The following is a 113,459-nucleotide window of genomic DNA, read 5'->3' as shown; positions in this document are numbered from 1 at the left end:
CATCCACCAACCCTGGCCGGGAGTGATCGCGGCCTACCGCGACCGGTTGCCGGTCGGCGACGACTGGACCCCGGTCACCCTCCTGGAGGGCGGCACGCCGCTGATCGCCGCGACCCGGCTCTCGGAAAAGACCGGCTGCACCGTCCATCTCAAGGTCGAGGGCCTCAATCCCACCGGCTCCTTCAAGGACCGGGGCATGACGATGGCGGTCACCGACGCCCTGGCCCGCGGCCAGCGGGCGGTGCTGTGCGCATCGACCGGCAACACCTCGGCCTCGGCGGCGGCGTACGCCGCGCGCGCCGGCATCACCTGCGCGGTGCTGATACCGCAGGGCAAGATCGCGATGGGCAAGCTGGCGCAGGCGGTCATGCACGGCGCCAAGATCATCCAGATCGACGGCAACTTCGACGACTGCCTGGAACTCGCCCGCAAGATGGCCGCCGACTTCCCGACGATCTCGCTGGTGAACTCGGTGAACCCGGTGCGCATCGAGGGCCAGAAGACCGCCGCGTTCGAGATCGTCGACGCGCTGGGGGCGGCCCCCGACGTGCACGCGCTTCCGGTCGGCAACGCCGGCAACATCACCGCGTACTGGAAGGGCTACACCGAGTATCACCACGAGGGCGTGATCGACAGGCTGCCCCGCATGCTCGGCGCCCAGGCCGCCGGCGCCGCGCCCCTGGTCCACGGCGAACCGGTCCGCAACCCGGAGACCATCGCCACGGCGATCCGCATCGGCGCCCCGGCGTCGTGGACGGCCGCCGTCGCGGCGCAACAACAGTCCAACGGCCGCTTCCTGGCCGTCACGGACGAGGAGATCCTGGCGGCATACCATCTCGTGGCCGCCTCCGAGGGCGTCTTCGTCGAGCCGGCGTCCGCCGCCAGCATCGCGGGGCTGCTCAAGGCCGTCGACGACGGCTGGGTGGCTCGCGGCTCCACGGTCGTCTGCACGGTGACCGGCAATGGCCTCAAGGATCCCGACACCGCGCTGAGGGACATGCCGACCGTGTCCCCGCTGCCGGTCGATCCCGTCCTCGTCGTCGAACAACTGGGCCTCGCGTAAGAAATGGCGGTTCAGATGCTGCCCGCCGGGCTGGTGGCCAGCGCCGTGGTGTCGGCGTCCAGCGCCAATCTCGGCCCCGGGTTTGACAGCCTCGGCCTGGCGCTGGACCTGCGCGACGAGATCGTCGTGGAGACAACCGATTCCGGCCTGCAGGTGGTGGTCGAGGGTGAGGGCGCCGACCAGGTGCCGCTCGACGCCGACCATCTGGTCGTGCGCGCGGTGCGGCGCGGGCTGGACGCCGTCGGTGTCGGCGCGCCCGGCCTGGTGGTGCGCTGCCGCAACGCCATCCCGCACTCCCGCGGCCTGGGCTCCTCGGCGGCGGCCGTCACCGGCGGCCTCGCGGCGGTGAACGGGCTTGTGGCGCAGACCGATTCGACCCAATTGAGCGTCGAACAGCTGATCCAGCTGTGCTCGGAATTCGAGGGGCACCCGGACAACGCCGCGGCGGCGGTGCTGGGCGGCGCGGTGGTCTCCTGGACCGACCGCACCGGCGAGCGGCCCCGGTACTCCGCGGTGTCGCTTCGGCTGCACCCGGATATCCACCTGTTCTGCGCGATTCCCGAGGAACGCTCGCTGACCGCCGAGACCCGGGTGCTGCTGCCCAGCCTGGTCGGCCATGACGAGGCCAGCTTCAACGTCAGCCGGGCCGCGTTGCTGGTCGTCGCGCTCACTGAACGCCCCGACATGCTGATGCCGGCCACCGAAGACCTGCTGCACCAACCCCAACGCGCCCCCGCGATGCGGGCATCGGCGGAATATTTGCGGCTGTTGCGGCGTCATAGCATCGCAGCGACGCTTTCCGGGGCCGGTCCCTCGCTGATTGCACTGAGCACAGAGTCGGAGTTACCCACGGAGGCGCTGGAGTACGGCGCCGCGCACGGATTTGCCGTCACCAAGATGTCCGCTGGCGAAGGAGTTCGCTGGGGCCCGGGCGTCACCGTCGCCGGTTAATCCACAGCGTGGCCGGAGGGTTTGCTTGCTTCCGGCAGGGATGCAGGTTATCCTCGGAGCCGTCCAGCAATCGCAGCATCTGCATCTGCAACTGCCTTGCCGCTAGGACAACACCAATTCTTCTCGTGAACGAGGTTCGCCGTCTTCTCCGCCGATCCGGGCGATCACCGTTGCAGAGTCGATGATTGGGCGCACTCGGCAAATTGGCTGAATGCAACGAACCCCCGTATGACCTGATCAGCGGGGGAAGAAAGGAACTCCGTGACAGATACGGACCTATTCACGGCTGGCGAAAACACCGATAGCAATCACGCTTCGGACGCCGTGACCACAGACACACCCGACGTGAAAACCAACGCCTCGGCCGGCTCCCTGTCCACCATGGTGCTGCCCGAGCTGCGTGCGCTGGCCAGCCAGGCCGGCGTCAAGGGGACGTCCGGGATGCGCAAGAACGAACTCATTGCCGCGATAAAGGAAATCAGGGGACAGGCCAACGGGACTGCGGCTCCGGCCGCCCCGGACACCGCCCCGGCGGACAGCGGCAAATCCGACCAAGACACGGCCACCGCCGACGCACCGGCGGAAGCGCCGGCCGCGCAAGGGGAACAGAACGGTTCCACCGGCGAGGCGCCGCGCCGCGAACGACGCGGTGCCTCCCGCGACGCGGGATCACCGTCTGAAGAGCGGGACCGCGAGGACGCGGACGCCCAAAAGGGCGGGGCCGCTCGCGAAGCCGACAAGCGCCAAGACCGCCAACAGGGCACCAAGACCGACGAGCGCGGCGGCGACCAGGGTGGCCAGCAGAATCGCGGCGGTTCGAACCAGCAGGACGACGACGGCGAAGGCCGCCAGGGCCGGCGGGGACGCCGGTTCCGCGACCGCGACCGCCGTCGCCGCGGCGAACGGTCGGGCGAAGGGGCCGACACCGAACTCCGTGAGGACGACGTTGTCCAGCCCGTCGCCGGAATCCTTGACGTGCTCGACAATTACGCGTTCGTGCGCACCTCCGGCTACCTGGCCGGCCCGCACGACGTCTACGTCTCCATGAACATGGTGCGCAAGAACGGCCTGCGCCGCGGCGACGCGGTGACCGGCGCGGTGCGGGTGCCCCGGGACGGCGAGCAGCCCAACCAGCGGCAGAAGTTCAACCCGCTGGTGCGCCTGGACAGCGTCAACGGCGGCTCGGTCGAAGAGGCCAAGAAGCGGCCCGATTTCTCCAAGCTGACGCCGTTGTACCCCAACCAGCGGCTGCGCCTGGAGACCACGCCGGACCGGCTGACCACGCGTGTCATCGACCTGATCATGCCGATCGGCAAGGGCCAGCGCGCGCTGATCGTGTCGCCGCCCAAGGCGGGTAAGACGACGATCCTGCAGGACATCGCCAACGCCATCACCAAGAACAACCCGGAATGCCACCTCATGGTCGTCCTCGTCGACGAGCGGCCCGAGGAGGTCACCGACATGACGCGCTCGGTCAAGGGCGAGGTCATCGCCTCGACGTTCGACCGGCCGCCGTCGGACCACACCTCGGTCGCCGAGCTGGCCATCGAACGCGCCAAGCGCCTCGTCGAGCAGGGCAAGGACGTCGTGGTGCTGCTCGACTCCATCACCCGCCTGGGCCGCGCCTACAACAACGCGTCGCCCGCGTCGGGCCGGATCCTCTCCGGTGGTGTCGACTCCACCGCGCTGTATCCGCCGAAGCGTTTCCTCGGCGCGGCCCGCAACATCGAGGAGGGCGGGTCGCTGACCATCATCGCCACCGCGATGGTCGAGACCGGGTCCACCGGTGACACGGTCATCTTCGAGGAGTTCAAGGGCACCGGTAACGCCGAGCTGAAGCTGGACCGCAAGATCTCCGAGCGCCGGGTCTTCCCCGCGGTCGACGTGAACCCGTCCGGCACCCGAAAGGACGAGCTGCTGCTCTCGCCCGACGAGTTCGCCATCGTGCACAAGCTGCGCCGCGTGCTGTCCGGTCTGGACCCCCACCAGGCCATCGACCTGCTGATGTCGCAGCTGCGCAAGACGAAGAACAACTACGAGTTCCTGGTGCAGGTGTCCAAGACGACCCCCGGGTCGATGGATAACGACTAACTCACCCGCGCCGTGGCGGAGACGCTGCAGCAACTGCTTCGGCAGCGCTCGGACCAGGACACGCCGGCACTGAAGTACGGCGACCGCGTCTGGACCTGGCGTGAGCACCTGGCCGATGCGGCCACCACGGCGGCCGCAGTCATCGGGGCCGCCGACCCGGACCGCCCACTGCACGTGGGCGCCTTGCTGGGCAATACCCCCGAGATGCTGACGGCCATGGCGTCGGCGGCGCTCGGCGGCTACGTGCTGTGCGGCATCAACGACACCCGCCGGGGCGCCGCGCTGGCCCGCGACATCGCGCGCGCCGACTGCCAGATCCTGCTCACCGATCCGGCGCACCAGGGGCTGCTGGACGGCCTGGACCTGCCCGGCGTGCGGGTCTTCGACGTGTCCGGCGACCCGTGGCGGGCGCTGCTGGCCGGCGCCGGAACGCTGAACCCGCATCGCGAGGTCGCGCCGACCGACACCTTCATGATGTTGTTCACCTCCGGCACCAGCGGCGACCCGAAGGCCGTGCGCGTCACCCATCTCGTCGTGCTGTTCGCCGGGGCGACGCTGATCGGGCGGTTCGGCCTCGACGCCTCCGACGTCTGCTACCTGTCGATGCCGCTGTTTCACGCCAACGCCCTGTATGCCGGGTGGAGCGTGGCGGTGGGCACCGGCGCGGCCATGGCCCCCGCGACGTTTTCCGCGTCCGGGCTGCTGGCCGACCTGCGCCGGTACGGGGCCACCTTCATGAACTACGTCGGCAAACCGCTGGCCTTCGTGCTGGCCACGCCGGAGCGACCCGACGACCACGACAACCCGCTGCGGGTCGCGGTCGGCAACGAGGCGAGCGATCGCGACATCGCCGAGTTCAGCAGGCGGTTCGACTGCACGGTGTGGGACGGTTTCGGCTCCACCGAGGGCGCGATCGTCATCACGCGCGAAGACGGCTGCCCGCCCGGCTCGCTGGGCCGGGGCTTCCCCGGGGTCGCCATCTACAACCCCGATACCCTGGCCGAATGCCCGCCCGCCACCTTCCGGGACGGCGTCCTGGCCAACGTCGACGAGGCGATAGGGGAGCTGGTCAACACCACCGGGGCGGGGCTGTTCGCCGGCTATTACAACGACTTCGAGGCCACCGACGCGCGGATGCGGCACGGCATGTTCTGGTCCGGTGACCTCGCCTACAAAGACGCCGACGGATGGATCTACTTCGCCGGGCGCAGCGGTGACTGGTTGCGCGTCGACGGCGAAAACATGACCACGGCGCCCATCGAGCGCATTTTGCAGCGGTTGGCACCGGTCAGCCACGTCGCGGTGTACGCGGTGCCCGACGAACACTCCGGCGACCAGGTGATGGCGGCGATCGTGCTGGCCGACGGCGCGGAGCTGACACCCGAGGAATTCGGCCGGTTCCTGGCCGATCAGCCCGACCTGTCGCCCAAGGCGTGGCCCCGCCACGTCTGGCTCGCCGACCGGTTGCCGATCACGGCGACCAACAAGATCCTCAAACGCGAGCTCAGCGCCCTGGGCCCGACGCCCGGGAGCGGCAGGGTGTGGACCCGCGACGCAAAAAGCCGCGTCTATCGCGACGTGTCTCGGCCCTGAGCAGCCGGGAATGCGGGCGACCAGCTCGCTGTTTGGGCTGATGTAGGTTGACCTGGCATAATCGAGGGTCGACTAACCCAGGACCAGATCAGGTTCCCGGAGTTCGCGCCCGGTCCGGGCGGCAAACGATCGAAGAGGACATCATGAAAGCTGACATTCATCCCGCGTACGGGGAGACCACCGTGCACTGCGGGTGCGGGAACACCTTCACCACGCGCAGCACGAAGCCCGGCGGGCAGATTCACGTCGAAGTCTGCTCGCAGTGCCACCCCTTCTACACCGGCAAGCAGAAGATCCTCGACAGCGGCGGCCGGGTGGCCCGCTTCGAGAAGCGCTACGGCAAGCGCAAGGCCGCAGCCGACACGGCCGAGTCGACCGACAAATAGCTGGCTTACCGACGCCCGAACTGTGCGAGCCGCACAGGCCGGGCGTCGGTTTGTGTCCGGGGCAGGAGGTGTGACGTGACGAAGCCGGTACAGACCATCGACGTGTTGCTCGCCGAGCACGCCGACCTCGAGAAGCGGCTGGCCGACCCCGAACTGCACAGCAAGCCCGACGAGGCCCGCAAAGCGGGACGCCGATTCGCCCGATTGGCCCCGATCGTCGCCACGCACCGCAAGCTGGAGGCCGCGCGCGGCGACCTCGACACCGCGCGGGAGCTGGCCGCCGACGACGAGTCGTTCGCCGACGAGGTGACCGAACTCGAGGCGCGGGTGGCCGAGCTGGACACCCAACTCACCGACATGCTGGCGCCGCGCGACCCCCACGACGCCGACGACATCGTGCTTGAGGTCAAATCCGGTGAGGGCGGCGAGGAATCGGCGTTGTTCGCCGCCGACCTGGCCCGGATGTATATCCGCTACGCCGAGCGGCACGGCTGGACGGTCACGGTGCTCGACGAAACCACCTCGGATCTGGGTGGCTACAAGGACGCGACGCTGGCGATCGCCAGCAAGGGCGACGCGGCCGACGGGGTGTGGTCGCGGATGAAGTTCGAGGGCGGGGTGCACCGGGTGCAACGCGTTCCGGTGACGGAATCCCAAGGCCGCGTTCATACTTCGGCGGCGGGCGTGCTGGTCTACCCCGAGCCCGAGGAAGTGGGCGAGGTGCAGATCGACGAGTCCGATCTGCGCATCGACGTGTACCGCTCGTCGGGCAAAGGTGGGCAGGGCGTCAACACCACCGACTCCGCGGTGCGGATCACCCACCTTCCCACCGGGATCGTCGTCACCTGTCAAAACGAACGGTCGCAGCTGCAGAACAAGGCCCGCGCCCTGCAAGTGCTGGCCGCCCGCCTGCAGGCGTTGGCGGAGGAAAAGGCGCTGGCCGACGCCTCGGCCGACCGCGCCAGCCAGGTCCGCACCGTGGACCGCAGCGAACGGATCCGCACCTACAACTTCCCGGAGAACCGGATCACCGACCACCGGATCGGTTTCAAGGCCCACAATCTCGATCAGGTGCTCGACGGCGACCTCGACGCGTTGTTCGACGCGCTCGCCGCCGCCGACAAGCAAGCGAGGCTGCAACAGGCATGACGCCCCTGCGAAGTGCGATCGATTCCGCGACCGCGCAACTCGCCGCGGCCGGGATCGGTTCCGCGCGTTACGACGCCGAGGAGCTGGCCGCCCACCTCGCCGGCACCGAACGCGGACGGCTGACGCTGCTCGAGTCGCCGGGCGACGAATTCTTCGTGCGTTATCGCGACATCGTGGAAGCGCGCGCGCAGCGTGTGCCGTTGCAACATCTCACCGGGACGGCGGCGTTCGGGCCGGTGACGCTGCGCGTCGGCCCCGGCGTGTTCATCCCGCGCCCGGAGACCGAGGCCATGCTGGAATGGGCCACCGCCCAACCACTCCCGGCGCGGCCCGTGATTGTCGACCTGTGCACGGGATCCGGCGCATTGGCCGTGGCGCTGTCCCGGCACCGGCCCGCCGCGCGGGTGATCGGCATCGACGACTCCGAATCGGCCCTAGGCTACGCGCGGCGTAACGCCGCGGGCACCGCCGTGGAACTCGTGCGCGCCGACGTCACCGCCGCCGGACTGCTCGCAGAGCTCGACGGAAGCGTCGACCTGGTGGTGGCCAACCCGCCCTACGTTCCCGACGATCACACGGTGGAAGCCGAAGTCGCCCAACATGATCCGCCGCACGCGGTGTTCGGCGGCCCGGACGGGATGGCGGTCATCGCCGCCGTCGTCCGACTCGCGGGACGCTGGCTGCGCCCGGGCGGCCGCTTCGCCGTCGAGCACGACGACACCACGTCGTCACGAACCGTCGAATTGCTCGAAACCGCTGGGCTTTTCGAGGGCATCGAGGCCCGCCGGGATCTGGCCGGGCGGCCGAGGTTCGTCGCCGCGAAGAGGGGGGAGCAGTGACGACGGTGTTCGACTGCTCCGATCCCGACCAGCGTTCGGTCGGAATCGCCTCGGCCGTAGGGGCGGTCAAGAACGGCCGGCTCGTCGTGCTGCCGACGGACACCGTGTACGGCATCGGCGCCGACGCCTTCGACAGCACCGCGGTGGCCGCGCTGCTCGCGGCGAAGGGGCGGGGCCGGGACATGCCGGTAGGCGTCCTCGTCGGCTCCTGGCACACCATCGAGGGCCTGGTCTACACGATGCCCGACGGGGCGCGGGATCTGATCCGCGCCTTCTGGCCGGGCGCGCTGAGCCTGGTGGTCACGCAGGCGCCGTCGCTGCATTGGGACCTCGGCGATGCCCGTGGCACCGTGATGCTGCGGATGCCGCTGCACCCGGTGGCCATCGAGCTGCTGCGCGAGGTCGGGCCCATGGCGGTATCCAGCGCCAATGTCTCCGGCCGCCCACCCGCGGTGCAGGCCGACGAGGCGCGCGACCAGCTCGGCGATCTGGTGGACGTCTATCTCGACGCGGGGCGCTCGCAGCAGCAGGCCGCCTCCACGATCGTGGACCTGACCGGCGACACCCCACGCATCCTGCGCGCGGGCCCGGTCAGCGCCGAGCGGATCGCCGAAGTGCTCGGCAGGGACCCCGCAAGCCTGATCGCGTAGCCGAGCGCGGCCAATCTGGCCTCAGCCCGGTGCAGTACGGTTTCGGTGGTGTCCAGCCTTGCCGGTGGTCTGCTCGCCCTGTCCGATCGCGGCACCGGCGTCCCCCTGCGCGAGCTGGCGGTGGTCGGGCTGACCGCCGCGATCGTCACGTACTTCGCCACCGGACCGGTGCGCGTGCTGGCCACCCGGCTGGGAGCCGTCGCCTACCCGCGGGAACGCGACGTGCACGTGACCCCCACCCCGCGCATGGGCGGGCTGGCGATGTTCCTCGGCGTGATCTCGGCCGTCTTCCTGGCGTGGCAGCTTCCGGCGCTCACCCGCGGCTTCGTCTACTCCACCGGCATGCCCGCCGTCCTGGTGGCCGCCGCGGTGATCGTCGGCATCGGCCTGATCGACGACCGCTGGGGCCTGGACGCCCTGACCAAGTTCGCCGGCCAGATCACCGCGGCCAGCGTGCTGGTCACCATGGGTGTCGCCTGGAGCGTGCTGTACATCCCGATCGGCGGCGTCGGCACGATCGTGCTGGACCAGGCGTCGTCGATCCTGCTCACCCTGGCGCTGACGGTGTCGGTCGTCAACGCGATGAACTTCGTCGACGGGCTCGACGGGCTGGCCGCCGGGCTGGGGCTCATCATGGCGATGGCGATCTGCCTGTTCTCGGTCGGCCTGTTGCGCGACCACGGCGGCGACGTTTTGTTCTATCCGCCCGCGGTCATCTCGGTGGTGCTGGCGGGAGCCTGCCTGGGCTTTCTGCCGCACAACTTCCACCGCGCCAGGATCTTCATGGGCGACTCCGGCTCGATGCTGATCGGCCTGATGATCTCCGCGGCCGCGACGACGGCGGCCGGCCCGGTTTCGCAAAACGCCTACGGCGCCCGCGACGTGTTTGCTCTGCTGTCGCCGTTCCTGCTGGTGGCGGCCGTGATTTTCGTGCCGATGCTCGACCTTTTACTGGCGATCGTGCGCCGCACCCGCGCGGGCCGCAGCGCATTCAGCCCGGACAAAATGCACTTGCATCACCGGTTGCTGCAGATCGGTCATTCGCATCGCCGGGTGGTGCTGCTCATCTATTTATGGGTGGGCATTGTCGCTTTCGGAGCCGCGAGCACAATCTTTTTCAACCCGCGCGACACCGGCGCGGTGATGCTGGGGGCGATCGTGGTCGCCGGCGTGGCGACGGCGATCCCGCTCCTGCGCCGGCGCGACGACTTCGTCGACGAGGACTACGACACCCAGTAGTAGTGGGGCCCGTCGTATGGTACGGTGCAGGTAGAACCCCAAAAAGAAACCTTGAGGGTTGCCGGCCAGCCGGCCCTTCGGACGCTTGTCCGACCGCGCCGAGTCACGACCGACATAGGGAGCTACCCCTTGGGTGATTCCAGCGTGACGTGCGATACGCTCGGCGGGCCACCGATCGGTCGGTCGAGGGTTTCCCGCTCTACAACCTGGGATTGAGGTGCTGCAGTGACGACACCAGCGCAGGACGCGCCGTTGGTGTTCCCCTCTGTTGCTTTCCGTCCGGTTCGGCTATTGGTGATCAGCGTCGCGGTCACCGCGCTGGCGATGCTCGCCGCCGGATTGTCGGGTCGCCTCATGCTCGGTGTGTTCTTCGGTGTCGGGTTGCTACTGGGTTTGCTCAACGCATTGCTGGTGCGGCGTTCGGTCGCGTCGATCACCGCCAAAGAGCACCCGCTGAAAAGCTCGATGGCGCTCAATTCGGCGACCCGGCTGGCGATCATCACCGTTGTCGCGCTGATCATTGCCTACGTTTTCCGGCCCAACGGCTTGGGCGCGATGTTCGGGCTGGCGCTCTTCCAAGTGCTCCTGGTCGTGTCGACGGCGGTGCCGGTCTGGAAGAAGCTGCGCACGGGCGAGCCGGTCGCATCCCTGGGCCCGGAGGGGCCGGACGGAAGGAGCACCAGCGATGACTGAAATGATCCTGGCCGGTTCCCAAATCGAGGTCGGCGAGCACACCACCGCCACGTGGCTGGGTTTGACCGTCAACACCGACACCGTGCTGTCGACCGCGATCGCCGGCGTGATCGTGATCGCCCTGGCCTTCTTCCTGCGGGCCAAGATCACCTCGAGCGGCGTTCCCAGTGGGGTTCAACTGTTTTGGGAGGCGCTCACCATACAGATGCGCGACCAGATCGAGAGCGCCATCGGGATGCGGATCGCGCCGTTCGTGCTGCCGCTGGCCGTCACCATCTTCATCTTCATCCTGATCTCCAACTGGTTGTCGGTGCTGCCGCTGCAATACACCGATAAATCCGGCCACACCACCGAGCTGCTCAAGTCGGCCGCGGCGGACATCAATTACGTTCTGGCGCTGGCACTTTTCGTGTTCGTCTGTTACCACGTGGCCGGCATCTGGCGCCGCGGCATCGTCGGGCACCCGCTCAAGGTGCTCAAGGGGCACGTGGCGTTCCTGGCGCCGATCAACCTGGTCGAAGAATTGGCGAAGCCGATCTCGTTGTCGCTCCGTCTCTTTGGCAACATCTTCGCCGGGGGCATCCTGGTGGCGCTGATCGCGCTCTTCCCGCCCTACATCATGTGGCTGCCCAACGCGATCTGGAAATCGTTCGACCTGTTCGTCGGGGCGATCCAGGCCTTCATCTTCTCGATCCTGACGATCTTGTACTTCAGCCAGGCCATGGAGCTGGAGGAACACCATGACTAGCCCAGCCAGATAAGCCAACAGATAAAAGCTGGATAAAGGAGGAAAGAATGGACCCCACTATCGCTGCCGGTGCCCTCATCGGCGGTGGAATCATCATGGGCGGCGGCGCAATCGGAGCCGGTATCGGTGACGGTATCGCCGGTAACGCGCTGGTTTCCGGCATCGCCCGGCAACCCGAGGCGCAGGGCCGGTTGTTCACGCCGTTCTTCATCACCGTCGGTCTGGTTGAGGCGGCCTACTTCATCAACCTGGCGTTCATGGCGTTGTTCGTATTCGCCACGCCCGTCACGTAGTTCGCTGTGATGGGTGACCCGAACCCCATGGTGCTCGCCGCCGGCCAGGCGGTCGCCGAGGGAGGCAAGGGGGGCAGCAACTTCCTTGTCCCCAACGGCACGTTCTTCTTCGTGCTCGCCATCTTCCTCATCGTGCTCGGCGTCATCGGCACCTTCGTGGTGCCGCCGATCCTCAAGGTGCTGCGCGAACGCGACGCCATGGTCGCCAAGACCGCTGCCGACAACAAGAAGTCGGCAGAGCAGTTCGAAGCCGCCCAGGCCGATTACGAAGAAGCCATGAAGGAAGCCCGCGTGCAGGCGTCGGCCTTCCGCGACAACGCCCGCGCCGAAGGCCGCAAGGTCATCGAGGACGCGCGGGCCCGTGCCGAGCAAGAGGTGATGGCGACGGTGCAAATGGCCGCCGAGCAACTGAAACGGGAAAGGGACGCAGTGGAATTGGATCTGCGTGCCAACGTCGGAACCATGTCGGCGACCCTGGCCAGCCGGATCCTCGGCGTCGACGTCACCACCTCCGCCGCGACAAGGTAAAGCGATGTCGACTTTTTTCGGACAGTTGCTCGGGTTCGCGCTCATCGTGGCGCTGGTGTGGCGGTACGCCGTCCCGCCGGTGCGCAGAATGATGGCCGCCCGGCAGGATCTGGTGCGCCAGCAGCTGGCCGATTCGGCCGCGGCAGCCGAACGGCTGACCGAGTCGACCACCGCCCACAGCAAGGCGGTCGAGGCGGCCAAGGAAGAGGCCGAGCGGGTGGTCGAAGAGGCCCGCGCCGACGCGGAACGCATCACGGAGCAGTTGCAGGCGCAGGCCGGTGTCGAGGCCGAACGCATCGCGGCGCAAGGCGCCCGCCAGGCCGAGCTGCTGCGGGCGCAGCTGACCCGCCAGCTTCGCCTGGAGCTCGGACACGAATCCGTGCGCCAGGCGGGCGAATTGGTGCGCAGCTTTGTCGCCGACGCCGACCAGCAGTCGGCCACCGTCGATCGGTTCCTGGACGATCTGGAAGCCATGGCACCCGCCCCCGCCGAGGTCGCCTACCCACTGCTGGCCAAGATGCGCTCGGCCAGTCGCGAGGCGCTGGGCAGCCTGTCGGACCGGTTCGGCACCATCGCCAAAAACCTTGACAACAAAGCGCTTTCCACCCTCTCCAGCGAGCTGGTGTCGGTGGCCAAGATGCTGGACCGCGAAATCGTCGTCACCCGGTATCTGACCGTGCCGGCCGAAGACGCGGCGCCCAGGGTCCGGCTGATCGAGCGGCTGGTGTCCGACAAGGTCGGCGACGCCGCGCTCGACGTGCTGCGGGCCGCCGTTTCCGAGCGCTGGTCGGCCAACTCCGACTTGGTCGACGCCATCGAGCACATCTCGCGGCAGGCGCTGCTGGAGGTCGCCGAGCGCGAGGATCGCGTCGCCGAGGTCGAAGAGCAGCTGTTCCGCTTCTCGCGCATCCTCGACGAGCAGCCGCGACTGGCCATCCTGTTGGGCGACTACGCGTCTCCCGCCGAAGGGCGGGTTGCCTTGCTGCGCAAGGTGCTTGACAGCGCCACCGGCAGGGTCAACCCCGTCGCGCTGGCACTGCTGAGCCAGACCGTCGAGCTGCTGCGGGGCGAACCGGCCGAGGAGGCCATGAAGTTCCTGGCGCAGGTCGCGGTGGCGCGCCGGGGCGAAATCGTCGCGCAGGTCGGCGCCGCGGCCGAGCTCACCGACGCCCAACGCGCCCGCGTCACCGAGGTCCTCAGCCGCATCTACGACCACCCGGTGTCGGTGCAGCTGCAGATCGACCCCGAATTGCTCGGCGGCCTGTTGATCGCCGTGGCCGACGAGGTGATCGACGGGACGCTCTCCTCCCGGCTGGCCGCGGCAAAGGCCCAGTTGCCCGACTGACCACATCATCACTGACAGCATGCGAACGAAGATCAAGTAGGAAGACGAAAAGCCATGGCAGAGTTGACAATCTCGGCTGACGACATCCAAAGCGCCATCGAGGAATACGTAGGCTCTTTCACCGCCGACACCTCGCGCGAGGAGGTCGGTACCGTCGTCGACGCCGGGGACGGCATCGCGCACGTCGAAGGTTTGCCGTCCGTCATGACCCAGGAGCTGCTCGAGTTCCCGGGCGGGGTCCTCGGCGTCGCGCTCAACCTGGACGAGCACAGCATCGGCGCGGTCATCCTGGGTGACTTCGAGAAAATCGAAGAGGGTCAACAGGTCAAGCGCACCGGCGAGGTGTTGTCGGTCCCCGTCGGCGACGCGTTCCTGGGCCGGGTCGTCAACCCGCTGGGCCAGCCGATCGACGGGCGCGGCGACATCGACACCGACATCCGGCGTGCTTTGGAAATTCAGGCGCCGTCGGTGGTGCAGCGCCAAGGCGTGAAAGAGCCGCTGCAGACCGGGATCAAGGCCATCGACGCGATGACCCCGATCGGCCGCGGCCAGCGCCAGCTGATCATCGGCGACCGCAAGACCGGCAAGACCGCGGTCTGCATCGACACCATCCTCAACCAGCGGCAGAACTGGGAGTCGGGCGACGAGCGCAAGCAGGTGCGCTGCGTCTACGTCGCCATCGGCCAGAAGGGCACCACGATCGCGGCCGTCCGCCGCGCGCTCGAAGAGGGCGGCGCGATGGACTACACCACCATCGTCGCGGCTCCCGCGTCGGACTCCGCCGGCTTCAAATGGCTTGCGCCCTACACGGGTTCGGCGATCGCTCAGCACTGGATGTACGACGGCAAGCACGTGCTGATCGTCTTCGACGACCTGAGCAAGCAGGCCGAGGCGTACCGCGCGATCTCCCTGCTGCTGCGCCGCCCGCCGGGCCGCGAGGCCTACCCGGGTGACGTCTTCTACCTGCACTCGCGGTTGCTGGAGCGCTGCGCCAAGCTTTCCGACGAACTCGGTGGCGGCTCGCTGACGGGCCTGCCGATCATCGAGACCAAGGCCAACGACATCTCGGCCTACATCCCCACCAACGTCATTTCGATCACCGACGGGCAGTGCTTCCTGGAGTCCGACCTGTTCAACCAGGGTGTCCGGCCTGCGATCAACGTCGGCGTCTCGGTGTCCCGCGTGGGTGGCGCGGCGCAGATCAAGGCCATGAAAGAGGTGGCCGGCTCGCTGCGTCTGGACCTGTCGCAGTACCGCGAACTGGAATCGTTCGCGGCGTTCGCCTCCGACCTGGACGCCACGTCCAAGGCCCAGCTGGAGCGCGGCGAGCGACTGGTCGAACTGCTCAAGCAACGGCAGTACCAGCCCATGCCGGTCGAGGAGCAGGTGGTCTCGATCTTCCTGGGCACCGGCGGCCACCTGGACTCCGTGCCCGTCGAGGACGTCAGGCGGTTCGAGACCGAATTGCTGGACCACATGCGGGCTTCCGAGGAGAAGTTCCTGGCCGGCATCCGCGACAGCCAGAAGCTCTCGGAAGAGGGCGAGAACGAGCTTACCGAGATCATCAAGAAGTTCAAGAAGGGCTTCGCGGCCTCCGACGGCGGATCGGTGGTGCCCGACGAGCACGTCGAGCCGCTGGACTCCGAAGACCTGGCGAAGGAGTCGGTGCAGGTCAAGAAAGAGAAGCCGAAGAAGGACTCCAAGAAGGACAAGAAGTAGCTAACGATGGCGGCCACACTTCGCGAACTGCGCGGCCGGATCCGATCGGCGGGGTCGATCAAAAAGATCACCAAGGCCCAGGAGATGATCGCGACCTCGCGCATCGGTAAGGCGCAGGCACGGCTGGAATCCGCGCGTCCGTACGCATTCCAGATCACCTCGACGCTCACCACCCTGTCCGCCGAAGCCGCGCTGGACCACCCCTTGCTGGTCGAGCGGGAAGACCCGAAGCGGGCCGGCGTCCTGGTGGTGTCGTCCGACCGGGGCCTGTGCGGTGCCTACAACTCCAGCGTGTTCCGTCGCTCCGAGGAGCTGTTCTCCCTGCTGAGGGAGGAAGGAAAGACGCCGGTTCTGTACACGGTGGGCCGTAAGGCGCTGAACTACTTCAAGTTCCGCAACTGGGACATCACCGACTCGTGGGCGGGCTTCTCCGAGCAACCCACATACGAGAACGCCGCGGAGATCGCCACCACCTTGGTCGACGCCTTCATGAAGGGCACCGGGGACGACGAAAATCAGCAGTCCGACGACCAGGGCGTTGACGAACTGCACATCGTCTACTCGGAGTTCAAGTCGATGATGTCGCAAACGGCGGTGGCCCACCGCATTGCCCCGCTGGTGGTGGAGTACGTCGAGGAGGAGGAGGAATTGCACACCCTCTACTCCTTCGAGCCCGATGCGACGACGCTGTTCGACGCGCTGCTGCCGCGGTACCTCACCACCCGGGTGTACGCGGCGCTGCTGGAAGCGGCGGCGTCCGAGCTCGCGTCACGCCAACGTGCGATGAAGTCGGCCACCGACAACGCGGACGACCTCATCAAAGAACTGACGCTGATGGCGAACCGCGAGCGGCAGGCCCAGATCACCCAGGAGATCAGCGAAATCGTCGGCGGCGCAAACGCGCTCGCGGACGCCAAGTAGCACACGAGGAAGAAGAGACATGACTGCTACTGACGAGAAGACCAAGGACTCGAAGGTCACGGACACCGGTGGCCGCGTGGTGCGCGTCACCGGTCCGGTCGTCGACGTCGAGTTCCCGCGCGGCGCCGTCCCCGAGCTGTTCAACGCGCTGCACGCCGAGATCACCTTCGAGGAGCTGAAGAAGACCCTCACGCTCGAGGTCGCACAGCACCTGGGCGACAGCCTGGTTCGCACGATCTCCCTGCAGCCCACCGACGGTCTGGTGCGCGGCGTCGAGGTCACCGACACCGGCAACCCGATTTCGGTGCCGGTCGGCGAGGCAGTCAAGGGTCACGTCTTCAACGCCCTGGGCGACTGCCTGGACGAGCCGGGCTACGGGGAGGACTTCGACCACTGGTCGATCCACCGCAAGCCGCCGGCGTTCGAGGAGCTCGAGCCGCGCACCGAGATGCTGGAGACCGGCCTGAAGGTCGTCGACCTGCTGACCCCGTACGTGCGTGGCGGCAAGATCGCGCTGTTCGGTGGTGCCGGCGTCGGCAAGACGGTGCTCATCCAGGAGATGATCAACCGCATCGCCCGAAACTTCGGTGGCACTTCGGTTTTCGCCGGGGTGGGTGAGCGCACCCGCGAGGGCAACGACCTGTGGGTGGAGCTCAAGGAAGCCGACGTGCTCAAGGACACCGCGCTGGTGTTCGGTCAGATGGACGAGCCGCCCGGCACCCGTATGCGGGTCGCGCTGTCCGCGCTGACGATGGCGGAGTGGTTCCGCGACGAGGCGGGCCAGGACGTGCTGTTGTTCATCGACAACATCTTCCGGTTCACCCAGGCCGGCTCGGAGGTGTCGACCCTGCTCGGCCGGATGCCGTCGGCGGTGGGTTACCAGCCCACGCTGGCCGACGAGATGGGCGAGCTGCAGGAGCGGATCACCTCGACGCGTGGGCGCTCGATCACATCCATGCAAGCGGTCTACGTGCCCGCGGACGACTACACCGACCCGGCGCCCGCGACCACGTTCGCGCACCTGGACGCCACCACCGAGCTGTCGCGTTCGGTGTTCTCCAAGGGCATCTTCCCCGCGGTGGACCCGCTCGCGTCGAGCTCGACCATTCTCGACCCGGGCGTCGTCGGCGACGAGCACTATCGTGTGGCGCAGGAGGTCATCCGAATCCTGCAGCGGTACAAGGACCTTCAGGACATCATCGCCATCCTCGGCATCGACGAGCTGTCCGAAGAGGACAAGCAGCTGGTCAACCGGGCGCGCCGCATCGAGCGGTTCCTGTCGCAGAACATGATGGCGGCCGAGCAGTTCACCGGGCAGCCGGGTTCGACGGTTCCGGTGAAGGAAACCATCGAGGCGTTCGACAAGCTGACCAAGGGCGACTTCGACCACATCCCCGAGCAGGCGTTCTTCCTGATCGGCGGCCTTGACGACTTGGCCAAGAAAGCCGAAAGCTTCGGCGCCAAGCTCGATTCCTGAGGCATAAGTCGAAAGGCACAGTGGCATGGCCGAATTGAACGTTGAGATAGTCGCCGTCGACCGCAAGATCTGGTCGGGTGAGGCAACGTTCCTGTTCACCCGCACCACCGTCGGTGAGATCGGGATCCTGCCCCGCCACATCCCGCTGGTGGCGCAGTTGGTTGACGACGCCATGGTGCGTGTCGAACGCGAAGGCGAGGACGACCTGCGGATCGCGGTGGACGGCGGATTCCTGTCGGTCACCGAGGAGCAGGTCAGCATCCTGGCCGAATCCGCGGAGTTCGAGTCGGAGATCGACGAGAGCGCCGCCCGGGAGGACGCCGAATCCGACGATCCCCGTATCGCCGCCAGGGGGCGCGCCAGACTGCGCGCCGTCGGCGCGATCGACTAACCGTCGATGAGCGCGCCCATGGTCGGCATGGTCGTGCTCGTCGTCCTGTTAGCCGCCGCCGTCCTGGCCCTGAGCTATCGGCTGTTGAAGCTGCGGCAGGGCGGAACCGCGGGGATCATGCGCGACATTCCGGCCGTCGGTGGCCACGGCTGGCGGCATGGGGTGATCCGCTACCGCGGCGGTGAGGCCGCGTTCTACCGGCTGTCCAGCCTGCGGCTGTGGCCGGACCGCCGGCTCGGCCGGCGCGGCGTGGAGATCGTGGCCCGGCGCGCCCCGCGCGGCGACGAGTTCGACATCATGACCGACGAGATCGTCGTGCTGGAGCTGCGCGACACGACGCAGGACCGACGGTCGGGTTACGAGCTCGCCCTCGACAAGGGCGCATTGACCGCGTTCTTGTCCTGGCTGGAGTCGCGGCCCTCGCCGCGCGCACGCCGCCGCAGCGTTTAGGAGGCCGAGAGTCGTCGAAACTGCGGTGAGAGTGCGGTTTTTGGCGCGAATCGCGCTCTAGGCGCAGGCTCGACGCCGCATTACCCCTCCGGCGCGCCACCGCCCGGCTTCCAGAGCACGTCCCCGCCGGGGTTGGCCACCCGCGCCAGGATGAACAGCAGGTCCGACAGTCGGTTCAGGTATTTGGCCGGCAGCACGCTGACGGCCTCCGGGTGCGAATCGACCGCGGCCCACGCCGAGCGCTCGGCCCGGCGCACCACCGTGCGGGCGACGTGCAGCAGCGCCGACAACGGCGAACCGCCAGGCAACACAAAGGAATTCAGCGCCGGCAGCGCTTCGTTATATTTGTCACACCACGCCTCGAGCCGATCGATGTAGGGCTGGGTGACCCGCAATGGGGGATGTTCGGGGTGCTCCACCACCGGGGTGGACAGATCCGCGCCGGCGTCGAACAAGTCGTTTTGGATCTGGCGCAGCACGCCCGCGATTTCCTCGGCGGGTTGGCCGAGGGCGATCGCGACACCGATCGCGGAGTTGGCCTCGTCGCACTCCGCGTACGCAACCAGGCGGGCGTCGTTCTTGGAGACCCGTGAGAAATCGCTCAATCCCGTGGTTCCGTCATCGCCGGTTCGCGTATAGATGCGGGTCAGGTGGATCGCCATGAGCCAAACGGTACTCGGCTGGCCACGCCCGGCTGACTGACAAGCCGATACCGCTTCACTAGACTGACGCGGGTGACAGAGCGATTCGTGGTGACCGGCGGGAACCGGTTGTCCGGCGAAGTCGCTGTCGGGGGCGCCAAGAACAGCGTGCTCAAGCTGATGGCCGCGACCCTGCTGGCCGAGGGCACCAGCACCATCACCAACTGCCCGGACATCCTCGACGTGCCGCTGATGGCGGAGGTCTTGCGCGGCCTGGGCGCCACCGTCGAACTCGACGGCGACGTTGCCCGCATCACCTCGCCGGACGAACCCAAGTACGACGCCGACTTCGCGGCCGTGCGCCAGTTCCGCGCCTCGGTCTGCGTGCTCGGTCCACTGGTCGGCCGGTGCAAGCGCGCCCGGGTCGCGCTCCCGGGCGGCGACGCGATCGGCTCGCGTCCGCTGGACATGCATCAGGCCGGCCTGCGACAGCTCGGCGCGCAGTGCAACATCGAGCACGGGTGCGTCGTTGCTCAGGCAGACACGTTGCGCGGCGCGGAGATTCAATTGGAGTTTCCCTCCGTCGGGGCCACCGAGAACATCCTGATGGCCGCCGTCGTGGCAGAGGGCGTCACCACGATCCACAACGCGGCGCGCGAACCCGACGTGGTGGACCTGTGCACGATGCTGAACCAGATGGGCGCACAGATCGAAGGCGCGGGCTCGCCGACCATGACGATCACCGGCGTCCCGCGGCTGCACCCCACGGAGCACCGCGTGATCGGGGACCGCATCGTCGCCGCCACCTGGGGGATCGCGGCCGCGATGACCCGCGGCGACATCGAGGTCACCGGCGTCGATCCGGCCCACCTGCAGGTGGTGCTGCACAAGCTGCACGACGCGGGTGCCACCGTCACCCAGACCGACAGCAGCTTCCGGGTCACCCAGTACGAGCGCCCGAAGGCCGTCAACGTGGCGACATTGCCGTTCCCCGGGTTTCCGACTGATCTGCAACCCATGGCCATCGCGCTGGCGTCGATCGCCGACGGCACCTCGATGATCACCGAGAACGTGTTCGAGGCGCGCTTCCGGTTCGTCGAGGAGATGATCCGGCTCGGCGCCGACGCCCGCACCGACGGGCACCACGCCGTCGTGCGTGGCCTGCCCCAACTGTCCAGCGCCCCGGTGTGGTGTTCGGACATCCGCGCCGGCGCCGGCCTGGTGTTGGCGGGGCTGGTCGCCGACGGAGATACCGAGGTCCACGACGTCTTTCACATCGATCGTGGCTACCCGTTGTTCGTGGAAAACCTGGCGATTTTGGGAGCGGAGATCGAGCGGGTAGAGTAGTCAAAGTCAGTGCCCCACAAGGCCGGTCACCTCACGAAGATGGCCGAAACCGGGGCCTTGACTCCCTCGCCGGATCGGTACTAGCCTGGCACGGCTGCCCCTGCAGCGGTCACCACAATGAGATGGCCAAAACTGGGGCTTGACGCCTCCGCCAGACCGGTATTAAGCTGGCAGGGTTGCCCGGAAGCGGGCGAAAACAAGCAAGAGTGTTGTTTGAGAACTCAATAGTGTGTTTGGTCTTTTTATTTTGTTGTTGTTTTTTTGGCCATACTCTGCACCCCCCGTGTGTGGGTATGGTCGTTTTTTGATGCCAGTAATATTGGTGTCTTTTGTTAGGTCAGATTTTCTCTGATTGTAAATTCACCTCGTTATCGAGGGGTTTTTGTTTGGAGAGTTTGATCCTGGCTCAGGACGAACGCTGGCGGCGTGCTTAACACATGCAAGTCGAACGGAAAGGCCCCTTCGGGGGTACTCGAGTGGCGAACGGGTGAGTAACACGTGGGTAATCTGCCCTGCACTTCGGGATAAGCCTGGGAAACTGGGTCTAATACCGGATAGGACCATTTAGCGCATGCTTTATGGTGGAAAGCTTTTGCGGTGTGGGATGGGCCCGCGGCCTATCAGCTTGTTGGTGGGGTGACGGCCTACCAAGGCGACGACGGGTAGCCGGCCTGAGAGGGTGTCCGGCCACACTGGGACTGAGATACGGCCCAGACTCCTACGGGAGGCAGCAGTGGGGAATATTGCACAATGGGCGCAAGCCTGATGCAGCGACGCCGCGTGGGGGATGACGGCCTTCGGGTTGTAAACCTCTTTCAGCAGGGACGAAGCGCAAGTGACGGTACCTGCAGAAGAAGCACCGGCCAACTACGTGCCAGCAGCCGCGGTAATACGTAGGGTGCGAGCGTTGTCCGGAATTACTGGGCGTAAAGAGCTCGTAGGTGGTTTGTCGCGTTGTTCGTGAAATCTCACGGCTTAACTGTGAGCGTGCGGGCGATACGGGCAGACTGGAGTACTGCAGGGGAGACTGGAATTCCTGGTGTAGCGGTGGAATGCGCAGATATCAGGAGGAACACCGGTGGCGAAGGCGGGTCTCTGGGCAGTAACTGACGCTGAGGAGCGAAAGCGTGGGGAGCGAACAGGATTAGATACCCTGGTAGTCCACGCCGTAAACGGTGGGTACTAGGTGTGGGTTTCCTTCCTTGGGATCCGTGCCGTAGCTAACGCATTAAGTACCCCGCCTGGGGAGTACGGCCGCAAGGCTAAAACTCAAAGGAATTGACGGGGGCCCGCACAAGCGGCGGAGCATGTGGATTAATTCGATGCAACGCGAAGAACCTTACCTGGGTTTGACATGCACAGGACGCCGGCAGAGATGTCGGTTCCCTTGTGGCCTGTGTGCAGGTGGTGCATGGCTGTCGTCAGCTCGTGTCGTGAGATGTTGGGTTAAGTCCCGCAACGAGCGCAACCCTTGTCTCATGTTGCCAGCGCGTAATGGCGGGGACTCGTGAGAGACTGCCGGGGTCAACTCGGAGGAAGGTGGGGATGACGTCAAGTCATCATGCCCCTTATGTCCAGGGCTTCACACATGCTACAATGGCCGGTACAAAGGGCTGCGATGCCGCAAGGTTAAGCGAATCCTTTTAAAGCCGGTCTCAGTTCGGATCGGGGTCTGCAACTCGACCCCGTGAAGTCGGAGTCGCTAGTAATCGCAGATCAGCAACGCTGCGGTGAATACGTTCCCGGGCCTTGTACACACCGCCCGTCACGTCATGAAAGTCGGTAACACCCGAAGCCAGTGGCCTAACCCTTTGGGAGGGAGCTGTCGAAGGTGGGATCGGCGATTGGGACGAAGTCGTAACAAGGTAGCCGTACCGGAAGGTGCGGCTGGATCACCTCCTTTCTAAGGAGCACCACGAAAAGCACCCCAATTGGTGGGGTGCAAGCCGTGAGGGGTTCCCGCCTGTAGTGGGCGGGGCCGGGTGCGCAACAGCAAATGATTGCCAGACACACTATTGGGCCCTGAGGCAACACTCGGATCGATTGAGTGCTTGTCCCCCCATCTTGGTGGTGGGGTGTGGTGTTTGAGAACTGGATAGTGGTTGCGAGCATCTAAATGGACGCACTGCCGATGGTGGTGTGTTCGTTTTGTGTAATTTATTCTTTGGTTTTTGTGTTTGTAAGTGCTTAAGGGCGCATGGTGGATGCCTTGGCATCGAGAGCCGATGAAGGACGTGGGAGGCTGCGATATGCCTCGGGGAGCTGTCAACCGAGCGTTGATCCGAGGATTTCCGAATGGGGAAACCCAGCACGAGTGATGTCGTGTTACTCGCATCTGAATATATAGGGTGCGAGGGGGAACGCGGGGAAGTGAAACATCTCAGTACCCGTAGGAGAAGAAAACAATTGTGATTCCGTCAGTAGTGGCGAGCGAACGCGGAACACGGCTAAACCGCACGCATGCGATACCGGGTAGGGGTTGTGTGTGCGGGGTTGTGGGATTGATACGTCCAGCTCTACCTGGCTGGAGGGTAGTCAGAAAGTGTCGTAGTTAGCGGAAGTGGCCTGGGATGGTCCGCCATAGACGGTGAGAGCCCGGTACGCGAAAACCCGGCACCTACCTTGTATCAACTCCCGAGTAGCAGCGGGCCCGTGGAATCTGCTGTGAATCTGCCGGGACCACCCGGTAAGCCTAAATACTTCTCGATGACCGATAGCGGATTAGTACCGTGAGGGAATGGTGAAAAGTACCCCGGGAGGGGAGTGAAAGAGTACCTGAAACCGTGTGCCTACAATCCGTCAGAGCCTCCTCGTGGGGTGATGGCGTGCCTTTTGAAGAATGAGCCTGCGAGTCAGGGACACGTCGCGAGGTTAACCCGTGTGGGGTAGCCGCAGCGAAAGCGAGTCTGAATAGGGCGCATCCCCTTTGGGGTGTAGTGGCGTGTTCTGGACCCGAAGCGGAGTGATCTACCCATGGCCAGGGTGAAGCGCGGGTAAGACCGCGTGGAGGCCCGAACCCACTTAGGTTGAAGACTGAGGGGATGAGTTGTGGGTAGGGGTGAAAGGCCAATCAAACTCCGTGATAGCTGGTTCTCCCCGAAATGCATTTAGGTGCAGCGTTGCGTGTTTCACCACGGAGGTAGAGCTACTGGATGGCCGATGGGCCCTACTAGGTTACTGACGTCAGCCAAACTCCGAATGCCGTGGTGTATAGCGTGGCAGTGAGACGGCGGGGGATAAGCTCCGTACGTCGAAAGGGAAACAGCCCAGATCGCCGGCTAAGGCCCCAAAGCGTGTGCTAAGTGGGAAAGGATGTGCAGTCGCAGAGACAACCAGGAGGTTGGCTTAGAAGCAGCCACCCTTGAAAGAGTGCGTAATAGCTCACTGGTCAAGTGATTGTGCGCCGATAATGTAGCGGGGCTCAAGCACACCGCCGAAGCCGCGGCAACCGAAAGGTTGGGTAGGGGAGCGTCCCCCATTCAGCGAAGCCACCGGGTGACCGGTGGTGGAGGGTGGGGGAGTGAGAATGCAGGCATGAGTAGCGATAAGGCAAGTGAGAACCTTGCCCGCCGTAAGACCAAGGGTTCCTGGGCCAGGCCAGTCCGCCCAGGGTGAGTCGGGACCTAAGGCGAGGCCGACAGGCGTAGTCGATGGACAACGGGTTGATATTCCCGTACCCGTGTGTGGGCGCCCGTGATGAATCAATTCTGCTAACCACCCAAAAGGTGGTCTATCAATCCCTTCGGGGTGCGAGGATCGCCGGCTGCGTGGGACCCGGATTGGTAGTAGTCAAGCAATGGGGTGACGCAGGAAGGTAGCCGTACCAGTCAGTGGTAATACTGGGGCAAACCTGTAGGGAGAGCGATAGGCAAATCCGTCGCTCATATTCCTGAGAGGTGATGCATAGCCGATTGAGGCGAATTCGGTGATCCTCTGCTGCCAAGAAAAGCCTCTAGCGAGCACACACACGGCCCGTACCCCAAACCGACACAGGTGGTCAGGTAGAGCATACCGAGGCGTACGAGATAACTATGGTTAAGGAACTCGGCAAAATACCCCCGTAACTTCGGGAGAAGGGGGGCCGGAATACCGTGAACAGCCTTGCGCTGGGAGCGGGATCCGGTCGCAGAAACCAGCGAGAAGCGACTGTTTACTAAAAACACAGGTCCGTGCGAAGTCGCAAGACGATGTATACGGACTGACGCCTGCCCGGTGCTGGAAGGTTAAGAGGACCCGTTAACCGCAAGGTGAAGCGGAGAATTTAAGCCCCAGTAAACGGCGGTGGTAACTATAACCATCCTAAGGTAGCGAAATTCCTTGTCGGGTAAGTTCCGACCTGCACGAATGGCGTAACGACTTCTCGACTGTCTCAACCATAGACTCGGCGAAATTGCACTACGAGTAAAGATGCTCGTTACGCGCGGCAGGACGAAAAGACCCCGGGACCTTCACTACAACTTGGTATTGGTGTTCGGTACGGTTTGTGTAGGATAGGTGGGAGACTGTGAAACCTCAACGCCAGTTGGGGCGGAGTCGTTGTTGAAATACCACTCTGATCGTATTGGACACCTAACGTCGAACCGTATATCCGGTTCACGGACAGTGCCTGGTGGGTAGTTTAACTGGGGCGGTTGCCTCCTAAAATGTAACGGAGGCGCCCAAAGGTTCCCTCAACCTGGACGGCAATCAGGTGTTGAGTGTAAATGCACAAGGGAGCTTGACTGCGAGACTTACAAGTCAAGCAGGGACGAAAGTCGGGATTAGTGATCCGGCACCCCCGAGTGGAAGGGGTGTCGCTCAACGGATAAAAGGTACCCCGGGGATAACAGGCTGATCTTCCCCAAGAGTCCATATCGACGGGATGGTTTGGCACCTCGATGTCGGCTCGTCGCATCCTGGGGCTGGAGCAGGTCCCAAGGGTTGGGCTGTTCGCCCATTAAAGCGGCACGCGAGCTGGGTTTAGAACGTCGTGAGACAGTTCGGTCTCTATCCGCCGCGCGCGTCAGAAACTTGAGGAAACCTGTCCCTAGTACGAGAGGACCGGGACGGACGAACCTCTAGTGCACCAGTTGTCCCACCAGGGGCACCGCTGGATAGCTACGTTCGGACAGGATAACCGCTGAAAGCATCTAAGCGGGAAACCTTCTCCAAGATCAGGTTTCTCACCCTTTTAGAGGGATAAGGCCCCCCGCAGAACACGGGTTCGATAGGCCAGACCTAGAAGCCCAGTAATGGGTGTAGGGAACTGGCACTAACCGGCCGAAAACTTACCAACACAAATCGCAACCACAATCCAGCGCCTGGTAGTAATGCCGTGGCGCACCACACCCCCCACCAAACACATTTAAATAGAGTTACGGCGGCCACAGCGACAGGGAAACGCCCGGTCCCATCCCGAACCCGGAAGCTAAGCCTGTCAGCGCCAATGATACTGCCCGATCGGGTGGAAAAGTAGGACACCGCCGAACATATACAAAAACACCCCCGGCAACGGGGGTGTTTTTGCATTCCGCCATTAATCGAATAACGTCAGGTTCTCTCGTCGCTTTTCTAATTCGAGCAGTGTGCGCTTTCGGTCGAGCCCGCCGCCGAAGCCGGTGAGGCTGCCATTGGCGCCGATAACGCGATGGCAGGGAACGATAATGGCGATCGGATTGTGGCCGTTGGCCCAGCCGACCGCGCGCGCGGAGCCCGGCGCGCCGATCTGCTCGGCGATTTCCCCGTACGATCGGGTCGCGCCGTACGGGATTGTCAGCAGCGCCTTCCACACCCGTCGCTGGAATTCGGTGCCCCGCAGCTCGAGCTCGATGTCGAAGTCGGTGAGCTCGCCGGCGAAATACGCGATCAATTGCGCGACGGCATCGTCGAAGGCCCGCGGGTCCGGCGACCAGTCGGCGCGGTCCGGTTCGTAGGTCTGGTCGACCATTCGCAGATTCGTCAAGGCCGAGCCGTTTCCGGCCAGGGTCAGATAGCCGATCGGGCTCTCGATGGTGCGGTAGCGGATCATGCGACCTCCCGTGGCGGCCAATGGTTTACCGGATGCTCGAGGGTGGTCCACAGATGCTGGGTGGCGTAGGAGCGCCAGGGCCGCCAACGGGCACTGCGCTCGACGAGCTTGCGCTGATCGGCGGGCAGACCCAGTTCCTTTGCGGCCAACTGCAGTCCGAGGTCGCTGGCGGGAAAGGCGTCCGGGTCGCCCAGGGCGCGCATCGCGATCACCTCCGCGGTCCAGGGGCCGATGCCGGGCAGTGCCAGCAACTGCGCGCGGGCGCCCTGCCAATCGCTGCCGGCGTCCAGGACGACGGTTCCCTCGGATAGCCCGGCGATCAGCGCGGTGAGCGTCCGTTGTCGGGCCTTCGGCACCGCCAGGTGGATGGGATCGATCTCGGCCAGCTCTTCGACCGACGGGAAGGTGTGGGTCAACGCGCCCCCGGGATCGTGGATCGGCCTCCCGTAGGCCGCGACCAGCCGGCCCGCGTGCGTCCTCGCGGCCATGGTCGAGACCTGTTGGCCGAGCACGGCGCGCACGGCGAGCTCGGCCTCGTCGACGGTGCGCGGAATGCGTTGCCCCGGCGCCTTTTCCACCACCGGCGCCAGCTCGGGGTCGCCGGCCAGCGCGTCGACCACGGCTTCGGGGTCGGCGTCGAGGTCCAGCAACCGCCGGCAGCGGGCGATCGCGGTCGTGAGGTCGCGGAAGTCGTCCAGCGCCAGCTGGCAGCGCACGTGGTCGACGCCGGGCGTCAGTGTCACGAGGGCGCTGCCCCGGGGCAGCCGAAGGCTGCGCCGGTAGGCCCCGTCGCGAACCTCCTCGCAGCCGGGCACGGTTCCTGCCGCGAGGTGCCCGAACACACCCTCGTAGGCGAACGGCGTGCGCACCGGTAGTCGAAGGCACAGCGCCCCAGGCGAATTGGTGTCCGGCGTCGACCGCACCGCCGCGCGTCGGCGCAGCGCCGTCGGGGTGAGCTCGAACACCAAACGCACGGTGTCGTTGAACTGGCGGATGCTGGAGAACCCGGCCGCGAAGGCGACGTCGCCGAACGGCAGGTCCGTGGTCTCGATGAGCACCCGAGCCGTCTGGGCGCGTTGCGCGCGGGCCAGGGCCAGTGGCCCGGCGCCGACCTCGGCCTGCAGGAGGCGCTCCAGCTGGCGGGTCGTGTAACCGAGGCGAGCCGCGAGCCCGCCCACGCCGTCCCGGTCCACCGTCCCGTCGGCGATCAGCCGCATCGTGCGCGCCACGACGTCACCGCGCACGTTCCATTCGGGTGATCCGGGAGACGCATCGGGACGGCATCGCTTGCACGCCCGGAACCCCGCCCGCTGCGCGGCCGCCGCGGTCGGATAGAACCGCACGTTGCGGGCGAACGGCGGACGCACGGGGCAGCTGGGCCGGCAATAGATCCGCGTCGTCAGGACCGCGGTGACGAACCAGCCGTCGAAGCGGGCGTCCTTCGACTGGACGGCCCGGTAGCAGCGTTCGAAATCCTCGTGCACGGTTCCACAGTTACACCCGGCCACCGACAAAACTGGCGGAAAAGCGACATCGATGTGGGGCGCGTGCTTATCGCGCGCGGAGCAGCCGTTCGCCGGATTCCAGGAGGCGGCTCCGTACGCCTTCCAGGTCCGCCTCGATCAGCGAATGGTCTCGTTTGCGCCAACGGCCCGAGATCATCACGGCTTCGATGTTGACGATGCCGGCGTGGAGCGCGGCGGCAATCGGGTCACGAGCCGGCCAGAGGTTGAGCGGTCTCGCGTCGATGACGACCAGGTCGGCTTGCATGCGCGGTTCGATTCTGCCAATCCGGTCGTCCAGCCCAAGGGCGCGCGCGCCTTCGATGGTCGCCCATGACAACGCCTGCTTACTGGTCACTGAATGCGACGGGGCTATCGCACCGGTCACCTGCCGGTGGCGCTCGTGGTCGAGACCGCGCTGATGGGCCAGCGCGATGCGCGCGCCGCCCAGAACCTCCCCGGATACCGCCGTGTCGGTGTCGGTGCCCAATGACGGCGCCGCGCCATGTCTCAACAGGTGTCCGGTGATGGGGACGCCATGGCCGTGCCCAAGCTCGCTTTCCGGTGTGACGGTGAAGCTGACGCCTGCAGCGATCAGTCGGCCGAACCAATCGTCGGTGAGACCGGCGCCGTGGACGATGTTGGTGCGCGGCCCGAACAGTCCAGCGGCGCGGACCGCGTCCCATCCGGCCCCCGGTTGGCCGCCGCTTTGATGCATCGAGGCGATGAGGCCGCGTTCGGCGGCGGCACGCAAATCGGCCACGGCCACATCCGGTGTCGAGTATTGCGGCCCGGCGATCGCCATCCCGACGGTGAGTGTGCCGAGCGCTGAGGCGGGCCGGTCGAGAAGCCGGTCGACCTCGGCCAGCGGATGGGCCACGTCGGGGGCTCGCTTCTGCACTCCATGCAGAAACACGGCGCGGATGCCGGATCTTTCCAACCCTTCGAGGGCCGCGCCGGTGTGCTCAGGCGTCGCGTTGTTGTGACACCAGTCACCCAGCGTCGTTGTGCCGCAATTGATTTGATTGAGAGCACCGGCGAGGTTGCCGATGTAGAGGTCATCGGGCGTGTAGCGGTCGGCGACGCCACCGTGCATGTGCCGCAGGTAGTCCAGCAGTGTCCAGTCGGCGCCCGCCAAGCGCAGCGCGCTCTGCCACGTGTGTAGATGAGCGTTGACAAGCCCGGGCATGATGACGCGACCGGGAAGGTCGACCGTTTCGGCGTCCGAATCGTCGACGCGGTCGCCGAGTTCGGTGATCTCATCGCCCTCGACGACGATGTCGATGCGCTCCGCATCGGGGCGCGCCGGCGACATGGTGATCACCTGCGCTCCGCGCAGCACGGTGCGGTTCATGGGCGGACTAACTCAGGCCGGGTCGGGCGCGTCCCACGGGACCGTGCCGGAAAGCCAATGGGTGATGCGCTCTACCTGGTCGTTGCGGTAGAGGTGTCGCGGCGGTTGACCGAATGTCGCGTAGGGGCGGCACCGAACGACAACCCGGTTTTCTTCGCGGCGCATGGCGTCGACGACCGGCCGGGCTTCTGACGGGAGCGGCTGGCCCGACATCCTGGCACCAACTTCCATCATGACGTCGCACACCAAGTCGGGATCGTCGTCGATCACCGCGTCGGCATACACCTGCAAATAGGCGAAGGGCCAACGTTCGTCGAGGACACACAGGCCGACCTTGCCGTCCCGCGCGATGACGCGGGACTTGCCGCGCCCGGCCATCGTCGACACCAGCAGCTCGTCCCCGTCGGTAGGGACGTAGTAGACGACCGACATTCCGGGCCCGTCGTTCTTCCGGCGGTAGCCGAACACGCATGTTCGATGAGTCCGCACGAACTCGCGACGCTCGGATGGGAGCAGGTCCCGGTCGGTGGGAATGGTGAAGGGTTCCGTGGCAAGTGGTAGCAGCATGGCAACGCGTCTTCCGGTCTGGCTTGAAGGTGAATCGGGCGGCACCCGATATTTTATGGATACACCGTATCCGTTATTGCCTGAAGGGTCAAGGGTCGCGATACTGGGCGCGTGACCCGAAGCAGCCCACCGACTCCGGACGACACCTCGGGTCGCCCGTCCCGCGGACGCCCGCGGCTCCCGCTCGACCGCATCGTCGGCACGGCCCTCGAGATCGTGGACGACGAGGGCGCCGAGGCGCTCTCGATGCGGACCCTCGCGCAGCGGCTGGAGTCGGGGACGGCCACGCTGTATCGCCACTTCGCCAACCGAGGCGAGCTGGTTTCGCACGTGGTTGATCGCGTGTTCGGCGAGATCGAGTGCAGCACGGAGGGACTCGCCACGATGGAGTGGCAGCGGGCCTGCGAGTCCTTCGCACGAGCCACGTTTGAGGTGTTGCGCAGGCACCACAACGTGGCTCCGCTGCTGGTCGACCAGCTTCCGCTGGGGCCCAATGCGCTGGCGCAGCGGGAAGCGTTACTGGCGGTCCTGCTCGACAACGGCTTTACCCCGCGTCTCGCGGCCCGCTCGTATGCGACGGTGGCCCGCTATGTGCTGGGCTTCGCCATTCAGCTCAGCGGTCGCGGATTCGACGAGCGGCACGCGTCCGAGCTTTTCCATACATTGGATCCACGGTTGTTCCCCGCCACCAGCGCGGTGGCCGACCACCTGCCTGTGCCGATCGACGAGGAGTTTGCGCTCGGACTTGAGCTCATCATCAGTGGTCTGGCGAAATACTCAGCAGCGCAGAGTGATAGAGAACCTACGTCGCGGCCTGGTGATGGGCGCCCGCGGCGGACGTGATGAAGTCGCGTGCCGGGCGGGACAATGGTCGCCCGGAATTCCAGATCAGCCCGACGTCCCGGTAGGCGTCGGCGTCGGCCAACGGCAGCACGCTGATCCCGGGGGCGTGCTCGCTGCCGTCGATGGGCATCAGGCTGATGCCCAGCCCCGCAGCCACCAGGCCGGCCGTCGACGTGAGGGTCGCCGACTCGAGGATGATCCGCGGCTGGAATTGCGCTGCGGCGCAAAGCTCGTCGAGCAGGCGGCGCATGCCGAAGCCGGGCTGCATGGCCACGAAAGGCTCGTCGGCCAGCTCGGACATGGATACCGCCGCGGCGGCCGCAAGCGCATGGTCGCGCGGGAAGGCCGCACCGAGCCGCTGACGAAACAGGCTGCGCCAGGCCAGGTTCGGTGCCTGCGGCCGTGGTGAAACGACACCGAGGTCGATCGACCCGGACCCCACCAGGTCGCCGATCGATTCGGCGGCACCTTCCGCCAGCGTGAACGTCACTCCCGGTGACGCTGCCCTGAACCCGGCGATCAAGCGCGGCACCACCGTGGACCCGAACGAACCGAGAAAGCCGAGCCGGATCTCGCCGACGGCCGGATTGGCCAGGTCGTCGATCGCCCGCCTGGCCGAATCGAGCTCGCACTGGGCGCGTCGGGCGTGCTCGTAGAAGATCCGCCCGTAGGTGTTGAGCGCGAGCCGCTTGCCGCGGCGCTCGAACAGCGCGACGCCCAGTCGCCGCTCCAGGCGCGCCAGCATCCGGGTGAGCGTCGGCTGGGCGATGTGCAGCTGTTCGGCCGCGGCGGTGACGTGCTGTAGCTCCGCGAGTGTGACGAACCACTCGTAGTCGCCGTCCTGCATCGCCGTCACCTCTATTTATGTAGCTACCGCATCATATCTCTGCTAATAATTCATTTCCGTTCCTACGCCGCGGGGCGAAACATCGTTGCCATGCCGACCGCCCACCAAGCCGGAAGCCGCGGATACCGTCGCGTGACGGCGGCGCTGTACGGTGCCGGCCTGGCCAGTTTCGCCGCGATGTACTGCACCCAGGCCCTGCTGCCGGCTTTTTCGACCTACTACCGGATCACGCCGGCCACCGCCGCGCTGACGGTCGCGCTGACCACGGGGGTGCTGGCGCTGTCGGTCATCCCCGCGAGCGTGCTTTCCGAGCGCTACGGACGCATCACGGTGATGCTCACGTCGGGGATCGCTTCCAGCGTGATCGGGTTGTTGTTGCCCTTCAGTCCCTCGCTCGGCGTTCTGCTTGTCGGCCGGGCGCTGCACGGCGTCGCGCTCGCCGGGATACCCGCGGTCGCGATGGCGTTCCTCGCCGAGGAGGTGCACGCCTCGTCGCTCGGTGCGGCGATGGGACGCTACATCGCCGGCACCACCGTCGGTGGGTTGACCGGGCGGATCGTCCCGGCGCTGGTCGTCGACATCAGCAATTGGCGTGTCGCGCTGTTGGTCTGTTCGCTGACGACGCTGGCGGGTACGGTGGTCTTCGCCATCCTGGTGCCCCGGTCGCAGTTCTTCACCCCGAAGGCCGCCAACGTGCGCGCCAGTGCGCGCAACCTCGCCGCGCACCTGCGAAACCCCGTGTTGCTGAAGCTTTTTGCGCTGGGATTCGCGCTAATGGGCGGCTTCGTCACGGTGTACAACTACCTCGGGTACCGGTTGACCGCCCCGCCGTTCGGATTGGCGCCGTCGGTGGTCGGACTGTTGTTCTTGCTGTACCTCGCCGGCACCGGGGCGTCGGTGGTGGCCGGGCGGCTTGCCGACCGCAGGGGGCGCGCGCTGGTGCTCGGCGGCGCGTTGCCGATCACCGTGACTGGCCTGGCGCTGACCGTCCCGCACTCACTGGTCGCGGTCGTCGTCGGGCTCGGCGTGTTCACCGGCGGGTTCTTCGCCGCGCACACCGTGGCCAGCGGCTGGGTGGGTGCGGCCGCGCGCCGGGATCGGGCCGAGGCGTCGGCCCTCTACCTGTTCAGCTACTACCTGGGCGGGTCGGTCGCCGGCGCATTCGGGGGGTTGGTCTACAGCGCCGGCGGGTGGCCGGCCACGGTCTGGTTCGTGGGTGCCCTGATTCTCGTCGCCGTGGCGCTGGCGGTGCTGCTAATCAGGGAAACGGGTTTCGGGTCAGGCGCCGAACAACTGGCTGATTTTCGAAAAGAGTTGCCAGACACCGTAAGCGAACGGAACGGCTACCCAGAGCCACGCCAGCGCGATGCTCGGCTTCGTCATGGTTGCCTCTCCGGTTGCCGGTCAGCGACCGCCTCGGACGCCGGTGCGGCGCCGTCGGGCTCGTGATGTCTCGTGGCCACGGGCCGGATCAGCTCATTGCAGACCATCCCGACGACCAGCAGGGCGATCATCACCTCGAACGAGGCGAGGTAAAGGTCCGGGCCGTGTTTGCCGGCCGCCTTCTGCGAGTCGGCGATGGCGTTGACGATCAGGGGACCCAGCACGCCCGCGACCGACCACGCCGTCAGCAACCTGCCGTGGATGGCGCCGACCTCATAGGTGCCGAACAAGTCACGCAGGTACGCGGGAACGGTCGAGAACCCCGCGCCGTAGAACGACAGGATCAGGAGCGTGCACAGCAGGAAGGTGACCTTGTTGGAATTGGTCGTCAGCGCCAGCGTGAGATAGAGGAGCGCGCCTCCGCCCAGGTACAGCCGGTACATGTTCTTGCGCCCCAACGCATCCGACAACGACGACCATCCGATCCGGCCGAGCATGTTGGCCAGCGACAGGAGCGCGACGAACCCGGCGGCGGCGGAGGCCAACGCCGCCGCGCGGGGCGCCCTCGGGAAGAAGTCCTGGTAGATCGGCGAGGCCTTCTCCAGGATGCCGATACCGGCGGTCACGTTGAAGCAGAGCACCACCCACAACAGCCAGAACTGCGGCGTCTTGATCGCGTTGGCCGCCGACACACCGGCCGTCGTGATCAGCGATCCGGCTTTGTGCGGCTTGGGTTTCCAGTCCTCCGGCGTCCATCCCGGCGCCGGCACCCGGATCAGCAGGCACCCCATCGCCATGAACACCGCGTAGGTGCCGCCCATCACCAGGAAGGTCCTGGCGACGCCGGCGGTGCTGGTGCGGCCGAACGCGTCGAGCAGGCTGTTCGTCCACGGGGACGCGATCAGCGCACCACCGCCGAAGCCCATGATCGCCAGGCCGGTCGCCATGCCGGGCCGATCGGGAAACCACTTGATGAGCGTCGACACCGGCGAGATGTAGCCGATACCGAGGCCGACCCCTCCGACGACCCCGTATCCCACCACGACGAGCCAGTATTGGTGAGCCGAAACTCCGAACCCGGCGATCAGCAACCCGCTGCAGAAGCACACGGTGGCGACGACCATGGCCCAGCGCGGTCCGTAATGGTCGACGCGCGTGCCGAACGCCGCGGCCGAAAGGCCAAGCATCACGATGGCGACCGTGAACGGCATCGCGCTGGCCGTTCCCGAGACGTGCAGCGATTTCTCCAGCGGGATCTTGAAGACGCTCCAGGCGTAGGCCGACCCGATGGCGAGGTGGATGGACAGCGCGGCGGGCGGCACCAGCCAGCGGTTCCATCCGGGTCCAGCAACGATTCGCGAACGATCAAGCAGCGCAACGGTTGTCAATATGCACCCTTCTCACACGGGCCGGAGCTTCACCACTATCGGTGCGGCGCGGCGGGCGGGTCAAGGCGCGATTTCTATTGTCCTATAAAGGATTTCTATCGAGCGTGGTCATCGCCGTTGACCACGGGCGTTGTCAGCGCGAATCAGCGATCGGACCGGCTAGCCCCCACCGGGGCGGCCAGCCGCGTCGGGCGCTCGTACCCGCGCAGGGTCACGGTATCGCCCAAAGACCAACGGGCACTTTCCTCTTCGCTGGCGCCCTCGATGGCGCCGGCCGTCGCGAGCAATTTGCCCGGGCGTGACTTGGCCAGCTCGCAGAGCCGCGCGGCCTCGTTGACCGGTTCGCCGATGACGGTGTATTCGAACCGTTCCTTGGCGCCCACGTTGCCGGCGACGACCTGACCGGCCGCCACGCCGATGCCGGCGTCCAGCTCACACATCTCGCCCGCGAGGCGCTCGGCGATGCGGCGCGCGGCGCCCAGGGCCTCGTCCTCGGGAGAGTCCAGGTGATTCGGGGCTCCGAAGATGGCCAGCGACGCGTCGCCTTCGAACTTGTTGACCAGGCCGCAATGGCGGTCCACCTCCTCGACGACGATCGCGAAAAACCGGTTGAGCACTTCGACGACCTCGGTCGGCGGTTGAGTGGTCACCAGTTGGGTGGAGCCGACGATGTCGATGAAGACGACGGCGACGTGGCGTTCTTCGCCGCCGAGTTTCGGCCGCTCGCGCTCGGCGGCCAGGGCGACTTCGCGGCCGACGTGCCGGCCGAAAAGGTCGCGCACGCGTTCGCGTTCGCGCAGGCCGTCGACCATGGCGTTGAACCCACGCTGCAGTTCGCCGAGCTCGGTGCCGTCGAAGACCACCAGGTTCCCGCGCAGGTTGCCCTGCTCGACGCGGCGCAGCGCCGCGCGCACCACCCGCACCGGGGTCGCCGTCAGCCAGGCCAGGATCCACATCAGGGCGCAACCGAAGATCAGCGTGGCGAAGCACACGATCAGCACGCCGACCGCGAACTCGGTCTCGGTCAGGTTGCGCAGCAGGATCTGGAACATCGCCAGCAGGCCGATGCCGATGACGGGCACGCCGGAACCCAGGAACCAGACCACCATCGTCCGGCCCATGATGCCCGCCGACAGCCGTCGCGGCGGCGGTCCCGCCTCGAGCGCCTGGGCGGCAATCGGGCGCAGCGCGAACTCGGCGAGCAGATAACTCGCGGTTGCCACCAGGACGCCGCAGAAGCTGACGACGAGGAGGAACCGCGGGATGAACAAGGTGTTGGCCAGACCGTAGAGCGTCGTGTACACCGCCGTCCCGATGCCCCACAGGACGAGGTCGTACATGGCGAGTCGCCACGGCGCCAGGAAGGTGTTGCGCTCGTCCTCGGCGGTAGGCGCGCGCTCCTCGACCGCCCAACGCAAAGAGAGGACGGTGCGGCGGGTGATCCAATACGTGCCCACCGCCAGGGCCGCGGCGATGTAGGCCGGGGAGACACCGAACGTGAGCCAGGCCGGCGCGTCGTGGAAGATGCTCGGCTGGGGAATGGCGACGATCACCAACAGCAGTGCCACCCCGATGCCGATGAGGTTCACGCCCAGGATCAGCACGGTCATGATCACCTGGATGCGGATGCGACGCCGTCGTTGGCTTTCCGCCACCCGCCCGAGGATCAATGAGCCGTACGCCGGCGTATCCGGCAGGCGGCCGCTCTGGCGGGTGATCCTCTCGAGCACCCGGCCGATACGTTGGGCCACGCTGATTTTGGCCGACATCGTGGCGCCAGCCTAATTTGTCGCCCACGCTCTAAGGTGAGTCGGGTGCGCCTTGTCATCGCCCAATGCACCGTCGATTACGTCGGCCGGCTCACCGCACACCTGCCGTCCGCGCGAAGGTTGCTGCTGTTCAAGGCCGACGGATCGGTGAGCGTGCACGCCGACGACCGCGCCTACAAGCCGTTGAACTGGATGAGCCCGCCGTGCTGGCTGACCGAGGAGCCCGGTGGCGAGGTGCCGCTGTGGGTGGTCGAGAACAAGTCCGGCGAGCAGCTCCGCATCACGGTGGAGGAGATCGAGCACGACTCGAGCCACGACCTGGGCGTCGACCCCGGATTGGTGAAGGACGGCGTCGAGGCGCACCTTCAGGCGTTGCTGGCCGAGCATGTGCAATTGCTGGGCGAGGGATACACATTGGTCCGACGCGAGTACATGACCGCAATCGGTCCCGTCGATCTGCTGTGCCGCGACGAACGGGGCGGCTCGGTCGCCGTGGAAATCAAGCGGCGCGGCGAGATCGACGGCGTGGAACAGCTCACCCGCTATCTCGAGTTGCTCAACCGCGACAGCGTGCTGGCGCCGGTCAAAGGTGTCTTCGCCGCCCAGCAGATCAAGCCGCAGGCGCGCACTCTCGCGACCGATCGCGGAATCCGTTGTATCACACTGGACTACGACAAGATGCGCGGCATGGATAGCGACGAATACCGGCTGTTCTGACCTGCCCGACTAGACTGGCGGCATGGCTCGGCGCCGCACACCGCCACGTGGCCAACGGCCAATACGGCCACCGGTGCTGAGCCGGGTGGAAATCGGACCCGATGGTCACGAGTACGAGGTTCGGCCGATCGCGGCGGCCCGCGCGCTCAAGACCTACCGCTGCCCGGGCTGTGACCACGAAATCCGCTCGGGCATATCGCATCTGGTGGTGTGGCCGACCGATTCACCCCACGGTGGGGTCGAGGATCGGCGGCATTGGCACACGCCGTGCTGGACAAACCGGGCTACCCGCAGCCCGACTCGAAAGTGGTCTTGACACACCGGCGTGAATTCGCGAGTATGCGGCCAGCCGCACGCTGAACGCCGAACGTGCGGCCTGGCCGCACACTCGGCGCAGGCTTCAGGAGGCGGGCTCGACCAGCTCGATGAGGACGCCGCCGGCGTCCTTGGGGTGGATGAAGTTGATCCGCGAGTTTGCTGTGCCGCGCCGGGCCGCGTCGTAGACGAGGCGCACGCCCTGCTCGCGCAGCTGCTCGCAGATGGTGTCCAGATCGCTGACCCGAACCGCCATCTGTTGGATGCCCGGTCCGCGCTTTTCCATGAACTTCGCGATCGTCGACGAGTCGTCGAGCGGGGCCATCAACTGCAGCTGCGCGCTGGTGCCGGGGACGGCCAGCATCGCCTCGCGGATGCCCTGGTCGTCGTTGACTTCCTCGTGCACCAGGATCATGCCGAGGTGGTCGTGGTACCAGGTGATTGCGGCGTCTAGGTCGGCGACCGCAATGCCGACATGATCCAGGCCAGTCACCAAGGACGTTGCCAGGAGGTGGCGGGCGTCAACTTGATCGGTCGTCATCACACCACGGTAACGTGGCAGCAAAGATTCCGCTTCTCCAGGTCGCGGAAACGGCCGTTGGCGCACGCCCAGGAGGTACTCATGACGACGTCGGTGATAGTTGCTGGGGCGCGGACACCCATCGGCAAGCTGATGGGTTCGCTGAAGGATTTTTCGGCCAGCGATCTGGGCGCCATCGCGATCGCGGGCGCGCTGGAAAAGGCCAAACTTCCGGCGAGCGCGGTCGAGTACGTGATCATGGGCCAGGTGTTGACGGCCGGTGCCGGCCAGATGCCCGCGCGCCAATCGGCCGTCGGGGCGGGCATCGGCTGGGACGTTCCGGCGCTCACCATCAACAAGATGTGCCTGTCCGGCATCGACTCCATCGCGCTGGCCGACCAGCTCATCCGCGCCGGGGAGTTCGACGTGGTGGTGGCCGGCGGCCAGGAGTCGATGACCAAGGCACCGCATTTGCTGATGGACAGCCGGGCCGGATACAAGTACGGCGACGTCACGGTGCGCGACCACATGGCCTACGACGGCCTGCACGACGTGTTCACCGACCAGCCGATGGGCGCGCTGACCGAGCAGCGCAACGACCTCGACAAGTTCACCCGTGCCGAGCAGGACGAGTACGCCGCGCGGTCGCACCAGAAGGCGGCCGCGGCGTGGAAGGACGGCGTGTTCACCGACGAGGTGGTGCCGGTCAACATTCCGCAGCGCAAGGGCGATCCGCTGCAGTTCGCCGAGGACGAGGGGATCCGCGCCAACACCACCGCCGAGTCGCTGGCCGGCCTCAAGCCCGCGTTCCGCAAAGACGGCACCATCACCGCCGGTTCGGCGTCGCAGATTTCCGATGGCGCGGCCGCGGTCGTGGTGATGAACAAGGCCAAAGCGCAGGAGCTGGGGCTTTCCTGGCTGGTGGAGATCGGCGCGCACGGGGTCGTGGCGGGCCCGGACTCGACGCTGCAGTCCCAGCCCGCCAACGCGATCAAGAAAGCGCTCGGCCGCGAGGGGATTTCTGTCGACCAACTCGACGTCGTCGAGATCAACGAGGCGTTTGCGGCCGTCGCGCTGGCCTCGACCCGTGAACTGGGCGTCGATCCGGGCATCGTCAACGTCAACGGCGGCGCGATCGCCGTCGGGCACCCGATCGGCATGTCGGGCGCCAGGATCACGCTGCATGTGGCCCTGGAGCTGGCCCGCCGCGGCTCCGGATACGGCGTCGCGGCCCTTTGTGGGGCCGGCGGCCAGGGTGACGCGCTGATCCTGCGGGCCGGCTAGGCGCGCGGCTCGACGTTGCTGGCGTCGGCCATTCGGGAAAGTTTGTGATTTAGGTCATAAGCCGCCATCGGCGCCGCGGAGGGGCCGATTCGGGGTTATCAGCGCGCATGACAGACTTGACGGCGTGACGCGTCCGCGACCCAGTATCGGGCCCGCACTGGCCGGTGCGGTCGATCTTTCCGGTCTCAAGCAGCGAGCCCAGCAGAGCGCTTCTCCGCCCGGCCCCGGCGTGCCGGCGGCCCCCGGTGCGACCGAGGTCACCGAGGCCAACTTCGAAGCCGAAGTGCTCGTCCGCTCCGACGAGGTCCCGGTGGTGGTCGTGCTGTGGTCGCCGCGCAGCGACGCGTGCGTGGAGCTCGTCGAGACGTTCGCCGGCCTGGCGGTCGAGGACGCCGGCAAGTGGTCGCTGGCGACGGTCAACGTGGACGTGGCCCCCAGGGTGGCCCAGATATTCGGTGTCGACGCGGTCCCGACGGTGGTGGCATTGGCCGCCGGGCAGCCGCTATCCAGCTTCCAGGGAGTGCAGCCGCCCGACCAGTTGCGACGCTGGGTCGACTCGCTGTTGTCGGCGACGGCCGGGAAGTTAAGGGGCGCAAGCGGTTCCGAGCAAGCCGAAGTGGACCCGGAGTTGGCCCAGGCGCGCCAGCAGCTTGAGGACGGCGACTTCGACGCCGCCAAGCGGTCGTATCAGGCGATCTTGGACGCCAACCCGGGGAGCGCCGAAGCGAAGGGCGCGATCCGCCAGATCGACTTCCTCACGCGCGCAACGGCGCAACGCCCCGACGCCGTCGCGGTGGCCGACGCCGCCCCGGGCGACATCGACGCCGCGTTGGCGGCCGCTGACGTGGAAATCCTCAACCAGAATGTGAGCGCCGCGTTCGAGCGCCTGACTGCCTTGGTGCGCAGCACATCTGGCGACGACCGCACCCGGGTGCGCACCCGCTTGATCGAGCTGTTCGAACTGTTCGATCCCGCCGACCCCGAGGTCATCGCCGGTCGGCGCAACTTGGCGAACGCGCTGTACTGAGCGCCCCTACTCGGGTTCCAGCCACAGCGCCGACGTCGGCGGCAGGACCATTACGGCCGAGGCGGGGCGACCATGCCACGGGTCCTCGGTGGCGTCGACGCCGCCCATGTTGCCGATTCCCGAGCCGTTGTAGATGGTCGCGTCGGTGTTGAGCACCTCGCGCCAGCGGCCGGCGCAGGGCAGGCCCAGCCGGTAGCCGCTGTGCTCCGAACCCGCGAAATTGAATACGCAGGCCATCACCGATCCGTCGTTTCCATACCGGAGGAAACTCAGCACGTTGTTGGCCGAGTCGTTGGCGTCGATCCAGGAATAGCCGTCGGGAATCGTGTCTTGGCTCCACAGCGCCGGTCGGCTGCGGTAGATCTCGTTGATGTCGCGCACGAAGCGCAACACCCCGTTGGAGAAGCCCTGCTCGTCGAGCTGCCACCAGTCCAAACCGTTCTGCTCGGACCACTCGGCGCGCTGGGCGAATTCCTGGCCCATGAACAACAATTGCTTGCCGGGGTGTGCCCACTGATAGGCGAGCAGGCTGCGCAAGCCCGCGGCCTTCACGTGATTGTTGCCCGGCATCCGGCCCCACAGGGTGCCCTTGCCGTGCACCACCTCGTCGTGGCTGATCGGCAGCACGTAGTTCTCGCTGAAGGCGTACAGCATCGAGAACGTCATCTCGTGGTGGTGGTAGCTGCGGTAGATCGGGTCGCGGCTGATGTAGTCGAGCGTGTCGTGCATCCAGCCCATGTTCCACTTCATCGAAAAGCCAAGGCCACCAAGGTTTGTCGGCCGCGTCACGCCGGGCCACGAGGTCGACTCCTCGGCGACGGTGACGATGCCGGGCGCGGCCTTGTGGGCCGTGGCGTTCATCTCCTGCAGGAACTGCACCGCCTCCAGGTTTTCCCGGCCGCCGTAGGCGTTGGGGGTCCAGCCGCCCTCGGGGCGCGAGTAGTCCAGGTACAGCATCGACGCGACGGCGTCCACCCGCAGGCCGTCGACGTGGAACTCTTCGAGCCAGTACAAGGCGTTGGCCACCAGGAAGTTGCGGACCTCCGCGCGGCCGAAGTCGAAGACGTAAGTGCCCCAGTCGAGTTGCTCCCCGCGCTTGGGGTCGGCGTGCTCGTAGAGCGGGGTGCCGTCGAATCGTCCCAGCGCCCATGCGTCCTTGGGGAAGTGCGCCGGCACCCAGTCAACGATGACGCCGATGCCGGCCCGGTGCAACGCGTCGACCAGCCCCCGGAAGTCGTCCGGCGTACCGAATCGCGACGTCGGCGCGTAGTACGACGTGACCTGGTATCCCCACGACCCCGCGAACGGGTGCTCGGCGACCGGCAGCAGCTCCACGTGGGTGAATCCTTGCTCCACAACATAATCCGTCAGCTCGCGGGCGAGCTGACGGTAGCTGAGCCCCGGCCGCCAGGAGCCGAGGTGCACCTCGTACGTGCTCATCGGCTCGAACACCGGGTTGCGTTGCGCGCGCCGCGCCATCCAGTCGGCGTCCTCCCACGTGTACGTGCTGCGCGTCACGCGCGACGCGGTGTGGGGTGGGACCTCGGTGGCGAACGCCATGGGATCGGCCCGCTCGGTCACCACGCCGTCGGCGCCGTGCACGCGGAACTTGTACAGGCCCTCCAGCGGAAAGCCCGGCCAGAACAGCTCCCACACCCCCGACGAGCCCAGCACCCGCATGGGCGCCTCGTTGCCGTTCCAGCCGTTGAACTCGCCGATCAGGTTGACGCCCTTGGCGTTGGGCGCCCACACGGCGAACGAGACCCCATTTACGACGCCGTCGGCCGTGGTGAACGAGCGGGGGTGGGCGCCAAGGACTTCCCAGAGCCGCTCGTGGCGGCCCTCGCCGAAGAGGTGAAGGTCGACTTCACCCAGGGTGGGCAGGAACCGGTAGGCGTCGGCGACGACGTACGGGTCGGAACCCTCGTAGGTCACCTCGAGCCGGTAGTCGATCAGGTCGACGAACGGGAGGGACACCGCGAACAGGCCGGCTTCGATGTGCTGCAGCGGGAACCGGTCCTCGCCGACGAGCGCGACGACTTCCCGCGCGTGCGGGCGAAACGCCCGGATGACGGTGCGGTCGCCGTATTCGTGGGCACCGAGGATGCCGTGCGGGTTGTAATGCGCACCGGCGACCAGGCGCGCCAAGTCGGCCGGATCGGGCGCCAGATCCAGTCCGGCCAGTTCGTCGGTTCGGCTCACAGCCCGTCACCTCCTACGCAGCAGCGTGATTCGCGATTCGTACGGTATGAGCGGCATGTTGATGATGTGCGCGACCGACTGCCCGGGATCGAGGCGAATGTAATTGGACTGCCCCCATTGAAATTCCTGACCGCTGATCTCGTCGCGCACCCAAAAGCGCTCATAAGGCTCCATACCCAATGCCGCCATGTCCAACCACAGCGTCGCTTCCTCGGGCCCGAACGCGTTCAGCGACACCACCACCAGCACGCAGTCGCCGGTGGCCGGGTCGAACTTGCTGTAGGCAAGCATCGCGTCGTTGTCCACGCCATGGAAATGGATCGTGCGCAGCTGCTGCAGCGCCGGGTGCAGGCGGCGAATCATGTTGAGTCGCTTGATGAACGGTTCCAGTGATCGGCCTTCGGCCAGCGCACCCGCAAAGTCACGGGGACGCAATTCGTACTTCTCGGAGTCCAGGTACTCCTCGCTGCCCTCCCGCACCGCACGGTGTTCGAACAGCTCGTAGCCGGAGTACACGCCCCAGGCGGGACCCATCGTCGCCGCCAGCACGGCGCGGATGGCGAACATGCCCGGGCCGTTGTGCTGCAGCACCGCGTGCAGGATGTCGGGGGTGTTGACGAACAGGTTCGGCCGGCGAAAGTCGGCGAGGGCGGCGATGTCGTTGCCGAACTCGGTGAGCTCCCACTTGGCCGTGCGCCACGTGAAGTAGCTGTAGGACTGCGTGAAGCCGAGCTTGGCCAGGCCGTACTGCCGGGCCGGCGGCGTGAAGGCCTCCGATAGGAAGAGCACGTCGGGGTCGGCGTCCTTGACCTGACCGATCAGCCAGGCCCAGAAGTCGGGCGGCTTGGTGTGCGGGTTGTCGACCCGAAAGAACTTGATGCCGTGGTCAACCCAGTGCCGGACCACCCGAAGCACTTCGTCGTAGAGACCCGCCGGGTCGTTGTCGAAGTTGATCGGATAGATGTCCTGGTACTTCTTCGGCGGGTTCTCCGCATAGGCGATGGTCCCGTCGGGCAACTCGGTGAACCACTCCCGGTGGTCGCGGGCCCACGGATGGTCCGGCGCGCATTGCAGCGCCAGGTCCAGCGCCACCTCCATGCCCAGATCGCGTGCGGCGGAGACGAAGTCGTCGAAGTCGTCGATCGTGCCCAGGCCCGGATGAATCGCGTCGTGGCCGCCCTCGTCGCTGCCGATCGCCCACGGCGATCCCACGTCGCCGGGCGCGGCGGTGGGGGAGTTGTTGCGGCCCTTGCGATGTATCTTCCCGATCGGATGAATCGGCGGCAGGTAGACGACGTCGAAGCCCATGTCCGCGATCCGCGGGAGCTGGGCGGCCGCCGTGGCGAACGTGCCGTGCACGGGCTTGCCGTTGGCGTCCCAGCCGCCCGTAGAGCGGGGGAACATCTCGTACCATGCGCCGAACCGGGCCAGCGGCCGGTCCACCCACACCCCGAACTGCTCCCCGCGGGTGACCAGATCCCGCAACGGAAACTCCGCCAGGAGTTCCTCGATTTCGGGGTCCAGCGCCAGCGCCGTGCGGGTGACCGCGTCCCCGGGCGTGCGCAGCGCCTTGGCCGCCGCCAGCAGCGGATCGCGCCGCGCCCGCGGCACACCGGTCGCGGCGCGCTCGAACAGTGCGGCCCCCACCAGCAGGTCGTTGGACAGCTCGGTCGCGCCCTGCCCGGCGTCCAGCTTGGCGACCAGCCCGCGCCGCCACGAGTGGATGGGATCGCCCCACCCGTCGACGCGGAAGGTCCACAGCCCGACCCGGTCGGGGGTGAACACCCCGTGGAACACGTACGGCTCCTGGCCCTCGGTCATGGGCAGCAGCAGCGGCTTGATCCGCGGTTCAGCCGCCTTGCCGTCGAGCGCGGGCGCGGTCCGTTCGGGGGCCTGGACGGCCTTGATCCGGCGGGATTCGGTTACCTGCGGGTAGCGCTGCCCGAGGTAGCGCACGACCAGGGTCGCCGCGACCGCCTCGTGGCCTTCTCTCCAGACCGCGGCGCTGATCGGGACCATCTCACCGACCACCGCCTTGGCGGGGTACGCGCCGCAGGAGACGACGGGCTGGACGTTGTCGATCTCGACACGACCGGGCACAACCACTCCGTTTCGATTGTGTGGCGAAACCGCGCTGTGTTTCGTCGCGGAATGCCTCGTCTCTCAGAAACTTCCTGTCGTGGGGACTTCATCGGACGGACCGCATCGTTGCGGCCCAATAACTAACCGATACCCACCCTAGTGGGCGATCACACACCGCTGAAGGCAAACGGGCACTCGCTGGACCTGCGAGCGCCGAAATCCTCAGTAAGGTAATGACGTGTGAAAGCCCTTCGCCGCTTTACCGTCCGTGCTCATCTGCCCGATCGTCTGGCCGCGCTGGATCAGCTTTCGACCAACCTGCGGTGGTCGTGGGACAAGCCCACGCAAGAGCTTTTCGCGGCGATCGACCCGACGCTGTGGGCGCGGTGCGGCGCCGACCCGGTGGCGCTGCTCGGGGCGGTGAACCCGGCGCGGCTCGACGAACTTGCGCTCGACGAAGAATTCGTCGGCCGGCTCGATGCGCTGTCGGCCGACCTGAACGATTACCTGAGCCGTCCGCTCTGGTATCAGCAGCGGCAGCACGCCGGGGCCGCGATGCCGGCCGCCATCGCCTACTTCTCGATGGAGTTCGGGGTGGCCGAGGTGCTGCCCAACTACTCGGGCGGCCTGGGGATCCTCGCCGGTGACCACCTGAAGTCGGCGTCCGACCTCGGCGTCCCGTTGATCGCGGTGGGCCTGTACTACCGCTCCGGCTACTTTCGGCAGTCGCTGACCGCGGACGGCTGGCAGCACGAGACCTACCCGGCGCTGGACCCGCAGGGGCTGCCGCTGCGGCTGCTCACCGATGCCGCGCGCGAACCCGTGCTGGTGGAGCTGACGCTTCCCGACTCGGCGCAGCTGCGGGCGCGGGTCTGGGTCGCGCAGGTGGGTCGCGTCCCGCTGCTGTTGCTGGATTCCGACGTCCCGGAGAACGAGCACGAACTGCGCGGCGTCACCGATCGCCTGTACGGCGGCGACCAGGAACACCGCATGCGCCAAGAGATCCTGGCCGGCATCGGCGGGGTGCGCGCCATCCGCGCGTTCACCGCCATCGAGGGGCTGCCGGCGCCCGAGGTGTGGCACATGAACGAGGGCCATGCGGGGTTCCTCGGGGCCGAACGCATCCGCGAGCTGATCACCGATTTCGGCCTGGACTTCGACACCGCGCTGACCGTCGTGCGGTCGGCCACCGTGTTCACCACCCACACGCCGGTGCCCGCCGGTATCGACCGCTTCCCGGTCGACATGGTGCGGCTTTACTTCGACGACGGGCTGGAGGACGGCGCCGACGGGGCGAGAAAGGCCAAGGGTGCGCCGGCCCTGCTGCCGGGCGTGCCGACCGCGCGGATCATCGCGCTCGGCGCGGAGGACGATCCGACGAAGTTCAACATGGCTCACATGGGCCTGCGGCTGGCCCAACGCGCCAACGGCGTGTCGTTGCTGCACGGCCGGGTCAGCCGGGCCATGTTCAACGAGCTGTGGCCGGGATTCGATTCGGCCGAGGTGCCGATCGGGTCGATCACCAACGGCGTGCACGCGCGCACCTGGGCGGCCCCGCAATGGCTGCAGCTGGGGCGCGAGCTGGCCGGGCCGGATGACGCGGCATTCAGCGATCCCGGTGTGTGGCTGCGGCTGCAAGAGGTCGACGGCGGGCATCTGTGGTGGATTCGGTCGCAACTTCGGGCGTTGCTGGTCGAGGATGTTCGGCGGCGGTTACGCCGCTCCTGGCAGGAGCGGGGCGCACCGGATGCCGAATTAGGTTGGATTGCAACGGCTTTCGATCCGGACGTGCTGACCATCGGGTTCGCTCGGCGGGTGCCTACGTACAAGCGGCTGACGCTGATGCTGCGCGATCCGGATCGGCTCGAACAGCTGTTGCTCAGCAAGGACAGGCCGATCCAGCTGATCGTCGCCGGCAAGTCGCACCCCGCCGACGACGGCGGCAAGGCGCTGATCCAGCAGGTGGTGCGGTTCGCCGACCGGCCGGAAGTGCGCCACCGCATCGCCTTCTTGCCCGACTACGACATGTCGATGGCGCGGCTGCTGTATTGGGGCTGCGACGTCTGGCTGAACAACCCGCTGCGGCCCCTGGAGGCCTGCGGCACGTCGGGGATGAAGAGCGCGCTGAACGGCGGGCTGAACCTGTCCATCCGCGATGGCTGGTGGGATGAGTGGTACGACGGCGAAAACGGTTGGGAGATACCGACCGCCGACGGCGTGGCCGACGAGACCCGTCGCGACGACCTGGAGTCCACCGCGCTGTACAACCTGCTGGAGCAGTCGGTGGCGCCGAAGTTCTACGAGCGCGACGAACACGGGGTCCCGCCGCGGTGGATCGAGATGGTGCGCCACACGCTGCAGACCCTCGGCCCGAAGGTGTTGGCGTCCCGCATGGTTCGCGATTACGTCGAGCAGTACTACACGCCGGCGGCGGAATCGCTGCGCAGGACCACGGCGGCCGAGGACGGCGGCGCAGAATTCGACGCGGCCCGCGAGCTGGCTGTCTATCGCCGGCGCGCCCACGACGCGTGGCCCAAGATCAGCATCACCGACGTCGACAGCACCGGCCTGCCGGACTCTCCGGTGCTCGGCTCCAAGCTGACGCTGACCGCGACCGTGCAGCTGGACGGGCTGGCGCCCGACGAGGTCACGGTCCAGGCGCTGGTGGGCCGGGTCGACGCCGGCGACGCGCTGCTGGACCCGGTCACCGTCGAGATGTCTTACACCGGCACCGCCGAGGGCGGCAACCAGGTCTTCTCGACGACCACGCCGCTGCCGCTGGCCGGCGCGGTGGGATACACCGTGCGCGTGTTGCCGAACAACCCGATGCTGGCCGCCAGCAACGAGCTCGGTCTCGTCACGCTGGCTCGGTAGCCTTGCGCAGCCGTTCCAGCGCGGCGCGAACCCGCGCGCCGTCGGTGGTCGCCCAGAACGGGGGCAGCGACGCGCGCAGGTAGCCGCCGTAGCCGGCGGTCACCATGCGCGAGTCCAGGACCGCGACCACACCCCGGTCGCTGACGCGGCGCAGCAGCCGGCCCGACCCCTGTGCGAGCAGTAGCGCGGCATGGTTGGCGGCGACGGCCATGAAGCCGTTGCCGCCGCGCGCGGCCACCGCGCGCTGCCGCGCTCCCAGCAGCGGGTCGTCGGGCCGGGGGAACGGGATGCGGTCGATCAGCACCAGCGACAGCGACGGCCCCGGCACGTCGACGCCCTGCCACAGCGACAGGGTGCCGAACAGCGAGGTCTCCTCGTCGGCGGCGAACTGCTCGACCAGCGCCGAGGTGCTGTCGTCGCCCTGGCACAGCACCGGCGTCGAGAGTCGCGCGCGCATGGCCTCGGCGGCGGCCCGTGCGGCCCGCATCGACGAGAACAACCCAAGGGTGCGCCCACCCGCAGCAGTGATGAGTTCGGCGATCTCGGTCAGCTGCTCGGCCGAGCCGGTGCCGTCGCGGCCGGGCGGCGGCAGGTGGGCGGCCACGTACAGGATTCCGGCTTTGGAGTGTTCGAACGGCGACCCCACGTCGAGGCCGCGCCAGGCCGCCGGTTCGTCGGAGTCCGTTCCGGCCAGGCCCCAGGCGGCGGCCATCGCGTCGAAGGACCCGCCGATCGCCAGCGTCGCCGACGTCAACACCGTCGTCGAGCGCGAAAACACCTCGGTGCGCAACAAGCCGGCGACCGACAGCGGCGCCACCCGCAACACCGACCGCACCGAACCCCGGTTGTCCTCGTGATCGAGCCAGACCACGTCGGTGCGATCCGGGATGGGTGGGGTGAACGACGTCAGGATCCGCGACGCGGTGTCGGATATCTCGCTGAGCGCCGCAACGGCTTCGGCCCGCGCCGACGCCGCCTTCGCGTCGCTGGTGGTGTCGATCGCCGACCGCGCTGCGGTGGCCACGTCGCGCAGCGCCGTCAGGTAGGTCGCCATCTCGTCGTCGAGACGGTCGATGCGGCCCGGCGTGCCGTCGTGGACGGCCGCGGAGAAGTTAGCGGTCGTCGCCTCCAGCCGCTGGACGAGTTCGGGATCCACCAGGCGGACGATCCGGCGCGCGGCGACGCCGAGGGCGGCCGACGTCAGTTCCGCGGTGGCCACCGACGTCACCCGGTCGACCAGTTCGTGCGCCTCGTCGACGACCAACAGCGCGTGCTCGGGCAGCACCGCCGACTCCGCGACGGCGTCGATGGCCAGCAGCGCGTGATTGGTGACGACGATATCGGCGGCGCCGGCCTGGCCACGCGCCCGCTCGGAGAAGCACTCGGCGCCGAACGGGCAGCGCGCCACGCCCAGGCATTCCCGGGCCGAGACGCTGACCTGCGACCACGATCGGTCGGGCACGCCGGGCTTCAGGTCGTCGCGGTCGCCCGAATCGGTCGTCGACGCCCAGGCGGTGAGCCGTTGCACGTCGCGCCCCAGCGCACTGACCGCCACCGGATCGAAGAGCTCGTCCTGCGGCCGCTCCTCGTCCGGGTCGCCGGCCGCGGCGCCGTTGTGGATCTTGTTCAGGCACAAGTAGTTTCGCCGGCCCTTCAGCAGCGCGAAGCGGGGCCGGCGCGGCAGCGCGTCGGCGAGCGAATCGGCTAGCCGGGGCAGGTCGCGATCGACGAGTTGGCGCTGCAGTGCGATCGTGGCCGTCGACACGATGACCGGCGCGTCGTCGGTGACCGCGCGGACGATCGCGGGAACCAGGTAGGCCAGCGACTTGCCGGTCCCGGTGCCGGCCTGCACGACGAGGTGCTCGCCGGTTTCGAAGGCCCGCTCGACGGCGCCGGCCATCTCCACTTGGCCGCGGCGCTCGCTGCCGCCGAGCGCGGCGACGGCGACGGCGAGCAACGCGGACACGGACACGTCGGTCGTGGTCATTCCCCCGCTCTCAGGCGCGAATCTGCGTCGTCGGGATCGCGGGCTCGCCGTGCGACAGGTTCAGCCCCTCCCACGGCAGGCTGCGCAGTCCCGAAGCGACTCGCTCCCGCGCCGCCGACAGGTCCGCGTCGAACACCGCCTCCCCGCCGCGGACCAGGCGCGTCGTCACCACCCGGCACGGTTCGGTGGTCTCCGGCGGGCGGCCCGCGGGATACACCACCTCCTCGGTGATCGTCCCCGTCGGGCGTGCCAGGCGCAGCGCCTCTTTGCGGCCGCCGCGGGATTCCTTGTGGCTGCTTCGCTTTTCGACGGGCATGCCGTCCACCTCGACCAGCTTGTAGACCATGCTCGCGGTCGGCGCGCCCGAGCCGGTCACCAGCGACGTGCCGACGCCGTAGCTGTCGACCGGCTCGGCGCGCAGGGCGGCGATGCTGAACTCGTCGAGATCGCCGGACACCACGATGCGGGTCTGCGTGGCTCCCAGCCCGTCGAGCTGTTCGCGCACCTGACGGGCAAGCACCCCGAGCTCACCGGAATCGATGCGCACGGCGCCGAGACCGGTGCCGGCGGCGGCCACGGCGTTGGCCACGCCGGCGGTCACGTCGTAGGTGTCCACCAGCAGCGTGGTGCCGGCGCCCAGCGCGTCGACCTGGGCGCGAAACGCCGCCACCTCGTCCGGCCCGTCCCGGTGGGTGTGCAGCATGGTGAACGCGTGCGCCGACGTGCCCTCGGCGGGAATCCCGTATCGGCGCTGGGCCTCCAGGTTGGAGGACGCGGCGAAGCCGGCGATGTAGGCGGCGCGGGCGGCGGCGACCGCGGCATGTTCGTGGGTTCGGCGCGATCCCATCTCGACCAGCGGGCGTTCCCCGGCCGCGCTGACCATGCGTGCCGCCGCGGAGGCGATCGCCGTGTCGTGATTGAAGATCGAGAGCGCCAACGTTTCGAGGACCACGCATTCGGCGAAGCTTCCGTGTACCGAAAGCACGGGCGACCCGGGGAAGTACAGCTCGCCCTCGGCGTAGCCGTCGATGTCGCCGCGGAATCGGAAATCGCGCAGGTAACCCACGGTGTCCGGGTCGAGGAATCGCGCCACCAATTCGCACGCGTCGTCGTCGAACCTGAACTGCGGCAACGTTTCCAGCAGCCGGCCGGCCCCGGCGACCACGCCGTAGCGGCGTCCGTCGGGGAGCCGGCGGGCGAACAGTTCGAACGTGGTCCGGCGGTGAGCGGTGCCGTCGCGCAGCGCCGCCGCCAGCATGGTCAACTCGTACTTGTCGGTCAGCAGCCCAGCCAGGACCGGCTCGTTCATTCCGCAACGGTAACGGCTGGCGGCGGCGCGCGTGTGCCTCGGTATCGTAGGGGCCATGGTTGTTGCGTCAGCGCCCACGAAACCGGGCACTACCGGGCAACGCGAGTCCGCGCCGATGGACGTCACGGCCAGCCCGTGGGTCACCATCGTGTGGGACGACCCGGTCAACCTGATGACCTATGTGACCTATGTCTTCCAGAAGTTGTTCGGCTACAGCGAGCCGCACGCCACCAAGCTGATGCTGCAGGTGCACAACGAAGGCAAGGCGGTGGTCTCGGCGGGCAGCCGGGAATCCATGGAAGTCGACGTGTCCAAGCTGCATGCCGCCGGTTTGTGGGCGACGTTGCAGCAGGACCGCTGAGATTCGAGGTAGTCCGGGACTCCTTGTGCGCAAATGGAAGCGCGTCGAGACCGCCAACGGCCCCCGTTTTCGGTCCGCCTTGGCGTCCCACGAGGCTGCCCTGCTCAAGAACCTCGTCACCGCGATGATCGGCCTGCTCGACGAGCGCGAATCTTCCTCGCCCACAGACGAACTCGAGGAGATCACCGGCATCAAGACCGGGCACGCCGAACCGCCACGCGATCCGACGCTGCGCCGGCTGCTTCCGGATTTCCACAATCCTGACGACGCCGCCGGACCCGATGACGCGGACGACAATGCTTCCGGTGACGCACCCGACAGCCTCAACGCCGCGCTGCGCAGTCTGCACGAGCCGGAGATCATCGCCGCCAAACGCGCTGCCGCGCAACGGCTTCTGGACACAGTTCCGGACAACGGCGGCCGTTTCGAGCTGACCGAGAACGACGCGAACTCCTGGATCGCGGCGGTCAACGACATCCGCCTGACGCTAGGGGTGATGCTCGAGATCGGGCCGGAGGGCCCGGAGCGCCTGCCCGCCGACCATCCGTTGGCCGTGCACTTCGACGTCTACCAGTGGCTGACCGTCCTGCAGGAGTATCTGGTCCTGGCGCTGATGGGGGGACCGGCCGGATGAGCTCCATCACCGACGTCGCGGGCATCCGCGTCGGTCACCACCAGAGACTCGATCCCGACGCGTCGATGGGCGCCGGCTGGGCCAGCGGCGTGACGGTCGTGCTGACCCCGCCCGGGACGGTCTGCGGCGTCGATTGCCGCGGCGGCGCGCCCGGCACCCGCGAGACGGACCTGCTGGATCCGGCGAACACCGTTCGATTCGTCGACGCGGTGCTGCTCGCCGGCGGCAGTGCCTATGGCCTCGCGGCCGCCGACGGGGTCATGCGCTGGCTGGAGGAAAACGAGCGGGGCGTGGCCATGGAGGGCGGCGTCGTCCCCATCGTGCCGGGCGCGGTGATCTTCGACCTGCCGGTCGGCGGCTGGGACTGCCGGCCGACCGCCGATTTCGGCTATGCCGCCGCCGCGGCAGCCGCAGCCGGCGAGATCGCCGTCGGGACCGTCGGCGCGGGGGTCGGGGCGCGGGCCGGCGTGCTCAAGGGCGGTGTTGGGTCCGCGTCGGTGACCTTGCCGTCCGGGGTCACCGTCGGCGCCCTCGTCGTCGTGAACTGCGCCGGCGACGTCGCGGACCGGGCGACCGGCCTGCCCTGGATGGCGGACGCGATCGCGGAGTTCGAGCTGACGTCACCGCCGGCCGAGCAGATCGACGCGTTCGCTCAGTTGCCGTCGCCCCTGAACCCGCTGAACACCACTATCGCGGTGGTCGCGACCGACGCGGCGCTGAGCCCGGTCGCGTGCCGGCGTATCGCCGTCGCCGCCCAGGACGGCCTGGCCCGGACCATCCGGCCGGCGCACACCCCGGTCGACGGCGACACGGTGTTCGCGCTCGCCACGGGGGCGGTCGAGGTAGCCCCGGCCGTCGGGTCGAAGCCGCCGCCCGCTGCCTTCCTGCCGGAGACGGGGCTCATCACCGAGGTCGGTGTGGCCGCGGCCGACTGCCTGGCCCGCGCGGTGCTGGCCGGGGTGTTCGCTGCCGAATCGGTCGCCCGAATACCGACCTACCGCAACGTGTTGCCCGGAGCATTCGCCTGAGGCAAGTAGGCCGTCACGCCCGGTGAGCGCGCCGACATCGCCTTCGTGGTCGCGGACGCCGGCTGGCAGTATCTGTCCACCGGGTAGCCTGGACGATGCCGAGAACGCTCTAGAAGGGCAGCTATGGGCATGACCCAAGGACATCCGCGGGCGCCAGCAACCAAGTCGAAAAAGCGACCCCAGTGGGTGGTCGGCGGAGCCACGATCCTCACCTTCGTGGCCCTGCTGTACCTGGTCGAGCTGATCGACCAGCTGATGGGCGGCAGGCTGGATTCCAACGGCATCAGGCCGCTGACGACCGACGGCCTCTGGGGCATCATCTTCGCGCCGGTTTTGCACGCCAACTGGCAGCACCTGATGGCCAACACGGTGCCGCTGTTGGTGCTCGGCTTCCTGATGACGCTGGCGGGATTGTCCCGCTTTATATGGGCCACGGTGATCGTCTGGGTCGTGGGCGGCTTTGGCACCTGGCTGATCGGCAACATGGGAAGCGCTTGCGGCCCGACGGACCATATCGGGGCCTCGGGCCTGATCTTCGGCTGGCTGACGTTTTTGCTGGTCTTCGGGATATTCGTGCGCAAGTTCTGGGACATCGTCATCGGGTTGGTGGTGTTGTTCGCATACGGCGGCGTGCTGCTCGGCGCGATGCCGGTGCTCCACCAATGCGGCGGGGTGTCCTGGCAGGGCCACCTGAGCGGTGCGTTCGCCGGCGTCGTCGCGGCGTATCTGCTGTCCGCCCCGGAGCGCAAGGCACGCGAAAAGAAGGCCGGCGCGCGGCGGCCCAAGACATGAGTTCGCCATTGGCGCCCGTCGGGGTCTTCGACTCTGGCGTCGGGGGCCTGACGGTCGCGCGGGCGATCATCGACCAGCTGCCGGACGAGGACATCGTGTACGTCGGCGACACCGCCAACGGCCCCTATGGCCCGCTCTCCATTTCCGAGGTTCGCGCGCACGCGCTGGCCATCGGTGACGACCTCGTCGACCGCGGCGTCAAGGCGTTGGTGATCGCCTGTAACACGGCGTCCGCGGCCTGCCTGCGCGACGCCCGTGAGCGCTACGACGTCCCCGTCGTCGAGGTGATCCTGCCGGCGGTGCGGCGCGCGGTCGCCACCACCCGCAACGGGCGCATCGGCGTCATCGGCACCCGGGCGACCATCAACTCGCACGCCTATCAGGACGCGTTCGCCGCCGCCCGGGACACGGAGATCACCGCGGTGGCCTGCCCGCGGTTCGTCGACTTCGTCGAGCGCGGCGTGACCAGCGGGCGCCAGGTGCTCGGGCTGGCCGAGGGCTACCTGGAGCCGCTGCAGCGTGCGCAGGTCGACACCCTCGTGCTCGGGTGCACGCACTACCCGCTGCTGTCCGGGCTGATCCAACTGGCGATGGGCGAGAACGTCGCGCTCGTCTCGAGCGCCGAGGAAACCGCCAAGGAGGTGCTGCGGGTGCTCACCGAAAAGGACCTGCTGCGCCCGCATGACGCGCCACCCGCCACGAGGGTCTTCGAGGCCACCGGCGACCCCGACGCCTTCACCAAGCTGGCCGCGCGGTTTCTGGGTCCCGCGGTGACCGGGGTGCAGCCCGCTCATCAAACCCGCGCCCGCTAGCGCGCGGGGAGATTCTGATCACACCAAAGCGGCCATGTTTTCTCCATCGCCCCATCGGGCATGGCACAGTAGTGTCCGTGCGAATAACCGTGCTCGGCTGCTCGGGCAGCGTGACCGGACCGGATTCGCCTGCATCGGGTTATCTGCTTCGGGCGCCGGATACCCCGCCGTTGGTGCTCGACTTCGGCGGCGGCGTTTTGGGCGCGCTGCAGCGCTACGCCGATCCCGGTTCCGTCCACGTGCTGTTGTCGCACCTGCACGCCGATCACTGTCTTGACGTGCCGGGCCTGTTCGTGTGGCGGCGCTACCATCCGTCGAAGCCGCTCGGCAAGGCGCTGTTGTACGGGCCCGGCGACACCTGGTCCCGGCTGGGCGCCGCGTCGTCGCCCTACGGCGGCGAGATCGACGACTGCTCCGACATTTTCGACGTCCGTCACTGGGTCGACGGCGAGCCGGTGACGTTAGGCGCGGTCACGGTGACGCCGCGCGTGGTGGCCCACCCCACCGAGTCGTACGGCATGCGGATCACCGACGCCGGCGGCGCATCGTTCGTCTACAGTGGCGACACCGGCATCTGCGATCAGCTGGTCGAGCTGGCCCGCGGCGCCGACGTCTTCCTCTGCGAGGCCTCCTGGACGCACGCGGCGGACCGGCCGCCCGCGCTGCACATGTCCGGCACGGAGGCTGGCCGGGTCGCCAAGCAGGCCGGCGTGCACGAGTTGTTGCTGACGCACATCCCGCCGTGGACGTCGCGCGAGGACGTGATCACCGAGGCCAAGGCCGAGTTCGACGGTCCCGTGCACGCGGTGGTCTGCGGTGAGACGTTCGATGTCCGCCGCTCCGAAAGGGTCTGACCACCCCGCGTTGGCTAGGGTTACTGGGTGTCCAAACGAGAAGACGGCCGCCTCGACGACGAGCTTCGCCCCGTGGTCATCACCCGCGGATTCACCGACCACCCGGCGGGTTCGGTACTGATCGAATTCGGCCACACCAAGGTCATGTGCACCGCCAGCGTGACCGAGGGGGTGCCGCGCTGGCGCAAGGGGTCGGGCCTGGGCTGGCTGACCGCCGAGTACGCGATGCTGCCGTCGGCCACCCACACGCGCTCCGACCGCGAAGCGGTGAAGGGCCGGCTTTCCGGGCGCACCCAGGAGATCAGCCGGCTGATCGGCCGGTCGCTGCGGGCGTGCATCGACCTGCGGGCGTTGGGGGAGAACACGATTGCCGTCGACTGCGACGTGTTGCAGGCCGACGGCGGTACCCGCACCGCGGCCATCACCGGCGCCTACGTCGCCCTGGCCGACGCGGTCACCTACCTGTCCGCGGCCGGCAAGCTTTCCGATCCCCGACCGCTGTCGTGTGCCATCGCCGCCGTCAGCGTCGGCGTGGTCGACGGCCGCATCCGGGTCGACCTGCCCTACGACGAAGACTCCCGCGCCGAGGTCGACATGAACGTCGTGGCCACCGACACGGGAACCCTTGTGGAGGTCCAGGGAACCGGCGAGGGCGCGACGTTCCCGCGTTCGACGCTGGACAAGCTGCTCGACGTCGCGCTCGCGGCGTGCGACCAGTTGTTCGCCGCCCAGCGCTCGGCGCTGGAGCTGCCGTACCCGGGCGTGCTGCCCGAGGGTCCGGCGCCGTCGAAAGCGTTCGGCAGCTGACCCACCTGCTGGTCGATAGTCTCGGGCGACCATCCCCGGACGTCGGCAATCCAAGCCTCCGGCTAGAACCCCAATGCCCCTGGTGGTCGTGCGGCACGCAAGGTCGCCATAGGTTCAGTCGCCGCAGGTTCGGGATTCGAACCTGTGTAGGCGTGCCGACAGGTTTTCACTCCGCGACTCCGGGCCGTTGGTGTGGTTGCGATGACTTTGGCCTCTTACGCAAGCAGGTCCGGCGAGGAGACGATGACGACGCGAGAACGGACCTCGTTTCAGTTGGGGAGGATAGGCATCGTGATCGAGGCGTTGAAGGATTTCCCCGACAACGTGGTGGCATTTGCTCTCCACGGGCACTTGACTGAGGCGGACTACGAAAAGGTGCTGATACCGGACATCAACGAGAAGCTGACTCGACACAAAAAACTGCGGGCCTACACCGAGATCGCGTCCGATTTCGCCGGGATCGATCCCGGGGCCCTCTGGGAAGATACGAAGCTCGGCCTCAGTCACTTCTTCGACTGGGAACGCGGCGCGCTCGTCACCGATGTGGAATGGATGAGCCGGGCGACGAAATTCTTCGCGCTCCTGATGCCTGGAGACTTGCGTACATTCCCCACCGCTGAAGCCGACAAAGCGCGCGAATGGATTGTTGAATCTCAACAATAAGCTGTAACGAGAACGTTAACCCAGAAGGATTAATTGATGGTTAGCCGACCAGTCCCACTTGAACATGCTTTTCTCAATACGCCGTGGTGGGCGATGGGGCAGATGACGCATGCACATGCGGAACCGCGCATCAACGAAGTTGCGACCCGCGCTAGGGCAGGTTTGCTGAATATTATCTCGGCAATCACGATCGCATTATTGCTCTTGCGGCCGGAAACCGATCCGGTGATCATTGTGGGTCCGCTCGTGCTTTTTGATATGTTGGCTGCCGCGGCTACCGGCTTAACTCCGTTCAGCCCCACCGGCATTCTGGGCACAGCGTTAACAATGCACATGCGTCCGGTGTGGAAACCAACGCGGCCGAAACGGTTTGCATGGTTGCTCGGTGCCGGTTTAGCGGCGACGTGTCTTGCCATGCGGCTATTCGGGGCGTCGCCCGTAGCGATGGCGGCCGTCGTCGCGGTCTGTTTTGTCCTGACGTGGTCGGAGGCTACGCTGGGATTTTGTGTGGGCTGTTACATGCATAAGTTGATTTGGGGTTGTGAAGAGTGCGAAGTCCCTTATGTCAGGGGAATAGCAGCACGACCGGCAATAAATCAGGAAAGTCCAGCATTAAACTTGGAAAGTCGCGCGTAGGCCCGGGACCACAGTCGGTGAGGCTCAATCGGCCGGGCAGTGACACGATGCTGAGGATTCGACGACTGCCCGTGATGCAAGCCGAGATGGTTCCTGCAGAAGGTGATGACCATGTTTCGGATTGATTGGTGACCAAGCTGTTGGTCGCCAGCCGCAACCCCAAGAAGCTGACGGAACTGCGCCGCGTGCTCGACGGCGCGGGGCTGTCGCGGTTGACGCTGGTTTCGCTGGATGATGTGGCGTCGTTCGACGAGGCCCCCGAAACCGGTGCGACGTTCGAGGACAACGCGCTGGCCAAGGCGCGGGATGCGTTCGCCGCGACGGGCCTGGCTTGCGTGGCCGACGACTCGGGCTTGGAGGTGGCCGCGTTGAACGGGATGCCCGGCGTGCTGTCGGCGCGCTGGTCGGGCAACCACGGCGGCGATGCCGCCAACACCGCGCTGCTGTTGGCCCAGTTGCGCGACGTTCCCGACGAACGGCGCGGTGCGGCGTTCGTGTCGGCCTGCGCGCTGGTGTCGGCGTCCGGAGAGGTCGTCGTCCGCGGCGAGTGGCGCGGCTCGATCGCGCGGGAGCCGCGCGGCGACGGCGGGTTCGGCTACGACCCCGTGTTCCTTCCCGAGGGGAGCGACCGCACGGCGGCACAGCTCAGCCCGGTGGAGAAGGACGCGGTCTCGCATCGCGGTCGCGCGCTCGCGCTGCTGGTGCCGGCGCTGCGCGACCTGGCGGCGCCACGAACGTGAAGCTGGCCTAAAGCCCGAAGCGCGCCTTGACGGCCTTCGTCTGGAAGTGCTCGACGATGACGCCGAGCAGCGGGATGGTGCCGGAGAGCAGCACGCCGATGGTCTTGCCGATCGGCCAGCGGACCTTGATCGCGAGGTTGAACGCCGCCAGCACGTAGGCGAAATAGACCCAGCCGTGCACCACTTCGATCCAGCGGATCTCGTGGTGGAACGCCAGGTGCGAGACGATCTCGTAGCACAGCGCGATGAGCCAGAGACCCGTCGTCCACGCCATCACCCGGTAGGCGAGCAATGCCGTGCGAATCTTCTCGACGGGGAAGGCGGGCGCGGGCGTCTCGGGTGTGGTCATGCGGTTGTCCTGTTCTCCTTCTCGGCGTCTTTCTGGGCGAGCTCGGCCAGGTAGGCGTTGTACTCCCGCAGCGCGGGATCGTCGGTCGGTGCCTGGGCCGGCTTGGGCCGCTCAGGCAGCAGGCCCGCGGGTATCTCGGTCATCTCGACGCTCTTGCGCGGTTGCGGTGGCTCCTCCTCGTAGCGCACGAACTTGCGGTACGCGTAGATGCAAAACCAGGCGAACAGCGGCCACTGCAGCGCGTAGCCAAGGTTCTGAAACGTGCCCGAGACGGACTGGAACCTGGTCCACTGCCACCAGCCCAGAGCCAGGCAGCCGCACGCCGCAACGATCACCAAAGCGATCAGCGCGGGCCTGCGACGGCGGGTAGCGGACACCACTTGACCGTACCGCTCACGATTTGGGCCCGACGAATTCAGCGGTAGCATCGGCACCGCCGCGGGCGTGGCGAAATGGCAGACGCGATGGCTTTAGGTGCCATTGCTCGAAAGAGCGTGTGGGTTCGAATCCCTCCGCCCGCACGTGTGTTGTAGTGCGTTCCGCGGGTAACCGCGATGGACAGCAAAATCGGAAGGCGTCTGGCCGGACAGGATCCACTCGAGCAGGCCGTCACGGCCGAAGATGTGGACCGCGCGGAAAACGGGCGGCAAAGGCCCGCGAACGGGCCGTGCTCGCAGGGCTATCGGCGCCCGCAGCTTCGAGGAGTCCGCGCGCCAGCACGAGCGAGTCGCCAAGGTGCAAGACGTGACCGTCGCACGAGGCGCGTCTCACCAGGAGGTGCACCACAAGTCCGCGTCCCGCTATCGCCAGGCGGCAGCCGACGATCGGAAACTTGCCCACCACAAGCGAAAAGAGTCGGAAGCCGATCTGTCTTTAGACAGATAGCGATCACCCGAACAGTTCGCGGTGCCGTTCGACGTAATGCCGCACCGTCTCCGCAGGACGGCTGATGATGCGTTCGACGTCGTCGGTCGAACGGTTGTAGCGGTCCTCGCGGTGCAGCCGCGCCATGGTGGCGATGTGTTGCTCCACGTGCGGCGGCATTCCCAGCGCGGCGAGCTCGCGCAGCCACTCGTCGTCGGACGGCCGAACGCCGGTGACGGGGCGGCCCAGCGCCTGCGAGTACTGCTCGGCGAGTTCGTCGACGGAAAGCGTTGCGGGGCCGGTCAATTCGTAGACCGCACCAAGATGGTCCGCCGGCGCCACCAGCACCGTGGTGATCACATCGGCGACGTCCGCGGCGGCGACGGGTGAGGTGCGCCCGTTTCCGAACGGCAGCGACAGTTGGCCGGTTTCCCGGATCGAGCGGGCCGCCAGCATCCCGAAGAGCGGGTTCTCGAGCAGGACGGTCGGCCGGACATGCACCGCCGGAACGCCCGACCAATTGATGACGCGCTCGGCGAGCCAATGCAGGCGTTGGTGCTTGGATTCCGTCGTGCTGGTGGCAGTCATTTGCGAGACCGTCATCTGCGACATGTTGACCAACACGCCCAGGCCGCCGAGCTCCTCCGCCGCCACGCATACCACCGTGGTCGCCTGCAGGTAATCCGGCGAGACGCTCATGTTGAAGAACATCCGGGTGACGCCCGACATCGCCGCGAAAACGTCGACGGGGTTCGTCAGGTCCCCGGCGATCACCTCGGCGCCCCGGGCGCGCAGCGCGTCGGCGCGAGCATCGTCGCGGTGCACCATCGCGCGAACCGACTCGCCCCGGTCGAGCAGCCTGGCCACCACCTGCGGGCTTACGCCGGCCACCCCGCCGCCGGCGCCGGTGATCAGATACGTCGGGGACCCGGTCATGGAACCGCCTCTGCCTCAAAGGATTTCCCGGAGCCCATCGTACTTCCGAGCGGACCCAATCGGACCCGAGGTTGACCTTTGGTAAGGCAACCCTTAGTTTGTGGGGGTAACTTACCTACCCGGAGGGTGCCGATGCAGTCCGTTGCGTCTCGACAGGGCGGGCGACCGCCGCTGATCGCGGTCGACGACGTCGTCCGTGTGGGGCGCCAACTCGGCATGCAGCGGCTCAGCATCAACGCCGTCGCCGCGCGCCTCGGCGTCTCGGCGACCGCGCTGTACCGGCACGTGGAAAGCCGGTGGGAGCTCGAGCGCCTGATCGGCGAGAGCCTGCTGACCGAACTCGAGCTGCGCGAGGACCCGACGGCCGACACCGAATCGCACTTGCTGTCGTTCGGCCTGCAGCTCCGCGAGTTCACCGCCGAGCACCCGGGGCTCGCGTCCTACCTTCAGGTGCTGTTTCCGCGCGGCGACGCCGGCGCGCGGTTGTTGGCCACCGAGGTGGAGGCGCTGGGCCGGCGCGGCTACGCGGCCGACGCCGCCATGGTGTTGAGCAGCGCGGTCGCCACGCTGGCCATCAGCCTGGCCGCCCGGGAAGAGAACAACGCCAGCGCAACCGAGGCCACGGGTTTCTCCGACGAGCGCGACGCCGCCGCCGCCCGATTGGCCGACGACGCGCGGCTGGGCGCCGCCCACGCCGGGCTGCCGCAGGTGTCGAATTCGGAGTTGTTGCGGCTGCTGCTGGCGGCGTCGATTCGGGGCCTGGTTGCGGCGATTCCGCCCGGGCGCCCGATCAGCGAGGTCGTCGCGCAGCTGAGTGCCGGGGGAGGGGACCGCTGATGGCCCGCGGGTTTCAGGGGGTGATGCTGCGCGGTTTCGGTGCCCGCGACCACACCGCGACGGTCGTCGAAACCGTCCGCATCGCACCGCATTTCGTGCGGGTCCGGATGCAGTCGCCGACGCTGTTCGAGGACGTGGAGGCCGAACCCGCGGCGTGGCTGCGGTTCTGGTTCCCCGACCCCGACGGATCGAGCACCGAGTTCCAGCGCGCGTACACGATCTCGGAGGCGGACGTCGCCGCCGGCGGCTTCGCCGTCGACGTGGTCCTGCACGAGCCGGCGGGACCGGCGTCGTTGTGGGCGCGAACCGTGCAACCCGGCGCGACGATCGCCGTCATGTCGCTGATGGGCTCGTCGCGTTTCGACGCACCCGCCGAGCAACCGGCCGGCTACCTGCTGATCGGGGACTCCGCATCGATCCCCGGGATCAACGGCATCGTGGGGACCGTCCCCGCCGACGTTCCGATCGAGGCGTACCTCGAGCAGCACGACGACAACGACACCCTGATCCCGCTCGCGAAACACCCCCGGCTGCGGGTGCATTGGGTGGCGCGGCGCGACGAGAGGTCGCTCGCCGCCGCGATCGAGGCCCGGGACTGGTCCAACTGGTACGCGTGGGCCACGCCCGAGGCGACGACGCTCAAGCACGTCCGAACGCGGCTGCGCGACGAGTTCGGCTTTCCCAAGTCCGAGATTCACGCTCAGGCCTACTGGAGCGCCGGGCGGGCGATGGGCACCAGCCGCGGCGACGAACCGGAAACCGTTGCGCCAGAACCCGAATCGTCGATACCAGCGCCCAAGCCTGCGCCGCGCGGAAGCTGGCGCGCCCAGGGCGCGGGCCGGTTGCTCGCGCCGCTGCGCTCGGCGCTGATCGTCTCCGGCGTGCTGCAGGCGGTGATCACGCTGGTGCAGCTGGCGCCGTTCGTGCTCCTGGTCGAGTTGGCTCGGCTGCTGGTATCCGGCGCCGGGGAGCAGCGGCTGTGGACGCTGGGCATCGCGGCCGTTTCGTTGCTGGGGCTGGGCACCGTGCTCGGCGCCGCACTCACGCTGTGGCTGCACGTCCTCGACGCACGTTTCGCCAGTGACTTGCGCTCACGGCTGTTGACCAAGTTGTCCCGGCTGCCGCTGGGCTGGTTCACGGCCCGCGGATCGGGGTCCATCAAGCAGCTGGTGCAGGACGACACGCTGGCGCTGCACTATCTGGTCACCCACGCCATCCCGGACGCGGTCGCCGCCGTCGTCGCGCCGGTGGCGGTGCTGATCTATCTCTTTGCCGTCGACTGGCGCGTGGCGCTGGTCCTGTTCGTGCCCGTCCTGGTCTATCTGGTGCTGACGTCCTCGATCACGATCCAGTCCGGCCCCCGCATCCCCCAATCGCAGCGCTGGGCGGAGCGCATGAGCGGGGAGGCCGGCGCGTATCTCGAAGGGCAGCCGGTGATTCGCGTCTTCGGCGGCGCCGCGGCCTCCAGCTTCCGGCGTCGCCTCGACGAGTACGTCGGGTTCCTGGTGGCCTGGCAGCGTCCGCTCGCCGGCAAGAAGGCGCTGATGGATCTGGCCACTCGTCCCTCGACGTTCCTGTGGCTCATCGCGGCGACCGGCACCCTGCTCATCGCGGGCGGCCGGATGGATCCGGTCGACCTGCTGCCGTTCTTGTTGCTGGGCACCACGTTCGGCGCCCGCCTGCTCGGCATCGCCTACGGCCTCGGTGGCATCCGCGCCGGGATGCTGGCCGCCCGGCGCCTGCAGAACACCCTCGACGAACCCGAACTCGGCGTGCGAGAGCAGGAAGCGCCCCCGGGCGATTCGCCGGCGACCGTGGTGTTCGATCGCGTCGGCTTCGGGTATCGGCCCGGCGTTCCGGTTATCCGGGACGTGTCGCTGACGCTGCGCCCCGGCACCGTCACCGCGCTCGTCGGCCCGTCGGGCTCGGGGAAGTCGACGCTGGCCGCGCTGCTGGCCCGATTCCACGACGTCGAGCAGGGCGCGATACGCGTTGGCGGACAAGATATTCGGTCGCTGACCGCCGACGAACTCTACACGCGCGTCGGCTTCGTCCTGCAGGAAACCCAGCTCGTGCACGGCACCGTGGCGCAGAACATCGCGCTGGCCGTGCCCGACGCCACCGCTGCGCAGATCGAGGCGGCGGCACGCGAGGCCCAAATCCACGACCGCATCGTGCGCTTGCCGCAGGGCTACGACACCGTGCTGGGCGCGGGCAGCGGCCTGTCGGGCGGGGAACGCCAACGGCTCACCATCGCGCGCGCCATCCTCGCCGACACCCCGGTGCTGATCCTCGACGAGGCCACGGCTTTCGCGGACCCGGAATCGGAATACCTTGTGCAACAAGCGCTCAACCGGCTCACCAGGGAACGGACGGTGCTGGTGATCGCCCACCGCCTGCACACCATCACCCGGGCGGACCAGATCGTCGTGCTCGACGAGGGCCGCATCGCCGAACGCGGCACGCACGACGAATTGCTCGCCGCGGACGGACGCTACCGCCGGCTGTGGGACACGGGCCACGGCGAAGCGGTGCCGGCGGCGGCGGGGGAGGCGACGCGATGATTCGCACCTGGATCGGGCTGGTTCCAAAAGAACGCCGCGCCAACGTGTTTTACTACACCGCGCTCGCCCTCATCTCCGTGCTGGTGCGGGCGGCGGCGACGGTGCTGCTGGTCCCGCTGGTGGGCGCGCTGTTCGGCAGCGAACCGCACCGCGCCCTGGTCTGGCTGGGCTGGCTGACCGCCGCGACCGTGACCGGTTGGGTGATCGACACCGCGACCGCGCGCGTCGGCCTGGACCTCGGCTTCGCCGTGCTCGACCACAGCCAGCACGACCTGGCCGACCGGCTTCCGGACGTCCGGCTGGAGTGGTTCACCGCCGAGAACACCGCGACGGCGCGGCAGGCCATCGCGGCGACGGGACCAGAACTTGTGGGCCTGGTGGTCAACCTGCTGACGCCGCTCGTCACTGCGATCCTGCTGCCGGCGGCGATCGCGCTGGCGCTGCTGCCGGTTTCCTGGCAGCTGGGCCTGGCCGCGTTGGGCGGCGTGCCGTTGCTGCTCGGGGCGCTGTGGGGCTCCGCGCGGCTGGCGCGCCGCGCCGACACCGCGGCCGCCGCGGCCAACACCGCGCTCACCGAACGGATCATCGAGTTCGCCCGCACCCAGCAGGCGTTGCGGGCCGCGCGGCGCGCCGAGCCGGCCCGCAGCCTGGTCGGCGACGCGCTGGCCGCACAACGCGGGGCGACGATGCGGCTGCTGTCCATGCAGGTTCCGGGTCAGCTGCTGTTCAGCCTGGCCAGCCAGGCGGCCCTCATCCTGCTGGCCGGCACGACGACGGCGCTGGCGGTCGGCGGGACCCTCAGCGTGCCGGAGGCCATCGCGCTGATCGTGGTGATCGCCCGCTACCTCGAGCCGGTCACCACCATCAGCGAGCTGGCCCCGGCGCTCGAGAGCACCCGCGCCACGCTGGACCGCATCCGGTCCGTGCTCACCGCGCCGGCCATGGAAGCCGGGGCCGCCACACTGCCCGGCCCGACCGCGGCCCCGCGAATCGAGTTCGACGCCGTCACCTTCGGCTACGACGGATCGAGCGCGCCGGCGCTCGACGGCCTGAGCTTCTCGTTGCGGCCGGGCAGCACGACGGCGATCGTCGGCCCGTCCGGCTCGGGCAAGAGCACGATCCTGGCGCTGATCGCCGGCCTGCACGCGCCGACCGGGGGCCGTGTGCTCATCGACGGCGTGGACGCGGCGACCCTGGACGCCGAGGCCCGGCGCGCGGCCAGCAGCGTCGTGTTCCAACACCCGTATCTGTTCCACGGCACGATCCGCGAAAACGTCCTCGCCGGAAACCCAGCCGCCGGTGACGACCAGTTCGCGCGCGCCGTCGCGCTGGCCCGGGTCGACGAACTCACCGGCCGGCTGCCCGACGGCGCCGACACCGTCGTCGGCGAGGCCGGGTCGGCGCTCTCCGGCGGCGAACGCCAACGCGTCAGCATCGCGCGAGCCCTGCTCAAGGACGCGCCGGTGCTGCTGGTCGACGAGGCGACCAGCGCCCTGGACACTGAAAACGAGGCCGCGGTGGTGGACGCGCTGAGCGCCGACCGGCACGCGCGCACCCGGGTCATCGTCGCGCACCGGCTGGCGAGCATCCGACACGCCGACCGCGTCCTGTTCGTGGACGACGGCCGAATAGTCGAGGACGGCAGCGTCGACGAACTGCTGTCCGCGGGCGGACGTTTCGAGGAATTCTGGCGGCAGCAGCGCGAGGCCGCGGAATGGCACATCGCCGTCGATCACAGCGGGTGACCGCGGCTCTTGCCGTATGCCTTACAGTTGATCGGTCAATTGACCGTCGGAGCGCTGGAGGCCTGCCCATGAGTGCTGTGGTGTCGATTCCGCGGTACCCCGGCGACGTGACCGCCGAATGGTTGTCGGCCGCACTCAGCGAACGCCGCCCGCCCGTGGAGGTGTCCGGTGTCGACGTCGTCGCCATCGGCACCGGCCAGACCGGCGCTACGTACCGGGTGACGGCCGGCTATGCGACGGATCCCGGTGACCTGCCGCAGACCTTCGTGATCAAGCTGCCGGCCCAGGACGACACCGTGCGCGACCGCGTCGTCATCGGATATCGCAGCGAGTGCGCGTTCTACTCGTCGGTGGCCGATCGGGTGCAGGTGCCGACTCCGGAGTGCTTCTACTGCGAGATCACCGAGGACGCAATGGATTTTGCCCTGCTGCTCGCCGATCAGGCGCCGGCGGTGCAGGGCGACCAGCTCGCCGGCTGCGGCGAAGCCGAAGCGCGCCTTGCGGTTACCGCCCTGGCCGGCCTGCACGCGCCCACCTGGTGCGACCCGGCCTGGCTGGATTTCGACGGTATCGCGTTCGGGCGGCCGGACGAGGCCGGTGCCAACGGCATGGGCGAGGTGGCGAAGATGAGCGCCGACATCACCCTCGAGAAGCTCGGCGGTCGCATGAGCGCCGAGGACCGGGATACCTTCAGTGCGGCAATGGGTTTGGTGGCGCCGTGGCTGCTGTCCGAGTACGACCGGTTCGCGTTGCTGCATGGGGATTTTCGGCTGGACAACATGCTGTTCGATCCCGACCGGACGCGGGTCAGCGTGGTCGACTGGCAGACACTCGGCGTGGGCCTGCCCGCCAGGGACCTGGCCTACTTCACCGCGACCAGCCTGGATTCGCAACTGCGGGCGCGCGTCGAGGAAGACCTCGTCGCCGACTATCACTGGGCGCTGACGAGCTGCGGGGTCACCGGGTACGACCGCGAAACGTGCTGGCGCGATTACCGGCTCGGCGTGCTGCAGGCGCCGCTGATCTCGGCGCTGGGGTTCGCGTTCGCCGCCGCCACCGAGCGCGGCGACGACATGGTGCTCGCCATGCTGACCCGCGGCTGCCGGGCGATCCGCGAGCTGGGGACGTTGGAGTTGCTCGGTTAGAGGTCGCCGGTGAAGTCGGCGGACAGCCACCGGTCCGGGCGGATGGTGTACAGCACCTCCTCGACGCCCTCCATGCTGCGGAGGAATGCGCGCGCGCCCTCCTCGCCGAGGTACCGGATGGCGATGGCTTCCTGCGCGTCGGCCGGGGCGGGCTTGGTGGTGTCGACGACGGTGCCCTCCACCACGACGTACTGGTACGGCAACTCCTCCCGCTGGACCACGAGCGTCACCGCGCCCGCGCGCTCGATGAGCCGCGCCTTGCGGCTCGACGCGCCCGTCATGATCCGAATGTCGCCACCGGGCGTGTAGTCGTACCAGATCGGGACGCTGGCCGGCGGCCGGCCGTCGGCGGCGACCGATAGGACGCCAACGTGCGTATCGGCGAGGAACTCCTGACGTTCGGTTTCGCTGAAGGCTTTCATGCCGCCTAGCAACGCCGATCCGTACCGGCTATTCCCGCGAGGGTCGATCAGTATTGCGTCGAACCCTGGTCGACCGGGATCTGCGCGGCGGTGATGTTGCGCGATTCGTCGCTGGCCAGCCAGCAGACGGCGTCGGCGACGTCTTCCGGCTCGGCGGCCCAGGTGGGCAGGAACGGCGTGAGCATGTTGGTCAGCTGCGGGTTGGTCTCCATTGCCTTGGCCATCGCCGCGATCATGTCGCCGGATCCCATCGGGGTGTTCACCGGACCCGGGTGCACGCTGTTGACCCGGATCGAATGCTTGCCCAACTCGGCGGCGAACGCGCGCGCCATCCCGGCGACCGCGTGCTTGCTGGTGGTGTAGTGCACCATGAACGGCTGCAACTTCATGCCGGCCGCCGAACTGATCAGGATGATCGAGCCGCCACGGCCCCCATCGATGATCTTGTCGGCGCCCGCCATCACGGTGTTCCAGGTGCCGGTGACGTTGATCTCCATGACGTCACGGAACGAGTCGGGGGTGATGTCGTTCCAGGCCTGCGGGGCCGAGATGCCGGCGTTGGCGACGATGATGTCGAGGCGCCCGAGGGCGCCGACACCGTCCTCGACCACCCGGCGAAGTTCGGCGAAGTCGCGAACATCCGTGGCGGTGGCCAAGATTCGACGGTCCGTCTGTTCGACCAGGCGGACGGTCTCGGCGAGGTCCTCGGGAGTGGCGGGATCGTAGGGGACGCAGGGCGGGAGCTTGCCGGCGATGTCGACGGCGATGATGTCGGCACCCTCCCGGGCCATGCGAACGGCGTGGGCGCGGCCCTGGCCGCGCGCCGCCCCGGTGATGAGGGCAACCCGCCCCGCCAACCTGCCGCTCATCGCTGCGCCGCCTTGACGAGGTTCGAACCGATGATCAGGCGCTGGATCTCGCTGGTGCCCTCGTAGAGCCGCAGCAGGCGCACGTCGCGGTAGATGCGCTCCACGGGAACGCCGTGCATATAGCCGCTGCCGCCATGCACCTGCACCGCGAGATCGGCTACCTTTCCGGCCATTTCGGTGCAGAACAGCTTGGCCGCCGACGGCGCGATCCGGCGGTCTTCGTTGCTGACCCACAGCCGCGCGGCCTCGCGGACCACCGCGCGCCCGGCCAGCACCCCGGTCTGCTGGTCGGCGAGCATCGCCTGCACCAGCTGAAAGCTCCCGATCGGCGCCCCGCCCTGCGTCGCCGTGGCGGCATACGCCACCGATTCGTCGAGGGCGCGTTGCGCGGCGCCCACCGCCAGGGCGGCGATGTGGACGCGGCCGCGCGCCAACGACGTCATCGCGGCCCGGTAGCCGATGTCCTCGCTGCCCCCGATCAACGCGTCGCCACCGACGCGGACGTCGCCGAAGCTCACGTCGGCGGTCCAGGCGCCCTCCTGGCCCATCTTCGCGTCCTTGGCGCCCACCTGGACGCCCGCGGCGTCCGCGGGGACGAGGAAGACTGCGATCCCGGGGCCCCGGTCGTCGGCCGGTCGGGTGCGCGCGAACACCACGAACAGGTTGGCGACGGGCGCGTTGGTGATGAAGCGCTTCTCGCCGGAGATCACCCACTCGTCACCGTCGCGAACGGCCTTGGTCCGCAGGCCGGCCGGGTTCGAGCCCGCGCCGGGCTCGGTCAGCGCGAACGAGGCGACGACGTCGCCCGAAGCCATCGACTCCAGCCAGCGGCGCTTCTGTTCGTCGGTGCCGAAGCCGACGAGCACCTGTCCCGCGATGCCGTTGTTGGTGCCGAACATCGAGCGCACCGCGAGCGAGGTGTAGCCCAATTCCATTGCCAGCTCGACGTCTTGGATGAGGTTCAGGCCCAGGCCGCCCCACCGCTGGGGGATCGCATACCCGAACAGGCCCATCTTCTTGGCCTGGTCGCGCAGATCGTCCGGCACCCGGTCGTCGGTCAGGATTTCCTGCTCGCGCGGGACGACGGCGCTGCGGACGAAGTGCCGGGTCTGGGCGAGGATCTCCCGGAAGTCCTCGTCGGGCACTTCCTGAACTTCGGCAGTCGTCATAGGCGGGCGCTCCTCTTCGGAAGTTTTGTCGCTTGGCCGCGGCGCACCCGGCGCCGAGCGCGATCCTATATGAAATATGATATTCGACCGACGGGTACCCCATGGCGGGAGCAAAGCGAGGAAGGCGGGATTCACGTGTCGTTGCTGGACGGTCGGACTGCAGTCGTCACCGGTGGTGCGCAAGGTTTGGGCTTCGCGATAGCGGAGAGATTCGTCGCCGAGGGGGCGCGGGTCGTGCTCGGGGACGTCAACCTCGAGGCGACCCAGGCCGCGGCCGACAAACTGGGCGGCGACGAGGTGGCGCTGGCGGTCCGCTGCGACGTGACGCAGGCGGCCGAGGTCGAAACCCTGATCCAGACCGCCGTCGAGCGCTTCGGGGGCCTGGACGTCATGGTCAACAACGCCGGCATCACCCGCGACGCGACGATGCGCAAGATGACCGAAGAGCAGTTCGATCAGGTCATCGACGTGCACCTGAAGGGAACGTGGAACGGCATCCGGCTGGCGGCGGCGATCATGCGCGAAAACAAGCGCGGCGCGATCGTGAACATGTCGTCGGTGTCGGGCAAGGTCGGCATGGTCGGCCAGACCAACTACTCGGCGGCCAAGGCCGGCATCGTCGGGATGACCAAGGCCGCGGCCAAAGAGCTTGCCTACCTCGGGGTGCGGGTCAACGCGATCGCTCCCGGCCTGATTCGCTCGGCCATGACGGAGGCCATGCCGCAACGCATTTGGGACGAGAAGGTGGCCGAGATCCCGATGGGCCGTGCCGGCGAGCCGAGCGAGGTCGCGACCGTCGCCCTGTTCCTGGCTTCCGATCTGTCCTCGTACATGACCGGCACCGTGATGGAAGTCACGGGCGGCCGGCACATCTGAGCGGAGCAACGAACATGCGCCAGACCGTCATTTGTGAACCCGTGCGCACGCCCATCGGCCGCTACGGCGGAATGTTCAAGTCGCTGACCGCCGTCGACCTGGGCGTGACCGCCCTCAAGGGGCTACTCGAGCGGACGGGAATCGCGCCCGAGGCGGTGCAGGACGTCATCCTGGGCCACTGCTACCCGAGCAGCGAGGCGCCGGCGATCGGGCGGGTGGTGGCGCTGGATTCCGGCCTGCCGGTGACGGTTCCGGGGATGCAGGTCGACCGGCGCTGCGGTTCGGGCCTGCAGGCGGTGATCCAGGCGTGCCTGCAGGTCGGCAACGGCGATCACGATCTCGTCATCGCCGGCGGGTGTGAAAGCATGAGCAACGTCGCCTTCTACTCGACCGACATGCGCTGGGGCGGCGCCCGCGGGGGAATCCGGGTGCATGACGCGCTTGCGCGGGGACGCAGCACCGCCGGTGGTAAGCACTACCCGGTGCCGGGCGGGATGCTGGAGACCGCCGAGAACTTGCGCCGCCAGTACGACATTCCGCGCTGGGAGCAGGACGAGCTCGCGGTGCGGTCGCACCAGCGCGCGGTGGCCGCGCAGAAGGACGGCATTCTCGCCGAGGAGATCATTCCCGTCCCGGTCCGCACGCGGCACGGCGAGGAATTGATCGACACCGACGAGCATCCGCGCGCCGACACCTCGGTGGAATCGCTGAGCAAGCTCAAACCCGTTCTGCTGGGCGAGGATCCGGAGGCGACGGTGACGGCCGGCAACTCCAGCGGGCAGAACGACGCCGCGTCGATGTGCGTGGTGACCACGCCCGAGAAGGCGGCCGCGTGCGGCCTGACGCCGTTGGTCCGCCTGGTGTCGTGGGGGTCGGCGGGGGTCGCGCCCAACGTCATGGGCATCGGCCCGGTGCCGGCCACCGAAGTCGCCCTCGCCAAGGCGGGCCTGCGGCTGTCCGACATCGACGTCATCGAGCTCAACGAGGCCTTTGCCGCGCAGGCGCTTGCGGTCATTCGCGAATGGAATTTCGGCGCCGCCGACCACGACCGGACCAACGTGCACGGGTCGGGAATCTCGCTGGGTCATCCCGTCGGCGCGACCGGCGGCCGGATGCTGGCGACCCTGGCGCGCGAACTGCGCCGTCGCCAGGCGCGCTACGGGCTGGAGACCATGTGCATCGGCGGGGGCCAGGGGCTGGCCGCGGTCTTCGAGCGGGTCGCCCCGTCGTGAACGCTCCGCTGAGTGGCCTAACCGTCGTGGAGGTGTCCAGTTTCGTCGCCGCACCGCTGTGCGGGATGACGCTGGGTCAGCTTGGCGCGCAGGTGATCCGCGTCGACCCGATCGGCGGCGCCTCCGACGTCCAGCGCTGGCCGCTGGCCGCCGACGGCACGTCGATCTACTGGACCGGCCTGAACAAGGGAAAGCGTTCGGCCACCATCGATCTGCGCTCGGCCGAGGGCCAGGAGCTGGTCCAGCGGCTGATCGTCGAGGGCGACGGCGTGGTCGTCACCAACGCCGCCGGGCTGTCCTGGCTCAGCCACGACGTGCTGGCAGCTAAGCGTTCCGACGTCATCCACGTCCAGCTGCTCGGCCGCGGCGACGGGTCCACCGGGGTGGATTACACCGTCAACGCGGGCATCGGGTTCCCGCTCGTCACCGGACCGGCCGAGCACGCCGGTCCGATCAACCACGTGCTGCCGGCCTGGGACGTGTGCTGCGGCCTGTACGCCGCGCTGGCCGTCGTCACCGCCGTCCGGCGCCGCGAGCAGAGCGGGGTGGGCGCGCGCGTCAGCCTGGCGCTGGAGGATGTCGCGCTGGCGACGGCCGGCAACCTCGGGTTGCTGACCGAACCACAGGTCAACGGGACGCAGCGCCAACGGCTCGGCAATGCCATCTACGGCCAGTACGGGCAGGACTTCGCCAGCCGCGACGGGGCCCGTTTCATGGTTGTCCTCTTGACACGCCGGCACTTTCGCGACCTCGTCGAGGCGACCGGCACGGGTGCCGCGGTGTCGGCGCTCGAGGAGGCGCTGGGCGTGGACTTCGGCGCGGAGGGCGACCGCTATCGCTACCGCGACGCCCTGTCCGGGCTGTTCGCCACGTGGTTCGCCGATCACACGGCCGACGAGGTCACCGCCGCGCTGTCGGCCACCACGGTGCTGTTCGAGCGGTACCGCACCTTCGCCGAGGCCGCCGCCGACCCCATGGTGACCGCCAACCCGCTGTTTTCCCGGCTGCACCAACCGGGCGTCGGGGATTATCTCGCCCCCGGAATGCCGGCCGCCTTCGACGGCACGCATGCCGCGAGCGCGCCGGCCCCCGCGCTAGGTCAGGACACCGCCGAGGTGCTCACCGAGCGCCTGGGGTTGACGACCGCGGACATCGCGCGCCTGACGAGCGCCAAGACCATAGGGACGGACAGCGCATGACAAAACTCGCCCAAACCCTGGGCCTGACCGAGTTCCAGACCGAAATCGTCGCCACGGTGCGACAATTCGTCGAGAAGGAAGTCATTCCCAACGCACCGCAACTCGAGCACGACGACGCCTATCCGCAGGCCATCGTCGATCAGATGCGGGAGATGGGCCTGTTCGGGCTGATGATTCCCGAGGAATACGGCGGGCTGGGGGAGTCGCTTTTGACCTACGCGCTGTGCGTCGAGGAGCTGGCGCGTGGCTGGATGAGCGTGTCCGGGGTGCTCAACACGCACTTCATCGTGGCCTACATGCTGCGCCAGCACGGCACCGACGACCAGAAGCAGCGGTTCCTGCCCCGCATGGCGACCGGCGAGTCGCGCGGCGCGTTTTCGATGTCGGAGCCGGAGCTGGGCTCGGACGTTGCCGCGATCCGCACCCGCGCCCAGCGCGACGCCGACGGCGGCTACACCATCAGCGGCCAGAAGATGTGGCTGACCAACGGCGGCAGTTCGACCCTGGTTGCGGTGCTGGTTCGCACCGACCAAGGCGCGGACAAGCCGCATCGCAACCTCACCGCGTTCCTCGTCGAAAAGCCAACGGGATTCGGCGAGATCGTGCCGGGCCTGGTCATTCCCGGCAAGATCGACAAGCTGGGCTACAAGGGCATCGACACGACGGAGCTGATCTTCGACGGGTACCGGGCCAGCGCCGACGACATCCTCGGCGGCACCCCCGGGCAGGGCTTCTTCCAGATGATGGACGGCATCGAGGTCGGCCGGGTCAACGTGTCGGCGCGCGCGTGCGGCGTCGGCATCCGGGCCTTCGAACTCGCGGTGCGCTACGCCCAGCAGCGGCAGACCTTCGGTAAGCCGATCGCCGAACACCAGGCCATCGCGTTTCAGCTGGCCGAAATGGCGACCAAAGTCGAAGCGGCGCACCTGATGATGGTCAACGCTGCGCGGCTGAAGGATTCCGGTGAGCGGAACGACGTCGCCGCCGGCATGGCCAAATACCTTGCCAGCGAATTCTGTTCGGAAGTGACCCAGCAGAGCTTCCGGATTCACGGCGGCTACGGCTACTCCAAGGAATACGAGATCGAGCGGCTGATGCGCGACGCCCCGTTCCTGCTCATCGGCGAGGGCACCAGCGAAATCCAGAAGTCCATCATCAGCAAGCGGCTGCTCGCCGAGTATCGGGTGTGACGCGATGACCACCCCGGATTTCGCTGCGCGGCCGCAACTTTCCGACGATGTCGCGCGCTTCGTCCGCGGAAGGATCTTCGACGGCACCTACGCGGCCGGGTCGTATGTGCGCCTGGACCAATTGGCTGCGGAACTGGGGATCAGCGTGACGCCGGTGCGGGAGGCGCTCTTCGCGCTGCGGGCCGAGGGGTTGATCGACCAACAGCCCCGCCGCGGCTTCGTGGTGCTGCCGGTGACCGGGCGGGACGTCGCCGACGTCGCCAACGTGCAGGGCTACGTCGGAGGGGAGCTGGCCGCGCGGGCCGCGCTCAACATCACCGACGAGCAGGTCCGCGAGCTCAAGCAGATCCAGGCCGAGCTCGAAGAGGCCTATGCCGGTGACGACACCGAGCGGACCGTGCGACTGAACCACGAGTTTCACCGCGCCATCAACGTCGCCGCGGACTCGCCGAAGCTCGCCCAGCTGATGTCGCAGATCACCCGCTACGCACCGGAATCGGTGTTCCCGGCCATCGAGGGGTGGCCGCAGCAGTCGATCAAGGACCATCGCCGGATCCTGTCCGCGCTGAGCAAGCGTGACCAAGAGCTCGCGCGGGCGGCGATGTCGGAACATCTTGCCGCGGGCGCCATCCCGCTGATCGATCACCTCACCGCCCGGGGGGTCGTTGCGAATGGGAGTCACCCGGCGTCTGGGTGAGCCGACCTGGCGGCTGTTGTTCGGGCGTTCCGGCGCCTAGGCTGCCAGTGGGGGTGGCGACAATTGGAGAGAACAATGCCCCGAACGCTTCGCGCATCGGCCGTAGTCGTCGCATGTGTTGCCGCGATCCCGCTCGCGGCGCCGGCCGCCGCGGACCCGATGGACCCCATTCCCGGCAACGGGGTCTTCGTGGTCGGGCCCGACATCGCGCCGGGTCTGTACCGAACGGCCGGGTCGGCGTCCACCTGGGGGGTTTGGATCAACAACGTGCCGACCCAGGACTCGATGTGCGCGTGGTTCACCTACAGCACCCCCGATGCGAACAAGGACCACGTGCTCCAGACGAACATGTCCGTCGGTCCGATGTTCGCGAATATCAACACGTCGGTCAAGGCTTTCGAGTCGCAGAACTGCCAACCCTGGACGCGGGTCCCCTAGGGCCGCTTGCCCGTCATCAACATGTCCCGCAGCCGGCGAACGTCCACTTTGCCGGTGTCCCCGCGTGGGACGTCATCGTCGGATTCCAGCACTAGCCACACCGTGGGGACCTTGAACGCGCTCAACAGCTTTCGCGCCGACTCGCGCAGCTGCTCGGCGGACAGCGGCCTCGCGCACACCACCGCCGCGCCGACCCGTTCGCCCGCGTCGCCGGCCACGCTGGTTACGTAGGCAGTCTGGACGCCGTCGATCGCGCGCAGCGCCCGCTCCACCTCGCCGGGATAGACGGTCGCGCCGCTGACCTTGAACATGTCGTCGGACCGGCCGTGGTAGAACAAAAACCCGTCCTCGTCGAGCCGGCCGAGGTCACCGGTGGGGTAGAAGCCGTCGGGAGTGAACAGCTCCTCCCGGCTGCGACGGCAGATGCCACGCAGGGTGTGTGGCCCCCGGATCTGGATCTCCCCAACGGATCCCGCCGCAATCGGCTCGCCACTGTCGGTGCCGACGATGCGGACCTCCATGCCGGGGAACGGCTTGCCGCAGCTGCCCCACGCGGAAGGCGGCATGTCGGTGTCGGCGGCGTAGCCGCAATACGGCCCGAACGCCTCCGTCATGCCGAACAGTGTGGCCCGCGCGCCCGGTTGGGCGCGCTGCTCGGGCGGCAGCAGGGCCTCCAGGCTGCCCGGGCGCAGCGCGGACAGATCGGCACCGACCGCGTCCGCGTGCCGCGCCAGCGCCTCGGCCTGATCGGGCCAGCCGCGAAACAGCGTGACCCGTTCGGATTCCAGCAGCCGTAGGGTGGTTTCGGGCCGCGGTATTTCCTCGGTCACCAGGGTCGCGCCGGCCAGCAACGTGGACAGGATTCCACTGCCGAACCCGCCCACCCAGAAGAACGGCATCGGGAGGTACAGGCGGGTATCCGAGGTGATACAGCGGGCCGCGAGGCCCGACCGGACGGCGGCCAGCGCGTTGCCGTGGGAGTGGATGACGCCCTTGGGTGTTCCGCTGCTGCCCGAGGTGAACATGATGACCATCGGGTCGGCCGCGGTGACCGTCCCGGTCATGGCGTCCACGATGCCGCGGGCCGGCTCGCTCGGAGCGGTGTCGCTAAGCCGGTCGGCCGCCCAAACCCGGCGCAGGGCAGGCAGTTCCAGCCGCGGCACCGCCTCCAGGTCCTCCAGGTACCGGTGGCCACGGAACTCCCGCACGCTCACCAGGAATTGAACGGACGCGGCCCGCAACTGCGCGACCAATTCGCCGGGCTGTAGCAGGGTGCTCAGCGGAACCAGCACCGCGCCGATGCGGGTCACGGCGATCGCCACCTGTACCCAGCGGGCGCCGTTGGGCATGATCAGCCCGACGCGGGTGCCCTTGCCGACGCCGGCGTCGACGAATACCGCCGCCAGATCGCCTGTGGTGGCGTCGAGTTCGCGGTAGCTCAGGCGCGCGGCCCGGTCGATCACCGCCGGCTTGAGGCCGTGCTGCGCGGCGCGGGACCGCACGAGTTTGTCGACGGTCTGGTCAGGCATCGAACAGCTTCCGCAACCGCTGGGTGTCGACCTTCCCGCTGGACAGCTGCGGAATCTCGGTGCTCGGCACGGCGATGAACCGTTTCGGGATCTTGTACGCCGACAACTCGGCCTTGAGCCGCTCGCGCAGCGCGGCTTCGTCGAGACCCGGCTGGGCGACGACGGCGGCAACCAGCTCGCCCCGTTGCGGGTCGGGTATCCCCACGACGTGCGCCTCGGCGCCGGTGACCCTGGTGATGGCCTTCTCGACCTCGGCCGCCGAGACGTTGGCCCCCGCCGTTTTGATCATCGCGCTGAGCCGACCGGCGAAATAGAAGAATCCGTCGGCATCGACGCGCACCAAATCGCCCGTGTGGAACCAGCCATCGGCATCGAAGCACTCCTCGCGGCCGCGTTTGTAATAGCCCTGCATCACGTAGGGCCCGCGGATGCACAGCTCCCCGATTCCCGAGGCGTCCGGGTCGACGATCTTGGTGTCGAATCCGGGCGCCGGCGTGCCGAAGGATCCGCGTCGGTGTTCGGGTTGGTCGGATTCGTCGCCGCTGATCAGCAGGACGCTGCCGGCCTCGGTGAGCCCCAGCATGTTGTGCCGCAATTCCGGGTCGGCCGGTCGGGCGTCGGCCGCCATGATCGGGTACAGGTTGCCCTGGCGCATCGACGACAGGTCGCGTCCGGAAAAGCTCGGGTGATCCGCGAGGCGCGCGATCCCGGCGACGAAACCATTTGTGAAGGTCGGCCTTTCGGCCTCCAGCAAGTCGAGGGTCGCGCCCGCGTCGGTTGCGTTCGAGCACACCAGGGTCGACCCGGCAACCAAGGTGGCCAGTAGGCCGAACGCGAATCCGCCGATCCAGAAGAACGGCGAGTTGCAGAACAGCCGGTCCGCCGCCGTCAGGCCGCGGATCTCGTTGAGGTTTCGTTGATGGGTGAGCAGACCGGCGTGCGTGTGCACCACCCCCTTCGGGGCGCTGGTGGAGCCCGACGTATAGACGATGGCCAGCGGATCGCAGCCGTCGACGTCGTCCTCCATCGCCTCGAGCAGCGCGGGTGCCACGGTCCGCGCGATCCCGTACACATCGCCGGAATGGACGACGACACGACGCAATTGCGGCGCGGCGGTGGCGAACAGCCGCTCATCGCTGTCGAGCCCGTCACGCGACAGCACCTCGGCCAGCCGCCGCATGTAGTCGTGGGAACGAAAAGAGCTGGTGGCCAACAGGATTTCGGTGTCGCTGTCGACCAGCTGCTCGCGCAGCTCGCGAGCGGTGGCGAAGGTGGAGAACGGGATCACCACCGCGCCGACTCGCGCGGCCGCGAGCATGCCGACCACGAAGTCGGTGCCGTTCGGGTAGAGCAGCCCAACGTGCGTGCCCTTGCCCGCCCCCAGCGCGATCAGCCCGCGGGCGAGCTCCGCCGAGCGCCGGTCGGCCTCGCCGTAGCTGATCCGTTCGCCGTCGCACACGAGCAGCGGGTGCTCCGCGCGGGAGCGGGCCTGGCGCCGCAGGATGTCGGCGACGGTGGGGGAGTCACCGGGCATGGTCGCGATGAGAGTCGCCGAAGAAGAGCCTGATCGCGCCGAGATCGGGCTTGCCCGATGGGGTCCGCGGGATCGCGTCGACGATAGCGATCTCGGTGGGAATTTCGTAGCGTGCCAACCGCGTTCGCAAGTATTCCACCAGCGTGTCGGCGTCGGCGGAGGCGGACCGGCGCAGTTGCACCATCGCGACCGGCGTCTCCCCGAGGCGTTCGTCGGCTCGCGCCACCACGGCGGCCCCCGCCACCGCGGGATGGTCTTCCAGCGCCACGCGCACCTCGTCCGGCATCACCTTGAACCCGCCGCGGATGATGGCCTGGTCGGCCCGCCCGACGATCCAGACGAAGCCGTCCGCGTCGATGCGGGCCAGATCGGTGGTTCGCATCCACTTCGCCGATGGGCCGAGCTGTCCGGGCTTGACCTCCAGCAGGCCGACCCGGTCCGGCCCGAGCGTCGCGCCCTCGTCGTCGACGACGCGTAGCTGCGCGCCCGGATTGGCCCGGCCGACGCTGCCGCGCTTGGCGCGCCAGTGCTTTTCGTAGTCGGCAAGGGTCCAGCCTGCGACGCCGCCGCCGAATTCCGTTGCCGCATAAGATGTCAGGACTGGTATGCCGTATTTTTCGGTGAAGGCGTCCGCGTCGTCGGCCGACAGCGGGGCGGTGCCGCACGTGACGGCTCGGATGCTCGCCAGATCGGCCCGCGTCAGGTCCGAGTGCAGCACCGTCCGCAGCGCGGCCGGCACCAGCGAAACCGTGCGCGGCCGGTGGTTGCGCACCGCCTCGGCCCACGTCTCCAGCTCGAAGCGTTCCAGCAGCACAAAGGGTCGGGCCTCCGCGACGCACTGCAGCACCCGGAACACACCGCCGATGTGCACCAGCGGCGAGTTGACGATCGCGACGCCGCGTCGCAGCTCCGTTGGCGCCGGGGCGTCCTCCGGGTCGGCGCCGATCACGCTACGCGCCAACATGTCGTAGCTGAGGTCGATTCGCTTGGGCGGCCCCGTCGTTCCGCTCGTCAGCATCCGCACCGCCACGCCGGGTCGCCCTGCGGACCTGTCACACGCCCGCCCACCGCTGTCGACGGACGAACCCGTGATCGCCACCGTCGCGGTCCCCGGCGGGACCAGCGCGGCCAGGTCGTCGGGTTCGCCGATGATCAGCGGCAGCCGCAGCGCGGCGATGTCGGCCCGGGTGCGGTCGTCACCGCGGGCCGGGTTGATGGTGACCACGGTTCCGCCGCCCAGCAGCACCCCAAGGAAGGCCGCGACGTGACCGGGTCGGTTGCGCAGCAGCATGCCGACACCCGCGCGGCCGGCGGTCAGGGGTGCGACGCGTCGTGCCGTGTCGCCGACGTCGCCCCACGAGATCCATTGACCCGCATACTCGATCGCGTGTGAGTCGGGCCGCAGATCCAGCACGTCCGCGATGCGCCGGCTCAGCGGGTGCATCAGCGGGTCTTCGGTTCGCGCGCGGCGACCTCACCTTGCCGGGCGGCCAATTCGGCGGTGCCGAGGGGGTTGCCCAGGCGCGTGTAGATGAGCCCCTGCTCCAACGCGGCGCGGTAGGGCCGGTCCAGCGACTCCCAGATCGCCTTCACCGTGCCCTGGGTCGCCGACGGTGGCTTGGCGGCGATGGTCGCGGCGATCTCGTGGGCACGCTCCCACAGCGTGTCGGCGGAGACCACCTCGGAAACCAAGCCGATGCGCAGGGCGGTGTCCGCCCCGACCCGCTCGTCGTTGCCCATCAGGGCCATGCGCAGGGTCTCGCCCAGGCCGATGCGCCGCATCAGGCCGATCGGTTCCAGCGCGCACACCAGCCCCGCTGACACGTGGGAATCGAAAAACGTTGCGTCGTCGGAGCAGATGACGACGTCGGACTCGTTGACGAAATAGAACGCGCCGGCGGTGCACATGCCCTGGACGGCGCACACCACCGGCTTCCACATCTTCTGCCACTTGGGGCTGAGCGCCTCGCCCGGATCCTCGTGATTCCACACGTTTTCCGGCTGGCCGTACGGCGTCTTGATGTCCAGGCCGGCGCTGAACGCCCGGTTGCCGGCCGCCCGCAGCACCACGGCGTGCACCGATTCGTCAAGTTTGACCATCCGCCACGCCCGGGCCATCTCCTCGCACATGGTGCGGTTGAACGCGTTCAGCTGGTCGGGCCGGTTCAAGGTGATGGTGGCGACATGGTCGTCCTCGTCGACCTCGAGCAGAATGGTTTCGAAGCTCATCGGCATTGCCAATTCGGTTTCCGCTTTTCCATGAAGGCTTTCGGGCCTTCCTGGGCGTCCTCAGTTCGCAGCACTCGCTCGCGGAAGGTCTCGGCGAGTATCTCGGCCTCGTGCAGCGGTACGTTGAGGCCCTTGAGGATGGCCAGCCGGGTTCCCCGCACCGCCAGGGGTGCGTTCGAGTTGACGATGTCGGCGATCTCGTGGGCCCGGTCCAGCAGGCGGTCGTGCTCGACGATTTCGCTGATCAATCCGAGCTCGTAGGCGCGTTGCGCGCTCATGCGCTCGTGCTTGCCCATCAACGCCATCCGCAGGGCGATCGAGCGGGGCAGCACCCGGGATACCCGCACCAATTCGCGTCCGGCGACCAGCCCGATGCTGACGTGCGGATCGAAAAAGGTTGCCTGCTCGGATGCGATGACGATGTCCGTCGTGCTGACCCAATCCATGCCTGCGCCGCAGCACAGCCCGTTGACGGCGGTCAACACCGGCTTGGCCATGGTGCGAAACGGCGGTGTGCCCTCCTGCGGGGCCTCCCACTGGTCGTAGGTGGACAGGTACGGCCGCTCGTAGATCACCTTGCCGTCCGCGGGAATGGTTTTGACGTCGGCGCCCGTGCAGAATGCCCGGCCGGTGCCGGTGACGACCAGCAGCCAGACGTTGTCGTCGTTCTCGGCTTCGTCGTAGGCGGCGCGGAGTTCGGTGATCATGTGCGGGCTCAGCGCGTTGAGCGCCTCCGGGCGGTTCAGTGTGATGGTGGCCGTGTGCCCGTCGACGTTGTAGTTGATGGTGTCGAACGAGTCGGTAGGCATTCGCGCTCCCTCATCTGCCCTGGAACTTTGGCGCACGCCGTTGCCGAAACGCCTCCAGCCCCTCTTTGAAATCGGCCGTGCGACAGGACAGTTCCAGATTGAACAGTTCCTGCGTCATGGATTGGCCGAGCGTCGCGTGCTGACCGAAGTTCAGGGCCTGCTTGGCCAGCCCGATCGCGGCCGTCGGACCGGCGGCCAGCCGCTCCAGCAGTTTCTCGGCGGTGTCGTCGAGTTCGGGCCCGCCCACCGCCTGGTGGATCAGTCCCCAGTCGGCCGCGTCGGTCGCGCTCACCTTTTCGCCCAGCAGCAGCATCCGCCGGGCCCGCGCCAGCCCGACCAGCCGGGGCAGCAGCCAGGTAGAGCCCGAGTCGGGGCTGAAGCCACGGTCCACGAACGGTTCCCAGAACACCGCGTCGGCGGCCGCGACGGTGAAGTCGGCTGCCAGCGCGAGATTGCAGCCGAACCCCACCGCCCATCCCCGCACGCTGCAGAGCACCGGCAGCTGAACGCTCGCGACGAGTTCGATCACTCGTTGCGCGGCGTGGGGGATCCGCCGCACCAGATCGCCCGCGCGGGGACGTTGCCCGGCGGGATCATTGGCGGCCACCCAGTCGGCGCCCGCGCAGAAGTCGTCTCCCGCGCCGCGGATGTGGATCGCGCGCAGCGAATCATCGGCGGCGGCATCGGTCAGCGCGGCGACGAATTCACCGATCATCAAGTGGGTCAAGGCATTACGTCGCGCCGGGCGATTCAGCGTGAGCCGTAGGACCGCACCATCTCGGCACGCGGTGACCGACCCATCGGCCTCGGCCGCGTCGGCCCCGTGACTCACCCTCTACCCGGCCTTTCCCCGCCGATACGGTTACCCATACAGTAGGCAATACGATTGATACGAGGTATAAGTTAGCAAGGAAACCCTGACGACGGAACATAGCGGGGCGAAACCCGTGGATAAGGGCAGCATGGCCGAGGGCACAACCGCTTCCCCCCGCACCGACGACGCCAGATTCGGCGAGGCGCCGCTCGCGCAGACGGTCGCGGCGGCCGGCGCGATGCGGCGCCTGAGCTCGCTGCTGTTGTCCCTCGAGCACCCCCACCCCACCGTGGATGCGATGCTCGCGAAGTTCGCCGAGTGGGAGGGCGAGTTGGCCACTACGGCCCCGACCGACAACGCGCCGCGAATCGGCGAAATCGCCGACGACCCCCGGCGCGTCTACCTCAACCACGCCACCGACATCGGTGCCTACAACCCGTGCTTTCCGGAGTACGAGTTCGATCGGCTGGATGCCGAGAGGGCGGACGGCTCGGTGTGCTTCCCGCTGGTGTACGAGGGGCCACCGGGACTGGTGCACGGCGGCTTTCTCGGCGTCTTCTTCGACAGCGTGATCCAGCACCACAACTGCGTCGCCGGGCTTTCCGGCAAGACCCGGTCGCTGCTCGTCACCTTCCGCCGGCCGACACCCGTGCTGACCGACCTACGTTTCGACATCGTTCGCAACGAGGTCGAACGGGGCATCGCGTCGACGGCGCGGCTACTGCTCGACGACGAAGTGCTGTGTAAGGGCGAGGTCACCACGCTGGCGTCGCGGCCGGAAGACCTGACCGGATTCAAATTCGGCAGGCGGCGAAAGGAGTCCGACAGATGAGCGCCTCCAGCGCTTCGGACGATCGCGTGCTCTTCGACGTCGACCCCGAGCGGCGCATCGCGACCATCACGCTGAACAACCCCAAGCAGCGCAACTCCTATGACGCCGCAATGCGCGAGGCCGTCGCACGCTGCCTGGACCGGGTGGCCGACGACGACGACCTCACGGTGGTGCTGTTGCGGGGGGCCGAGGGGGTGTTTTCCACCGGGGCCGACATGAACAACGCGTACGGCTGGTACGGCGACAAGGCCAACTCGTCGGACGACGCGGCCAAGCGTCGTCCCAGTCAGCGCCGGCGACTCACCGTGGACCGCAAGTCTTTTGGTTTTTACCACAACTTCATGGGCTTCCCGAAGGTGACGGTGGGAGAGATCGCCGGCTACGCGCTCGGCGGCGGGTTCGAGATGGCGTTGATGACCGACATCTCCGTCATTGGGCGCGATACGAAGATCGGCATGCCGGCGACCCGCTTCCTCGGTCCGGCCCTCGGCAGCCTGCACATGTTCTTCCACCGGCTGGGTCCGGTGCTGGCCCGCCGGCTGCTGCTGACCGGTGACATCATCGAGGCGGGGGAGGTTGAACACCTCGGAATCTTCACCGACACATGCGATCCCGGCGCGGTTACGGCGCGGGCTCGTTATTGGGCGGAGAAGGCGGCGAAGATGCCCGCCGACGGGGTCGTCATCGCGAAGGAAGCGTTCCGCCTCGTCGAGCAGAGCCAGGCGTACCAGGGCGAGGAAGTCGCGAGCTACCTGTTTCACGCCTACGGCACCAATCTGCAATTTGCGCCGGGTGAGTTCAACTTCGTCAAGACGCGCGCGCAGCACGGCGCGAAGGAAGCCTTCCGGCTGCGTGACGAGCATTTCCACGTGCCGGAGCCGCCGGAAACACAAGCGTAGCTGCCGCGTTAATTCACTTCTGCCACAAGAGATTCAGCAGGAAGGGATCGACATTTGCGGGCACAACGCATTCCACCTCCGCTGGAGACGTGTGTGGCGGATGTGACTTGGCGGGCAATTACCGCGAGGCGGCCGCCCTGGTCCGTCCCCGCTGTACCGGAGACTTGGCCGCCTTGCGTTGGCGGGACGGCGCGGACTTGCCGCCTGTGCCGCCCTTTTCGATCAGGCTGGCCGCGTGGTCGAGGATGCAGTCCAGGCCGAACTCGAAGTTCGCTTCGTCGGGAGCCCCGATGCGGTGTCCTTGCCCGGTCACCTGGGCGATCAGCGGGGTGGTGGCCGGATCGATGGCCACCGCGTCCTCGATGGCGCGCGGTCCGCTGTCCGGCGTCTGGTTTTTCTCGTAGAGCCGTTGCAGCACTACCGAACCGCGGACATGTAACGAGACCGCAGAGTAGGTGTCGAAAGCGTCCTCGGGCGACAGGCCGGCCTCCACCAGGTTGGCGATCGCGCGCTCCATCTCCTGGGCGCCCACCCGCGCGGCCTTCGGGCTCAGGGCTGCGCGAATCAGGATCAGGTCGCACAGAATTGGGTTGCCCATGAACGTTTTACGCATCAGGCGGGCATGGTTGCGCAGCGTGTCGCGCCAGTCGCTTGCCTCGACATAGGGCGTGGCGAAGACGTACTTGCCCAGGGCCCGGTCGGTCATCGCGTTGAGCAGATCGTCCTTCTTGCGGAAATACCAGTAGATGCTGGTGACGCCCACGCCGAGATGTTTGCCCAGCAGCGGCATGCTCAGGTTGTCTATCGACACCTGCTCCGCGAGTTCGAATGCGCCGCTGATGATGTCGTCGGGATTGATGGACCCGCGCTCGCGTCGTTGACGCTTATCAGCGGTTGCCTGCTTTGCCACTCCGGGCACCTCCATCACGATCTAGCCGTGCCACCGGTAGACTGGAATCTACCGGCGGTTCCTCTCTGACCTGCGTATACGCGGGCGTGTCGTCGAGTTTTCCGTCTGCTACTGTAATACCTATCGTAGGCTTTTTGGTAAAACGGCTGGACACATGGATCTAGGGCTGACGAATGCCACCGCGGTGGTGGTCGGAGGAAGTCGCGGCATGGGTCTGGCCACGGCCCGCTGCCTCGCCGACGACGGTGCCCGGGTCGCGGTGATCGGTCGCAGCCGTGACGCGCTCGATTCCGCGGTGGCGGATTTGACCGGCCGGGGGAGCCCGGACGCGCTCGGGCTGGTCGCCGACATCGGTGACGCCGGCGCGGTCGACAAGGTGTTCGCCGAGCTCGCCGAGCGGTGGGGTGGCGAACTCAACGTGCTGATCAACACCGTCGGGCCCGGCGCGGCAGGCAGTTTCGAGGCGCTGAGCGACGACCAGTGGCACCAGGCCGTCGAAGAGGGGGTCATGGGCATGGTGCGCTGCGTGCGCTCGGCACTGCCGCTGCTGCGCAAGGCTCAATGGGCACGGATCGTCAACTTCTCGGCGCACTCGACCCAGCGGCAAAGCGTGATGCTGCCCGCCTACACGGCGGCCAAGTCGATGCTGACCAGCGTCTCGAAAAACCTCTCGCTGCTGTTGGCCAAGGACGAGATTCTGGTCAACGTGGTATCGCCGGGCAGCATCGCCTCCGAATCGCTGGTCGGCTGGGCGAAGTCCGTCGGCGTCGACGGCAACGACCCCTATGCGCTGATGGACGCCATCGCCAAGCATTTCGGGCATCCGGCGCAGATGCCGCGCGCCGGCCTGCCCGAAGAGATCGGCCCGGTGGTCGCGTTCCTGGCGTCCCGGCGCAACTCGTACATGACCGGAGCCAACATCAACGTCGACGGTGGATCGGACTTCACCTGACCCGAAATCGTCTGGCCGACAGAAGGAGTCGATTGTGGCGACGGCGACTGAGGCGCGCACCTGGGCGCGCGGAGCATTGCGCGGAATCGGCGACTCCCTCTACACGCCGTTCAGCGGCACCGACGGCGATGACATCGACTGGGACGCCTACCGGACGTTGGTCCGCTACTGCGTCGGCGACCTCGGGCACCCGATGTTGTGGTGCACCAGCGGGATCGCCGAGTTCTGGTCACTGACCATCGACGAGCGCAAGCGATTGCTGGAGGTCGCGATCGAGGAGGCGCGCAGCCTGAACCCCCACGTCGTCGTGCAGGCCTGCACCGCGGCGACATCGGCGAAGGACTGTCTGGAACTGACACGGCACGCCCAAGACGTGGGCGCCGACATCGCCTACATCCAAACGCCGATGATGGAGGCCCATGGCGGCGAGGGCGTACTGAGGTTCTTCAAGTACGTTGCCGCGCGCACCAATATCGCGTTGGGCATGTTCAACTCCCCGTCCTCCGGCTACGTCCTGACGCCGGCCGAAAGCGCGCGGATCTACGACGAGGTGCCCGCCGTGTGCGCCACCAAGGAGGGCGCGTTCCGGCCGGAGGCGAGCCGGCGGCTACACGAGTTGGCGCCCGGTCTGGCGATCTGGGAATGCGACAGGACCGTGTACCGCGCCGGCTGGCTGCGGGCCGGCATCGTCTGCCCGGCGCAATTGGGCACCGCCGGTTACCTCTTCGAGACCCCGCAGCGCCGACTGTTTTCCGAGTACTGGGATCTGGTGTACAGCGACAAGCTCCTCGAGGCGATGGACTACGGGCGAGAGTCCGGGATGGACCAATTCGACCTCGACATCGGATCGTGGTGGACGTGCTACCCGGCCCGGTCGGATTACTTCACCCACTGGGGCGGTGCGTTCAAATACGCCGCCTCGCTGCTGGGGCTGCCGATAGGCGACTATCCGCACTCCCGCCCCCCGCAGGCGGTGTTACCGGACGAGGCAAAGACCCAGATCCTGAGCGCCTACCGGCGGCTCGGGCTCATCGCGGCGTAGCGACCGCACCTTACGGCACAACCGATTACAACGCGAAGCGGACCCGGTCGGTAACCGGGCCCGCTCCATCGGCGTGCTGTTTACTCCTGCTCGGCGCGCTCGCGCGCCTCGGCGGCCTTGGCCTTCGCGCGGGCCTTCTCGGCCGCGGCTTCCTTCTTGCCCGCGTTGCGCTGCGCCTCGGCCTTGTCCTGCTGCGCTTCGCCCTCGTTGATCAGGTCATCCCGGCCCAGGATCGTTCCGATGAACTCCTTGGCCTTACCGAAGACGTCCTCGACGATGCCCCGGACCAACTCGATGGGACCGCTCTTGATGTCAACCACTGCATTTCCCTCCCGTTGACGGATTGGCTTAGCTGTAGGCTTCCCGGTTACCCCCTCGACGCAAACCTTCTCGCACCGTGGGGCGCGCCACAGCCCTCAGTTGACCATCGGCGGTGGTCACCCGACGTCGGAAGTTCGCGCCGCATTCGGCGCTGTCGCGCCCGCAGCGCGAGACCGGCGGGGGCACCGATCAGGGCCACCCAGAACAGGATTTGAGCGCCCGTGACCGCCAGCTGGGCCCGCAGCGCCGCCGTGCGGGCCTGGCGGAGGCGATGAACAAGCGCTCTCAACGTTGCCTTCACGAGCCGTCGGTAACCCGCCGGATCGCCATTTCAAACGCCGGCGTCGGGCATAAGGTGATTGCTACTCACCTATCGAAAGGATTGGGGAATGCTCACTCTGGGTGTGATCGGCTGGATAGTCATCGGTGGCCTGGCCGGTTGGGTCGGCAGCAAGATCATGAGTACCGACGCGCAGATGGGACTGGTCCTCAATATCGTGGTCGGCATCGTGGGCGGTTTGATCGGCGGGTTTCTGCTCCGCGGCTTCCGCGTGAACGTGGCCGGCGGAGGCCTGATCTTCTCGTTCCTCACGTGCCTGCTCGGCGCGGTGATCTTGCTGGCGATCGTCAAGCTCATAACCGGGCGACGGGCGTCCCGGTAGGCGACGGCCGGTGGCCGGAAAGCCAAGATCGCCAAGCACCTTCGGCCATCGGCCGGATGACGGTTCAGTGGCCGGAAAACCGCTGCTGGGTCGGGTTGCGGTCGGCCGCGGAGGCGGTTGTGGAATGCGCTACCGATAGGTATACAGTATGCGTACAAAGTCGGTGGCGATCCGGTAGGCAAGCGTGAGGAGGTGCCGCGGCAGATGTCCGGCAGCGACGGTGCTTCCGAAGAAGCGGTGCTCTACGAGGCCACGGCGAGCGGCGTCGCGATCCTGACCTTCAACCGCCCGGATCGCCTGAACGCGTGGGGCCCCGACATCGCCGCCGGCTTTTATGCCGGGATCGACCGAGCCGAACAGGATCCGGATGTCCGGGCGATCGTGGTGACCGGAAGTGGCAAGGGGTTCTGCGCCGGTGCGTATCTGGGCGCGCCGAGTTCGGCGCCCAGCTACGGCGAAAAGATGGAGAAGGCGGGTCAGACCGACCTGGCCGAGTTGGTCGGCGAGCGGCCACCCCATTTCGTGACCATGCTGCGCAAGCCCGTCGTCGCGGCCATCAACGGAGCCTGCGTCGGCATCGGCCTGACCCAGGCGCTCATGTGTGACGTCCGGTTCGCGGCCGCGGGCGCCAAGTTCGCCGCGGTGTTCGCCCGCCGCGGGCTGATCGCCGAATTCGGCATCTCCTGGATACTTCCGCGGCTGACCAGTTGGGGTGTCGCCCTCGACCTGTTGTTGAGCGGGCGCACCTTCCTCGCCGAGGAGGCGGCCGAGCTGGGCCTCGTCAAAGAAGTCGTCGCCCCCGAAAATCTGCTGCGCCGGGCCCTGGAGTACGCGGAGGACATCGCGCGCAACTGCTCGCCGGCTTCGATAGCGGTGATCAAACGGCAGGTATACGGCGACGCCACCCGCGATGTCGTAGACGCCACGTCGCGCGCCGAGGTCCTGCTGCACGAGGCGATGCCGCGCCCGGACGTTATCGAAGGGATCACGAGCTTCCTCGAGAAGCGGCCGCCGCAGTTCCCGTCGCTCAGTTCAACCGACGCTTGAATTTTTCGCCGGCGGTACCGGGAAAGGATGATCATGGCCAACTTGGATTACCAGGCGATCGACGTCGACAATCACTATTACGAGCCGCTGGACGCCTTCACCCGTCACCTGGACAAGGCGTTCAAGGCCCGCGGCGTGCAGATGGTCACTCAAGGCAAGCGCACGTTGGCCGTAATTGCCGGCCGGGTCAACAATTTCGTTCCCAATCCCACCTTCGATCCGATCATCGTGCCGGGCTGCCTGGACCTGTTGTTCCGCGGTGAGATTCCCGAGGGCGTCGACCCGGCATCGCTGATGAAGGTCGAGCGGCTCGCCGAACACCCGGAGTACCAGAACCGCGATGCGCGGATCGCGGTGATGGACACCCAGGACATAGAAACGGTGTTCATGCTGCCGACGTTTGGGTGCGGGGTCGAGGAGGCACTCAAGCACGACATCGAGGCGACGATGGCGTCGGTGCACGCGTTCAACCTCTGGCTCGACGAGGATTGGGGCTTCGACCGGCCCGATCACCGGATCGTCGCGGCGCCGATCATCTCGCTGGCCGATCCGGCCAAGGCTCTCGAAGAGGTCGAGTTCGTGTTGGCGCGCGGCGCCAAGCTTGTCCTGGTGCGGCCGGCGCCGGTGCCCGGTGTCGTGAAGCCGAGATCGCTGGGCGACCGCAGTCATGACCCGGTGTGGGCCCGGCTGGCCGACGCGGGCGTGCCGGTTGGCTTCCACCTCAGCGACAGCGGATACCTGCACATCGCGGCGCAGTGGGGAGGCAAGGCGACCTTCGAGGGGTTCGGCGAAAAGGACCCACTGGATACCGTGCTCCTCGACGACCGCGCCATCCACGACACGATGGCGTCGATGATCGTGCACGGCGTATTCACCCGGCACCCCAAGCTCCGGGCGGTCAGCATCGAGAACGGGTCCTACTTCGTGCACCGGCTGGTCAAGCGCCTGAAGAAGGCGGCCAACAGTTACCCGCGCAATTTCCCAGAGGATCCGGTGCAGCAGTTGCGCAACAACGTGTGGATCGCGCCGTACTACGAGGACGACCTGACGGAGCTGGCCAAGGTTATCGGCGTCGACAAGATTCTGTTCGGTTCCGACTGGCCGCACGGTGAGGGCCTCGAATCGCCGCTGTCGTTCGCCGAAGAGCTCACGGGATTCAGTGACCCCGATGTCCGAAAGATCATGCGTGACAACGCTCTAGACCTCCTCAGTGTCCAAGTGGGGTCGGCTGCTTGATTATTCGAGGCTGGTTAAGCTAGTGAGCGAATGGACCGTAGGCGCGGTTCTTGACGCCATCGCCGACGTCATCCCCGATCGCCTGATGACCGTCTGCGGAGACCGCCGAAGCACGTTTGCCGAATCCGCCCGGCGCACCGACGAGCTGGCGAACTACCTCAGCGGCAAGGGGTTCGGGGCCCACGCCGAGCGCGAGACGCTCGAGCCGTGGGAATGCGGTCAGGACCGGGTCGCGCTCATCATGTACAACGACCTGTACCCCGACATGGTGATCGGATGCCTCAAGGCGCGCACCGTCCCGGTCAACGTGAACCACCATTACTCGCCGCGCGAAATCGCCGACCTGCTCGCCTATGTCCGGCCCCGGGGAATCATCTATCACCGTTCGCTCGGTGCGCGCTTCGCCGACGTGCTGCCCCCGGACGGCACGGAGCTGCTGGTGTCCATCGATGACGGAAGCGGAGCTCCGGAATTGCCGGGCGCCGTGTCGCTCGACGACGCCCTGGCCACCGGCGGTACGGACTTTCGCCCGGCGGGGTCGCCCGACGACCTGATCATGATGTGTACCGGCGGAACGACCGGCCGCCCCAAGGGAGTCCTGTGGCGCCAGAGCGACATGTACGTGTCGTCGATGGTGGGGGCCGACCACGCGAGCGTCACCGAGATTCACGACAAGGTGCGCGGCGGCGGCCCGCCATGGTTCGCGGTTTCGCCGCTGATGCACGCGGCCGGCATGTGGACCGCGTTCGCCGCGCTTTGCGCGGGCCTCACGGTTGTGCTCTATGACGACCGCAACAAGCTCGACGTCCGGTCGGTGTGGGAAACCGCCGAGCGCGAAAAGGTAGGCATGATGACGATGGTCGGCGACGCGTACGCCGGGCCGCTGATCGCCGGATTGCGCGCCCATCGCTACGACTTGTCCTCGCTGAACGCCATCGGCACCGGCGGAGCCGCCACCAACGCGAAATACAAACGGGCACTGATGGAATGCCTGCCGCACATCACCATCATCGAAGGTTACGGATCCTCGGAAAGCGGCAACATGGCCTTCGGGCACAGCCGCGACGGCACCGCGAGCGAAACCTTCGAACCCCGGGAGGGCGCCACCGTCGTCTCCTCCGACCGAACCCGGTTCCTGCGGCCCGGTGACCAAGAGGTCGGGTGGGCCGCGCGGACGGGCCGGATTCCGCTGGGGTACTTCAACGACGCCGAGGCCACCCGGCGCACCTTTCCCCAGATCGATGGCCGGCGGGTGGTGATCCCGGGTGACCGGGCGTCCATAGAAAAGGACGGCACCATACGCCTATTCGGCCGTGACTCGCTGGTGATCAATACCGGCGGCGAGAAGGTCTTCGTCGAAGAGGTCGAGGAAGTACTGCGGGCGCATCCGGGCATCGCCGACGCCCTGGTCGTGGGGCGGCCCAGCGAGCGGTGGGGCCAGGAAGTCGTCGCGCTCGTCGCGCCACACCCGGGCACCGACCTCGCCGCCGCCGAACTGTACACCTTCTGCACCTCGCAGCTGGCACATTTCAAGGCGCCCAAGGCGTTCATCTTCGTCGAGCAGATTCAGCGCCTGGGCAACGGTAAGCCCAACTACCGATGGGCCCGGGAACAAGCCGAAGAGAAGGTGTCATGAACGCCAAAGCGATTGACTGCCTCGTCAACGTGCACTTCGGTGAGACCGACTCCCAGCCCACCTGGATGCTCAAGGTCCGCGACGACTACTTCAAGGGCCCGGAATCGATGTTCGCGCCGGTCGACCTGTCCGAGCTGCTCGACGAGATGGACTCCCAGGGTGTGCACCGGGCGATTTTGATGGACTCGATGGCGAGCCCGTCGACCACCGCCCGCAAGTTCATCGAAGCCAAGCCGGACCGGTTCGCCCTGGCGATGGGCGGGGTCAACCTGCTGCGTCCGGTCAGGTCGCTGCGCGAACTGACCGCCCTCGTGAGCGACCTACCGGTGGCGTATGCCGTTGTGGGACCCAGCTTTTGGGGCGACGGGCAGTATCCGCCCAGCGACGCCGTCTACTATCCGCTCTACGCCAAATGCGCCGAACTGGACCTGCCGCTGTGCGTCAACACCGGCATCCCGGGCCCGCCGATTCCCGGCGAGGTGCAGCACCCCATGCACCTGGACCGGGTGTGCGTGCGTTTCCCCGAGCTGAAGCTGTGCATGATCCACGGCGCCGACCCGTGGTGGGACGTCGCGATTCGGTTGCTGCTCAAGTACGCCAACCTGCGCCTGATGACGTCGGCGTGGTCGCCCAAGCGGCTGCCGGAGGCCCTGCTGCACTACATGCGGACGCGGGGCCCGAACAAGGTGATCTACGCGTCGGATTGGCCGGTGCTGCGCATGAGCCGGGTGATACCCGAAGCCCGTGCGCTGGACCTGCCCCCCGAGGTGCTGGACAACTACCTCTACAACAACGCGCAGGAGTTTTTCTTCGGGAAGGAACGCTGACCATGGACCGCTTCGAACTGCGCAGACTCGACTACAGCCTGTCCGAGGACCACGTGGCTCTGCAAGATGCGTACAAGCAATTCTTCAAGACCTACTGCTCCATCGAAACTGTGCGCGCCGCAGAACCATCCGGGTTCGACAAGAACCTGTGGGAGCGGCTGTGCGCGATGGGCGCGACGACGATGGCGCTGCCGGAGTCCGCCGGCGGCGACGGCGCGACGCTGGTCGATCTCACCCTGGTGGCCGAGGAGATCGGCCGGTCACTGGCGCCGGTCCCCTGGATCGACCACGTGTGCGCCGCGCGGCTGCTCGCGCGCCTGGGCGGGCTGAACGCCGACACCGCGGGGGTGGCCGCCGGTGAACAGCTCGCCGGGCTCGACGCCCGCATCGACGGTTCGGCGGGTGCCCGGCTGATCCCGACGGGCTCGATCGCCGACCACATCGTCATCCGTGACGGCGACCAGGTCGTGCGGCTGACGTTCGGCACCCGGCCGGCCAAGGTCGACAACATCGGCCGGTTGCCGATGGCCTGGGTGGACCCGGCCGCCGCGGACACCCGCACCGTCATCGGCCAGGGACCCGGGGCGCTGGCGAGTTACCAACGGGCCCTGGACGAATGGCGGCTGCTGACCGCGGCGGCCCTGGTGGGCCTGGTCGAGGAGACGATGACCATCGCCGCGGAGTTCGCCAAGACCCGCTACACGCTGGGCGTGCCGATCTCGACGCTGCAGGCCATCTCGCACCCGCTTGCCAACATGGCCATCACCGTTCAGGGCGGCCGTAACCTGGCCCGCCGGGCCGCCTGGTTCCTGGACAACGAACCCGACGTGCGGCCCGACCTGGCGCCGTCGGCGTTCGTCTTCATGGCTGAGGAGGCCTCGAAGGCGGCGACGATGGCGGTGCACATCCAAGGAGGCCTTGGGGTTTCCTCCGAAGCCGCGGCCACGGCGTATCTGGTGCGAGCCCGCGGATGGCCACTGGCCGGCGGCGATCCCGGCGCCACCGCCCTGCGCGTCGCCGACATCGTCGCGGCCCGCGAGAGCGCACCCCAGCCCGCGTAGGACAGGAGCAAAACCATGGACTTCTCTCGAGTCGAGCTGTCCGCGGAGGACCGCGCCTTCCGCGAGGAGGCGCGGAACTTCCTGAGCACCCACATGACCGAAGAGGTCCGGCGTCGCGACCGCGAGACGGGCGATAACTTCGACGAGGGCCTGCACCTGAAGTTCGGCGCCGCAGGCTATTTGGCGGCCGAGTGGAAGTCGGAATCCGAGGGCGGGTTCAGCCGGATCCGGCGCCGCATCTGGGAGCAGGAGAAGCGGCGGGCCCACGTGCCCTGGGTGACGTGGGGGACCACGGCGATGGTTGCGCGTTCGGTGGCGAAGTTCGGAACACCGGAGGTGCGCGACGAGGTGCTGCCCAAGGTCTTCAGCGGCGAGGTCCGGCTGTGCCTCGGCTACACCGAGCCCGAGGGCGGCTCCGACGTCGCCACCTGCAAGACCCGCGCGGTGCGCGACGGCGACAACTGGATTATCAACGGCTCCAAGATGTTCACCACCGGAGCGCATAACTGCCAGTACGTGTTTCTGATCACCAACACCGCCCCGGAGGCGCCGAAACACAAGAGCCTGACCATGTTTCTGGTTCCACTGGAGTCGCCGGGCATCGAAATTCAGGGCCTCCGCACGGTGGACGGTGACCGGACCAACATCGTCTACTACAGCGACGTTCGCGTCGACGACAAATACCGGCTCGGCGACGTCAACGCGGGCTGGACCGTGCTGCGCGAGCCGCTCAACGTCGAGCATGGTGCGGTCGCGGCGGCGCCCGACGGGCTGCAGGACACCTCAATCATGATGCACCAGGCCGGATCCCTGTCCGAGGCGGTCGACAACGCGGCGGCGGCCGTGACCCGGCCCGGCCCGGACGGGCGCCGGCTGATCGACGACAAGTCGGTCGCCTACCGGCTGGGCCGCAGCGCCGCCCGGTTGGAAGTCGCGCTGTCGTCCCCGAGCATCTACGGCCGGGTCGCCATCGCGCAGACGATGCGGGACATCACGCCGGACCTGATGGACATCCTCGGGACCGCGTCGACCCTGCCCTTTGGGACCGACGGCGCCGCGGACGACGGCAGCGCCGAGTACGCCTTCCGGTTCGCTCCCTTGGTGGGCATCTATGGCGGCACGCTCGAGGTGTTCCGCAACATGATCGGCCAGTACACGCTCGGTCTCGGCAAGCCGAATTACTCACCGCCGCTGCCGAAGACCTGAGTCATATCGCGCCCAGCGTGCAATCAGTGCGGCCGCCGTCGGCGTGTCGTCGCACCAGTTACACGTTCGGCGAACGCACAGCCTGCTCGGCGCCGATGCCGGTGAGTGAGCGGACCTCCATCTCGGCGTTTCGCACCGGGTCACCGCGATCGGGTGACGACAGCGTGCCCACGATGCCGAGGACAAACGCCAGCGGGATCGACACGATTCCGGGGTTGGAAAGGGGGAACCAGGCGAAGTCCGCGCCGGGGATCATCGCGGTCTTCGCGCCCGACACCGCAGGCGAGAAGATGATCAGCACGATGGTCGAGATCAGGCCGCCGTACATGCTCCACAGCGCGCCGCGGGTGTTGAACCGCTGCCAATAAAGCGAATACAAGATGGTCGGCAGGTTGGCCGAGGCCGCGACCGCGAACGCCAGCGCCACCAGGAAGGCGACGTTCTGGCCGTTGGCCAGGATTCCGAGCGCAATGCCGAAGATGCCGAGCACCACGGCGGTGATGCGGGACACCCGGACCTGTTCGCTCTCGGTGACCTTGTGGCGCTTGATCAGACTGGCATAGATGTCGTGGGCGAACGACGTCGACGCCGTGATCGTCAGACCCGCGACCACGGCGAGGATCGTCGCGAACGCCACCGCGGAAATGACGCCGAGCAGGACCACGCCGCCGAGATGGAATGCCAGCAACGGCGCCGCCGAGTTCTGGCCGCCGGCGGCCTTGAGGATCCGGTCGGGCCCGACGATGGCGGCGGCGCCATAGCCAAGCGCAAGCGTGAACAGATAGAAGGCGCCGATGAGCCCGATCGCCCAGACCACCGACCGGCGTGCCTCTTTCGCGGTCGGCACCGTGTAGAACCGCATCAAGACGTGGGGCAGGCCCGCGGTGCCCAGCACCAGCGCAAGGCCGAGCGAGAGCAGGTTGATCTTGGACGTCGTCGACCCACCGTATTGCGCGCCCGCGGCCAAAACGTTGCGGCTGGAAACACCCTTGGTGGTGGCATGCGACACCGCCGACTGCGCGGACCCCAGGATGTCGGAGAAGTTCATGCCGTACTTCGCCAGCACCATCACCGTCATCGCCGCGGCACCGAGGATCAACAGGACGGCCTTGATGATCTGCACCCACGTGGTGCCCTTCATCCCGCCGACCAGGACGTAGACGATCATCAGGACGCCGACGACCGCGATGACGATCGACTCACCAAGGCGCCCTTTGACATTCAGCAGCAAGGCGACCAAACCGCCCGCGCCGGCCATCTGGGCGAGCAGGTAGAACAGCGACACCGTCAGCGTCGACACCGCCGCGACCAGCCGCACCGGCCGCTGTCGCAGCCGGAAGCTCAGCACGTCCGCCATGGTGAATTTGCCCGTGTTGCGGATCAATTCCGCCACCAACAGCAGCGCCACCAACCAGGCCACGAGGAATCCGATCGAATACAGGAACCCGTCGTACCCGTAGACCGCGATCGCGCCGGCGATGCCGAGGAAGCTGGCCGCCGACAGATAGTCCCCGGCGATGGCGATGCCGTTCTGCGGTCCCGAGAACGCCCGGTCGGCGGTGAAAAACTCGGTCGCGGTGGCGTTCCGCTGGCTGGCCCGGATCACCACGTACAGGGTGATCAGGACGAAGACGGCGAAGATGGCGATGTTGGCGACGGGGTTCCCGATCGTCTGCTGACCGGCGGCCAGCGGCGTCATGACGCCCGGCTTTCGGCGCGAATGGCGGCGGCTCTCGGATCGAGCTCGCGATCGGCGAAACGTACGTAGAGCCCGGTGATGAGGAACGTCGTCAGGAATTGGCCCAGCCCGATCAGCAGTCCGACGTTGATATTCCCGAATACCTTGGTCGCCATGAAGTCGTGCGCGAAGGCGCCCAACAGCACGTAGGCGGCGTACCAGGCGAGGAAGAGCGCCGTCATCGGGAACACGAAACGGCGTAGTCTAAGCCGAAGCTCGGCGAATTCGGGGCTCGCCTGAATGTCCAGGAACCGCTCACCGGCGGCTAGGGGGACGTCCTCGGATGGAAATTCGGTAGTGGACAACGCGACTCCTGACCTCGAGTTCGAGCAGGCATTTCGGCGTTAGCCTACGAGCAAACCCGATGACAACAGCAGTGCGATTTGTCCCTGGGAATTAAATTAACCCTGGCGTCGCCACGCGGGCATCTGGTGGCAACCCGATCAAGGGCGTTTGTTAAGCCGACACCTCGTGCGGCGTGTTGCTCTTGAACGCCTCCCGCCGAACCATTTCCCACACCGTGGGCGTGCGTTCAGTGGTCGAGACGACAACGGTCCTCCGGATTGTCGTCCCGTCTTGGGCGAGCTTGACGAGGTAGTCCGCCAGGTCCATGCGAGCCGTGAAAGCCCCCACCGGTTCGACCTCTCCCGCAAGGTAATTCGTGTTCCGCGGCAGATCGAACAAGCCCGACGGCCGGACGATCGTCCAGTCCAGGCCGCTCTCCCGGACCACCGTCTCCATCCGCCGGATGTCGTCGTAGACGGTCTTGCCAATGGTGCGGGCGATGATCGGCTCGAATAGGCGCAACGCGAGCGGAGTATGGCGGCGTCCGCGCGCGGGGTAGGCGCCGGTGGAACTCACCACGACGAGCCGGGCGACGCCGGACTTGCGCATCGCGTCCACGATATTGCGGGTGCCGACCGAATACGTGTCGACGGGCCGGCGCGTGAACGGCACTCCGAGCGTCGACAACACGGCGTCGGCGCCGGCGACGACCCCGGCGAGGTGATCGCGCCGCACGTCCGCGCCCGCGACCGTCAGCCGGGCATCGGCGATGGGGAACTCGTCGGGCCGCCGGGTCACCGCCACGGCCGCGTGGCCGGCGTCCAGCACCCGACGCGTCAGCAGTCGCCCGGTCGATCCATTGGCGCCGAAGATTACGATTCGCATGAGAACTCCTCCCGTTCGCCACTACGACGAAGCGGGCCGGTCGAAAGTTACAGCGGCTCCGAAGCTCAGGTCGTCAGGATGGTTGCCGCCGCGGTGCCGGGGGCGCCGTATAACTGGGTGAATCCGACCTTGGGACCGCCGGGGACCTGACGATCGCCGGCCTCGCCGCGGAGTTGCCGGACGATTTCGTGGATCTGGCGCAGCCCGGAGGCGCCGATCGGCTCGCCATTGGCGATCAGCCCGCCATCGGTGTTGACGGGCATGGGTCCGCCGATCTCGGTGGCCCCGTCGGCCAGCAGCTTCTCCTGATCGCCGTCCGCGCAGAATCCGCACTCGGCCATGTGGATGATTTCGGCGCCCGCGTCGGTGTCCTGCAGTTGGATAACGTCGACGTCGGCGGGGGCCACGCCCGCCTTTTCGAACGCGCTACGCGCGGCGTATACCGTCGGCGCCACATCCTCATCGACCGGCGCGAAGGTGGTGTTGACCTCGTAGGCCCCGTAGCGGCGGGTGCGCACCTCCACCGCGCGTAGGTAGACGGGCTTGGAGGTGTAGCGGTGCGCGATGTCGGCCCTGCACATCACCGCTGCCGCGGCACCCTCGTCGGGGGCGCAGAACATGTATTGGGTCAGCGGGTAGTTCAGGACGGGCGATCCGAGAATGTTCTCCTCGGACATCGGCTTGCGGCGAAACGCGTTGGGGTTCAAGGCCCCGTTGCGGAAATTCTTGGCGGCGACCTTGGCCAGCGTCTGCGCAGAGATGTTGTGCTCGTGCAGATACCGGTTCGCCTTCATGCCGAAGAACTGGGTGGTCAGATACTGCCCGTTCTCGGCATACCATCGCGGCATACCCACCAGCGCCGGATCTTCGGTGAACGCCCCGCGCGGGTGCTTGTCCAGGCCGATGGCGATGCCAATGTCGTAGTCGCCCAACCGGATCCCGTCGGCACAGGCCTTGACCGCGCTGGCCGCCGTCGCGCAGGCGTTGAACACGTTGGTGAACGGGATGCCGGTCAGGCCGACCATGCCGACGATGGCGTCCGGGTTCGCGACCGTCCAGCTGCCGCCGGCGGCGAACTGGACGTCCTTCCATTCGATGCCGGCGTCGGCGACCGCGGCGAAGATCGCGTCGACGCCCATCTGCATGGCCGACTTGCCCTCGAAGCGGCCGAAGGGGTGCAGACCCACGCCGATGATCGCGACGTCGTTCGTCATCCCTACCTCCTTGTGTCTGGCGGCTCTAACGGCGGCGCACCAGCTGTGCTTGCTGGAGGGCGCCCACCGCTCCGCGCTCGTCGAAAAGTGTGGCGACGGAGACACCCACTCCGTCTCGACCGTAATGGTTTTCGGCTCGAACGCCGATCCATTCGCCTTCCGGCACGCGATGGATGTGCACGGTGAGATCGGTGTTGAGGAAGAGCCATTCGGCGACGCTGAGCCGGCTGCCCATGCCGTTGGCGATGTCGGCCACCGCGAACAGGCGCTGCATCGCCGTCATCGTTTCCCCCTTGACGAGGTCGACGACGGGTCGGGCCCAGCACTCGCCGGGCACGTCGTTGAGAATGTCGTTGAGCCAGCGCCAATCCAGGCTTTGGATATAGGTCTGGTTGGCGTCGCTGTCGGGCCGACGGGGGCGCCCCTGGGCGACCGGTGTCAGCGGGGGAGCGGGCGTGAAACACAGCTCCGCCGCGTCGCCCTCCTGGAAGCGCCAGGCGATCGCGTTGGCGACCGGTCGCGGCCGTTCGTCGGGACCCGGCGCCAGCATTTGGGCGTCGAGCAACTCGATCTTGGTTCCGGGGCGCTCGACGTGCGCGCGAACCCATAGCGGCCCGTCGACCGGCACCGGCCCGAGAAGGTCGACGACGACGCGGCTCAGCCGGGCGTCGTCGCGCGGCGAGCAGCGCTCCAGGGCGCGGACCAGTAGCGCCGAGACGGGGGCCGCGTTCTGCATCGTCGGCGACCACGTGCTGATGACGTGATCCGACGCGCTGAACCTCTCACCCAGTGGATCGTGTGGATCGGCCAGCTCGTAGTAGGCGTCGGTCAAGCGATGGCCCCCGCGTCCTTGAGTTGCTCGATGCGGTCCCAGTCCATCCCAAGTTCCATCAGGACGATCTCGGTGTGCTCGGAGGCTTGCGGCGCGCGCGTCGTCACCAGCGGCTCATGGTTGAACTGGACCGGGCCGCGCACGACGCGGAACGGCTCTCCGCCGCTTGCGACTTCGACCTCGGCGATCATGTCGTTGGCGATGGCCTGCTCGTCGTCGGCCAGGTCGATGAGGCTCTGGAACGGGGCCCACTGACCCTTCATCGTCTTGAGGTGCTGGCGCCAATACGCAAAAGGCTTGGCGGCGAAGGCCTTCGCGATCAACTCGGCGGCCGCGTCGGCGTTTTGGATCAACGGGAGCACGTCGGAGAAGCGGGGATCGTCGGCGGCCTCGGGGATGCCGAGGTGCTCGAAGGTGTCCCGGATGACGCCCGTTGGGCTGATGATGCACAGGTTGATCGTGCCGCCGTCGGACGTTCCGTAGTTGCCCATGAATGGATTCACCGACGGCGCCAGGGAGCCCGGCATGGACGTGCGCATGACCTGCCCGGTCTCCATCCCCTGGGTCACGCTGGCGCCGGCCGCCCACCAGGCCGTGCTGAGCAACGACACGTCCATTTCGACAGCCTCGCCGGTGCGTTCGCGATGCAGCAACGCGGCCGAGATGCCGCCGGCGATGAACATGCCGCCGATGGAGTCGCCGAACGCCGGAATCCCCTGTCCCAGTGCGCCACCCAGCTCCTCGGGTGTCAGCGCGTACCCCACGCCGCTGCGCGTCCAGAATGCCGTCCCGTCGTAGCCGCCGACGTCGCGCTCTGGGCCCTTGTCGCCGTAGGCCGATCCGCGGGCATAGACGATGTTCGGGTTCACCGCGCGGATGTGCTCCACGTCGAACCTGTGCTTCTGCCGCTGTGCCGGCATGTAGTTGGTCAGGAACACGTCGGACGTCTTGGCCAGTTCGTAGATCACTTCCTGGCCGCCCGGCGTCGAAACGTCGATGCCGACGCTGCGCTTGCCCCGGTTGGGATGCTCCATCAGCGGGTGCCGGTTCGGGTCGACCTGAATGCCGCCCATGTTGAGGAAGCCGCGTTGGGTGTCGCCGCGCGTCGGGTGTTCGACTTTGATGACGTCTGCGCCCCAGTCGGCGAGAATCGCCCCCGCCGCCGGGACGAACGTGAACTGCGCAAGCTCCAGGACCCGAAAGCCCTCCATTACCTTCACCATTTTGGCGACCCTACTTCGCGTCGAACGTCACTGGAAGGGCGGTTGGGGAGCGGAAGGGCTGGCCGTGGATGTGCGGGTCGCCGTCGGTCCGCAGGGCGAAGTTGGTCAATCGATCCAGCAGGCAGCCGACCGCGACCCGGGTTTCCAACCGCGCCAGGTGCAGGCCCAGACACGTGTGCTCGCCGGCGGCGAAGGAGATGTGCGGTATGTGCTTGCGGAAGATGTCGAATTCCTCGGAGCGTTCCCAGCGCCGCTCGTCGCGATTCGCCGAACCCATGCACACCCCGATCACCGCGCGCGCCGGAATCTCGACGCCCTCGAGCTCGGTGTCCTCCGTCGCAAACCGTTGCACCGTGGTGAGCGGCGTCTCGTAGCGCAGCCCTTCCTCGATTGCCTGTGGCAGCAGCTCGCGGTCGGCTTGCACCGCCGCGAACTGATCCGGGTGGGCGAGCAGCAGATACAGCAGGTTTCCCGACGAGCGGTACGTGGTCTCCAGCCCGGCCGGCAGCAGGAGGCGCAGGAAGGAGTAAATCGCCTCGTCACTGAGCTTTTCGCCGTCGATCTCCGCGGTGACCAGGTCGCCGATGATGTCCTCGGTGGGCTTTGACTTGCGCTGCTCGATCTGCGCGACGAAGTAGTCCTTCAGCGCCGCCGACGCCTCGAACGCGCGCTCGTAGTTGACGTGGTAGCTGATCAGCGCCACGGCGTGTTCGCGAAACATCGGCAGGTCTTCGGCCGGCAAGCCCAGCAGTTGGGCGATGACGCGGGTGGGGAATTCGAACGTGAATTGCCGGACCAGGTCGGCTTCGCCGGCTTCGATGAACTCGTCGATCAATGCGTTGCAGATCGGCCGCACGATGGTGGGCTCCCACCGTGCCAGGGCTTTGGATTTGAACGCCGCGGACACCAGGTTGCGGTGGTCGCGATGCTTCTTTCCCTCCATCGCCAGAATGGTCGGGCCCATGAAGAGGCCGATCGTTTTGTCGTACGGTGCCGAGCTGAACACCCGGCCGTCGCGGAACACCGTGTTCACCGCGTCGAACGACACCGCGGAATATTCGCGCTTGGGCCGCAGCGATTCGGGCGTCTTGGAGTAGTCCATGACCGTCCCGCGGAACACGCCGGCCTGCTGTCGCTTATGAGCGAAGAACGGGTAGGGGTCACGCAGGCTGACGGTCTCCGAGCCGGTTTGGGAACCCGTCTGAACGTTGGTCGTCACCTAGATCTCCAGCATCTTCAGCAGGAACGGGCGGTCCTTGCGTAAGATCGTACTGTAATTACTACAGTAGGCAATATGGGCGCGGTTTTCTCGCTCCGCGCCAAGCTCCGGGCTTAGCCGTCAGCCGTTCTCCGCCTGCTCGCGCGCCCACCGGTAGTCCGCCTTGCCCGACGGGCTGCGCTCGATCACTGGGCGGAACACGATCGCCTTGGGAAGCTTGTAGCGGGCCAGGGACTCGCCGGCGTGCTTGATCAGCTCGTCGGCGTCCGCGCTCGCGCCTTCGGCCAGGGCGACGACGGCAACGACCTCCTGTCCCCACCGTTCGCTCGGCCGCCCGGCAACCACCACGTCGGCAACCGCCGGGTGCGACGCGAGCGCGGTTTCGACCTCCTCGACGAAGATCTTCTCGCCGCCGGAGTTGATCGTCACCGAATCGCGGCCCAGCAATTCGATGGCGCCGTCGGCGCGGTGGCGGGCACGGTCGCCGGGAACCGCGTAGCGCACCCCGCCGATGACCGGAAATGTCTTGGCGGTCTTGGCCGCATCGCCCTTGTAGCCCAGCGGAACGTATCCCCGCTGCGCGAGCCAGCCCATGCTCTCATGGCCGGGCGGCAGGATCGAGGTGAGGTCTTCGGCCGCGACGAAGGTGTCGGGCCCCGCGTTGAAGGTGCCGGTCGACACCGCGCCCGACATCGACATGTGGTGCATCTGCGCGCCGGTCTCCGACGACCCGACGCCGTCGATGACCAGGGCGTTGGGCAGCGCTTCGATGAGTTGCTGCTTGACGTACGGGGTGAGCAGGGCGCCGCCGTTGGCCACCACGGCCAACGACGAGACGTCGGCGATCCCCTGCTCGATGGCGGCGACCAAGGGTCGCGCCATCGCGTCACCGACCACCGTCACCGTCATCACCCGTTCACGCTCGATGGTGCGGACGACGTCTTCGGCGTCGAAATGGTCGACGACGGAAGGGAAGACGACGGTCTGGCCGGTGGTGATCGCCGTCATCACACTCCACTGGGCCGCGCCGTGGATCAGCGGCGGCAAGATCAGCAACTTGGTGCCGGGGCCGGCCGCGGCCCCGGCGACGATCTCGTCGACGGAGCCGAACGGCTCGCCCGTCACCAGGTTTCGGCCACCGAAGGACGTCATGAAGATGTCGTGCTGGCGCCACAGCACACCCTTCGGCATGCCCGTCGTCCCGCCCGTGTACAAGACGTACAGGTCATCGGGGGAGTGCTGCACGGGCGGAGGCTCCGGCGAACTGGACGCCAGGATCGTCTCGTAATCCACCGCACCGTAGATCAAGTCGTTGCCCGAGTCGTCGGCGATCTGGATCAGCACCCGCAGCTGCGGCAGATCCGGCAGGATTTCGGCCACGCGCGGCGCGAACGCGGCATGGTAGATCAGGGCGGTCGCGCCGGCGTCCTTCAGCAAGTACTGCAGCTCGCTCTTGACGTAGCGGTAGTTGACGTTGAAGGGGGCGACCCGCGCCTGGAAGCTGCCCAGCAACGCCTCGACGAACTCACTCCCGTTGTAGGCGTACAGGCCCAGCAGGTCCTGACCCACCTCGTGGCCGGCGAGCGCGGAGCGCTCGGTGTGGCACCCCAGGCCTCGTGAACGCAGGTATGCCGCGAGCCGGTTCGCCCTTTCGAGGAGCTGTGCGTAGCTGGAGTGCCGTTCACCCCGGATCACCAGGTCTCGGTCGGGGATGGCCGCGGCGACGGCCGTCGCCACTGCGGGAACGGTGAATTGTGTTGCGGTGTCTGACATCTTGCCTCTCACGGCTGGTGGGGTAGCAGGCGAACCATCAGGCCGTTTGCTTCGCTGAGCAATGTGCCGTCGGCAGCCGTCATGCTAGCGGCTACGAAGAATTTCCGGCCGTCGACGTTCGAGATGCGGCCCTGGGCGCTCAGCGGCTCGTCGATCGGCGTGATGCTGCGATAGTCGACGTGCAGGTAGGCCGTTCGGGTAGGGGGGACGCCGGCGGTGGACACGATCATCCCGAACAGCCAGTCGTAGAGGAGAGGAATCATGCCGCCGTGGACGGCGTTGTTCCCGCCCACGTGCGAGCGGGTGAAGTGGCCGTGCATGGTGACGCCGTCCGGCCCGGATTCGGTGACCAGCCATGGCGGCAGCAGCGGGTGTCCCAGCCCGGGCAGTTCGATGACGCGCCCGCCCGGCGACACGCCCTCGGGCACCTGGTGCCCGTCCAGCAGCGCGCAGGCGCTTTCCACGTGCTCGGCCGCGGTGCTCCACATCGAACTGTTGGTGGACACGGTCAGGTCCTGCAGGCGGCGCATCGCGGCGACGAACCGCCCCAGCCCGGGCGGCGCGTGCTCGGTCGGTTTGATCTCGGGGAATCCGCCTTGTACCCCGGACGCGGTTTCGGTCATGGCCTGTTCCATGCCTGCAGCAGGTCGTCGGTCGTGGTGATGGTCGCGAGCAGCGACAGGGTGTTGGCGATGACGGCCTCGCCGTACTCGGCGGGCACGCCCGCCACGGCGTCCTTCGGCACGACGACGCGGTAGGCGGCGTTGACCGCGTCCATTACGACGTTGGGGATCGCGATGTTCAGCGAGACGCCCACCACGACGATGGTGGACACCCCGAGGTTGCGCAGCACCGCGTCGAGGTCGGTGCCGCCCATCGGCCCGACGCCGTGCCAGCGGCTCAGCACCAGATCGGTTGGTTCGGGACCCAATTCGGGCAGCAGGGCCGCCCCGGGGGTGCCGGGGGTGATGCCGACGTCTCCGCCGCCGATGGCGAAGATCCTGGCGTTGTGGTTGGAGCCGAGCCCGTCGGGCCGGCGCTGCACCAGGCAGTGCACCACGCGCACCCCGGCCGCCCGCGCGCCCGGCAAGAGCCGGACGATGTTCGGCAGAGCGACGCGGCGCGCCTCCTCGGCGAGGACCGCCAGCCCGGCCTTCGGGCCGATCACCGCGCCCTGGCATTCCTGCGTGACGATCGCGGTGTGCCCGGGCGCCACCAGGTCGTCGAGTGCCATCATGCCGGTACTTCGTAGAACTGCGTGGCCCACTTACGCAGCGCCATATAGCCTTTCGCGTCCACCTTGGACAGCGGCGGGTGCTCCACGTACCGCTGGTAGCGCCAGATCTGCAGGTCGTCGAAAACTGTTGATAGGAACTGCCTTTCGATCACCTCGCGCAGCTTGCCCTCCGGCACGTCGGAGTCGTCGCCCGGGATGCGCGGCCACCAGATCGAGTAGAACAGGTCCGAGCACTCGTCGTCGACCGGTGTGCAGGTGAAGATCAGCCGATGATTCTGCGCGCCCTCGAAGACGCTGATCGCGCCGCCCAGGCCGAACAGGTGGCTGTGGAAGCGCAGCGCGAGATCGTCGGGGTTGTCGCTGCCGGCGTCCGGCCAGCCGGCGATGAATTGCCACTCGTGCTCGACGATCTTCCAGTCCAGCACCCGGGGCGTCACCGTGGCGTGGTGGACGTATTCGAAGTGCGCGCTGTCGGGCGCGTTCTCGGCCACGATCTGCGGGTGCACCGGTTCGCGCTCGGCGCGCCGGGAGAACTCGGGATACGCCCGGTAATACGCCGCCGGATCGGTGTCGAACTGCGGGAACTTTCTGAAGATGCCCGGCATCTCCCACTGCGGCTCCTTGCCGTCCGGCTGATGCCAGACGAACACGCAGTCGTACTGCTCGCGCACCGGAAACACCCGAAGCCGCAGCGCACGGTTGGGCCGGTCCGGCTGATAGGGGATGTAACGGTTGGTGCCGTCCGGACCCCAGCGCCAACCATGGAACGGGCACTCGACGCAGTCGCCGACCACCTTGCCGCCGTGACCGATGTGGGCGCCGAGGTGCTTGCAGTGCGCTTCCAGGACGTGCAACTCGCCCTGCTCGTCGCGGTAGGCGACCAGATCCTCGCCGAAGTAGTGCAGCGGCCGCACCTCGCCGACCGGGAACTCGGGTGACCACCCGACCATGAACCAGCCGGTTACTTTCCAGGTGAAAGGCACTTTCACGCCGGCGTCTCCCATGATCGTTGATACTAAGGTCGTTACAGTATAGATTTCAGCAGTTCGGCCGGTAAGCCACAAGGAGAGAGAGATGAACCAAGCGGCTGACGAGCTGGAATCGATCCGGCAGCTCACGCCCGCTACTGCCGGTTCCTGGACACCACGGAGGTGGAGTCCAGGCGCGCCGTATTCACCTCGACCAGGAGTGGATCGAGCACACCACCGCGCTGGTGGCTCCGACGGTTTGGGGGCACCCGTCGCGCAATTCCTGGTAAGACGGTGGGGTTATACCGGCGGAATTCCCGAATACCGGCGCCGCTGCGACACGATCGCGGCGGGCGGATACACCGGGTTCAAGCTGACCTAGCCGTGGCGAGGTGAGCGGTATGTCATGGGCGACACGGGGGCTGGGGCTCTCCAAGGAGCTGGCCCGCGAGATGAGCATGCTGCTGCCCCGCACGGTCACCGGCCTGCACGAATCGACCGGGTGGGCGCCGGCGTCCCCGCGGGGCCTGCGTCAGTTCGGTGAGGTCATGCTGGACGAGCTTGTGCTGAGCGGTTTTTCGCTGCTGGCCGGCGGCCCGGCGGAGATGCGGCCGGTGGACTCGTGCAGCGCGGCGGCCGAGGAACTGTCGGCACTGGGCATCGAGGGGGCGCACGCCGCGCCGAAGCCGTTGCGGGCCACGTCGATACGGCGGCGCAGGATCGCCGGCCTGGAATACGAGCGGATGATGTTTGAACACGATCCCGGCCTGCCGCCGACGCTGGAGGCCGAATGCTTCGGCGGGCCGGCCCGCGCGGTGGTGCACCTGTGCCGGCATCGCGATGGCCCGCGCCCGTGGCTGGTGTGGGTGCACGGCGCCGGTCAGGGCGGCACGGAGGACCTGTTGCTGTCCCGGATCGGCCGGATACATCACACGCTGGGTTTCAACGTCGCGATGCCGGTGCAGCCAGGTCATGGCTGCCGGCGCCGCGAATGGCCGGCCTACCCGGACGTCGATCCCCTGGGCAACGTCGCGGGCATGATGCGCGCGGTCTCGGAGGTCCGCGCCGTGGTGCGCTGGGTCCAGCCGCAGGCCACCGCCGTTGTGGTGTCGGGCATTTCGATGGGTACCCCGGTGGCCGCGCTGGTTTCTCACCTGGAGAGGCAGATCGACGCGGTGGCGCTGTACACCCCGATCCTCGGGCTCAACGCGATGATCGCGCGGCACCTCGGACGCTGGGGGCAGTCCCGCGCGGGTTTCCGCGAGGTGTTGGGCTCGCCGGAGGTCTCGATGCTGACCTCGGTAATCGACCCACTGCGGGCCGATCCCGCGCCGCCACCACACCGTCGGCTCATCGTCGGGGCCTGGCACGACCGGATGGCGATGCGCGACCCCGCGGTCGCGCTGCAGGAACGCTGGGGCGGCCAGTTGTACTGGTACGACGGCGGACACGTCGGACACGTCTTCTCCCGGCGCGTGCTCGCGGTGACCGAACGCTTCCTGCGAGAGGTGGCCGGTTGATGGCCGGCACCCGGACGGCCCGCGAAGTTGTTGAGCTCTACAACCTGGTGGTGTGGAACGAGCGCAATCTCGACCTGGCCGAGGAGCTGCTGGGCGACAACGTCATTCGGCACGAGGTCAATGAGGCGCACACGCTGACCCACGCTCAGGCGGTGCAGCGAGTGGCAGACATGTTGGCGCTGTTCGACTCGTTGCGCTTCGACCTCAAGATCGTCGTCGAGGGGGACGACGGCGAGCACGTGGCGATCGTCTACGACTCGTCGATGACCACCAAGGACGGCATCGAGACCAACGTCGGCAGCATCGAGGTGTTCCGCGTCGTCGGCGGCAGGATCACCGAGGTCTGGAATTGCGGCTACCAGCAAGGGGTTTGGAATTGACCGAGCGCACGCTTGACGAATTGGGGTACTACCTGCTCGCCGGGGCCGGCGGCGAGGGGCCGGCAACCCTGATGGACGAGGCCCGCCGCGGCGAGGAGTTGGGCTTCGGCACTGCCTTCATCTCCGAGCGCTGGAACGTCAAGGAGGCGTCGTCGCTCGTCGGCGCGGCGTGCGCGGTGACCAGCCGGATGCAAATCGCCACCGCCGCAACCAATCACAACACCCGTCATCCGCTGATAACCGGATCGTGGGCGACCACCATGCATCGGCTCTCCGGCGGGCGATTCACCCTGGGCATCGGCCGCGGTATCGCCGCCATCTACGGGGCGTTCGGCATCCCGGCCGTGACGACCGCCCAGATGGAGGACTGGGCCCAGGTCATGCGCAGGCTGTGGCACGGCGAGTTGATCTTCAACCACGACGGCCCGATGGGAAAGTACCCGATCCTGTTTCTCGACCCGGACTTCAACGAGGACATTCGCCTGGCGCTGGTGGCATTCGGGCCGAACACGCTGGCGCTCGGCGGCCGGGTGTTCGACGACGTCATCCTGCACACCTACTTCACCCCGGAGACGCTGCAGCGCTGCGTGGCTACGGTGAAGTCCGCCGCGGAGAGGGCGGGCCGCGACCCGGACAGCGTGCGGGTGTGGTCGTGCTTCGCCACGGTCGGCGACCACCTTCCCGAGCAGCTGCGGCTGAAGAAGACCGTGGCGCGCCTGGCCACGTATCTGCAGGGGTACGGCGATCTGCTGGTGCAGACCAACGAGTGGGATCCCGCTGTGCTGCAGCGTTTTCGGGAGGACTCCGTGGTGACGTCGATCGCCGGCGGGATCGATCACAAGGCCACGCCCGAGCAGATCGAACACATCGCGACGCTGATCCCCGACGAGTGGCTGGAACCGTCGGCCACCGGTTCGGCCCGGAAGTGCGTGGACCGCATCCGCAAGGAGTTCGACTATGGGGCCGACGCGGTGATCATGCACGGCGCGACGCCGGACGAACTCGAGCCGGTGGTCACGGCCTATCGGGCCGGCTGACCGCGAGCGTGCGCACAATGTCACGTCAGAGCGGCGTGTCGCGGACAAACACGCTCGCTCGCGACGAGCGCTACGGCAGGATGACGGTCCGGCTGACGGGCTCGGCCGCGGCCTGACGGCTGGACAGCGCACGACGCAGCGAAACCAGTAGCGCGTCACGGGTTTCGCGTGGATCGATGAGCTCGTCGAATCCCAGGTGCTCGGCCGAACGATAGGACGCCTGCAACTCGGCGTCGCGCAGCTTGGCGGTGATGTCCTCGTCGGCGTGCGTCGCCCGGCCCAGCGCCGCCGCGCTCATGGCGCCCATGGTCGCGCCCGGATAGGCGAAGGTCGCGCTCTGGTGATCGAAACCCAGCAGCGACATCACCATTGAGCCGAATCCGTAGGCCTTGCGCAGCGTGACGTGCAGTTTGATCGTGGTGGCCGCCGTCTGCGCGGCGAACATCCGCGCACCGGCGCGCAGCACGCCGCTGCGCTCGGACCGGCTGCCGGGCAGCATGCCGGGGTTGTCGGCGAGGAACACGATGGGCAGATGGAACGAGTCGGCCACCAGGATGAAATGCGCCGCCTTGTCCGCGGCGGCGGCGTCGATGGAGCCCGCGAGCACGTTCGGCTGATTCGCGACCACCGCGACCGGGTGGCCCCCGAGATGGGCCAGCGCGCAGATGATCGCCCGGCCGTACTGCGGCTGCACTTCGAACCAGTCGGGCCGGTCGAAGACCACGTCCAGCACGGCGCGCATGTCGTAGACGCGGCGGTTGTCGCGGGAGACGATGTCGAGCAGTTCGGGCGTCGCGCGTGGCTCGCTGTCCTCGTCGGGCGGCAGCGGCGCCGGGTACGACCACGCGCTCGGCGGGAAATAGGACAGGTAGCGGCGGATCTCGGCGATCACGGCCTCGTCGTCCTCGGCGACGTTGTGGATGACCCCGCTCGGTAGGGCGGTGGCGGGCCCGCCGAGGTCCTCCTTCGAGATCTCTTCTCCGGTTGACTCTTTGACGACCGGCGGGCCGGCGGTGAAGATCGCGCCCTGTCGGCTCATGATCCGGAAATCGCAGACCGGGGCGACGAGGGCGCCGTGTCCGGCCGAGGGCCCGAGTACGGCGGCGACGGTCGGCACCCGGCCCGAGCACTGCGCCTGGGACAGCAGGTCCGTCGGGGTACGACCGTAATGTCCGCCGCCGGGACGAAAGCCGGCGCCTTCGAGCAGCATCACCAGGGGAACCTTGTCGCGCAGCGCGAGTTCGGCGATGCGGTAGCGCTTCGCGTTGCCGCCGGGTCCGATGCTGCCGGCCAGGGTGGTGAAGTCCTCCGCGCCCAACATCACCGGCGAACCGTTGATCAAACCCGAGCCGACGACCAGCCCGTCGGCCGCGATCTCGCCGCCGACCAACGTGCCGATTTCGCGGAACGTCCCCGGGTCGGTGAGCCGCTCGATGCGCGAGCGGGCGTCGAGCTTGCCCTTGCCGCGGTGCTTGTCGAGGCGTTCGGGCCCACCCATGCCCCGTGCGCTCTGCCGGCGACGGTCGAGGTCTTCGAGCGTCTCCTGCCAGTCCGGGGGTTTTGTCATGCCTATGTCCTACCTCATGGAAACTCGCGATCGCCGTTACACGTGCAGGGTCACATACTGGATTGCTTACTGTAAAGTTACCCGCATGGCTGACGACCCTCGCCTCAAGATCGACGGGGGCATCCCCAATCAGCTGGCGCGGGCCGCCGAGGCCGCCCAAGCCCTGGAAGAGCAGGGGTACGACGGCGGCTGGACCGCCGAAACCAGTCACGACCCTTTTCTGCCACTGCTACTGGCCGCCGAACACACGTCGCGACTCGAGCTGGGCACCAACATCGCCGTGGCGTTCGCCCGCAATCCGATGATCGTCGCGAACATCGGCTGGGACCTGCAGGCGTACTCGCGGGGCCGGTTCATCCTCGGTCTGGGGACCCAGATCCAGCCCCACATCGAGAAGCGGTTCAGCATGCCCTGGAGCCATCCGGCGCGCCGGATGCGGGAATTCGTCTCGGCGCTGCACGCGATCTGGTCCGCGTGGCGCGACGGCACCAAGCTCGCGTTCGAGGGCGACTTCTACACGCACAAGATCATGACCCCGATGTTCACCCCCGAGCCCCAGCCCTACCCGCCGCCGAAGGTGTTCCTGGCCGCGGTCGGTGAAGCGATGACCGAGATGTGCGGCGAGGTCGCGGACGGCCACCTGGGCCACCCGATGGTGTCGAAGCGCTACATCACCGAGGTCACCACCCCGGCGCTGCTGCGCGGCCTGCAGCGAGCGGGCCGGGCCCGCAAGGACGTCGAGCTGTCGGCCGAAGTGCTGGTGGCCACCGGGGAGACCGACGCCGAACTGCGGACGGCCACCGCCGCCGTGCGCAAGCAGATCGCCTTCTATGGATCGACTCCGGCCTATCGCAAGGTGCTGGAGCTGCATGGCTGGGGCGAGCTACACGAGGAGCTCAACCGGCTGTCCAAGCGGGGGGAGTGGGACGCCATGGGTTCGTTGATCGACGAAGACATGCTGGCGACCTTCGCCGTCGTCGGCCCGGTCGCCGAGGTCGGTGCCGCCCTGAAAAGCCGCTGCACGGACGTGGTCGATCGCGTCCTGCCGATCTTTATGACCGCATCGCAAGACTGTGTAAGCGCCGCAATGAAGGAGTTCCGCCAGTGAGCACGCCGACGATGGATGACGCCGCCAAGCTGTTGACGGATCCATTGGCCTACACCGACGAGCCGCGTTTGCACGCGGCGCTGACCCACCTGCGGGCCAACGCCCCGGTGTCGTGGGTCGACGTGCCGAACTACAAGCCGTTCTGGGCGATCACCAAGCACGCCGACATCATGGACATCGAGCGCGAGAACATGCTGTTCACCAACTGGCCGCGCCCGGTCCTGACCACGCTGGAGGGCGACGAGCAGGCGATCGCCGCCGGCGTGCGCACCCTGATCCACCTCGACGATCCGCAGCACCGGGTCGTCCGTGCGATCGGTTCCGACTGGTTTCGTCCAAAGGCGATGCGGGCCTTGAAGGTTCGCGTCGACGAGCTGGCCAAGATCTACGTCGACAAGATGATGGCCGCCGGCCCCGAATGCGACTTCGTTCAGCACGTCGCGGTCAATTACCCGCTCTACGTCATCATGTCGCTGCTGGGGCTGCCGGAGCACGACTTTCCCCGCATGCTCAAACTGACCCAGGAGCTGTTCGGAAGCGAAGACTCCGAATTCAAACGCGGCACCACGAACGCGGACCAGCTGCCCGCACTGTTCGACATGTTCGAGTACTTCAACGCGGTGACCGCGGCTCGTCGCGAGCACCCCACCGAGGACCTCGCTTCGGCGATCGCGAACGCCCGCGTCGACGGCGAACCGCTGTCTGACATCGACACCGTGTCGTACTACCTGATCGTCGCCACCGCGGGTCACGACACCACCAGCGCGACCATCTCCGGTGGCATGCAGGCGCTCATCGACAACCCCGACCAGCGTCAGCGCCTGCGCGACAACCTCGACTTGATGCCGTTGGCCACCGAGGAGATGATCCGCTGGGTCACCCCGGTCAAGGAGTTCATGCGGACCGCGGCCAGCGACACGACCGCGCGCGGAATCCCCATCGCCGCAGGGGATTCGCTGCTGCTGTCCTACGTATCGGCCAATCGCGACGAGGAAGTCTTCGACGACCCGTTCCGCTTCGACGTCGGGCGCGATCCCAACAAGCACCTGGCCTTCGGCTACGGTGTGCACTTCTGCATGGGCGCGGCGCTGGCCCGCATGGAGGTCAACAGCTTCTTCTCCCAGCTGCTGCCCCGGCTGAAGTCCATTGAGCTGACCGGCGATCCGGAATTGACCGCCACCACCTTCGTCGGGGGCCTGAAACACCTGCCGGTGCGCTACTCGCTGACCTGATTCCCTAGCCTCGAGGCTATGGCGCGCAGGACGATCGTCATCACCGGTGCCAGCGACGGCGTTGGGGCCGCGGCGGCCCGCCGGTTGCGGCAAGGCGGCGACAACGTCGTCGTGGTCGGCCGATCGCCGCGCAAGACCGCCGCCGTGGCCGACGAGTTGGGCGCGGATCATTTCGTCGCCGATTTCGCCGACCTGTCGCAGGTGCGGGCGTTGGCGGACAAAATTCGCTCCGCGTATTCGCGCATCGACGTGCTGGCAAACAACGCTGGCGGCATGTTCACCACGATCGAGACGACCGGCGACGGTTACGAGACGACCTTCCAGGTCAACTACCTCGCGCCGTTCTTGCTGACCACGCGGCTGATGGACGTGCTTGTCGAGTCCCGGGCCGCCGTCGTCAACACGACCAGTTCGTCACACAAGCTGCTTCGCCGCGTGACCGTCACCGACCTGGAGGACACGGCCCGACGCAGGCCCAGCACCGCCTATGCCCTCACCAAGCTGGCAATCGTCCTGTTCACCAGGGAATTACATCGCCGATATCACGACAGTGGGCTGTCGGCCGCGACGTTTCACCCCGGGTTTGTCAACTCGAACTTCGGCGAGGCATCGGGTTCACGGTTCCTCGTCTTCATGAAGTATCACGTGCCGTTGATGGTCCGGCTAACCGCCACCGCCGACGAGGCGGCCGACCAGCTGGTCTGGTTGGCGTCGAGCACCCCCGGAGTCGATTGGACGTCCGGCGAGTACTACTCGAAGGGCAAAATCGGGAAAGCCAGCCGCGTTGCCTACGACGCCGACCTCGCCCGCGAGTTGTGGGATCGCACGGCGGCGAAGATCGCCTAGGCACTGCGAAGTGCCATTGGCAATTGCGGGTGGGACCAAAGTCACCAGTATGCGGCGCGCCGGTCGATGAACGTGAAAATGACTCTGTCCCGCACCATGATTCGGATATGTACTACGCCAATAGCACTCAATCTGCTACACAGCAAATGATCACGCTGGCGATCGACGAGCACCACGGACGGACGTGCGCCAAGGTCGAGCTGGAATGGGGCAGTTCCCATCTGGCCGGGGTGGGCGTCGCGTATCGTCATCCGGCCGACCGACTGGCGCGTGAAGCCCGCCACGAACTGGCGACCGCCCGGGCGCTGTCGGACCTGGCTGACCAGGTTGCCGCGTTAGCCCGCGCCACCAACTGAGCGCCGGTAGGTCGCCGGGAATAAATTCGGACTATAGTCCACTTAGCCCTGGGAAGGGCGTCGGGCAGGCCGTCGCCCCGAACAGGAAAGACGGAAAACATGACTGCAACCGCAACGACTCAGGTCACCTCCGGCACGTGGGC

The 113,459-nt window shown here is 67.4% G+C and carries 105 protein-coding genes, 1 tRNA gene, 3 rRNA genes and 4 pseudogenes (2 of these 113 cut by a window edge); 73 read left to right on the top strand and 40 right to left on the bottom strand.

Annotated features, from left to right (window positions below; all coding sequences use genetic code 11):
* The 19 genes from thrC to AC5Y2S_RS14570 all read left to right on the top strand — a co-directional run.
* Positions 1–1,063 carry the 3' portion of a threonine synthase gene (gene thrC, locus AC5Y2S_RS14660; RefSeq protein WP_499956816.1) on the top strand. The gene continues 20 nt to the left of window position 1, outside the view, so only the last 1,063 of its 1,083 coding nucleotides appear in the window; the start codon falls outside the window, past its left edge; the stop codon is at positions 1,061–1,063.
* Positions 1,064–1,066: 3 nt separating this feature from the next.
* Positions 1,067–2,014, top strand: coding sequence for a homoserine kinase (thrB, locus tag AC5Y2S_RS14655; RefSeq protein ID WP_499956815.1), 948 nt, complete (start codon positions 1,067–1,069; stop codon positions 2,012–2,014).
* Between the two features lie 261 nt (positions 2,015–2,275).
* Positions 2,276–4,105, top strand: a complete 1,830-nt coding sequence (gene rho / locus AC5Y2S_RS14650) for a transcription termination factor Rho (protein ID WP_499956814.1) — start codon at positions 2,276–2,278, stop codon at positions 4,103–4,105.
* A gap of 12 nt (positions 4,106–4,117) precedes the next feature.
* The gene (fadD1, locus tag AC5Y2S_RS14645) at positions 4,118–5,698 is read left to right on the top strand and encodes a fatty-acid--CoA ligase FadD1 (protein ID WP_499956813.1); all 1,581 of its coding nucleotides are present in this window, start codon (positions 4,118–4,120) and stop codon (positions 5,696–5,698) included.
* Positions 5,699–5,841: 143 nt separating this feature from the next.
* Positions 5,842–6,084, top strand: a complete 243-nt coding sequence (gene rpmE / locus AC5Y2S_RS14640; protein ID WP_499956812.1) for a 50S ribosomal protein L31 — start codon at positions 5,842–5,844, stop codon at positions 6,082–6,084.
* Between the two features lie 75 nt (positions 6,085–6,159).
* Positions 6,160–7,233 carry a peptide chain release factor 1 gene (gene prfA / locus AC5Y2S_RS14635; protein ID WP_499904464.1) on the top strand — a complete coding sequence of 358 codons (1,074 nt, stop codon included), beginning with the start codon at positions 6,160–6,162 and terminating at the stop codon, positions 7,231–7,233.
* Positions 7,230–8,072 (top strand): peptide chain release factor N(5)-glutamine methyltransferase, encoded by an 843-nt coding sequence (prmC, locus tag AC5Y2S_RS14630; protein WP_499956811.1) that lies wholly within the window; start codon positions 7,230–7,232, stop codon positions 8,070–8,072. Before prfA ends, prmC begins: the two co-directional genes overlap by 4 nt.
* Positions 8,069–8,722, top strand: a complete 654-nt coding sequence (locus tag AC5Y2S_RS14625; RefSeq protein ID WP_499956810.1) for an L-threonylcarbamoyladenylate synthase — start codon at positions 8,069–8,071, stop codon at positions 8,720–8,722. Before prmC ends, AC5Y2S_RS14625 begins: the two co-directional genes overlap by 4 nt.
* A gap of 15 nt (positions 8,723–8,737) precedes the next feature.
* Positions 8,738–9,961, top strand: a complete 1,224-nt coding sequence (locus AC5Y2S_RS14620; RefSeq protein WP_499957055.1) for a glycosyltransferase family 4 protein — start codon at positions 8,738–8,740, stop codon at positions 9,959–9,961.
* Positions 9,962–10,186: 225 nt separating this feature from the next.
* Entirely contained in the window at positions 10,187–10,654 is a 468-nt protein-coding gene (locus tag AC5Y2S_RS14615) for an ATP synthase subunit I (RefSeq protein WP_499956809.1), read from the top strand.
* Positions 10,647–11,402, top strand: coding sequence for a F0F1 ATP synthase subunit A (gene atpB, locus AC5Y2S_RS14610; protein ID WP_499904456.1), 756 nt, complete (start codon positions 10,647–10,649; stop codon positions 11,400–11,402). Before AC5Y2S_RS14615 ends, atpB begins: the two co-directional genes overlap by 8 nt.
* 47 nt (positions 11,403–11,449) lie before the next feature.
* Positions 11,450–11,695, top strand: coding sequence for a F0F1 ATP synthase subunit C (locus AC5Y2S_RS14605; RefSeq protein ID WP_066928722.1), 246 nt, complete (start codon positions 11,450–11,452; stop codon positions 11,693–11,695).
* A gap of 9 nt (positions 11,696–11,704) precedes the next feature.
* Positions 11,705–12,223, top strand: a complete 519-nt coding sequence (locus tag AC5Y2S_RS14600) for a F0F1 ATP synthase subunit B (RefSeq protein WP_499956808.1) — start codon at positions 11,705–11,707, stop codon at positions 12,221–12,223.
* Between the two features lie 4 nt (positions 12,224–12,227).
* Entirely contained in the window at positions 12,228–13,568 is a 1,341-nt protein-coding gene (locus tag AC5Y2S_RS14595; RefSeq protein WP_499956807.1) for a F0F1 ATP synthase subunit B/delta, read from the top strand.
* 54 nt (positions 13,569–13,622) lie between these two features.
* On the top strand, positions 13,623–15,287 hold the full coding sequence (gene atpA, locus AC5Y2S_RS14590; protein WP_499956806.1) for a F0F1 ATP synthase subunit alpha: 1,665 nt from the start codon (positions 13,623–13,625) through the stop codon (positions 15,285–15,287).
* Positions 15,288–15,293: 6 nt separating this feature from the next.
* On the top strand, positions 15,294–16,208 hold the full coding sequence (locus AC5Y2S_RS14585) for a F0F1 ATP synthase subunit gamma (protein WP_499956805.1): 915 nt from the start codon (positions 15,294–15,296) through the stop codon (positions 16,206–16,208).
* 19 nt (positions 16,209–16,227) lie between these two features.
* Positions 16,228–17,685: a F0F1 ATP synthase subunit beta gene (atpD, locus tag AC5Y2S_RS14580; RefSeq protein WP_499904447.1), complete on the top strand. Its 1,458-nt coding sequence runs from the start codon at positions 16,228–16,230 to the stop codon at positions 17,683–17,685.
* 25 nt (positions 17,686–17,710) lie between these two features.
* Positions 17,711–18,076, top strand: a complete 366-nt coding sequence (locus AC5Y2S_RS14575) for a F0F1 ATP synthase subunit epsilon (protein WP_499904445.1) — start codon at positions 17,711–17,713, stop codon at positions 18,074–18,076.
* 6 nt (positions 18,077–18,082) lie between these two features.
* Positions 18,083–18,526 carry a DUF2550 domain-containing protein gene (locus AC5Y2S_RS14570; RefSeq protein ID WP_499956804.1) on the top strand — a complete coding sequence of 148 codons (444 nt, stop codon included), beginning with the start codon at positions 18,083–18,085 and terminating at the stop codon, positions 18,524–18,526.
* 80 nt (positions 18,527–18,606) lie between these two features.
* On the opposite strand, the gene AC5Y2S_RS14565 is transcribed toward AC5Y2S_RS14570, so the two are convergent.
* A complete protein-coding gene (locus tag AC5Y2S_RS14565; RefSeq protein WP_499956803.1) occupies positions 18,607–19,188 on the bottom strand; it encodes a cob(I)yrinic acid a,c-diamide adenosyltransferase in 582 nt (193 codons plus the stop codon).
* Positions 19,189–19,260: 72 nt separating this feature from the next.
* Between AC5Y2S_RS14565 and murA the strand changes: the two genes are divergently transcribed.
* The 4 genes from murA to rrf all read left to right on the top strand — a co-directional run bounded on the left by murA (position 19,261) and on the right by rrf (position 25,982).
* On the top strand, positions 19,261–20,514 hold the full coding sequence (gene murA / locus AC5Y2S_RS14560) for a UDP-N-acetylglucosamine 1-carboxyvinyltransferase (protein WP_077102943.1): 1,254 nt from the start codon (positions 19,261–19,263) through the stop codon (positions 20,512–20,514).
* A gap of 383 nt (positions 20,515–20,897) precedes the next feature.
* Positions 20,898–22,417 (top strand): 16S ribosomal RNA (locus AC5Y2S_RS14555).
* A 274-nt stretch (positions 22,418–22,691) separates the two neighbouring features.
* Positions 22,692–25,789, top strand: a 23S ribosomal RNA gene (locus AC5Y2S_RS14550).
* A gap of 80 nt (positions 25,790–25,869) precedes the next feature.
* Positions 25,870–25,982: ribosomal RNA gene (rrf, locus tag AC5Y2S_RS14545) — 5S ribosomal RNA — on the top strand.
* Together the 16S, 23S and 5S rRNA genes form the textbook arrangement of a ribosomal RNA operon.
* Positions 25,983–26,029: 47 nt before the next feature.
* Here rrf and AC5Y2S_RS14540 read toward each other — a convergent pair.
* From AC5Y2S_RS14540 to AC5Y2S_RS14525, 4 genes are all read right to left on the bottom strand, one after another.
* A complete protein-coding gene (locus AC5Y2S_RS14540) occupies positions 26,030–26,521 on the bottom strand; it encodes a methylated-DNA--[protein]-cysteine S-methyltransferase (RefSeq protein WP_499956802.1) in 492 nt (163 codons plus the stop codon).
* Complete coding sequence (locus tag AC5Y2S_RS14535; protein ID WP_499956801.1) at positions 26,518–28,005, bottom strand: AlkA N-terminal domain-containing protein; 1,488 nt, start codon at positions 28,003–28,005, stop codon at positions 26,518–26,520. The genes AC5Y2S_RS14540 and AC5Y2S_RS14535 overlap by 4 nt, the downstream gene beginning before the upstream one ends.
* Positions 28,006–28,072: 67 nt before the next feature.
* Positions 28,073–29,377, bottom strand: coding sequence for an amidohydrolase family protein (locus AC5Y2S_RS14530; protein ID WP_499956800.1), 1,305 nt, complete (start codon positions 29,375–29,377; stop codon positions 28,073–28,075).
* Between the two features lie 12 nt (positions 29,378–29,389).
* Entirely contained in the window at positions 29,390–29,944 is a 555-nt protein-coding gene (locus tag AC5Y2S_RS14525; RefSeq protein ID WP_499956799.1) for a pyridoxamine 5'-phosphate oxidase family protein, read from the bottom strand.
* Between the two features lie 192 nt (positions 29,945–30,136).
* Between AC5Y2S_RS14525 and AC5Y2S_RS14520 the strand changes: the two genes are divergently transcribed.
* Positions 30,137–30,787 (top strand): TetR/AcrR family transcriptional regulator, encoded by a 651-nt coding sequence (locus tag AC5Y2S_RS14520; RefSeq protein ID WP_499957054.1) that lies wholly within the window; start codon positions 30,137–30,139, stop codon positions 30,785–30,787.
* Here AC5Y2S_RS14520 and AC5Y2S_RS14515 read toward each other — a convergent pair.
* Positions 30,747–31,634, bottom strand: a complete 888-nt coding sequence (locus AC5Y2S_RS14515; protein WP_499957053.1) for a LysR family transcriptional regulator — start codon at positions 31,632–31,634, stop codon at positions 30,747–30,749. The two genes, AC5Y2S_RS14520 and AC5Y2S_RS14515, sit on opposite strands and share 41 nt — an antisense overlap.
* A gap of 90 nt (positions 31,635–31,724) precedes the next feature.
* Here AC5Y2S_RS14515 and AC5Y2S_RS14510 point away from each other — a divergent pair.
* Positions 31,725–32,912: pseudogene (locus AC5Y2S_RS14510) on the top strand (MFS transporter); the annotation flags it as partial.
* Here the strand turns inward: AC5Y2S_RS14510 and AC5Y2S_RS14505 are convergent.
* The 3 genes from AC5Y2S_RS14505 to AC5Y2S_RS14495 all read right to left on the bottom strand — a co-directional run bounded on the left by AC5Y2S_RS14505 (position 32,913) and on the right by AC5Y2S_RS14495 (position 36,174).
* The gene (locus AC5Y2S_RS14505) at positions 32,913–33,017 is read right to left on the bottom strand and encodes an MFS transporter small subunit (RefSeq protein WP_499881020.1); all 105 of its coding nucleotides are present in this window, start codon (positions 33,015–33,017) and stop codon (positions 32,913–32,915) included.
* Positions 33,014–34,405, bottom strand: a complete 1,392-nt coding sequence (locus AC5Y2S_RS14500) for an L-lactate MFS transporter (protein WP_499956798.1) — start codon at positions 34,403–34,405, stop codon at positions 33,014–33,016. The genes AC5Y2S_RS14505 and AC5Y2S_RS14500 overlap by 4 nt, the downstream gene beginning before the upstream one ends.
* 143 nt (positions 34,406–34,548) lie before the next feature.
* On the bottom strand, positions 34,549–36,174 hold the full coding sequence (locus tag AC5Y2S_RS14495) for an adenylate/guanylate cyclase domain-containing protein (protein WP_499956797.1): 1,626 nt from the start codon (positions 36,172–36,174) through the stop codon (positions 34,549–34,551).
* Positions 36,175–36,219: 45 nt separating this feature from the next.
* Between AC5Y2S_RS14495 and nucS the strand changes: the two genes are divergently transcribed.
* Both nucS and AC5Y2S_RS14485 read left to right on the top strand, forming a co-directional pair.
* Positions 36,220–36,891, top strand: a complete 672-nt coding sequence (gene nucS, locus AC5Y2S_RS14490; RefSeq protein WP_499956796.1) for an endonuclease NucS — start codon at positions 36,220–36,222, stop codon at positions 36,889–36,891.
* A gap of 22 nt (positions 36,892–36,913) precedes the next feature.
* A complete protein-coding gene (locus AC5Y2S_RS14485; RefSeq protein WP_499956795.1) occupies positions 36,914–37,207 on the top strand; it encodes an Rv1322 family protein in 294 nt (97 codons plus the stop codon).
* Positions 37,208–37,291: 84 nt separating this feature from the next.
* Here AC5Y2S_RS14485 and mce read toward each other — a convergent pair whose 3' ends face one another.
* Positions 37,292–37,750 carry a methylmalonyl-CoA epimerase gene (mce, locus tag AC5Y2S_RS14480; RefSeq protein WP_499904428.1) on the bottom strand — a complete coding sequence of 153 codons (459 nt, stop codon included), beginning with the start codon at positions 37,748–37,750 and terminating at the stop codon, positions 37,292–37,294.
* Between the two features lie 78 nt (positions 37,751–37,828).
* On the opposite strand from mce, the gene AC5Y2S_RS14475 reads away from it, so the two are divergent.
* Together AC5Y2S_RS14475 and AC5Y2S_RS14470 are read left to right on the top strand one after the other, a co-directional pair.
* Positions 37,829–39,010 (top strand): acetyl-CoA C-acetyltransferase, encoded by a 1,182-nt coding sequence (locus AC5Y2S_RS14475; protein ID WP_499956794.1) that lies wholly within the window; start codon positions 37,829–37,831, stop codon positions 39,008–39,010.
* 124 nt (positions 39,011–39,134) lie between these two features.
* Complete coding sequence (locus AC5Y2S_RS14470; protein WP_499956793.1) at positions 39,135–40,037, top strand: tetratricopeptide repeat protein; 903 nt, start codon at positions 39,135–39,137, stop codon at positions 40,035–40,037.
* Between the two features lie 6 nt (positions 40,038–40,043).
* Here AC5Y2S_RS14470 and glgB read toward each other — a convergent pair whose 3' ends face one another.
* Both glgB and AC5Y2S_RS14460 read right to left on the bottom strand, forming a co-directional pair.
* A complete protein-coding gene (glgB, locus tag AC5Y2S_RS14465) occupies positions 40,044–42,239 on the bottom strand; it encodes a 1,4-alpha-glucan branching protein GlgB (protein WP_499956792.1) in 2,196 nt (731 codons plus the stop codon).
* 6 nt (positions 42,240–42,245) lie between these two features.
* Positions 42,246–44,339 carry an alpha-1,4-glucan--maltose-1-phosphate maltosyltransferase gene (locus AC5Y2S_RS14460; RefSeq protein ID WP_499956791.1) on the bottom strand — a complete coding sequence of 698 codons (2,094 nt, stop codon included), beginning with the start codon at positions 44,337–44,339 and terminating at the stop codon, positions 42,246–42,248.
* 222 nt (positions 44,340–44,561) lie between these two features.
* On the opposite strand from AC5Y2S_RS14460, the gene glgP reads away from it, so the two are divergent.
* Positions 44,562–47,195 carry an alpha-glucan family phosphorylase gene (gene glgP / locus AC5Y2S_RS14455; RefSeq protein ID WP_499956790.1) on the top strand — a complete coding sequence of 878 codons (2,634 nt, stop codon included), beginning with the start codon at positions 44,562–44,564 and terminating at the stop codon, positions 47,193–47,195.
* Here the strand turns inward: glgP and AC5Y2S_RS14450 are convergent.
* Both AC5Y2S_RS14450 and AC5Y2S_RS14445 read right to left on the bottom strand, forming a co-directional pair.
* On the bottom strand, positions 47,179–49,182 hold the full coding sequence (locus AC5Y2S_RS14450) for an ATP-dependent DNA helicase (protein ID WP_499956789.1): 2,004 nt from the start codon (positions 49,180–49,182) through the stop codon (positions 47,179–47,181). The two genes, glgP and AC5Y2S_RS14450, sit on opposite strands and share 17 nt — an antisense overlap.
* A gap of 10 nt (positions 49,183–49,192) precedes the next feature.
* Positions 49,193–50,491, bottom strand: coding sequence for a nicotinate phosphoribosyltransferase (locus AC5Y2S_RS14445; RefSeq protein ID WP_499956788.1), 1,299 nt, complete (start codon positions 50,489–50,491; stop codon positions 49,193–49,195).
* 55 nt (positions 50,492–50,546) lie between these two features.
* Here AC5Y2S_RS14445 and clpS point away from each other — a divergent pair, with 55 nt between their 5' ends.
* The 11 genes and pseudogenes from clpS to rdgB all read left to right on the top strand — a co-directional run bounded on the left by clpS (position 50,547) and on the right by rdgB (position 57,818).
* Positions 50,547–50,852, top strand: coding sequence for an ATP-dependent Clp protease adapter ClpS (gene clpS / locus AC5Y2S_RS14440; protein ID WP_499956787.1), 306 nt, complete (start codon positions 50,547–50,549; stop codon positions 50,850–50,852).
* A gap of 25 nt (positions 50,853–50,877) precedes the next feature.
* On the top strand, positions 50,878–51,486 hold the full coding sequence (gene aosR / locus AC5Y2S_RS14435; RefSeq protein ID WP_499956786.1) for an oxidative stress transcriptional regulator AosR: 609 nt from the start codon (positions 50,878–50,880) through the stop codon (positions 51,484–51,486).
* Complete coding sequence (locus AC5Y2S_RS14430; protein ID WP_499956785.1) at positions 51,483–52,514, top strand: P1 family peptidase; 1,032 nt, start codon at positions 51,483–51,485, stop codon at positions 52,512–52,514. The genes aosR and AC5Y2S_RS14430 overlap by 4 nt, the downstream gene beginning before the upstream one ends.
* Positions 52,515–52,523: 9 nt before the next feature.
* Positions 52,524–52,647 (top strand): annotated as a pseudogene (gene cysM, locus AC5Y2S_RS14425) (cysteine synthase B); the annotation flags it as partial.
* The gene (locus AC5Y2S_RS14420) at positions 52,638–53,306 is read left to right on the top strand and encodes a rhomboid family intramembrane serine protease (RefSeq protein ID WP_499956784.1); all 669 of its coding nucleotides are present in this window, start codon (positions 52,638–52,640) and stop codon (positions 53,304–53,306) included. The pseudogene cysM and the gene AC5Y2S_RS14420, both read left to right, overlap by 10 nt.
* A complete protein-coding gene (gene murI / locus AC5Y2S_RS14415) occupies positions 53,303–54,118 on the top strand; it encodes a glutamate racemase (protein WP_499956783.1) in 816 nt (271 codons plus the stop codon). The genes AC5Y2S_RS14420 and murI overlap by 4 nt, the downstream gene beginning before the upstream one ends.
* 71 nt (positions 54,119–54,189) lie before the next feature.
* Complete coding sequence (locus AC5Y2S_RS14410) at positions 54,190–54,972, top strand: cyclic nucleotide-degrading phosphodiesterase (protein WP_499956782.1); 783 nt, start codon at positions 54,190–54,192, stop codon at positions 54,970–54,972.
* Between the two features lie 27 nt (positions 54,973–54,999).
* Positions 55,000–55,779 carry a ribonuclease PH gene (rph, locus tag AC5Y2S_RS14405; protein WP_499956781.1) on the top strand — a complete coding sequence of 260 codons (780 nt, stop codon included), beginning with the start codon at positions 55,000–55,002 and terminating at the stop codon, positions 55,777–55,779.
* Between the two features lie 291 nt (positions 55,780–56,070).
* On the top strand, positions 56,071–56,442 hold the full coding sequence (locus tag AC5Y2S_RS14400) for a SpoIIAA family protein (RefSeq protein WP_499956780.1): 372 nt from the start codon (positions 56,071–56,073) through the stop codon (positions 56,440–56,442).
* 36 nt (positions 56,443–56,478) lie between these two features.
* The gene (locus AC5Y2S_RS14395) at positions 56,479–57,078 is read left to right on the top strand and encodes a DUF4395 domain-containing protein (RefSeq protein ID WP_499956779.1); all 600 of its coding nucleotides are present in this window, start codon (positions 56,479–56,481) and stop codon (positions 57,076–57,078) included.
* 125 nt (positions 57,079–57,203) lie between these two features.
* Positions 57,204–57,818, top strand: coding sequence for an RdgB/HAM1 family non-canonical purine NTP pyrophosphatase (gene rdgB / locus AC5Y2S_RS14390; RefSeq protein WP_499956777.1), 615 nt, complete (start codon positions 57,204–57,206; stop codon positions 57,816–57,818).
* Positions 57,819–57,825: 7 nt separating this feature from the next.
* On the opposite strand, the gene AC5Y2S_RS14385 is transcribed toward rdgB, so the two are convergent.
* Both AC5Y2S_RS14385 and AC5Y2S_RS14380 read right to left on the bottom strand, forming a co-directional pair.
* The gene (locus tag AC5Y2S_RS14385; protein WP_499956776.1) at positions 57,826–58,167 is read right to left on the bottom strand and encodes a DUF3817 domain-containing protein; all 342 of its coding nucleotides are present in this window, start codon (positions 58,165–58,167) and stop codon (positions 57,826–57,828) included.
* Positions 58,164–58,544 (bottom strand): hypothetical protein, encoded by a 381-nt coding sequence (locus AC5Y2S_RS14380; protein WP_499956775.1) that lies wholly within the window; start codon positions 58,542–58,544, stop codon positions 58,164–58,166. The genes AC5Y2S_RS14385 and AC5Y2S_RS14380 overlap by 4 nt, the downstream gene beginning before the upstream one ends.
* A gap of 61 nt (positions 58,545–58,605) precedes the next feature.
* Between AC5Y2S_RS14380 and AC5Y2S_RS14375 the strand changes: the two genes are divergently transcribed.
* Positions 58,606–58,688 (top strand) — tRNA-Leu (locus AC5Y2S_RS14375).
* A gap of 33 nt (positions 58,689–58,721) precedes the next feature.
* A pseudogene (locus AC5Y2S_RS14370) lies at positions 58,722–59,052 on the top strand (hypothetical protein).
* A gap of 3 nt (positions 59,053–59,055) precedes the next feature.
* On the opposite strand, the gene AC5Y2S_RS14365 reads toward AC5Y2S_RS14370, so the two are convergent.
* The gene (locus AC5Y2S_RS14365) at positions 59,056–59,967 is read right to left on the bottom strand and encodes an NmrA family NAD(P)-binding protein (protein WP_499956774.1); all 912 of its coding nucleotides are present in this window, start codon (positions 59,965–59,967) and stop codon (positions 59,056–59,058) included.
* A gap of 132 nt (positions 59,968–60,099) precedes the next feature.
* Between AC5Y2S_RS14365 and AC5Y2S_RS14360 the strand changes: the two genes are divergently transcribed.
* The 4 genes from AC5Y2S_RS14360 to AC5Y2S_RS14345 all read left to right on the top strand — a co-directional run bounded on the left by AC5Y2S_RS14360 (position 60,100) and on the right by AC5Y2S_RS14345 (position 66,258).
* Positions 60,100–60,804 carry a TetR/AcrR family transcriptional regulator gene (locus AC5Y2S_RS14360; protein WP_499956773.1) on the top strand — a complete coding sequence of 235 codons (705 nt, stop codon included), beginning with the start codon at positions 60,100–60,102 and terminating at the stop codon, positions 60,802–60,804.
* Positions 60,804–63,368 carry an ABC transporter ATP-binding protein/permease gene (locus tag AC5Y2S_RS14355; RefSeq protein WP_499956771.1) on the top strand — a complete coding sequence of 855 codons (2,565 nt, stop codon included), beginning with the start codon at positions 60,804–60,806 and terminating at the stop codon, positions 63,366–63,368. The genes AC5Y2S_RS14360 and AC5Y2S_RS14355 overlap by 1 nt, the downstream gene beginning before the upstream one ends.
* Complete coding sequence (locus tag AC5Y2S_RS14350; RefSeq protein ID WP_499956770.1) at positions 63,365–65,113, top strand: ABC transporter ATP-binding protein; 1,749 nt, start codon at positions 63,365–63,367, stop codon at positions 65,111–65,113. Before AC5Y2S_RS14355 ends, AC5Y2S_RS14350 begins: the two co-directional genes overlap by 4 nt.
* A 68-nt stretch (positions 65,114–65,181) precedes the next feature.
* On the top strand, positions 65,182–66,258 hold the full coding sequence (locus tag AC5Y2S_RS14345) for a phosphotransferase family protein (protein ID WP_499956768.1): 1,077 nt from the start codon (positions 65,182–65,184) through the stop codon (positions 66,256–66,258).
* Here the strand turns inward: AC5Y2S_RS14345 and AC5Y2S_RS14340 are convergent.
* The 3 genes from AC5Y2S_RS14340 to AC5Y2S_RS14330 are packed head-to-tail and all read right to left on the bottom strand — an operon-like array spanning position 66,255 to position 68,718.
* Positions 66,255–66,680 carry a pyridoxamine 5'-phosphate oxidase family protein gene (locus AC5Y2S_RS14340; protein ID WP_499904400.1) on the bottom strand — a complete coding sequence of 142 codons (426 nt, stop codon included), beginning with the start codon at positions 66,678–66,680 and terminating at the stop codon, positions 66,255–66,257. The genes AC5Y2S_RS14345 and AC5Y2S_RS14340 overlap by 4 nt on opposite strands.
* A gap of 47 nt (positions 66,681–66,727) precedes the next feature.
* On the bottom strand, positions 66,728–67,549 hold the full coding sequence (locus AC5Y2S_RS14335) for a mycofactocin-coupled SDR family oxidoreductase (RefSeq protein ID WP_499956767.1): 822 nt from the start codon (positions 67,547–67,549) through the stop codon (positions 66,728–66,730).
* Positions 67,546–68,718: an acyl-CoA dehydrogenase family protein gene (locus AC5Y2S_RS14330; RefSeq protein WP_499956766.1), complete on the bottom strand. Its 1,173-nt coding sequence runs from the start codon at positions 68,716–68,718 to the stop codon at positions 67,546–67,548. Before AC5Y2S_RS14330 ends, AC5Y2S_RS14335 begins: the two co-directional genes overlap by 4 nt.
* A gap of 69 nt (positions 68,719–68,787) precedes the next feature.
* Between AC5Y2S_RS14330 and fabG the strand changes: the two genes are divergently transcribed.
* The 6 genes from fabG to AC5Y2S_RS14300 all read left to right on the top strand — a co-directional run bounded on the left by fabG (position 68,788) and on the right by AC5Y2S_RS14300 (position 74,350).
* Positions 68,788–69,594, top strand: coding sequence for a 3-oxoacyl-ACP reductase FabG (fabG, locus tag AC5Y2S_RS14325; protein ID WP_499956764.1), 807 nt, complete (start codon positions 68,788–68,790; stop codon positions 69,592–69,594).
* Between the two features lie 14 nt (positions 69,595–69,608).
* Positions 69,609–70,826 (top strand): acetyl-CoA C-acetyltransferase, encoded by a 1,218-nt coding sequence (locus AC5Y2S_RS14320; protein WP_499956763.1) that lies wholly within the window; start codon positions 69,609–69,611, stop codon positions 70,824–70,826.
* The gene (locus AC5Y2S_RS14315; RefSeq protein ID WP_499956762.1) at positions 70,823–72,025 is read left to right on the top strand and encodes a CoA transferase; all 1,203 of its coding nucleotides are present in this window, start codon (positions 70,823–70,825) and stop codon (positions 72,023–72,025) included. Before AC5Y2S_RS14320 ends, AC5Y2S_RS14315 begins: the two co-directional genes overlap by 4 nt.
* Positions 72,022–73,215 (top strand): acyl-CoA dehydrogenase family protein, encoded by a 1,194-nt coding sequence (locus AC5Y2S_RS14310; protein ID WP_499956761.1) that lies wholly within the window; start codon positions 72,022–72,024, stop codon positions 73,213–73,215. Before AC5Y2S_RS14315 ends, AC5Y2S_RS14310 begins: the two co-directional genes overlap by 4 nt.
* Positions 73,216–73,219: 4 nt before the next feature.
* Complete coding sequence (locus tag AC5Y2S_RS14305; RefSeq protein ID WP_499956760.1) at positions 73,220–73,912, top strand: GntR family transcriptional regulator; 693 nt, start codon at positions 73,220–73,222, stop codon at positions 73,910–73,912.
* 75 nt (positions 73,913–73,987) lie between these two features.
* Complete coding sequence (locus AC5Y2S_RS14300) at positions 73,988–74,350, top strand: Rv1352/Rv1906c domain-containing protein (RefSeq protein ID WP_499880769.1); 363 nt, start codon at positions 73,988–73,990, stop codon at positions 74,348–74,350.
* On the opposite strand, the gene AC5Y2S_RS14295 is transcribed toward AC5Y2S_RS14300, so the two are convergent.
* The 6 genes from AC5Y2S_RS14295 to AC5Y2S_RS14270 are packed head-to-tail and all read right to left on the bottom strand — an operon-like array spanning position 74,347 to position 81,283.
* Entirely contained in the window at positions 74,347–75,879 is a 1,533-nt protein-coding gene (locus AC5Y2S_RS14295; RefSeq protein ID WP_499956759.1) for a class I adenylate-forming enzyme family protein, read from the bottom strand. The genes AC5Y2S_RS14300 and AC5Y2S_RS14295 overlap by 4 nt on opposite strands.
* Positions 75,872–77,413, bottom strand: coding sequence for a class I adenylate-forming enzyme family protein (locus AC5Y2S_RS14290; RefSeq protein WP_499956758.1), 1,542 nt, complete (start codon positions 77,411–77,413; stop codon positions 75,872–75,874). Before AC5Y2S_RS14290 ends, AC5Y2S_RS14295 begins: the two co-directional genes overlap by 8 nt.
* Entirely contained in the window at positions 77,403–78,857 is a 1,455-nt protein-coding gene (locus tag AC5Y2S_RS14285; RefSeq protein ID WP_499956757.1) for a class I adenylate-forming enzyme family protein, read from the bottom strand. Before AC5Y2S_RS14285 ends, AC5Y2S_RS14290 begins: the two co-directional genes overlap by 11 nt.
* Positions 78,857–79,648 (bottom strand): enoyl-CoA hydratase/isomerase family protein, encoded by a 792-nt coding sequence (locus AC5Y2S_RS14280; protein WP_499956756.1) that lies wholly within the window; start codon positions 79,646–79,648, stop codon positions 78,857–78,859. The genes AC5Y2S_RS14285 and AC5Y2S_RS14280 overlap by 1 nt, the downstream gene beginning before the upstream one ends.
* On the bottom strand, positions 79,639–80,451 hold the full coding sequence (locus AC5Y2S_RS14275; protein ID WP_499956755.1) for an enoyl-CoA hydratase/isomerase family protein: 813 nt from the start codon (positions 80,449–80,451) through the stop codon (positions 79,639–79,641). Before AC5Y2S_RS14275 ends, AC5Y2S_RS14280 begins: the two co-directional genes overlap by 10 nt.
* A gap of 10 nt (positions 80,452–80,461) precedes the next feature.
* The gene (locus tag AC5Y2S_RS14270; RefSeq protein WP_499956754.1) at positions 80,462–81,283 is read right to left on the bottom strand and encodes an enoyl-CoA hydratase/isomerase family protein; all 822 of its coding nucleotides are present in this window, start codon (positions 81,281–81,283) and stop codon (positions 80,462–80,464) included.
* Between the two features lie 130 nt (positions 81,284–81,413).
* On the opposite strand from AC5Y2S_RS14270, the gene AC5Y2S_RS14265 reads away from it, so the two are divergent.
* Positions 81,414–82,097 carry a hotdog family protein gene (locus AC5Y2S_RS14265; protein WP_499957052.1) on the top strand — a complete coding sequence of 228 codons (684 nt, stop codon included), beginning with the start codon at positions 81,414–81,416 and terminating at the stop codon, positions 82,095–82,097.
* Positions 82,094–82,996 (top strand): enoyl-CoA hydratase/isomerase family protein, encoded by a 903-nt coding sequence (locus AC5Y2S_RS14260; protein ID WP_499956753.1) that lies wholly within the window; start codon positions 82,094–82,096, stop codon positions 82,994–82,996. The genes AC5Y2S_RS14265 and AC5Y2S_RS14260 overlap by 4 nt, the downstream gene beginning before the upstream one ends.
* Positions 82,997–83,114: 118 nt before the next feature.
* Here the strand turns inward: AC5Y2S_RS14260 and AC5Y2S_RS14255 are convergent, their stop codons facing one another.
* The gene (locus tag AC5Y2S_RS14255) at positions 83,115–83,921 is read right to left on the bottom strand and encodes a TetR/AcrR family transcriptional regulator (protein ID WP_499957051.1); all 807 of its coding nucleotides are present in this window, start codon (positions 83,919–83,921) and stop codon (positions 83,115–83,117) included.
* Between the two features lie 139 nt (positions 83,922–84,060).
* Between AC5Y2S_RS14255 and AC5Y2S_RS14250 the strand changes: the two genes are divergently transcribed.
* Together AC5Y2S_RS14250 and AC5Y2S_RS14245 are read left to right on the top strand one after the other, a co-directional pair.
* Positions 84,061–84,858 (top strand): SDR family NAD(P)-dependent oxidoreductase, encoded by a 798-nt coding sequence (locus AC5Y2S_RS14250; RefSeq protein ID WP_499956752.1) that lies wholly within the window; start codon positions 84,061–84,063, stop codon positions 84,856–84,858.
* Between the two features lie 34 nt (positions 84,859–84,892).
* On the top strand, positions 84,893–85,900 hold the full coding sequence (locus AC5Y2S_RS14245) for a dihydrodipicolinate synthase family protein (protein WP_499956751.1): 1,008 nt from the start codon (positions 84,893–84,895) through the stop codon (positions 85,898–85,900).
* A gap of 80 nt (positions 85,901–85,980) precedes the next feature.
* Here the strand turns inward: AC5Y2S_RS14245 and mbp1 are convergent, their stop codons facing one another.
* Entirely contained in the window at positions 85,981–86,220 is a 240-nt protein-coding gene (gene mbp1, locus AC5Y2S_RS14240; protein ID WP_499904382.1) for a microaggregate-binding protein 1, read from the bottom strand.
* 390 nt (positions 86,221–86,610) lie between these two features.
* Here mbp1 and AC5Y2S_RS14235 point away from each other — a divergent pair, with 390 nt between their 5' ends.
* The 7 genes from AC5Y2S_RS14235 to AC5Y2S_RS14205 all read left to right on the top strand — a co-directional run bounded on the left by AC5Y2S_RS14235 (position 86,611) and on the right by AC5Y2S_RS14205 (position 93,896).
* Positions 86,611–86,883 carry a GlsB/YeaQ/YmgE family stress response membrane protein gene (locus tag AC5Y2S_RS14235; protein WP_499956750.1) on the top strand — a complete coding sequence of 91 codons (273 nt, stop codon included), beginning with the start codon at positions 86,611–86,613 and terminating at the stop codon, positions 86,881–86,883.
* Between the two features lie 204 nt (positions 86,884–87,087).
* A complete protein-coding gene (locus tag AC5Y2S_RS14230; RefSeq protein WP_499956749.1) occupies positions 87,088–87,930 on the top strand; it encodes an enoyl-CoA hydratase in 843 nt (280 codons plus the stop codon).
* 33 nt (positions 87,931–87,963) lie between these two features.
* Positions 87,964–89,166 carry an amidohydrolase family protein gene (locus AC5Y2S_RS14225; RefSeq protein WP_499956748.1) on the top strand — a complete coding sequence of 401 codons (1,203 nt, stop codon included), beginning with the start codon at positions 87,964–87,966 and terminating at the stop codon, positions 89,164–89,166.
* A gap of 22 nt (positions 89,167–89,188) precedes the next feature.
* Positions 89,189–90,802 carry an acyl-CoA synthetase gene (locus AC5Y2S_RS14220; RefSeq protein WP_499956747.1) on the top strand — a complete coding sequence of 538 codons (1,614 nt, stop codon included), beginning with the start codon at positions 89,189–89,191 and terminating at the stop codon, positions 90,800–90,802.
* Positions 90,799–91,629 (top strand): amidohydrolase family protein, encoded by an 831-nt coding sequence (locus tag AC5Y2S_RS14215; protein ID WP_499956746.1) that lies wholly within the window; start codon positions 90,799–90,801, stop codon positions 91,627–91,629. The genes AC5Y2S_RS14220 and AC5Y2S_RS14215 overlap by 4 nt, the downstream gene beginning before the upstream one ends.
* 2 nt (positions 91,630–91,631) lie before the next feature.
* The gene (locus AC5Y2S_RS14210) at positions 91,632–92,690 is read left to right on the top strand and encodes an acyl-CoA dehydrogenase family protein (RefSeq protein WP_499956745.1); all 1,059 of its coding nucleotides are present in this window, start codon (positions 91,632–91,634) and stop codon (positions 92,688–92,690) included.
* Between the two features lie 15 nt (positions 92,691–92,705).
* On the top strand, positions 92,706–93,896 hold the full coding sequence (locus AC5Y2S_RS14205) for an acyl-CoA dehydrogenase family protein (RefSeq protein WP_499956744.1): 1,191 nt from the start codon (positions 92,706–92,708) through the stop codon (positions 93,894–93,896).
* A gap of 58 nt (positions 93,897–93,954) precedes the next feature.
* Here AC5Y2S_RS14205 and AC5Y2S_RS14200 read toward each other — a convergent pair whose 3' ends face one another.
* The 11 genes from AC5Y2S_RS14200 to AC5Y2S_RS14150 all read right to left on the bottom strand — a co-directional run bounded on the left by AC5Y2S_RS14200 (position 93,955) and on the right by AC5Y2S_RS14150 (position 105,291).
* The gene (locus AC5Y2S_RS14200; protein ID WP_499956743.1) at positions 93,955–95,595 is read right to left on the bottom strand and encodes a monocarboxylic acid transporter; all 1,641 of its coding nucleotides are present in this window, start codon (positions 95,593–95,595) and stop codon (positions 93,955–93,957) included.
* Positions 95,592–95,939 (bottom strand): DUF485 domain-containing protein, encoded by a 348-nt coding sequence (locus AC5Y2S_RS14195; RefSeq protein ID WP_499956742.1) that lies wholly within the window; start codon positions 95,937–95,939, stop codon positions 95,592–95,594. Before AC5Y2S_RS14195 ends, AC5Y2S_RS14200 begins: the two co-directional genes overlap by 4 nt.
* Before the next feature lie 151 nt (positions 95,940–96,090).
* Complete coding sequence (locus tag AC5Y2S_RS14190; protein ID WP_499956741.1) at positions 96,091–96,804, bottom strand: NAD(P)-dependent oxidoreductase; 714 nt, start codon at positions 96,802–96,804, stop codon at positions 96,091–96,093.
* A 65-nt stretch (positions 96,805–96,869) separates the two neighbouring features.
* A complete protein-coding gene (locus tag AC5Y2S_RS14185; RefSeq protein WP_499956740.1) occupies positions 96,870–98,018 on the bottom strand; it encodes a thiolase family protein in 1,149 nt (382 codons plus the stop codon).
* A gap of 25 nt (positions 98,019–98,043) precedes the next feature.
* Positions 98,044–98,850 (bottom strand): thioesterase family protein, encoded by an 807-nt coding sequence (locus tag AC5Y2S_RS14180; RefSeq protein WP_499956739.1) that lies wholly within the window; start codon positions 98,848–98,850, stop codon positions 98,044–98,046.
* Positions 98,847–100,061: a CaiB/BaiF CoA transferase family protein gene (locus tag AC5Y2S_RS14175; RefSeq protein ID WP_499957050.1), complete on the bottom strand. Its 1,215-nt coding sequence runs from the start codon at positions 100,059–100,061 to the stop codon at positions 98,847–98,849. The genes AC5Y2S_RS14180 and AC5Y2S_RS14175 overlap by 4 nt, the downstream gene beginning before the upstream one ends.
* 22 nt (positions 100,062–100,083) lie before the next feature.
* Positions 100,084–101,292 carry a cytochrome P450 gene (locus tag AC5Y2S_RS14170; RefSeq protein ID WP_499956738.1) on the bottom strand — a complete coding sequence of 403 codons (1,209 nt, stop codon included), beginning with the start codon at positions 101,290–101,292 and terminating at the stop codon, positions 100,084–100,086.
* A gap of 120 nt (positions 101,293–101,412) precedes the next feature.
* Positions 101,413–103,065 carry an acyl-CoA synthetase gene (locus AC5Y2S_RS14165; RefSeq protein WP_499956737.1) on the bottom strand — a complete coding sequence of 551 codons (1,653 nt, stop codon included), beginning with the start codon at positions 103,063–103,065 and terminating at the stop codon, positions 101,413–101,415.
* Between the two features lie 8 nt (positions 103,066–103,073).
* Positions 103,074–103,688 carry a PaaI family thioesterase gene (locus AC5Y2S_RS14160; protein ID WP_499956736.1) on the bottom strand — a complete coding sequence of 205 codons (615 nt, stop codon included), beginning with the start codon at positions 103,686–103,688 and terminating at the stop codon, positions 103,074–103,076.
* Entirely contained in the window at positions 103,685–104,302 is a 618-nt protein-coding gene (locus tag AC5Y2S_RS14155) for a cysteine hydrolase family protein (protein ID WP_499956735.1), read from the bottom strand. The genes AC5Y2S_RS14160 and AC5Y2S_RS14155 overlap by 4 nt, the downstream gene beginning before the upstream one ends.
* The gene (locus tag AC5Y2S_RS14150; RefSeq protein WP_499957049.1) at positions 104,299–105,291 is read right to left on the bottom strand and encodes a Rieske 2Fe-2S domain-containing protein; all 993 of its coding nucleotides are present in this window, start codon (positions 105,289–105,291) and stop codon (positions 104,299–104,301) included. Before AC5Y2S_RS14150 ends, AC5Y2S_RS14155 begins: the two co-directional genes overlap by 4 nt.
* Positions 105,292–105,485: 194 nt before the next feature.
* Between AC5Y2S_RS14150 and AC5Y2S_RS14145 the strand changes: the two are divergent.
* From AC5Y2S_RS14145 to AC5Y2S_RS14130, 4 genes and pseudogenes are all read left to right on the top strand, one after another.
* A pseudogene (locus AC5Y2S_RS14145) lies at positions 105,486–105,652 on the top strand (cyclohexanone monooxygenase); the annotation flags it as partial.
* A 19-nt stretch (positions 105,653–105,671) separates the two neighbouring features.
* Positions 105,672–106,790 carry an alpha/beta hydrolase family protein gene (locus AC5Y2S_RS14140; RefSeq protein ID WP_499956734.1) on the top strand — a complete coding sequence of 373 codons (1,119 nt, stop codon included), beginning with the start codon at positions 105,672–105,674 and terminating at the stop codon, positions 106,788–106,790.
* Positions 106,790–107,170: a nuclear transport factor 2 family protein gene (locus AC5Y2S_RS14135; RefSeq protein ID WP_499956733.1), complete on the top strand. Its 381-nt coding sequence runs from the start codon at positions 106,790–106,792 to the stop codon at positions 107,168–107,170. The genes AC5Y2S_RS14140 and AC5Y2S_RS14135 overlap by 1 nt, the downstream gene beginning before the upstream one ends.
* Positions 107,167–108,207, top strand: a complete 1,041-nt coding sequence (locus AC5Y2S_RS14130; RefSeq protein ID WP_499956732.1) for a TIGR03857 family LLM class F420-dependent oxidoreductase — start codon at positions 107,167–107,169, stop codon at positions 108,205–108,207. Before AC5Y2S_RS14135 ends, AC5Y2S_RS14130 begins: the two co-directional genes overlap by 4 nt.
* 70 nt (positions 108,208–108,277) lie before the next feature.
* On the opposite strand, the gene AC5Y2S_RS14125 is transcribed toward AC5Y2S_RS14130, so the two are convergent.
* Positions 108,278–109,774 carry an acyl-CoA carboxylase subunit beta gene (locus AC5Y2S_RS14125; RefSeq protein WP_499956731.1) on the bottom strand — a complete coding sequence of 499 codons (1,497 nt, stop codon included), beginning with the start codon at positions 109,772–109,774 and terminating at the stop codon, positions 108,278–108,280.
* 85 nt (positions 109,775–109,859) lie between these two features.
* Between AC5Y2S_RS14125 and AC5Y2S_RS14120 the strand changes: the two genes are divergently transcribed.
* The 5 genes from AC5Y2S_RS14120 to AC5Y2S_RS14100 all read left to right on the top strand — a co-directional run.
* Positions 109,860–110,882 carry an LLM class F420-dependent oxidoreductase gene (locus AC5Y2S_RS14120; RefSeq protein WP_499956730.1) on the top strand — a complete coding sequence of 341 codons (1,023 nt, stop codon included), beginning with the start codon at positions 109,860–109,862 and terminating at the stop codon, positions 110,880–110,882.
* Between the two features lie 11 nt (positions 110,883–110,893).
* Complete coding sequence (locus tag AC5Y2S_RS14115; protein ID WP_499957048.1) at positions 110,894–112,114, top strand: cytochrome P450; 1,221 nt, start codon at positions 110,894–110,896, stop codon at positions 112,112–112,114.
* Between the two features lie 18 nt (positions 112,115–112,132).
* Complete coding sequence (locus AC5Y2S_RS14110; protein WP_499956729.1) at positions 112,133–112,960, top strand: SDR family NAD(P)-dependent oxidoreductase; 828 nt, start codon at positions 112,133–112,135, stop codon at positions 112,958–112,960.
* Positions 112,961–113,067: 107 nt separating this feature from the next.
* Positions 113,068–113,316: a dsRBD fold-containing protein gene (locus AC5Y2S_RS14105; RefSeq protein ID WP_499956728.1), complete on the top strand. Its 249-nt coding sequence runs from the start codon at positions 113,068–113,070 to the stop codon at positions 113,314–113,316.
* A gap of 99 nt (positions 113,317–113,415) precedes the next feature.
* Positions 113,416–113,459 carry the 5' portion of a YceI family protein gene (locus tag AC5Y2S_RS14100; RefSeq protein ID WP_499956727.1) on the top strand. The gene runs 505 nt beyond the window's last position, so only the first 44 of its 549 coding nucleotides appear in the window; the start codon lies at positions 113,416–113,418; the stop codon falls past the right edge of the window.

This window comes from Mycobacterium sp. NGS69 (genome assembly GCF_059812165.1).
Note: the sequence above shows the minus strand (reverse complement) of the source record. Positions and strands in the feature narration are given on the sequence as shown.

Coding starts and splice junctions, on each gene's coding strand:
- thrB (WP_499956815.1), top strand. CDS start 1,067: ATGGCGGTTCAGATGCTGCCCGCCGGGCTGGTGGCCAGCGCCGTGGTG.
- rpmE (WP_499956812.1), top strand. CDS start 5,842: ATGAAAGCTGACATTCATCCCGCGTACGGGGAGACCACCGTGCACTGC.
- prmC (WP_499956811.1), top strand. CDS start 7,230: ATGACGCCCCTGCGAAGTGCGATCGATTCCGCGACCGCGCAACTCGCC.
- atpB (WP_499904456.1), top strand. CDS start 10,647: ATGACTGAAATGATCCTGGCCGGTTCCCAAATCGAGGTCGGCGAGCAC.
- AC5Y2S_RS14605 (WP_066928722.1), top strand. CDS start 11,450: ATGGACCCCACTATCGCTGCCGGTGCCCTCATCGGCGGTGGAATCATC.
- AC5Y2S_RS14600 (WP_499956808.1), top strand. CDS start 11,705: ATGGGTGACCCGAACCCCATGGTGCTCGCCGCCGGCCAGGCGGTCGCC.
- AC5Y2S_RS14595 (WP_499956807.1), top strand. CDS start 12,228: ATGTCGACTTTTTTCGGACAGTTGCTCGGGTTCGCGCTCATCGTGGCG.
- atpA (WP_499956806.1), top strand. CDS start 13,623: ATGGCAGAGTTGACAATCTCGGCTGACGACATCCAAAGCGCCATCGAG.
- AC5Y2S_RS14585 (WP_499956805.1), top strand. CDS start 15,294: ATGGCGGCCACACTTCGCGAACTGCGCGGCCGGATCCGATCGGCGGGG.
- atpD (WP_499904447.1), top strand. CDS start 16,228: ATGACTGCTACTGACGAGAAGACCAAGGACTCGAAGGTCACGGACACC.
- AC5Y2S_RS14575 (WP_499904445.1), top strand. CDS start 17,711: ATGGCCGAATTGAACGTTGAGATAGTCGCCGTCGACCGCAAGATCTGG.
- AC5Y2S_RS14570 (WP_499956804.1), top strand. CDS start 18,083: ATGAGCGCGCCCATGGTCGGCATGGTCGTGCTCGTCGTCCTGTTAGCC.
- AC5Y2S_RS14565 (WP_499956803.1), bottom strand. CDS start 19,188: ATGGCGATCCACCTGACCCGCATCTATACGCGAACCGGCGATGACGGA.
- AC5Y2S_RS14540 (WP_499956802.1), bottom strand. CDS start 26,521: ATGATCCGCTACCGCACCATCGAGAGCCCGATCGGCTATCTGACCCTG.
- AC5Y2S_RS14530 (WP_499956800.1), bottom strand. CDS start 29,377: ATGAACCGCACCGTGCTGCGCGGAGCGCAGGTGATCACCATGTCGCCG.
- AC5Y2S_RS14525 (WP_499956799.1), bottom strand. CDS start 29,944: ATGCTGCTACCACTTGCCACGGAACCCTTCACCATTCCCACCGACCGG.
- AC5Y2S_RS14515 (WP_499957053.1), bottom strand. CDS start 31,634: ATGCAGGACGGCGACTACGAGTGGTTCGTCACACTCGCGGAGCTACAG.
- AC5Y2S_RS14505 (WP_499881020.1), bottom strand. CDS start 33,017: ATGACGAAGCCGAGCATCGCGCTGGCGTGGCTCTGGGTAGCCGTTCCG.
- AC5Y2S_RS14495 (WP_499956797.1), bottom strand. CDS start 36,174: ATGTCGGCCAAAATCAGCGTGGCCCAACGTATCGGCCGGGTGCTCGAG.
- AC5Y2S_RS14485 (WP_499956795.1), top strand. CDS start 36,914: ATGGCTCGGCGCCGCACACCGCCACGTGGCCAACGGCCAATACGGCCA.
- AC5Y2S_RS14475 (WP_499956794.1), top strand. CDS start 37,829: ATGACGACGTCGGTGATAGTTGCTGGGGCGCGGACACCCATCGGCAAG.
- AC5Y2S_RS14450 (WP_499956789.1), bottom strand. CDS start 49,182: ATGACCACGACCGACGTGTCCGTGTCCGCGTTGCTCGCCGTCGCCGTC.
- AC5Y2S_RS14445 (WP_499956788.1), bottom strand. CDS start 50,491: ATGAACGAGCCGGTCCTGGCTGGGCTGCTGACCGACAAGTACGAGTTG.
- clpS (WP_499956787.1), top strand. CDS start 50,547: ATGGTTGTTGCGTCAGCGCCCACGAAACCGGGCACTACCGGGCAACGC.
- AC5Y2S_RS14430 (WP_499956785.1), top strand. CDS start 51,483: ATGAGCTCCATCACCGACGTCGCGGGCATCCGCGTCGGTCACCACCAG.
- AC5Y2S_RS14420 (WP_499956784.1), top strand. CDS start 52,638: ATGGGCATGACCCAAGGACATCCGCGGGCGCCAGCAACCAAGTCGAAA.
- murI (WP_499956783.1), top strand. CDS start 53,303: ATGAGTTCGCCATTGGCGCCCGTCGGGGTCTTCGACTCTGGCGTCGGG.
- AC5Y2S_RS14395 (WP_499956779.1), top strand. CDS start 56,479: ATGGTTAGCCGACCAGTCCCACTTGAACATGCTTTTCTCAATACGCCG.
- AC5Y2S_RS14385 (WP_499956776.1), bottom strand. CDS start 58,167: ATGACCACACCCGAGACGCCCGCGCCCGCCTTCCCCGTCGAGAAGATT.
- AC5Y2S_RS14365 (WP_499956774.1), bottom strand. CDS start 59,967: ATGACCGGGTCCCCGACGTATCTGATCACCGGCGCCGGCGGCGGGGTG.
- AC5Y2S_RS14360 (WP_499956773.1), top strand. CDS start 60,100: ATGCAGTCCGTTGCGTCTCGACAGGGCGGGCGACCGCCGCTGATCGCG.
- AC5Y2S_RS14355 (WP_499956771.1), top strand. CDS start 60,804: ATGGCCCGCGGGTTTCAGGGGGTGATGCTGCGCGGTTTCGGTGCCCGC.
- AC5Y2S_RS14350 (WP_499956770.1), top strand. CDS start 63,365: ATGATTCGCACCTGGATCGGGCTGGTTCCAAAAGAACGCCGCGCCAAC.
- AC5Y2S_RS14345 (WP_499956768.1), top strand. CDS start 65,182: ATGAGTGCTGTGGTGTCGATTCCGCGGTACCCCGGCGACGTGACCGCC.
- AC5Y2S_RS14340 (WP_499904400.1), bottom strand. CDS start 66,680: ATGAAAGCCTTCAGCGAAACCGAACGTCAGGAGTTCCTCGCCGATACG.
- AC5Y2S_RS14335 (WP_499956767.1), bottom strand. CDS start 67,549: ATGAGCGGCAGGTTGGCGGGGCGGGTTGCCCTCATCACCGGGGCGGCG.
- AC5Y2S_RS14330 (WP_499956766.1), bottom strand. CDS start 68,718: ATGACGACTGCCGAAGTTCAGGAAGTGCCCGACGAGGACTTCCGGGAG.
- fabG (WP_499956764.1), top strand. CDS start 68,788: ATGAAATATGATATTCGACCGACGGGTACCCCATGGCGGGAGCAAAGC.
- AC5Y2S_RS14320 (WP_499956763.1), top strand. CDS start 69,609: ATGCGCCAGACCGTCATTTGTGAACCCGTGCGCACGCCCATCGGCCGC.
- AC5Y2S_RS14310 (WP_499956761.1), top strand. CDS start 72,022: ATGACAAAACTCGCCCAAACCCTGGGCCTGACCGAGTTCCAGACCGAA.
- AC5Y2S_RS14305 (WP_499956760.1), top strand. CDS start 73,220: ATGACCACCCCGGATTTCGCTGCGCGGCCGCAACTTTCCGACGATGTC.
- AC5Y2S_RS14300 (WP_499880769.1), top strand. CDS start 73,988: ATGCCCCGAACGCTTCGCGCATCGGCCGTAGTCGTCGCATGTGTTGCC.
- AC5Y2S_RS14295 (WP_499956759.1), bottom strand. CDS start 75,879: ATGCCTGACCAGACCGTCGACAAACTCGTGCGGTCCCGCGCCGCGCAG.
- AC5Y2S_RS14290 (WP_499956758.1), bottom strand. CDS start 77,413: ATGCCCGGTGACTCCCCCACCGTCGCCGACATCCTGCGGCGCCAGGCC.
- AC5Y2S_RS14285 (WP_499956757.1), bottom strand. CDS start 78,857: ATGCACCCGCTGAGCCGGCGCATCGCGGACGTGCTGGATCTGCGGCCC.
- AC5Y2S_RS14280 (WP_499956756.1), bottom strand. CDS start 79,648: ATGCCGATGAGCTTCGAAACCATTCTGCTCGAGGTCGACGAGGACGAC.
- AC5Y2S_RS14275 (WP_499956755.1), bottom strand. CDS start 80,451: ATGCCTACCGACTCGTTCGACACCATCAACTACAACGTCGACGGGCAC.
- AC5Y2S_RS14265 (WP_499957052.1), top strand. CDS start 81,414: ATGGCCGAGGGCACAACCGCTTCCCCCCGCACCGACGACGCCAGATTC.
- AC5Y2S_RS14260 (WP_499956753.1), top strand. CDS start 82,094: ATGAGCGCCTCCAGCGCTTCGGACGATCGCGTGCTCTTCGACGTCGAC.
- AC5Y2S_RS14255 (WP_499957051.1), bottom strand. CDS start 83,921: ATGGAGGTGCCCGGAGTGGCAAAGCAGGCAACCGCTGATAAGCGTCAA.
- AC5Y2S_RS14250 (WP_499956752.1), top strand. CDS start 84,061: ATGGATCTAGGGCTGACGAATGCCACCGCGGTGGTGGTCGGAGGAAGT.
- AC5Y2S_RS14235 (WP_499956750.1), top strand. CDS start 86,611: ATGCTCACTCTGGGTGTGATCGGCTGGATAGTCATCGGTGGCCTGGCC.
- AC5Y2S_RS14230 (WP_499956749.1), top strand. CDS start 87,088: ATGTCCGGCAGCGACGGTGCTTCCGAAGAAGCGGTGCTCTACGAGGCC.
- AC5Y2S_RS14225 (WP_499956748.1), top strand. CDS start 87,964: ATGGCCAACTTGGATTACCAGGCGATCGACGTCGACAATCACTATTAC.
- AC5Y2S_RS14215 (WP_499956746.1), top strand. CDS start 90,799: ATGAACGCCAAAGCGATTGACTGCCTCGTCAACGTGCACTTCGGTGAG.
- AC5Y2S_RS14210 (WP_499956745.1), top strand. CDS start 91,632: ATGGACCGCTTCGAACTGCGCAGACTCGACTACAGCCTGTCCGAGGAC.
- AC5Y2S_RS14205 (WP_499956744.1), top strand. CDS start 92,706: ATGGACTTCTCTCGAGTCGAGCTGTCCGCGGAGGACCGCGCCTTCCGC.
- AC5Y2S_RS14200 (WP_499956743.1), bottom strand. CDS start 95,595: ATGACGCCGCTGGCCGCCGGTCAGCAGACGATCGGGAACCCCGTCGCC.
- AC5Y2S_RS14190 (WP_499956741.1), bottom strand. CDS start 96,804: ATGCGAATCGTAATCTTCGGCGCCAATGGATCGACCGGGCGACTGCTG.
- AC5Y2S_RS14185 (WP_499956740.1), bottom strand. CDS start 98,018: ATGACGAACGACGTCGCGATCATCGGCGTGGGTCTGCACCCCTTCGGC.
- AC5Y2S_RS14175 (WP_499957050.1), bottom strand. CDS start 100,061: ATGGAGGGCTTTCGGGTCCTGGAGCTTGCGCAGTTCACGTTCGTCCCG.
- AC5Y2S_RS14165 (WP_499956737.1), bottom strand. CDS start 103,065: ATGTCAGACACCGCAACACAATTCACCGTTCCCGCAGTGGCGACGGCC.
- AC5Y2S_RS14160 (WP_499956736.1), bottom strand. CDS start 103,688: ATGACCGAAACCGCGTCCGGGGTACAAGGCGGATTCCCCGAGATCAAA.
- AC5Y2S_RS14155 (WP_499956735.1), bottom strand. CDS start 104,302: ATGATGGCACTCGACGACCTGGTGGCGCCCGGGCACACCGCGATCGTC.
- AC5Y2S_RS14140 (WP_499956734.1), top strand. CDS start 105,672: ATGTCATGGGCGACACGGGGGCTGGGGCTCTCCAAGGAGCTGGCCCGC.
- AC5Y2S_RS14135 (WP_499956733.1), top strand. CDS start 106,790: ATGGCCGGCACCCGGACGGCCCGCGAAGTTGTTGAGCTCTACAACCTG.
- AC5Y2S_RS14125 (WP_499956731.1), bottom strand. CDS start 109,774: ATGACAAAACCCCCGGACTGGCAGGAGACGCTCGAAGACCTCGACCGT.
- AC5Y2S_RS14120 (WP_499956730.1), top strand. CDS start 109,860: ATGGCTGACGACCCTCGCCTCAAGATCGACGGGGGCATCCCCAATCAG.
- AC5Y2S_RS14115 (WP_499957048.1), top strand. CDS start 110,894: ATGGATGACGCCGCCAAGCTGTTGACGGATCCATTGGCCTACACCGAC.
- AC5Y2S_RS14110 (WP_499956729.1), top strand. CDS start 112,133: ATGGCGCGCAGGACGATCGTCATCACCGGTGCCAGCGACGGCGTTGGG.
- AC5Y2S_RS14105 (WP_499956728.1), top strand. CDS start 113,068: ATGTACTACGCCAATAGCACTCAATCTGCTACACAGCAAATGATCACG.